Genomic DNA, 115,343 nt, shown 5'->3' on the forward strand with positions numbered 1-115,343 from the left:
TCTCCTACGCGGGCGCCGCCAAGCTCAACTCCTCCTCGGTGAGCGTCTCCCTGAAGGTCACCAAGGCGACCCCTGCCGTCACCGCCACCGCCCCGGCCTCGATCAGCCACACGGCCGCCGCCAAGGTCACGGTGAAGGCCACCGCGACGGGCACCACGCCCGCCGGGACGGTCCGCGTCTACGAGGGCACCCGCATCCTCGCCACCGGCACGCTCAGCGCCGGGAAGGTGACCGTCACCCTGCCGAAGCTGGCCAAGGGCAAGCACACGCTGCACGCCTTCTACGCCGGTTCGACGACGGTGAACTCGAAGAGCGGCCCGAACTTCGTCGTCAAGTCCACCTGATTCCAGCCCCACCCCGTCGGGGGACCGCCGCCACGGTCCCCCGACGCACTCCCCGAACCCCTGAACCGCGAAGGAGGCGGGCCGCCGTGACGGTCGCCGTACAGACCACGCCCGTACCGGCAGCGTCCGCGTCCCGGACACGCGTCGCGAGTGTCACTGTCGTGCGCCACCTCGCCCGGGGCGGCCTGCTCAGCCTCGCCGCCCTGCTGCTCGGCGTCACCGCACAGCTGCTGCTGGTCAGCGGTATCCAGCAACACAGCGCCCAGCAGGCCGCGTTCGACGCCCTGCGCGACCAACTCGCCCAGGGCACCGCCCCGGTGGCGCAGGTCGACCAGGAGGGCAGGCTGCTCGCACCGGGCACACCGGTCGCGCTGATCGACGTACCCGCCCTGCACCTGTCCCAGGTCGTCCTGGAGGGCACCGACTCCGCAGTCCTGACCGACGGCCCCGGTCACCGCCGGGACACCCCGATGCCCGGTCAGGCCGGCACCAGCGTGCTGATGGGCCGAGCCGCTGCCTACGACGGCCCCTTCGGGGGACTGGCCGAGCTCACGGCGGGAGACAGCTTCACCGTCGTCACCGGCCAGGGCAAGGCGAAGTACCAGGTCACCGGCGTACGGCGGGCCGGTGATCCGGCGCCTGCCGCCCTCGCCGCCGGGAAGGGGCGCCTGGTGCTGGTCACCGCGACCGGCCCGCGCTTCATGCCGGACGGTGTCCTGCGCGTCGACGCCGATCTGGTGTCCGCGCCCGCCGAGACCCCGGCGGCCGTCATCCGCTCCGGCACCCTGCCCGAGGCCGAGGAACCCCTCGCCCGGCCCTCGGGGGTGCCCTGGCCGCTGGTGATGTGGCTCCAGGCCCTGCTGCTCGCGGCGGTCGCCGCGGTGTGGACCTGGCACCGGTGGGGCCGGCACCAGACGTGGATCGTCTTCGCCCCGGTCGTCGCCGTCCTGGGTCTCCAGGTCGCCACCCGGGCCACCGAGCTGCTGCCGAACCTGCTGTGAGCCCCGCCGCGACGCCTTCCGCGCCCCGACTTCTCCGACACGAGGTACCCGACGTGACCGACGCCCTGACCGAATCCGTCACCGACTCCGTGACCGACACGATCGTCCTGCCCGCCGTGCCGGCTCCGGCATCGGCCGGTGCGGCCGGCGTGCCCGCGACCCTCGAAGCCCGTGCCGTGGCGGCCTGGTTCGGCAGCCACCAGGTGCTCAGCCGGGTTTCCCTCACGATGCCCGCCGGTCAGGTCACCGCGCTCATCGGGCCCTCCGGCTGCGGCAAGTCGACGTTCCTGCGCACCCTCAACCGGATGCACGAGATGATCCCGTCGGCCGCGCTGGCGGGCGAGGTGCTCCTCGACGGCGAGGACATCTACGACCCGTCCTGGCGGCTGACCGACGCGCGACGCCGGATCGGCATGGTCTTCCAGAAGCCGAACCCGTTCCCTGCCATGTCGATCTACGACAACGTGGTGGCGGGCCTGCGGCTGACCGGAACACGTACCGGCCGCCGTGAGAAGGACGAGATCGTGGAGGAGTCGCTGACCCGGGCGGGCCTCTGGAAGGAGGTGCGTGACCGGCTCCGCCAGCCGGGCGGCGCGCTCTCCGGTGGCCAGCAGCAGCGACTGTGCATCGCCCGCGCGCTGGCCGTTCGCCCCCGGGTCCTCCTCATGGACGAACCCTGCTCGGCCCTCGACCCCACCTCCACCCGCCGCGTCGAGGAGACGATCCACGAACTCGCCGGCCAGGTGACCGTCGTGATCGTCACCCACAACATGCAGCAGGCCGCCCGCGTCTCCCAGCAGTGCGCGTTCTTCCTCGCCGAACAGGGCACGCCCGGCGGCATCGTCGAACACGGCCCCACCGACGACGTGTTCGGCGCCCCGCACGACCAGCGGACCGCGGACTACGTGGCGGGCCGTTTCGGCTGAACCCACAGGCCACGGCAGTTGTCCGGCCCACGAGAAAATTTCCCTGACTCCTTTCAACCTTTCCGCCCCGAGCACGCTCAAGAACAGGTGAGACAGAGACCTGTGAGGCGTGTGAGGGGCGTGATGCGTATCAGGCACGTGTGCCTTTGCGGCATGTGAGCTCAACAGCCATACGCAGGACGGGAAAAGGAAAAGGGAGAGTGGATGTCGGCGACGGTCCGGCAGCGGGACTTCGAGGAGTATGCGCGGGCGGGTCGGCAGCGGCTGTACCGGACGGCGTATCTGCTCTGCGGCGACCGCGAACACGCCCGTGACCTGGTCCAGTCCACGCTGGCCCGGCTCTTCCAGCACTGGCACCGGGCGAGCCGGGCCGAGCACCTCGACGCCTACGCCCGTACCGTGCTGACCCGGCTGTTCCTGCACGAGCGCAGGCGACGGCTGCGCGATCTGCTCGCCCACGCCCGCCCCGACCCGGCGCCCGCCGCGCCCAGACCCGAGCTGCGCGTCACGCTCATGGCCGCGCTCGGTGAACTCCCGCCCCGCGCAAGGGCGATGGTCGTCCTGCGCTACTGGGAGGACCTGAGCGTGTCGGAGGTGGCCGCGCAGCTGCGGTGCAGTGAGTCCACCGTCAAGAGCCAGTGCTCCCGCTCCCTGACCCGGCTGCGCGCGGTGCTCGGCGAAGCCCATGTGTACACCGCCGAGTACTGAACTCCCTTACCCCTGGCCCGAATCCCGCCAGCGCCGATGCGTCAGAGAGGAACATCCGTGCACGACACGCCACCGGGCCGACCGCACCGGCCCGAGCCGGACGCCGGGCCCGACGACGAACTGGTCGGGGAGCTGCGGGAACTGATGGAGAGGGCCGCCGCCGGGCTCGCCCCGCTGCCCGATCTGACGCAGGAGGCGGTACGCCTCGGCAGGCGCCGCCGGGTCCGGGCGCGGGCCGCCGTGGCCGGCGCGGTGACCGGGGTCCTCGCGATCGGGGGTATCGGCTCGGCGCTGCTCAGCGGCGCGCTGACCGTGGGCGGAGGCCTGAGCGATCCCGCGTCCCCGTCCGCCCACCCGGCGGTCGCCCCGCCTGTTGCCCCTTCCGCGACGACGACGCCGCCGACTACGACGTCGCCCGGCCCGGTGTCCGAGCCGACGCCGAATGCCGCCCGCCAGGTGCGGACGGCCAAGGCACTGACCCGAGCGCTGGGCGACCTGATCGGGACCGTCTCCCCGGCCGGCACGGATCTCTTCGCCGGCCGGATCGACGGGCACATCTTCCCGGTGACGTTCCGGGTCAGGCGCGGGGTGGACGCCCTCGTCGACTGCCCGGAACCGCCCAAGGCGGCCATGACCTGCCGTACGGCGTGGCTGCCCGGCCGGATCGAGGGGCGGGTCGTCGTGTCGGGCCCCGACCTGTGGGGCGTCCGGTCCGTCAGCGTCAGCTACCTCTACGCGGACAGCACCGTCGAGCTGACCGTCGGCCCGGACAGCGACGCCAGGGTCTCCCCACCCGTCGGCATCGACCAGCTGGTGGCCGCGGCGAGCACGTCGGCGCTGCTGGCCGAGGCGAAGTACGAGGTGCTGCAGGCGAAGTACGAAGCGGAGGACGCGGCGGGAGACGGGACGGAATCCACGACCGGTCCCTCCCTCGCCCCGCCCTCCACAGCCGAGCCCTCCAGCGCCGAGCCCTCCTCGGCGACCGATTCGAGCAGTACCGGCAGTACGAACGAGACAGGCGGTTCCCCCCGATGAGTGAGCAACGACGTGCAGTGAACGGATCGCGCCGACTGAGCGCGTTACGGCGGCGGCGCAGGCGCCGGACCCGTATCGGTGCGATCGGCGCCACGGTCTGTCTCGCCGCGCTCGGTACGGCGGCGGTGCCGGTGCTCCTGCCCCGGCTGCTGCCGGACACCGCGTCGCAGGCCCGAGCCCCGGAGGCGGTCCTGACACCGGCCGTGCCCACCCCGTCCGTCGGGACGGACGGGACGAGTCCGCCGGCCGACGACTCCACTTCGGCCGGGTCTCCCGAGGCCTTCGAGTCGCCCAAGTCCCCCGACGCCGAGCGCACTTCAGGGTCCGGGAAGGGCTCCTCCGCGCAGCCCACCATCCCCGAGTCCGGCCCCGGCACCTTCAGGACGGCCCCGCTCACCGTCACCGGGCCTACCTCCGGCACCCCTTTCCGCGTCCAGGTCGAGGACGGCGCGGGAGTCGACCCGGCGGACGCCGCCCGCCAGATCGCCGCCGTCCTCGACGACCAGCGGGGCTGGCGACGGTCTGGCGCCCGCTTCCGTCAAGTCACCGGCGCGGAGGCCGAGTTGACATTCCGGGTCGCGACCGCGAACACCACGGACAAGCTGTGCAACGTGCGGCAGGCGGACCACATCGGAGAGGTCAACTGCCGTACGGGCACCGACGTGGTGATCAACCTCAAGCGCTGGCAGCTGGGTTCACCCGAGTTCGACGGACCGCCGGTCGAGTACCGCGCCCTCATCGTCAACCACGAGGTCGGCCACTGGCTGGGCCGCGGGCACGAGACCTGCCCGGGACCGGGACGCCCCGCGCCCGCGATGATGCAGCAGATCGACGGCCTCAAGGGCTGCGTGTCGAACGCCTGGCCGTACGACACGCGGGGCCGCTATCTGAGCGGCCCCGCCGTGCCCTGAGTCGGCGGGGCCGCGTCCGCGCCAGGACCTACGGACGTCTACGTACCTACGGAGATACCTACGTACCCACCGACATACCTACGGGCCTACGGAACCGACCTCCGTCTCGCACCGCAGTCGCCGGTCCGTCCCCAACTCCCGTACCGCGCCCACCAATCGCAGCCGCGCCGTATGCCTTACGTCCGCACTCGACGCCCCCAATCGCAGCTCCAGCACCCCCGGTTCGACGACCCGGTGCCCCGAGCGGTCCGTGAACGCCGACAGATCCGAGTGGAAGCGGAACGTCACCCGGCTCGCCGCTCCCGGCTCCAACTCCAGCCGTTCGTAACCGATCAGGCGGACGTCCGGCCGGGTCACCGTGGCCACCGGGTCGTGCAGATAGAGCTGCACGACCTCCGCCCCGGCCCGCGCACCCGTGTTGCGGACGGTCACGGACACCTCGTACGACCCGTCCGTCCCGATCTCGGCAGGGCCGTCCCCGGCGAAGTCCTCCCAGGCGAACGAGGTGTACGACAGGCCGTGCCCGAACGGGTACAGGGGCGTCGGGTCGAGGCTGCTCACCCCGCCCGCCAGCCCCAGCGGCGGCTGGAGGTACGTCCATGGCTGGCCCCCGCGCTCCCTCGGCACGCTCACCGGCAGCCTGCCCGACGGGGTGACCCGGCCCGACAGCACTCCCGCTACCGCCGGGCCGCCCTCCTCCCCGGGGAAGAACGCCTGGACGGAGGCCGCCAGCCGACCGTGCCAGCGGCCCAGCGCGTAGGGGCGGCCGGTGAGCAGCACGAGCACCACCGGCACCCCCGTCGACACCAGCGCGTCCAGCAACTCGGCCTGAACACCGGGTAGTTGCAGCTCGGCCACATCGCAGCCCTCGCCCGACGTGCCCCTGCCGAACAGGCCCGCCCGGTCGCCCAGTACCGCCACGCACACATCGGCCTCGGCAGTGCGGGCCACCGCCTCCTCGAAGCCCGTGGTGTCCGGGTCCGAGGTGGCGCAGCCCTCCGCGAACGTCACCTTGGCGTCCGGGAGTTCGGCGCGCAGGGACTCCAGGAGCGTGGGGATGTCCACGCCGAGCGGCGTCTCCGGATGGCTCGGCAGGACATGCGACGGGAAGGAGTAGCAGCCCAGCATCGCCAGCGCGTCCGCCGCCCTCGGCCCGACGACCGCGATCCGGGTGTCAGGGGCCAGCGGGAGCAGCCCGTCCGGGTTGTCCAGCAGGACCACCGACTCCTCCGCCAGCCGGCGGGCCAGCGCCCGGTTTCCGGCCGAGTCCAGGTCGATCGGGCCGTCCGGCTCGGGCTGCCAGTCCTCGTCCAGCAGCCCCAGCTCGCACTTCTGCGTCAGCACGCGGCGCGCGGCCCGGTCCACCAGTGACTCCGGTACGTCTCCCGCCCGTACCGCCGCCACCAGCGCGTCGCCGTAACTCCCGATCGACGGCAGCTCGACATCGATGCCGGCCGCCAGGGCCAGATGGGCCGCCTCGGCCGGTGTCCCGGCGACGCGGTGCAGGGTCTCCAGGAAGGCGATGCCGAAGTAGTCCGAGACCACCGTTCCCGTGAACCCCCAGTTGTCGCGCAGGAGTTGGGTCAGGAGATGCGGGTCCGCCGAGGCCGGGACGCCGTCCGTCTCGTTGTAGGCAGCCATCACCGAACGCGCCCCGCCTTCGCGCAGCGCCATCTCGAACGGGGGGAGTGTCACGTCCGCGAACTCCCGTACGCCCGCCCGGACCGGCGCCAGATTCCGGGCGCCGGCCGAGGACGCGTACCCCGCGAAGTGCTTCAGCGTGGCGATGATGCCCGCCGACTCCAGGCCCCGCACATACGCCGACCCGATCGTCCCCACCAGGTAGGGGTCCTCGCCGATCGTCTCCTCCACCCGGCCCCAGCGCGGATCCCGTACGACGTCCATGACCGGGGCGAGGCCCTGGTGCACGCCGACGGAGGCGAGGTCCCGGCCGATCCGGGCCGCCATCTCCTCCACCAGCTCGGGGTGGAAGGTGGCACCCCAGGCCAGCGGGACCGGGTACGCCGTCGCGCGCCAGGCCGTGAAACCGGCCAGGCACTCCTCGTGGGCCAGTGCCGGGATGCCGAAGCGGCCCGCGCCGACGATCCGACGCTGGGCGCGGGCCAGTGCCTGCGCACCCAGCGTCGGGTCCACGGGGGCCGTACCGAAGGGGCGCGTGAGCTGGCCGAGGCCCCGGGTGATCAGCTCGTCCCACTCGTAGTCCGCGGTCAGGTCGTGCTGGTGCGGGGCGACCCCGTGACCGTCTGTCGAGGCGCCCACCCACAGGCCGTACAGCTGGGCGGTCCGCTCCTCCAGGGTCATCCGGGAGAGCAGGTCGTCGATGCGGGCGTCGGCGGACAGGGCGCGGTCACGCCAGGGAGCCGTGGTCATGAAACTCCTGTCAGAGAAGGTGAGTTCACCGGCCGTGGGTTCACTTGCCGCCCACGCCCATCAGGCCGCCGATCAGTGCCCGCCGGGCCACCAGATAGACGGCGAAGATCGGGATGCCGGAAAGGACGACCGACGCGAGCAGGGCGGGGATGTTCACGCCGAACTGGCTCACGAAGTTGAAGAGACCGAGGGTGAGGACCCGGGGTTCGTCGGACTGGGTGAAGATCAGGGGGAAGAGGAAGCCGTTCCAGGCCTGTAGGGCCGCGTAGATGACGACTGTGCTGATGCCGCCCTTGGCCAGCGGGATCGTCAGCTGGAACAGCATGCGCAGGGGAGAGGCGCCGTCGAGGGCCATTGCCTCGTACAGATCCTCCGAGATGTCCCTCAGGGTGCCGGTGAGGACCAGCACCGAGACCGGCATCGCGAAGGCCGCCGTCGGCAGGATCACCGCCAACAGGCTGTCGTACAGGTCGAGTTTGGCGATGAGGAGGTAGAGGGGGACCACTACCGCCTGGGCCGGGATCGCCACCCCGAGCAGGAACAGCCGGAAGGCCGCGCCCGACCAGCGGGTGCGGGTGCGCACGGCCACGTACGCGAGCGGGACACAGAGCACGAGGACGATTCCCACGACAGTGACCGCGACGATCACCGTGTTGCTCAGCAGATGCCAGAAGCCCGAGTTGAGGACGGTGTTGTAGTTGTCGAGGGTCGGATCGGTGGGCGGCTTCAGGGGGTTGCCGGTGAGAGCCTTGTCGGGGCCGGTGAGCGAGGCCGACAGCATGGCGTAGATCGGGACGAGGACGATCACCAGCCAGATGATCGAGCCCAGGCCCGCCAGCGGGTTGGCGTGCCGTGTCCAGTGCCTGCGACGGCGGAGACCCTCCGGCCGGCGTCGTTCCGGGCGTTTGTCGGTCGTCGTGGGACGGGGAAGCGTGTCGTGTGACACTCCGTCACATCCCTTCGCGCGTACTGCGCATGCCGCCGAAGCCGGTGAGCCGGATGAGGATCAGGGACAGACCGGTCGCGGCCAGCACGAGCGCGGACGCGATGGCGCTCGCGTAGCCGAAGTCGTACGTCTTGAAGCCCGCCTCGTACATCAGGTACGGCAGGATCGCCGTGTCCGTGCCCGGGCCGCCCTTCGTCAGGATCAGCACCGTCTCGAAGTACGTCAGCGAACCGACGACGATCAGTACGGTCGACGTGGTGATGGTGTGGCGCAGTTGCGGCAGCGTGATCGAGAAGAACTGGCGGTAGCGGCCCGCGCCGTCGATCGCCGCCGCCTGATAGAGGACCGGGGGGATCTGGCGGGCCCCGCCCTGGTAGATCAGCGTGTGGAACGGGATGAACTGCCAGCCGCCGACGAACACGATCGCGAGGAACGCGCCGCTGGACGAGCCCAGCGTGTCCTTCTGGATGATGCCGAAGTTCGGGTCGAGCAGGGCGTAGAAGAGGACCGAGATGGCGGTCGAGGAGAGCAGGAACGGGACGAAGAAGATCGCCGAGAGGACGGCCCGGTTGCGTTGCCGGCCCGCCGCCCAGACCCCGAGCAGCAGCGCCACGACGGTCTGGAACGCCCAACTCGCCGCGGTGAGAAGGACGGTGAGTGTGAGCGACTGCGTCAGCCGTGGATCGTCCAGCAGTTTCTGCCAGTTGGCGAGACCGACCGGCTTCGGGTCGCCGAGGCCGTCCCACTTGGTGAAGGAGAGATAGAAGGCCAGGGCCATCGGGACGACCGCGAAGAAGGTGAAGAAGAGCACCGCGGGGAGCGCCCAGACGGCACCCGGCCGCCCGGCCCGCACCTTGCCCCGCTGAACCCTCTCGCCCCCGGAGGTGACCGTCGAGCTCACTTCAGCCCCTTGCAGGCCGACACGAACTCGCTGGGCGCCGACTTGCCCGTGAACAGCTTCCCGATCTCCGTGTGCATCTTGGTGCCCAGCTCGTCGCCGAGCGCCTGGTCCCAGGAGAGCGTGAACGCGGGTGCCTGCTGGACCAGGTCGTACTGGAACCTGGCGTACTCGGGGTTGGGCGCCGAGGACAGCAGCGCCGCCGCGTTCGAGGTGGTCGGGACATCGCCGAGGGCGACCAGGTCCTTCGCGTACGCCTCGGACGCGCAGTCCTTGAGGAACGCGATCGCCGCGTCCCTGTTCTGCGTACGGGGGTTGATCGACCAGTAGTTGGTGGGGTTGCCGACGACGTTGCGGACATCGCCGACGCCGTCCTCGATCTTCGGGAAGGCCGCCCAGCCCAGGTTCGACTTGGCGAAGTCGGGGAACTTGCCGAGCTGCGTCGAGTACTCCCACGAGCCCATCAGGTGCATCGCCGCCTTGCCCTTGGCGAACACCGCCGGAGCACCGCCGTTGACGTACGACACCGAGGTGAACTTGGAGCCGAAGGCGCCGTCGTCGACGAGTTCCTTCACCATCTCGGCGGCCTTCAGGACCGCCGGGTCGCCCCAGCCCTCCGCGTCGCCGTCCTGGATGCGCCGGAAGACCTCGGGGCCGCCGATACGGTCCACCAGGTACTCCAGCCACATCAGTTCGGGCCAGAGGTCGGAGCCGCCGAGGGCGAACGGGGTGATGCCCGCCTTCTTCAGCTTGGTGTTGATGTCGAGCAACTGGTCCCAGGTGGTGGGCGGTTGGAGCTTCTGCTCGGCGAAGACGGTCTTGTTGTAGAAGAGGATCACCGGCTGCATACCGCGCATCGGTATGCCGTAGTGACGGCCCTTGAGATCACCGGCGGCGAGTACGGAGGGCAGGAAGCCGTTCTTCAGCACCGGGTCGTTCTCGATGACGTCGGTCAGGTCGACGATCTTGTCGGCCTCCTGGTACGCCTTGATGGAGCCGCCGCCCCAGTTGAAGAAGACGTCCGGGGCACTGGGCGACCCCATCGCCGTACGCAGCTTGGGCAGGTAGTCCGAGCCCGGGATCTTCTCCAGCTTGACCTTGCCCTTGGCCGTCTTGCTGGCGGCCGACCTGTTGAACCGCGTGACCGCCGCGGCCTGCACCTTCACGGCGTCGTCCCCGTACACGAACGCGGTGATCGTGTCCCCGCCACCGCCCGAACCCTCACCCGAGCCGCAGGCGCTGAGGCCGGTGGTGAGCAGGGCGGAGGCGCCGGCACCGAGCACCCAGCGCCTGCTGAACGCCGTACCGGCGGACCCTGTGGACCGCCCTCTGTTCGACTCCATGACTGCACCTCTCGCGAATGTTCTGAACGAAACCTGAACGAGTCTCTGTACGAATCTTTCGGGTGGTACGTCGAATGTTCCGGAAATTTATGGGGGGACAGGGTCTTCGTCAAGAGGTCGCGCAGGGATACGATCGCGGCCATGAGACCCTCGAAACCCGTTGAAACGCAGACGACACCGCAGTCCACCCAGACCGCGACGCTCGCCGAGATCGCCCGCGAGGCAGGTGTCTCCGCTCCGACTGTTTCGAAGGTGCTCAACGGCCGCGCAGATGTCGCCCCCGGAACCCGGACCCGCGTCGAGGACCTGTTGCGGGCGTACGGCTACCGGCGCCGGCGCGCCGAGGCGACCCGCTCCCCGCTGATCGACCTGGTCTTCCACGAGCTGGAGAGCGCGTGGGCGATGGAGGTCATCCGGGGCGTGGAGAACGCGGCGCGGGAGGAGGGGCTGAGCGTCGTCCTCTCGGAGAGCGCGGGCCGCCTCACCCCGGGCCGCACCTGGGCCGACCAGGTCGCCGCCCGCCGCCCGCACGGCGTGATCCTCGTCCTTTCGGGCCTCGACGAGTCACAGCGGGCACTGCTGACGAGCCGCTCCATCCCGTTCGTGGTGATGGACCCGGCGGGTGACCCCGGCGACAACGTGCCCTCGGTCGGCGCCACCAACTGGCAGGGCGGTCTGGCGGCCACCCGCCACCTCGTCGAACTCGGCCACACCCGCATCGCGTCGATCAGCGGCCCCTCCCGGATGATGTGCAGCCGCGCCCGCGTCGACGGCTACCGCGCGGCGCTGGAGACGGCGGGCCTCCCGGTCGACCCCGCCCTGCTCAAGGTGGGCGACTTCCACCACGAGACGGGTTACCGAGCCGGCCTCGAACTCCTGCGCTCCCCGAACCCCCCGACCGCCGTCTTCGCCGGCAACGACCTCCAGGCCCTCGGCCTGTACGAGGCGGCCCGCGAACTCGGCCTGCGCATCCCGGAGGACCTGAGCGTGGTCGGCTTCGACGACCTGCCGATCGCCCGTCTGGTCGGCCCCCCGCTGACGACCGTCCGTCAGCCCTTGATGGAAATGGCGGAAACGGCGGCCAAGCTGGTCCTGAACCTGGGCCGGGAGGACGGCACGTCCGGCGCGACAAGGGTGGAACTGGCAACAAGCCTGGTGGTACGCAACAGCACGGCCGCGCCGCCGGCGGTCTAGAGGGGGCAGGGCAACGTACCCAGGGGCGCGGGGCTGTATCGATTTGCGGCTCCGCCGCGTGGGCGCGAACAACCACGACGCACCCGCAGCCGAACCACCGGCCTGATCGGGGGCGCGGGGAACCGCGCGACAAACCACAACGCGCCCGCAGAGACCCACCGGCCCCTTGGACGCACAACTGTATTGACGAGTGACGCAAGACCCCCCAAACTGCACCGAAGTCAATCGGTTGAACAGCCGAAACTTTCGGAGGCACCTGCAATGAGCCCCTCCAGAACAGCTTTACGTCCACGCCTGCTGGCCCTCCTCACCGGCGCAGCGATCACCACCACGCTGCTCCTCGCCGGGACGGCAACCGCCGCCGACCCCCCGCTGCGCGACCTCGCCACCGCCAAGGGCAAAGTCATGGGCACAGCCGTCACCGGCTCCAAGCTCACGGGAACATACGGCGACCTGGCCGGCGCCCAGTTCAACTCGCTCACCCCCGGCAACGCCATGAAGTGGGAGTCCGTGGAGCCCAGCCGGGGCACCTACAACTGGACCGAGGCCGACCAGATCGTCGCCTTCGCCCAGGCCCACAACCAGCAGGTACGTGGCCACACCCTGGTCTGGCACAGTCAGAACCCGGGCTGGCTGGCCAACGGCACCTGGACGCCGGCCCAGCTCAGCACGATCCTCCAGGACCACATCACCACCGAAGTCACGCGCTACAAGGGCAAGTTGGCCGCCTGGGACGTGGTGAACGAGCCCTTCAACGAGGACGGCACCTACCGCTCGACGCTCTGGTCGAACAACCTCGGCACCGACTACATCGCGCAGTCCCTGACCTGGGCGAGGGCGGCCGACCCGACGGCGAAGCTCTACATCAACGACTACAACGTCGAGGGCGTCAACGCGAAGAGCACGGCTCTCTACAACCTGGTCAAGTCCCTGAAGGAGCGCGGGATCCCGATCGACGGAGTGGGTCTGCAGGCGCACCTGATCCTCGGTCAGTACCCCTCGACCCTCCAGCAGAACATCCAGCGGTTCGCCGATCTGGGCGTCGACGTGGCGATCACGGAGCTGGACATCCGTATGCAACTGCCCGCCACAGATGCCAAGTTGACCCAGCAGGCGGCCGACTACAAGGCCGTCATGAACGCGTGTGTGGCCGTGACCCGGTGCACCGGCGTGACGGTCTGGGGCTTCACGGACTCCGACTCCTGGATCCCGGACGTGTTCGACGGATACGGCGCGGCGACCCCGTACACGGAGAGCTTCACCCCGAAACCGGCGTACTACGCCATCGCCCAGTCGCTCGGCGGCACCCCGTCGACGGAGGGCTGCACGGCGACGTACAGCGTCCCGAACCAGTGGAACTCCGGGTTCACCGGACAGGTGACGATCGCCTGTTCCGCGGGCCGGTCGCTGTCCTCGTGGAAGGTGAGCTGGACGTACGGCGCGGGCCAGCAGGTCGCGCAGGCCTGGAACGCCACCTGCACCCAGTCGGGGGCGGCGGTGACCTGCGTGAACGCCTCGTACAACGGAACGGTGCCCAGTGGCGGCTCGGTGAGCTTCGGGTTCAACGGGACATGGAGCGGGAGCAACCCCGCACCGACGGTCACGCTGGGGTGATTTCCGGCTGATCCTGGCCTGATCCCGGCCTGAGAAGCGTGAGATTTTCCGAAGAATCCCGGGCCGGGGCCCTTGCGCGTAATAATTCGGACGTACGTTCTTCCGTGTGACGGGAGACGAGGGAAAGACGTCCGATGACAACGGGGGCGCGGAGAGACAGGTGGGCCGACGGTCGTCGCGCTGGATGAAGGCCGTCGGTTTCACGCTGGCCGGCACCCTGGTGATCGCAGCCGCGGGTGCGGGCTACGCCTACTGGCATCTGAACCGCAACATCAAGAGCGTCGACATCAACAGCGCGCTCGGCGACAACCGCCCGGCGAAGACGCGGTCGCTGCCCTCGGCAGGCGCGTCCGCCTCGGCGACACCGCTGCCGAGTGAGGCGCTGAACATCCTGGTGCTGGGGTCCGACTCGCGCAGCGGCAAGCGGAACCAGGCACTCGGCGGCGGCAGCAGCGAGGGCGCGAGGTCCGACACGGCGATGGTCGTCCACCTGGACGCGGGCCGCACGAAGGCGACGATCGTGAGCATCCCGCGCGACACGCTGGTCACGCGGCCCTCCTGCCCCCTGGCGGACGGGGGTTCGACGGCGGAGGCGTACGGCGTCATGTTCAACACGGCGTACTCGGTCGGCGGCCCGGTCTGCGCGGTCAAGACGGTGGAGTCGATGACGAACGTCCGCATGGACCACTACCTGGAGGTCGATTTCGCGGGCTTCGCCGACCTGGTGGACGCGCTCGGCGGCGTCACGGTCACCACGGACGAGGACATCGACGACGACGACAGCCACCTCGACCTGAAGGCGGGCGAACACCACCTCGACGGCACCCAGGCCCTCGCCCTCGCCCGCACCCGGCACGGCATCGGCGACGGCAGCGACCTGGGCCGAATAGGCCTCCAGCAGACACTGGTCAAGGCCCTCCTCCAGCAGATCTCCTCGACGAACCTGCTGACCAGCCCGGCCAGGCTGTACAAGGTCGCCGACGTGGCCACGGCCAGCCTGACCACGGACACCGGCCTGAACTCCCTCAGCGAGCTGATGAGCCTGGGCCAGAGCCTGCAGGGCCTGTCGGCGGACGAGCTGAAGACGGTGACGATGCCGGTGGTGCCAGCGGCTTCCGATGCCAACCGGGTGGTGGCCGAGCAGCCGGAGGCGGCGGAGCTGTGGGCGACGCTGCGCTGAGGTGATCCCCTCTGAGCTGCGGAAACGACTCCGGGAAAAAAATCCCGAAGAAATTTCCGCAGCTGTGTCGATCCGGGTCGGCCCTGTTCGACGCACAGGTGAGAGCCCGGAAAGGAACCGGGCCCCGCCCAAGGAGGAACCCCATGCCCCGTTATCTCTCCCTCGTGCAGATCGACGAAGCCACCGCCCCCGCCGAAGGCCCCAGCCCCGAGCTGATGCAGCGCATGGGCGAGCTGATCGAGGAGATCACCAAGGCCGGGGTGATGCTCGACACCGCCGGCCTCACGCCCACCGCGCAGGGCATGCGTGTGCACTGGCAGGACGGCAAGCTCTCGGTCACCGACGGCCCCTTCACCGAGTCCAAGGAGATCGTCGGCGGCTACGCGATCATGCAGTGCAAGGACAAGGCCGAGGCCCTTGAGTGGACCAAGCGGTTCCTGAAGGTCCACGAGGAGCACTGGACGGTCACCTGCGAGGTGCGGGAGATCGCGGAGGGCTGAGCGAACCCTCCCCGGTTGCGCCCTCGGTCGTCCTTGGCCGATCGCCGCAGACGGTGTCTGATGGTGGGCTGTGACCCGACAGCCCACCTCCGACTCCGCGCCCGGACAAGCACTCAGGCAAACCGTCGAGACGGTCTTCCGCCTCGAATCCCCCCGCATCATCGCGGCCGTCACCCGCACCGTCCGGGACATAGGCATCGCCGAGGAGCTGGCCCAGGACGCCCTGGTCGCCGCCCTCGAACAGTGGCCCCGCGACGGCGTCCCCGACAATCCGGGCGCCTGGCTCATGGCCACCGCCAAGCACCGCGCCATCGACCTGATCCGCCGCCGTGAGACATACGCCGGCAAGCTGGCGGAGATCGGCCGGAGCCTGGAGACGACCGCCCCGCCGGTCGAGCCGTCCGCCCCCGACGACATCGACGACGATCTGCTCCGCCTCGTCTTCACGGCCTGCCACCCGGTGCTGTCCGCCGAGGCCCGCATCGCCCTCACCCTCCGCCTCCTCGGCGGCCTCACCACCCCGGAGATCGCCCGCGCCTTCCTGGTCCCGGAGGCCACGGTCGCCCAGCGCATCGTCCGCGCCAAACGAACCCTCGCGACGAAGGACGTCGCCTTCGAGGTCCCGTACGGTCCCGAGCGCGAGGCCCGGCTCGGCTCGGTCCTGGAGGTCATCTACCTGATCTTCAACGAGGGGTACGCCGCCACAGCCGGCGACGACCTGCTGCGCCCCGCCCTCTGCGAGGACGCCCTGCGGCTGGCCCGCGTGCTGTCGGGCCTGATGCCCAAGGAACCCGAAGTGCACGCGCTGACAGCCCTGTTGGAGCTCCAGGCGTCCCGTTCGTCGGCCCGCACGGGCCCGACGGGCGAGCCGGTGCTCCTCAAGGACCAGAACCGCTCCCGCTGGAACCGCATGCTGATCGCCCGCGGCTTCACGGCCCTGGCCCGAGCCGAAGCGGCGGGCGCCACGACAACGACATCGGGCCCGGGCCCGTACGCCCTCCAGGCCGCCATCGCCGCCTGCCACGCCCACGCCCACTCCTACGACGACACGGACTGGCCCCGCATCGCCGCCCTGTACGCGGCCCTCGCGGTCCGATCCCCGTCCCCGGTGGTGGAGTTGAACCGGGCGGTGGCGGTGTCGATGGCGGAGGGACCAGCCCCCGCCCTCCGGATCATCGACACCCTCACCACCGAACCGGCCCTGCGCGACTACCACTTGCTCCCCAGCGTCCGGGCCGACCTCCTCCTGCGCCTGGGCTGCAAGAAGGAGGCAAGAGCGGAATTCCTACGAGCAGCAGAACTGACCCAGAACGAACGAGAACGGGACTTGCTACGAGCCAGAGCGCAGGAGTGCGCCCCATAGGGGCGCGGGGAACTGCGCGACAAGCCCCCACGGACCCGCAGCTAACGAACCGCCGAACCAGCGGAGCTCAACGCACAGGGCGGCCGATCAGCATCACCGGCGCCCCCGCCACCCGAGTCAGGAAAACCGTCGCCGAGTTGGGCCCCCGGGGCTTCACCATCTTCCGGAGTTCCTCGGGCTCGACCGCCGACCCCCGCTTCTTCACGGTCAGCACTCCGACCTCCCGTTCCCGCAGCAGAGCCTTCAACTTCTTCACGCCGAAGGGAAGTCGGTCGGTGATCTCGTAGGCGGAGGCATAGGGCGTAGCCCGCAACCCGTCCGCCGTCACATAGGCGATCGTCTCGTCGATGAGCCCCCCGCCGACCTCCTCGGCCACCTCCGCCACCAGGTGCGCCCGGATCACGGCACCGTCGGGCTCGTACAAGTACCGCCCCACCGCTCGCACTTGCGGGTTCGGCAGCCCTCGGCCGACCAGAACACGCGGCCCCGGCAGCAGAGTTGCCCGCACCAGCCCGGGCTCGGTCCCGAACCAGAGCACCGCTTCCTTCACATCCCCGCCGTCGGAGATCCACTCGGCCCCTGCATCGGCGGGCACCGCCTCGTGCGGCACACCGGGAGCGATCTTCAGCGCGGCCAGCGGGGCCTTCCGTGCGGCCTCCACGGCCCACGACAACGGCGGCGAGTACGCCTCGGGATCGAAGATCCGCCCACGCCCGCCGCGCCGCGCGGGATCGACGAACAAGGCGTCGTACGAGGACGTGTCCACATCGGCGACATCCGCCTCCCGCACCTCCACCAGCTCCCCGATACCCAGCGCCTCGACGTTCGCGCGCGCGACGGCGGCCGTGAGCGGATCCCGGTCCACGGCGAGGACACGGATCCCGGCCCGGGCGAGCGTGAGGGCATCGCCCCCGATGCCGCAGCACAGGTCGGCGACTGAGGTCACGCCCAACTCCCTGAACCGGTCCGCCCGGTACGCGGCCACGCTCGCCCGCGTCGACTGCTCGACCCCGTTCGGCGTGAAGAACATCCGCCCGGCGTCCGCGGCGCCGAACTTCGCCACCGCCCGCTGCCGCAGCCGTTCCTGTCCGAGCGCCGCCGAGACCAGTTCGGCGGGATGCCCGCGGCGCAGCCGGGTGGCGACGGCCAGTTCACGGGCCGGCTCGGTACCGCGCACCTCGTCGAGGAGGGCGCGGCCCTCGGGGGTGAGGAGGGCGGCGAAGGCGGAGAGGGGTGCGGCGAGGTCGTTCACCGGCTCATTGTGGGCCAGCCGGTGGACGGAGTGCTTCCGGCGGCGGTGTCGGCCGAGTTCCCCGGTCCCGCACTGGGAAGATCCGGCACCATGCGATCAGTAGGACAAAAATACAAAAACCGGTCAATTGTCCGTGCCGGGATCGCCGCGCTCGCCGTGGCCACCCTCGCCTCCGCCTGCGCGGAAGGCGCCGTCCCGCCCAGGAGCGCCCGCCCTGCTCCCGGGCAGGAACTGCACCTCGACGCACCCCCGGCGCGTGCCCTCGACGCATACGCCCAGAAACTGCGCCGTTCCTACGCGGCCCGCGCGGCCACGGCCAAGCGCTGGGGCCTGACCGAGCCCCCGCTGACCGCACCCCCGCCCCCCACCCGCAAACCGAGGATCACCACCCGCAAGGGCTTCGAGGTGGACGACCACGAGAAACGCGGCCTGCCGCCCGTCTTCACCACGATCCCGACCCGCCACAAGATCGTCTTCCTCACGATCGACGACGGCGCCGAGAAGGATCCGGCGTTCCTGCGGATGATGAGCGACCTGAAGATCCCGTACACCGCCTTCCTCAGCGACTACCTGGTCAAGGAGGACTACGGCTACTTCAGGAAGATGCGCGACCTGGGTGTCGTACTCAACAACCACACCCTCCACCACCGTTACCTGCCCGCCCTCTCCTACGAACGGCAGCGGACCGAGATCTGCGGCATGCAGGACGTCATCAGGAAGCGGTACGGCACTCGCCCCGCCCTCTTCCGCCCGCCCTACGGCAACTACGACGAGGACAGCCTGCGCGCCGCGAAGTCGTGCGGCGTGAAGCACGTACCCCTCTGGAACGAGGAGGTCTTCGCCGACCACTGGGACTACCGCGAGTGGGACCGGGACATCCACCCGGGCGACATCGTCCTCAGCCACTTCCGCGGCAAGGGCGACGGGAAGGGCACGATGCCCGACATGGTCCGCCGCTTCATGAAGCTCGTCACGGCCAAGGGGTACGCGGTGGCCCGCCTGGAGGACTACCTGTGACCGCGCGCCCACTGGCCGCCGTACTGGCCGCCGCGCTCCTGGCGGCAACCGTCACCGGCTGCGCCCAGTCCGTGGACCCCATCGAACGCCTCGGCAGAAAGGCGGCCCACGCGGCCCGGCAGGCCACCCGTACGCACTTCCCGGCCGACGACCCGCACGCATACCGCCGCTGGGGCCTGCCGGCCCGTGTGCCCCTGGCCCCACCCCCGTCCCCCCGCCCCCGGATCCACGCGGCGGGCCCCGGTCTTCCCCCGGTCGTCGACCGGGTCCCGACCCACGACAGGGTCGTCTTCCTCACCTACGACGACGGCGCCGAACGCGATCCCCGGTTCGTCGACCTGGTCCGCGAACTGCGCCTCCCGGTCAGCATGTTCCTCACGGACAGCGTCGTGGGCCCGGGCTACGCCCACTTCGCCCGCCTGCGCGAGGTCGGCGCGAACGTCCAGAACCACACCCTGGACCACCAGGCCCTGCGAGGCCTGCCGTACGCCGGCCAGCGCGCCGAGATCTGCGGCCAGCAGGACAAACTCCGGGAACGCTTCGGCATCCGCCCCCGGCTCTTCCGCCCGCCCTACGGCACCTACGACACGACCACCCTGAGGGCGGCCGGGGACTGCGGGGTCTCGGCGGTGGTCCTGTGGACGGAGGGGGAGCGGCTCCAGGCGGGCGACATCCTCCTGGTGGGCCCGGACGACGACCTGAACGGACCGCCACTGGTCGAGCGGACGGTGAGGCTGCTCCGGGAGGTGCAGGAGAGGGGGCTGAGCGTGGGCCGCCTGGAGGACTACCTCTGACGCCTGGACCGAGTCGCCCCAGAACCGGCCGGCGGGGCGACGACCACTTCGGTGTCCGGGTCGTGGTCGGTGGCTGGAGGGCCGGCGACGACCATGGTGGCCCGGGCCCACGGCTGTTCCCGCAGCATGAACGGCAGTTCCTCCGGCAGCCGGTTCGCCACGTGCTCCCGCTGCGCGGGGGAGTCCCCGTCGCGGACGGCCGACAGGCGCTCCTGCTCGTCGAGGTCGCCCTGCATCCACACCGAGGCGTCCAGCCACGGGGCCGGCTCTCCGCGGATGACGCCCGTGCCCTCGACCCGGACGAAGTCGGCACCGGCGGGGACGGTGATCGATCCGGGCCTGCCGCGGGTGATCCAGGAGGCGGGGCGGAAGTCCACCGCCGCACGCCGGTGCAGAGAACCGGCGCTCACCCCGCCCCCGACCCGGTTCAGCGCATTCCGCGACCACCGGAAACCCCGCGCAACCGACGACGGGATTGGCACTCCGCTTGACCGAGTGCTAATCGCAGTCATAGTCTCAGGTCTGGCACTCCCCCCTGGAGAGTGCCAACAGCGACGGGCAGGTCCGGCACCCGCGACGACGGATCCACCTGGTCGCCACCTCAGACAGTTAACCCCGTGAGATCTCCGAAGGGGGAGGTCGGATCGTGACGACCACCAGCTCCAAGGTTGCCATCAAGCCGCTCGAGGACCGCATTGTGGTCCAGCCGCTCGAAGCCGAGCAGACCACGGCCTCTGGCCTGGTCATCCCGGACACTGCCAAGGAGAAGCCCCAGGAGGGCGTCGTCCTGGCCGTGGGCCCGGGTCGCTTCGAGAACGGCGAGCGCCTGCCGCTCGACGTGAAGACCGGCGACATCGTGCTGTACAGCAAGTACGGCGGCACCGAGGTGAAGTACAACGGCGAGGAGTACCTCGTCCTCTCGGCTCGCGACGTGCTCGCGATCGTAGAGAAGTAATTCACCCGGTATTACCAGCATTGCAGTGAACTGCGCCCCTGGCCCCCGCGACTCTCAACAAGCCGGGTGCTGGGGGCGCGGTTCGTTCACCCAAGTTTTCCGAGAGGGCTGAACCGCTCCTATGGCGAAGATCCTGAAGTTCGACGAGGACGCCCGTCGCGCCCTTGAGCGCGGCGTCAACAAGCTTGCCGACACTGTCAAGGTGACGATCGGCCCCAAGGGCCGCAACGTCGTCATCGACAAGAAGTTCGGCGCCCCCACCATCACCAACGACGGCGTCACCATCGCCCGCGAGGTCGAGCTCGACGACCCGTACGAGAACCTCGGCGCCCAGCTGGTGAAGGAGGTGGCGACCAAGACCAACGACATCGCGGGTGACGGTACGACCACCGCCACCGTGCTGGCCCAGGCGCTCGTCCGCGAGGGCCTGAAGAACGTCGCCGCCGGCGCCTCCCCGGCCGCCCTGAAGAAGGGCATCGACGCGGCGGTGAAGGCTGTGTCCGAGGAACTCCTCGCGACCGCCCGCCCGATCGAGGAGAAGTCCGACATCGCCGCCGTGGCCGCGCTCTCCGCGCAGGACACGCAGGTCGGCGAGCTCATCGCCGAGGCGATGGACAAGGTCGGCAAGGACGGTGTCATCACCGTCGAGGAGTCCAACACCTTCGGTCTGGAGCTCGACTTCACCGAGGGCATGGCCTTCGACAAGGGCTACCTGTCCCCGTACATGGTGTCCGACCAGGAGCGTATGGAGGCCGTCCTCGACGACCCGTACATCCTGATCCACCAGGGCAAGATCGCCTCCATCCAGGACCTGCTGCCGCTGCTGGAGAAGGTCATCCAGACCAACTCCTCCAAGCCGCTGCTGATCATCGCCGAGGACGTCGAGGGCGAGGCCCTGTCGACCCTGGTCGTGAACAAGATCCGCGGCACCTTCAACGCGGTCGCGGTCAAGGCCCCCGGCTTCGGCGACCGCCGCAAGGCGATGCTCGGCGACATGGCCGCGCTCACCGGCGCCGAGGTCATCGCCGAGGAGGTCGGCCTCAAGCTCGACCAGGTCGGCCTCGACGTGCTGGGCACCGCCCGCCGCGTCACCATCTCGAAGGACGACACGGTCATCGTCGACGGCGGTGGCGACAAGGGCGCGGTGGCCGGCCGTGTCAACCAGATCAAGGCCGAGATCGAGAACACGGACTCCGACTGGGACCGCGAGAAGCTCCAGGAGCGCCTCGCGAAGCTGGCCGGCGGCGTGTGCGTGATCAAGGTCGGCGCCGCCACCGAGGTGGAGCTGAAGGAGAAGAAGCACCGTCTCGAGGACGCCATCTCCGCGACCCGCGCCGCGGTCGAGGAGGGCATCGTCTCCGGTGGTGGCTCCGCGCTCGTCCACGCCGTGAAGGTCCTCGAGGGCAACCTCGGCAAGACCGGCGACGAGGCGACGGGTGTCGCGGTCGTCCGCAAGGCCGCCGTCGAGCCGCTGCGCTGGATCGCCGAGAACGCCGGCCTGGAGGGTTACGTCATCACCTCCAAGGTCGCCGAGCTCGACAAGGGCCAGGGCTTCAACGCCGCGACCGGCGAATACGGCGACCTGGTCAAGCAGGGCGTCATCGACCCGGTCAAGGTCACCCGCTCCGCCCTGGAGAACGCGGCCTCGATCGCCTCCCTCCTCCTCACGACCGAGACCCTGGTCGTCGAGAAGAAGGAAGAGGAAGAGCCGGCCGCAGGTGGCCACGGCCACGGCCACTCCCACTGAGCCAACAGCTCACGCAGCACGAAGAAACCCCCCGTTCCTGGCTGGAACGGGGGGTTTCTCCCTTCGCGGGCGGTCAGTGATCCCCGTACGCACGCACCCCGACTGCTCCACGCCGCGACCGCTGGGCTGCTTCGACGCTCTCTACTGCTCCAGCGAGTCCAGCGCCCCGAGCTGCCCCATCAGCCCCAGCCGGTCGTACTCCCACCAGCCCTCGACGATCTTCCCGTCCGAGTCGAACCGGTGGATGGTCGTGCCGGTCATCGAGGCCTTCCGGCCGCTGCTGGGAATCCCCATGAAGTCTCCCCGCTGAGTCCCGTTCCACGTCCAGCGGGTGCAGACCCGGTCGCCCTGGGCGATCTGCTCGTGCACGGTGAACGCGAAGTCGAAGCCCTCGCGCCACATCTCCATCTCGCGCCGGGCCGCGTCCAGCCCGACGACATCCTGCTCGTTGGACGGATCGTGGTCGTGGTAGCTCTCCACGAACAGGTCGTTGAGCGGGGGCAGTTCACCATGGGTGGCGATCACCTCGAAGAACCGCCGCGAGGAGTCCGCGCACAACTGCTCGTCCCGCACCACGTCCAGATCCGTGAACGTCGGCATCTCGTCGCACAGGGCGACCATCTCCCGGAAGATCCTGTCCGTCTCCGGAAGGTTCGAGTTCCGCATCGCTTCCTCGTACGACGGGAACTCCACGATCTCGACGAAGTGCGACGAGTCCGAGAGGTCCTTGCCGACCATCGTGTGCGTCGCGCTCCGCTTCCCTCTGGTCTGTTCGACCCAGGTGTCCATCAGCCGGTTCATCTCGTCGAACCGACTGGTTTTGCAGTCAATCAGCTGTACGAATGTCATGGCGCCGCCTCCGGCCCCCCTGGGTCCGGTACCTCTCTCCATACTCCCACCGGAGCCGCGGCACCACCTCCTCCACCAAGCCCCGCCAAGACCCGCAGATGTCACTGAGGCCCGTACTTCCGCCCCGTCTTCGACGAGATCCCGCCCAACAGGGCCCTGGGCGTCACCTTCACCACGCCCATCAGCGCCTTGTAACGCGGGTCCGGAATCGACAGCGACTTGCCCCGGGCCAGATCGGCGAGCGCCGCCGCGACCAGTTTGTCCGCGTCCAGCCACATCCAGTTCGGGATGTTGTCCGTCCCCATCCCGGCCCGCTCGTGGAACTCCGTACGCACAAAGCCGGGAGCCAGCGCCATCAGCCGCACCCCGCTCCCCGCCAGGTCCTTCGCCGCGCCCTGCGTGAACTGCACGACCCACGCCTTCGACGCCCCGTAAGTACCCCGCGGCACGAAGGCGGCGACGGACGCCACATTGACGACACCCCCGCGCCCCCGCTCCCGCATGGCCTCGGCCGCCGCACTGGTCAGCCGCAGCACCGCCTCGCAGTGCACCTTGAGCATCCGCAGTTCGTCCGCCATCGTCACGTCGAGATAGCGGCCCTTGTTGCCGAAGCCGGCGTTGTTGACCAGCAGGTCGACGGGGTTCTTGCGGTCGCCGAGGCGATCGGCCACCGCCTCGATGCCGGCGTCCGTCGCGAGGTCGGCGCCGAGCACCTCCGCCTCGATGCCGTGCCGGTCGTGCAGTTCGGTCGCCTGCTCGCCGAGCCGCTTGGCGTCACGCGCCACCAGGACGAGGTTGTGGCCGTCGGCCGCCAGCCGCCGCGCGAACGCGGCGCCGATTCCCGCGGTCGATCCCGTAATCAGAGCCGTTGTCATGGCGCAAGATTAGTGACCCCGACTGTGCTCGTCCGCCCTCCTGCACGCTCCCTCCCGATCGTGAAGTCCCCACGCGGGGCCCTGACGTAATCCCTTGTCAGCGGTCCTGCCGCCCGCGCACGTCAGCCGTACTTCTTCACATACTCGTGAGCCCTCACCGCCGCCACCGAATTCAGCGCCGCACCGGCCGTGAGCAGCCGTGGCAGCAGTGTCCGTTCGGTCGTCAGCGCACGGAAGTACAGGGCGACCGTCACCTCGTGATCAGGCCGGTGCACGATCTCCACCGGATCGCCCGCGCGTATCGCCCCCGGCTCGATCACTCGCAGATAGGCGCCCGGCGCACCCCGCTCCGTGAACCGTTTCACCCACCTTTTCTCACCCATATGGCCCTGGAACGTCGCACAGGGGACACGCCCGCTGGTGACCTCAAGAACCACCTCGGCCCCGACCCGCCAGCGCTCGCCGATCAGCGCGCCCGACACGTCAAGGCCCCGCGTGGTGAGGTTCTCGCCGAACATCCCGTCGCGCAGCGGGCGCCCCAGCTCGCGCTCCCAGTCGTCGAGATCCTCGCGCGCGACCGCGTACACCGCCTGTTCGTCGCCGCCGTGGTGCTCCTTCGAGCAGATGCTGTCCCCGGCCAGACCGCTGCCGGCGAACCCCTTGAGCCCCGGCGCCGACACCCGCACCGGCCCGTCCACCGGCCGCTTGTCGATACCGGTGCCGTCCGGATGGTCCGTGTACGGCACGGACTGCGCACGACCCACGTTCACCGACAACACCTTCATCACGGCACTCGCCCCCGTACTCGTCACAGCATCCATGGCCACACGCTAATTCGGACTTGCCCAAAGCGTCCAGGCGTTATTCGCCCATGCCCCCAAGAATCACTTATGATCGAAAAATGATCGAAGCCCGCCATCTCCGTGTCCTGCGTGCCGTGGCCGCCACCGGCTCCTTCTCGGCGGCGGGCCGCGAACTGGGCTGCACCCAGCCCGCCGTGAGTCAGCAGATGAAAGCGCTGGAAGCCTCGGTCGGCACCCCGCTGCTCATCCGCAGCGGGCGCGAGATGCGCCTGACCCAGGCGGGCGAGGCCCTGGTGCGACACGCGGCGGGCATCCTCTCGGGCCTCACGGCCGCGGAGGAGGAGGTCGCCGCGATCGCCGGCCTGCGGGCGGGCCGGGTCCGGTTGGTCTCCTTCCCCAGTGGCAGTTCCACCCTCGTCCCGACGGCCCTGGCGGCCCTGCGTGCCGCCCACCCCGGCACCCGGGTCTCCCTGGAGGAGGCCGAACCCCCGCAATCCGTCGAACTGTTGCGCGAAGGCGACTGTGACGTGGCCCTCGCCTTCCGGTACGAAGGCGCGGCCGGCGCCGGTGAGTGGGACGACCTGGTGGTCCGCCCCCTTCTCACCGACCGGCTCGTCGGCCTCGTACCCGAAGGACACCGGCTGTCCCGGGCCGAGTCGGTCGCCCTCGGCGAACTCGCCGCCGAGCCGTGGATCGCCGGCTGCCCGCGCTGCCGCGGCCAGCTGGTCGAGGCCTGCGAGAACGCGGGCTTCACCCCCCGTATCGACTTCGCGACCGACGACTACCCGGCGGTGATCGGCCTGGTGGGCGCGGGCCTGGGCGTCGCGGTCCTGCCCCGGCTCGCCATCGAGTCCGTACGGCCACGGGGTGCGCGCACGGTGACGCTCGAACCGGCGGTACGGCGGGAGATCGTCGCGCTGACCCTGCCCGACCTGGCACAGGTGCCGGCGGTGGCGGCGACGCTGGACCAGCTGGCACGGGCGGCGGCCCGAGTCTGAGGCGGGCCCCGGCCCGGGGCCGGGGTGGGCCCCACTCTTCGAAGAAACGTTCCTTCAGTTGTTCGAACCGACGTCTCCGCCACCGGCCGACGCCGACACCAGCCGGTTGCGCGCCCGCCCCATCAGCTCTTCGCGCTCGTCCTCGGTCAACCCGCCCCACACGCCGTAGGGCTCACGCACCGCCAGCGCGTGCGCCGCGCACTGCGCGCGGACCGGGCATCTCATGCAGACCTCCTTGGCCGAGTTCTCGCGAGCGCTCCGTGCCGCACCGCGCTCTCCTTCCGGGTGGAAGAAGAGCGAGCTGTCGACCCCACGGCAGGCCGCGAGGAGCTGCCAGTCCCAGAGGTCCGCGTTCGGACCGGGAAGGCGGGAGAAATCTGCCATTGCGTGTCCCCTTGTTGCCGTTCTGGGCTGAGGTGGTGCCTCTGACCGTACAACTACGATCTAAGGAGATGAAAATATGACTCATTGCGAATCTAGCCTCAGACACCAATAAAAGGGAAGAAAAACGTCTAAATGGGGCATAGGTTGTGTTGAAAGGTTGAGGGTCTGTTGTGCATGTCTGCACCGTGTGCGCACCCTCACGTAGAGTGCCGAAGACGACACACGGCCCCGTAACTCTTTCGAGTGACCGTCGTTGAATGTGCGGAGGCGGTTGGAGGAACAAGCGCTCGGACGGGCGGCAGTACCCACTGCCGGGAAAATCGGTCGAGCGTCAACCGCACAGGTGACGATTAGTACCAGCCTGGAGGCTCAAGGTGACGCGCATCAGCTGCGGAGGGCGGCCATGACATCCGTCCTCGTCTGCGACGACTCCCCGCTTGCCCGAGAGGCGCTCCGCCGCGCGGTCGCGACCGTGCCCGGTGTCGAGCGCGTGACCACGGCGGCCAACGGCGAGGAAGTCCTCCGCCGCTGGGGTGCCGACCGTTCGGACCTGATTCTGATGGACGTACGCATGCCCGGTCTGGGCGGCGTCGAGACGGTCCGGCGGCTGCTGTCCGCCGACCCCGGAGCACGCATCATCATGCTCACCGTCGCCGAGGACCTGGACGGCGTGGCGCTCGCCGTCGCCGCCGGTGCCCGCGGCTATCTGCACAAGGACGCCTCGCGTGCCGAACTGCGGGCCACGGTGACGCAGGCGCTGGCCGACCCGACCTGGCGGCTCGCGCCGCGCCGGCTGCGCTCGGCCGAGATGGGCGCCGCGCCCACGCTCACCGCGCGTGAGATCCAGGTTCTGGAAGGCATGAGCCACGGCCGGTCGAACGCGGAGATCGGACGCGAACTGTTCCTCTCCGAGGACACGGTGAAGACGCACGCCAGGCGCCTGTTCAAGAAGCTCGGCGCCTCGGACCGCGCGCACGCGGTGGCGCTCGGTTTCCGGTGGGGTCTGGTCCGTTAAGTGGACCTCGCCGGGGGTGAAGAAGTCCCCGCCTACCGCAAGGTGGGCGGGGGTCGCAAAACGGCCCGCCGGGTGCCCGCTGCTTGTTTCGCCGCGGATGCCGCATCCTTGAGGTGTGGAGTTCCTCGGGGACAAGTCGGTCGAGCGGAAGGGGAGGGCGCAGGAGATGAGTTCCGGCGCACCTGCTCATAACGCTTCGGTGCACAACAACGGACGCGGTGCCACGGAGGGAGCGACACCAAGGCACCATGGTCCGATGCGTGACGACGAGGCGGCTTATGCCCATGGGGTGATTGGTGGTCTCGTCCACCGCGCCGTCGACGGAGACGAGCAGGCCACGCACGACCTGCTCGCGCATGTCCACCCCCTCGCCCTGCGCTATTGCCGCACCCGGCTGTCCCGACTGCCGGGCGACGCGCGGCACTTCGTGGAGGACCTGGCGCAGGAGGTCTGCGTCGCCGTACTCCTCGCCCTGCCGCGCTACCGCGACACCGGGCGCCCGTTCGAGGCGTTTGTCTTCGCGATCGCCGCGCACAAGGTCGCCGACCTGCAGCGCGCCGCGATGCGCCATCCGGGTTCGACGGCGGTCCCCTCGGACGAGATGCCGGAACGCCCCGACGACTCCCTGGGCCCGGAGGAACGCGCGCTGCTCAGCAGCGACGCCGAATGGGCCAAGAAACTCATGGCCAACCTCCCGGAGAACCAGCGCGAACTGCTCCTGCTGCGTATCGCCGTGGGTCTCACCGCTGAGGAGACGGGCCAGATGTTGGGAATGTCACCCGGCGCGGTGCGCGTGGCCCAGCACCGCGCGCTGAGCCGGCTCCGGGCGCTGGCAGAACAGTAGGGGCCGCAGCGGCGGACCCCGATAAGCCTCGGTTTCCCGGCCCTGTGTGAACGGTCGGAGCGCCGACTCCGTACGAACAGATGACTCCGTACGAACATACGAAGCTCCGGGGCAGCTCGCACCGTGGAATTCGGGACCCGTGCTTCCCGTTAGCATGGACATCCGCACCGATCAAGGCTTTGGGGAAGGTGTCATGACTGCGAACGTCGACGGAGTGCCCGCCAAATTCGCGACACTCGGGCTGACCTACGACGACGTGCTGCTGCTGCCGGGCGCATCGGAAGTGCTGCCCAACGCGGTCGACACCTCGTCCCGCATCTCCCGCAACGTCCGCGTCAACATCCCGCTGCTCTCCGCGGCGATGGACAAGGTCACCGAGTCGCGCATGGCGATCGCCATGGCGCGGCAGGGCGGCGTGGGCGTGCTGCACCGCAACCTCTCCATCGAGGACCAGGTCAACCAGGTCGACCTCGTGAAGCGCTCCGAGTCCGGCATGGTCACCGACCCGATCACCGTGCACCCGGACGCGACGCTGGCAGAGGCCGACGCACTGTGTGCCAAGTTCCGCATCAGCGGCGTCCCCGTGACGGACGGCAACGGCAAGCTGCTCGGCATCGTCACCAACCGCGACATGGCCTTCGAGACCGACCGCTCCCGCCAGGTCCGCGAGGTGATGACGCCGATGCCGCTGGTCACGGGCAAGGTCGGTACCTCCGGCGCCGAGGCCATGGAGCTGCTGCGCCGCCACAAGATCGAGAAGCTTCCCCTGGTCGACGACTCCGGTGTCCTCAAGGGCCTCATCACGGTCAAGGACTTCGTGAAGGCCGAGAAGTACCCGAGTGCCGCCAAGGACGCCGAGGGCCGGCTGCTCGTCGGCGCGGCCGTCGGTGCCAGCCCCGAGGCGCTGGAGCGCGCCCAGGGGCTCGCCGAGGCGGGCGTGGACTTCCTGGTCGTCGACACCTCGCACGGGCACAACAGCAACGCCCTGAGCTGGATGTCGAAGATCAAGTCGAACGTCCACGTCGACGTGATCGGCGGCAACGTGGCCACGCGCGACGGCGCCCAGGCCCTGATCGACGCGGGCGTCGACGGCATCAAGGTGGGCGTCGGCCCCGGCTCCATCTGCACCACCCGCGTGGTCGCCGGCATCGGCGTACCGCAGGTGACGGCCATCTATGAGGCGGCCCTCGCGGCCCGCGTCGCCGGTATCCCGGTGATCGGCGACGGTGGCCTGCAGTACTCCGGCGACATCGGCAAGGCGCTCGCCGCCGGTGCCGACTCCGTGATGCTGGGCAGCCTGCTGGCGGGCTGCGAGGAGTCCCCGGGCGAACTCCAGTTCATCAACGGCAAGCAGTTCAAGTCGTACCGCGGCATGGGCTCACTGGGCGCCATGCAGTCGCGCGGCCAGGCGAAGTCGTACTCCAAGGACCGCTACTTCCAGGCCGACGTCGGTTCCGACGACAAGCTCGTCCCCGAGGGCATCGAGGGCCAGGTGCCCTACCGGGGTCCGCTGGCCAATGTGCTGCACCAGCTCGTCGGCGGTCTGCGCCAGACGATGGGGTATGTCGGGGCGGCCACCGTCGGTGAGATGGAGACCAAGGGCCGCTTCGTCCGCATCACGTCCGCGGGGCTCAAGGAGAGCCACCCGCACGACATCCAGATGACGGTCGAGGCGCCCAACTACAGCCGCAAGTAGGCGCGAGCGGTAGCCGGACGTGCGCTAGGCGGTCCCGGAGGTACTCCGGGACCGCCTTCGTCGTGCCCGTCGGGGATACTGGGAGGCGCAGAACCAAGGATGGAAAGGCCACACACGTGACTGAGATCGAGATCGGGCGCGGCAAGCGCGGCCGTAGGGCGTACGCCTTCGACGACATCGCCGTCGTCCCCAGCCGTCGTACGCGCGACCCGAAGGAGGTCTCGATCGCCTGGCAGATCGACGCCTACCGCTTCGAGCTGCCCTTCCTGGCGGCCCCCATGGACTCGGTCGTCTCCCCGGCCACCGCGATCCGCATCGGCGAGCTGGGCGGCCTCGGCGTCCTGAACCTGGAAGGCCTCTGGACGCGTTACGAGGACCCGCAGCCGCTGCTCGACGAGATCGCCGGGCTGGACGTGGACACCGCGACCCGCCGCCTCCAGGAGATCTACGCGGCTCCCATCAAGGAGGAGCTGATCGGAGCGCGCATCAAGGAGGTGCGCGACTCGGGCGTGGTCACCGCGGCGGCGCTCTCCCCGCAGCGCACGGCCCAGTTCTCCAAGGCCGTCGTCGACGCGGGCGTGGACATCTTCGTCATCCGCGGTACGACGGTCTCCGCGGAGCACGTCTCCAGTGCCGCCGAACCGCTGAACCTCAAGCAGTTCATCTACGAGCTGGACGTCCCGGTGATCGTCGGCGGCTGCGCCACGTACACCGCGGCCCTGCACCTGATGCGTACCGGAGCGGCCGGTGTACTGGTCGGCTTCGGCGGCGGCGCCGCGCACACCACGCGCAACGTGCTCGGCATCCGGGTCCCGATGGCCACCTCGGTCGCCGATGTGGCCGCGGCCCGCCGCGACTACATGGACGAGTCCGGCGGCCGGTACGTGCACGTGATCGCCGACGGCGGCGTCGGCTGGTCCGGCGACCTCCCCAAGGCGATCGCCTGCGGCGCCGACGCCGTGATGATGGGCTCCCCGCTGGCCCGCGCCACGGACGCGCCCGGCAAGGGCCACCACTGGGGCATGGAAGCCGTCAACGAGGAGCTGCCGCGCGGCAAGAAGGTCGACCTCGGCACGGTCGGCACGATCGAGGAGGTCCTCACGGGCCCCTCGCACATCCCCGACGGGTCGATGAACTTCTTCGGCGCCCTGCGCCGCGCCATGGCCACCACCGGCTACAGCGACCTCAAGGAGTTCCAGCGGGTCGAGGTGACGGTGGCGGACTCGACGCACATGCGTTGATGCGAGATGACGCTGCACTTGGTTTGAGCAGAGGGTGGGGCCCGGTTACCCGTGGGGGTGGCCGGGCCCCTTCGTGTGTCCAAGTGGGACTGGTGGGGCGTGTTTTGCGGGAGGGGGGCGCACGGTTGCTTTCGGGGCGAATGCGGGCCGGTCAAGGGTGGTGAGGCCACTAGCGTGTGTGTCCGGCGCCCCAGTTCTCTGGAGCGCCCCCTTCCAGGACATGGTTCCGGACCCCCGCCCGTCGGGGCCCGGCCCGAGTTCCAGCAAACCGCCTACCGGGTCTATGGGCGGCGTCGCGGAAGGGGGCGCCCATGGGTCGCCACCGCAAGCCCACCCGCTGGGACCGGATCCGTCTTCGGGCGGTCAAGTTCCGGAGGAGGTGCGTCTTGTGGATTTACGGACGGTGAGCGGCCGCCCCTATGAAAGCTAGGGGCGGACACCCGTGATCCGTTCAGGAGCCTGCCGCAGTTCCCGCTGCGGTGGGCTCCACCTCATTTGTACGGTACCGGCGCGAAGTGCTGTGTGCCACCAGCTCCAGGGGCTCGGGCCGGTACTGGGCGCCCCCTTCACAACCGATGCGCCGCCCCCGTAGGCGTAGCCCCCCGCGTGTCCAACAACAGCTGCGCCTTCACCGACAGCCCCTGGAGGTCGTACGTGCGGTGCTGCTGGAGGAGGATCGTCAGGTCGGCGTCGGCCGCCGCCTCGTAGAGGGAGTCCGCGCGCGGGACGGGGCGGTCCAGGACGCTCCACGAAGGGACGTGGGGGTCGTGGTAGCTGACGGAGGCGCCCAGCTCCATCAGGCGGATCGCGATCTCCTGGGCGGGAGAGCCCTGTTGGTCGGCGAGGTCCGGCTTGTAGGTGACGCCCAGGAGCAGTACGCGGGCGCCCCGGGCGGATTTGCCGTGCTCGTTGAGGAGCGTGGCCGCGCGCTGGATGACGTACTGGGGCATGTGGTTGTTGACCTGCTGGGCGAGTTCCACCATGCGGAGGGCGTGGCCGGTGTGGCCCCGCAGGTCCTGGGGGGTGGCGTGGCCGCCGACGCCGGGGCCCGGGCGGAAGGCCTGGAAGCCGAACGGCTTGGTCTCGGCGCAGCGGATGACGTCCCACAGGTCGACGCCCAGGTCGTGGCAGAGGACCGCCATCTCGTTGACGAGGGCGATGTTGACGTGCCGGAAGTTGGTCTCCAGGAGCTGCACTGTTTCCGCTTCCCGGGGTCCACGCGCGCGTACCACCTTGTCGGTGAGCCGGCTGTAGAAGGCGGCGGCCGATTCGGTGCAGGCGGGGGTGAGGCCGCCGATGACCTTCGGGGTGTTGGCGGGTGTGAAGTCGCGGTTGCCGGGGTCGACGCGGCTGGGGGAGTAGGCGAGGTGGAAGTCGCGGCCCGCCTGCAGCCCGGAGCCCTCTTCGAGGAGGGGGCGCAGGAACTCCTCCGTTGTGCCCGGCTGTACGGGCGACTCCAGGATCACCGTGGTGTGCGGGCGCAGACGGGCGGCGAGGGTGCGGGCGGCGGCCTCCACCTGGCTGAGGTCGAGCGTGCCGTCGGCGCCGCGCGGGGTGGGGGCGCAGATGACGGCGGTGCGTACACGACCGAGCTCGGCGGGGCCGGCGGCTGTCCGGAACCCCCCGGAGAGCATCCGGCGCAGTTCGGCGGCCGTCAGGGAACCGGCCTCCGGGCCGGTCTTGTACCCGAGCGTGGGGATGCCGGCGGCGACGGCGGCCTGGGCCAGCGGCAGGCCGAGATGTCCGAGTCCGATGACGGCGAGATCTGCGGGCATGCGTGGGCCGTCCTTCCCAGTAGCCGAAGCGGGACAGGTGCGCAAGCCCTGTGGACAGAACGAGCGAGCGCAATGTCAGACTAGGAGTAAATATGACCGATATGCGTGATTGGGTGGGCGAGTTTCCACAGGTGTTTCTGTGTGGGTTGTCCACAGGCTGAGGGCGGGTGGTGGCCGAAGTCGGGCAACCCGGTGAGAATTCGGGCAGGGGATTCGGGCAGGCGTAGCCGTACGGCGGGGGACACAGTCAGCTGGTCGTACGGAAGATGCCGGCGCGACCGACTAGCAGGAGGCAGCGATGAGGACAGCGGCACTGGGACCGGCGCAGCGCGCCGAGTCACTGGCAGCTATGGCCGAGCGTGAGCTGGACGTGCTGGTGGTGGGCGCAGGCGTGGTCGGTGCGGGTACCGCGCTCGACTCCGTGACCCGCGGCCTGTCCACGGGCCTGGTGGAGGCCCGTGACTGGGCGTCGGGCACGTCGAGCAGGTCCAGCAAGCTCATCCACGGTGGTCTGCGCTATCTGGAGATGCTCGACTTCGGCCTCGTACGGGAGGCGTTGAAGGAACGCGGGCTGTTGCTGGAGCGGCTCGCTCCGCACCTGGTGAAGCCGGTGGCGTTTCTGTATCCGCTTCAGCACCAGGGCTGGGAGCGGCTGTACGCGGGGGCGGGCGTCGCGCTCTACGACGCCATGTCGATGGCGCGCGGGCATGGGCGGGGGCTGCCGGGCCACCGCCACCTGAGCCGCCGTCACGCCCTGCGTGTCGCGCCCGCCTTGAAGAAGGACGCGCTGGTCGGAGCGCTGCAGTACTACGACGCGCAGATGGACGACGCCCGCTATGTGGCCACCCTGGTGCGCACGGCGGCGGCGTACGGCGCGAAAGTCGCCAACCGCGCGCGGGTGACCGGCTTCCTGCGTGAGGGGGAGCGGGTCGTCGGCGCCCGGGTGCAGGATGTCGAGGGCGGCGGGGAGTACGAGATCCGCGCCCGGCAGATCGTCAACGCCACCGGAGTGTGGACCGACGACACCCAGGGGATGGTCGGTGAGCGCGGCCAGTTCCACGTCCGGGCGTCCAAGGGCATCCATCTGGTCGTGCCCAAGGACCGGATCCACTCGACGACCGGGCTGATCCTGCGTACCGAGAAGTCCGTGCTGTTCGTGATCCCGTGGGGCCGGCACTGGATCGTCGGGACGACGGACACCGACTGGGACCTCGACAAGGCCCACCCGGCCGCGTCCAGCGCCGACATCGACTATCTGCTGGAGCATGTGAACTCGGTGCTCGCGGTGCCACTGACCAGGGACGACGTCCAGGGTGTGTACGCGGGCCTGCGGCCACTGCTCGCCGGTGAGTCCGACGCGACCAGCAAGCTGTCGCGCGAGCACACCGTGGCGCATCCGGTGCCGGGGCTCGTGGTCGTGGCGGGCGGCAAGTACACGACGTACCGGGTGATGGCGAAGGACGCGGTCGACGCGGCGGTGCACGGGCTCGACCAGCGGGTCGCCGAGTGCGTGACGGAGGACGTGCCGCTGCTGGGCGCCGAGGGCTACCGCGCGCTGTGGAACGCCCGGGCACGGACGGCCGCGCGCACCGGCCTCCATGTGGTGCGCGTGGAGCACCTGCTGAACCGGTACGGCTCACTGGCGCAGGAGGTCCTCGACCTGATCGCCGCAGACCCCTCGCTCGGCGAGCCGCTGCAGGCGGCGGAGGACTATCTGCGGGCGGAGATCGTGTACGCGGCCTCGCACGAGGGGGCGCGGCATCTGGACGACGTGCTGACTCGGCGGACCCGGATCTCGATCGAGACGTTCGACCGGGGCACGCGCAGTTCCCGGGAGGCGGCGGAGTTGATGGCGCCCGTGCTCGGCTGGGACAAGGACCAGATCGAGCGCGAGGTCGAACACTACGACAAGAGGGTGGAGGCGGAACGCGAGTCGCAGCGCCAGCCCGACGACCTGACGGCGGACGCCGCGCGGCTGGGTGCGCCGGACATCGTGCCGCTCTGACGCCTCCGCAACTCCCGGTCGCGCACCGCCGGTTTCGCACCTCCGGCGACTTCCGGCCATATCTCTCGAACTCACTGTCGTCACTCGAACGGGTGTCGTGAGCTGGGATCTTTGCTCGACACCCGTCCGTTCTACGAGGTGCGGGGCCGGAACTGGGCGGCGAGCGAGGCCGGTTCGGGGGCGGGCTCCGCGCTCGCGTCCGTGTTCGTCGGGGAGGGGGGAAAGGCAGTGACAGCAGGTAGGACGGCGGATCGCTTGCTTCACGCGGTCTCCCTTCCCGCAGGCCGCCGTCCGTCCCGAGGGGCACCCGGGGCATCGGCCGGTTGTCGGGTGAGGGACAATGGAGGCTCTGTCAGGGCGGGTTGCATGAGGGGACGCATGTCGGAGGCGGAGCGGGCGGGAGCATCCCGTCAGGACAGGAGTGAGCGTCTCCTCGCCGGGCGGTACCGGCTGGGAGGAGTCCTCGGCCGCGGCGGCATGGGCACCGTCTGGCGTGCGGAGGACGAGACGCTCGGTCGAACAGTCGCCGTCAAGGAGCTGCGGTTCCCGGGGAGCATCGACGAGGACGAGAAGCGGCGCCTGATCACGCGGACGCTGCGCGAGGCCAAGGCGATCGCGCGGATCCGCAACAACAGCGCCGTGACCGTCTTCGACGTGGTCGAGGAGGACGACCGGCCGTGGATCGTGATGGAACTCGTCGAGGGCAAGTCGCTCGCCGAGGTCATCCGTGAGGACGGGCTGCTGGAGCCGCAGCGCGCGGCCGAGGTGGGCCTCGCGATCCTCGACGTGCTTCGGTCCGCGCACCGCGAGGGCATCCTGCACCGCGACGTGAAGCCGTCGAACGTGCTGATGTCCGAGGACGGCCGCGTCGTCCTCACCGACTTCGGTATCGCGCAGGTCGAGGGCGACCCGTCGATCACCTCGACCGGCATGCTCGTCGGCGCTCCCTCCTACATCTCGCCGGAGCGGGCCCGAGGCCACAAGCCCGGCCCGGCTGCCGACCTCTGGTCGCTCGGCGGCCTGCTGTACGCGTCGGTCGAGGGTGTGCCGCCGTACGACAAGGGGTCGGCGATCGCGACGCTGACCGCCGTGATGACGGAGCAGCTGGAGGAGCCGAAGAACGCGGGCCCGCTGCGGGACGTGATCTACGGCCTGCTCACCAAGGATCCCGCCAAGCGGCTCGACGACGCCGGTGCGCGCAAGATGCTCAACGAGGTGATCCACGCGCCCCAGCACCGGCCGGCCGAGCCGGAGCCGGTGGACGCCACGAAGGTCGTGCCGTTGCCGCCCGTCCCCGGCGGGAGCAAGCGGGCGGGCAAGGGCGCGGAGAGCGGGAGTTCGGCTGCAGACTCCGGCCCCGGCAGCAAGCGGGGCGAGGACGCCGGCGAGCGGTTCCGCGGGGCGTTCCGGTCCGTCAAGAAGGCGGCCGTGGCGGCGGGCGCCGGGGCGGGGGCGGCGGTGCGTACGAAGTCCGCCGACTCCGCCGGAACTGCCGGTCCTTCCGAGGGCGGGGGAGCGACCGGGGTCGGAGCGGGTGCGGGGGCTGCGGTCTCCGAGACCGCGGTCTCCGGGAGTGCGGCTGCCGCCGGTTCGGCGGACGAGGCTGCGGAGAGCGGCGGTGCGCGGGAATCCGGGAAACCGGCCGGGCGCGCTGCTCAGGGGGCCGTTGTTCCCGGCGCCCGGGACGGTCAGGCCCGGGACAGCGCGGCGCAGGGCGGCAACGCCGGTACCGGTGGGCGGAGTTCGGGCTGGCCCGTCGTGCCGCCGCCGGATCTGCCGCCCCGGTCCGTGCCCAGGGCGCCGATCACCGACGTGGTGCCGAAGCGCACCCTGGTGATCATCGGAGTGGTCGTCGCGGTCATCGTGCTCGGTGTGGTGCTGGCCCTCGTGCTCGGGGGCGACAAGTCCACCGACAGTTCCGCCGACGGGGCGAAGAGCGGCGGGGACAAGGTGACGTCCACGTCCTCCGCCTCCGCCGAGACCAAGGAGGACAAGGACGAGGGCACCCGTACGGACGGCGGGCAGAGTGCCGACGCCACGAAGAGCGCGGAGGCGGGGACCGGCTCGGGCACGGAAGCGGGCTCGGGCAACTCGCCCAGTGCGTCGGCGAGTGCGTCCGGTGGTTCCGTGGGTGTGTCCACGTACACGAGCGGGCAGGGGTTCTCGATCGGACTGCCCGCCGGGTGGAAGTACGAGTCCACGGGTGCCGCTGGGGCCCGGTTCGCGGGGCCCGACGGGCAGAGGCTGCTCGTCGGATGGACCACCACGCCCAAGAGTGACCCCGTGGCGGACTGGAAGAACCAAGAGCAGTACATGACGCGCTCGCAGTATGTCCGGATCCGAATAGCGAAGGTGGACTACCGAAGCTGGAACACGGCCGACTGGGAGTTCACCTACAGCGAGGGCGGGACGAAGTACCGGTCGGTGGACCGGGGGTTCGTCGTCAACGGCCAACTCGGATACGGGCTCATGTACACCGCGAAAGCGTCGAACTGGGACAGTGGGCTGCGCAAGGAGACATGGCGGACCTTCACGGAGACGTTCGAACCGAAATCGTGATGCCCGCGCTCCCGAGTTGAGGCCGTGAGATCTCGCATCCCCTCTTTGTGAGTTGCCTCCGGCACGTATCGTGAGTGGTTGCGGACCGTACGCATGCAGAACGGGACGTATGGCGAACGGAATTGAGCAGCCGGACGGCCGGGGGAGGCATCGTGGAGGAATATGCGGGGCGGGTGCTCGCCGACCGCTATCGCCTGCCGCTGCCGACGTCCGATGAGTTCGAACAGTCCGAGACCCGGGCCTTCGATACGTACAGCGGGCAGGAAGTTCTGGTCAGGCAGGTGCCGTTGCCCGAAGTCGTCGAGGCCGAGGTGCTGGACGCGGACGGGCTGCCGGACGGTTTCGTGGCGCGGGACGGGCGTCGGGCCCGAAGCGCTGCCACGCGGTCCGCGGCAACCCGTCGGCCCAGCGATCCGACCGTACGGCGGGCCATAGAGGCCGCGCAGGCCGCTGCGTCCATCCCTGATCACCCACGGCTCGACCAGGTCTTCGACGTGTTCGCGCAGGGTGGCTCGTTGTGGATAGTGAGTGAACTGGTCCCGGCCAGGTCACTGGAGTCGCTGCTCGCCGAGAAGCCGCTGACGCCGTACCGCGCGGCCGAGGTCGCCGCCGACGTCCTCATGGCCCTGCGGGTGCTGCACGCCCACGGCTGGGTGCACCGCAACATCACCGAGCGCACGGTGCTCGTCTGCGACGACGGGCGCGTGATGCTCACCGGGCTGGCGGCCGGGGCGGCCGAAGAGGCGCTGTGCGGATACGACCCGGTACCCGGCAGGCATACGCCGGAGGTGGCTGGGGCACCGGAGGACGCGAAGCCCGCAGGGGGCGCGAGCACGGCTGTTGGCGTTCCGGGGGCTGGTGGCCGCAGTGGTGCCGGGCCTTCCGGTGGGGGCGGGGGATACGGGGTCGTCGGGGGTACGTTCGCTGGGAGTTCCGGGGCTGATGCCGAGGCTGCCCGGCGTGCCGCCATCGAGGCACGGACCGGCGCTGGTTCGGCGGGCGGGCGCGGCGGGGGCGGGGGGTACGGGCAGTCACCGGCTTCGTCGGCGGGTGGGCCTGGCGTGGTGAGGCCGCAGGGACTGACCGGCGGTGGGACTGGTGGTCAGGGTCGTCCCGACGGGGGTCACGGCGTCGTCGGGGGCACGTTCGGCGGGAGTTCCGGGGCTGATGCCGAGGCTGCCCGGCGTGCCGCCATCGAGGCGCGGACCGGTGGCGGGGTGCCCGGGGCCGGTGTCGAGGCGAGCAACTCAGGCTCCGCTGGGGGCGAGCGGCGGGCGTTGGAGACCGGGGGGGACATCCGGGCGGCGCGGGCCGGGGCGATCGCCGCGTATCGGGCCGGAGCCCGTGCCGCGGCCCGGGTCCAGGAGGCCGAGCAGAGCGGGCGCACCGCGCTGCCCGGCGCCAGGCCTCCGATCGAGGCGGCCGGTGACACCGGTGGCGGCGCGTACGGCACCGGTGTGGAGCGCGGTCCGGCCACTCCGCCGCCGGGGCAGATCGCCGACCCCTACGGCGTGCGCAACCCGACCGCCTGGACCGGTGGGGCAGCCCCCGCGACCGGGGTTGCTGGGCTCGGGCCACAGGCCGGGCACACCGGACAGGCGCGGACCGCTCTGTCCGCCGGAGGAAGCGGCGCCGCGACGAGCGGGGTCGCCGACAGCATTCCGCAGCAGCAGCAGCAGCCCCGGCCGCCCGGTCACGCACACCCGCACGCTCACCCTCAGGACCAGCCTCTGCCGGAGGACCGCACCCCCGGCCGGCCCCCGGGCCGTTGGGACGGCACGGCCGTCGCCGATGCCCCCAGGCGTGGACCCGCCACCGCGCTGGCCGCAGAGCGGGCGCGGCAGGCGCGGATGTCTGTCGTCGGGGCGGTGACCGAGCGTTGGGCGCCTGAGCAGGCCGGGCCCGTGCACGAGAACTGGCAGCTGGCCGCGCCCATCGGTCCCGCGACCGACCTGTGGGCGCTCGGCGCGCTGCTCTTCAGGGCCGTACAGGGGCATGCGCCCTACCCCGAGGAGTCGACGGCCGAGCTGGTGCAGCTGGTGTGTGCCGAGCCGCCCGCCTTCGCGGAGGAGTGCGGGCCGCTCAGGCCCGTCGTGGAGTCGCTGCTGCGTCAGGACCCCACCGAGCGGCTCGACTTCGAGGAGCTGAACGGCTGGCTGCGCTCCCTCGTCCGCTCGGCGCCGGAGCCGGAGGCAGGTGCGCACGTCGTCGCCGCGCCGCCCACCGATCCGCGTCGGCTGCCGATCGTGCGGCGCCGGGGCGAGCTGGTGCGCAGGCGCCGGGCAGGGCTGCCCGCGACCGGTCCGCACGGCCGGCACAAGCGGGCCAGGCAGGAGCAGCGGGCGCCGCGCAGACTGGGCCGCAACCTGCTCCTTCTGATACTGCTCGTGCTGGTCGCGGCGATCGCGTACGCCATGTACTTCATGCCGAAGGCCGGCAGCGACGGGGAGCGGACGGGTTCCGCCGGGGAGGTCAGTGCCGCGCCGGAGCAGTCGGCCGACACCCCGGACGCGAGCAGCGAACCGCGGCCCGAACAGACCTCGCCCAGTGACGGGAAGGGCAACAGCGCTTCCCCGTCGGCCAATTCGTCTTCGTCTCCGTCCTCGTCCTCGTCCGAGACACCGCCTGACACCGGGCCCGATGCCGCCGCCGGTTTCACCGTGCGCACCGACCCCGCTGGCTTCCGCGTAGCCGTCGCCAATGGCTGGGACCGGGCAGGGAAGAACGGGCGCGGGCAAGTCGTGTACTCGCACGGCTCGTTCCAGCTCATCGTCGTACCGGGCCGGGACACCACCAAGGCGTACGGCGCCGATCCGATGACGTACCAGCGGGAGCGGGAGTACGAGTTGCAGCCGTTCCGCGACTCGACCTGGGCCACGTCCAGCGGGATGCGGACCATCGAGGTGGGCGGACGGACCATGGCCGAGGGGCAGTTCACCTGGCAGAACGGCTCCGGCAGCGAGGTGTTCGTACGCAATCTCGCGATCGTCGTCGACGGGCGGTACCACGTGGTTCAGCTGCGCGGGCCGGAGGCCGAGCGGGACGAGGTGACCCGCCTGTACGAGCAGGCGGCGGCGACCTATCAGCCCACCGGCTGACCATGGGGTCCGGCCCGGCGGGCAGAACCGTCACAGTGCTGTCCCCGTAGGGCCCCCTGCGGTTTCCTCCGGCGAGGGCGCTACTTAGTCTTGCCCCTGTCAACACCATTGCGGGGAAACGTGAATCAGATGCAGAGCCAGCTCCTCGCGGGCCGCTACCGGCTCGTCGACGTCATCGGCAGCGGTGGCATGGGCCGGGTGTGGCGTGCGCACGACGAGCTGCTGCACCGTGCCGTCGCCGTCAAGGAGTTGACGGCCGCACTGTATGTGTCCGACAGCGAGAAGGCCGTTCTGCTCGCCCGTACCCGGGCCGAGGCGCGCGCGGCGGCGCGGATCAACCACTCAGCCGTCGTCACCCTGCACGACGTGCTCGACCATGACGGCCGGCCGTGGATCGTGATGGAGCTCGTCGAGGGCAACTCGCTGGCCGACGAGGTCAAGGACGTCGGCCGCGTCGAGCCGCGTGAGGCTGCCAGGATCGGTCTGTGGGTGCTGCGCGCGCTGACCGCCGCGCACGCAGCCGGCGTACTGCACCGGGACGTCAAGCCCGGCAACGTCCTCCTCTCCCAGGACGGCCGGGTCCTGCTCACCGACTTCGGCATAGCCCAGGTCGAGGGGGACACCACCATCACCCGTACGGGAGAGATCGTCGGGTCGGTCGACTATCTCGCCCCGGAACGGCTGCGCGGCGAGGACCCCGGACCGTCCTCCGACCTGTGGGCGCTCGGCGCCACGCTGTACACGGCCGTCGAGGGCCGGTCCCCGTTCCGCCGCACCTCCCCGCTGACCACCATGCAGGCGGTAGTCGAGGACGAGCCGGCCGAGCCGCGGTACGCCGGTCCGCTCGGGCCCGTCATCACGGCGCTGCTCCTCAAGGATCCCGCCGTACGGCCCGGAGCGGCCGAGGCCGAGCAGATGCTCGCGGAGGCGGCGGAGGGGCGACGGCCCCGCGCGGCCCAGCAGTATGTGCCGACACAGCACGTCGGATCGGTGCGTTCGCCCGCGGAGGGGGAGGTCGGGACCTTCCGGATAGCCGGGGCGGCAGCGGCGGTCGGCTCCGCCACGGCGCAGCAGGGGACGGTCGTCGGCCATCCCGCCCCGGGCCGGCCGCGCCGCCGGGGTCGCGTGATCGCCCTCGTCGCCGCGCTGGTCGTGCTCGTCGTCGGTGGATGCGGAGCGGTCGCGCTGCATCAGTGGAACCAGGGGTCGTGGATGGTCGGTTCCGCCGCCCCGGCCGCTCCGTCCGCCGCTGCCTCCGCTTCAGCCGCGCCTTCCGCCACTGCCGGCGCTCCCTCGGTGCCGAAGGGCTGGGTGCGTGTCGACGATCCGGCCGGTTTCAGCCTCCTGCTGCCCGAGGGGTGGACGCGGAAGGAGGAGAACGGCCAGATCGACTACTCGCCCGACGGCGGCGAGCACTTCCTGCGTATCGCCATCGACGAGTCCCCGGACTTCGACGACCCCTACCAGCACCAACTCGACCTGGAAAAGCAGCTCAAGCGGCTCAGCGAGTACCGAAGGGTGACCCTGGGGGCGAACGTCTACCGCGACCGCAAGGGCGCACTCTGGGACTTCACCTGGACCGCCCTGGCCAAGGACTCGGAGTTCCCGGGGCCGAGGCGGGCGATCGAGCAGGCGTATCTCGGCCGGGACGGAGCCGAGTACGTGATCTACATGTCCGCACCGGCGGCCGACTGGGCGACCGCGAGCGAGCAGTTCACAACGGCGCTGCGAGGATGGCGGCCGAACTCCGGCTGACCGCCCCCTGCCTCGTGCGCCTGGTACGGCGGTTGTCGGTCATCCGCCGCTGACCGTCCCGGAGTCCCGTCGTCCGGTGCGGCATGATGAGGCGCATGGGGACAGAGGGGGAGAGCTTCCGACTGATCGCCGGGCGATACCGCCTGGAGGCGAGGCTCGGCCGGGGCGGTATGGGCGTCGTCTGGCGGGCGACCGACCAACTGCTCGAACGGCGGGTCGCGGTCAAGGAGCTGACGCAGGACACCTCCCTCGCGACGGACGAGGCCCGGCTGCGGCGCGACCGCACCCTGCGCGAGGCGCGTGCGGTCGCCCAGTTGAACCACCCGCACATCATCGTGGTGCACGATGTCGTCGAGGACGACGAACGCCCGTACATCGTCATGGAGTTGATCGACGGAGGGTCGCTCGCCGACCGGATCTCCCGGAGTGGCCCCGTCGACGCCGACGAGGCCGCCCGGATCGGTATCGCCCTGCTCGGCGCGCTGGGCACCGCCCATGCCGCCGGTGTCCTGCACCGGGACGTGAAGCCGGCGAACGTGCTCCTGGAGGACGGCACCGACCGGATCGTCCTCACCGACTTCGGCATCGCCCAGGTCGCGGGCGCGACGACGCTCACCGAGACCGGCTCCTTCGTCGGCTCGCCCGAGTACACCGCGCCCGAGCGGATGGCGGGGGTCAGAACCGGGCCGGAGTCCGACCTGTGGTCGCTCGGCGCGCTGCTCTGCACGGCCCTGAGCGGTGAATCACCCTTCCGGCGGGACTCGTTGGGCGGCATCCTGCACGCCGTCGTGATCGACGAGGTGAGGCCTCCGGCGCAGGCCGCGCCGCTCCTTCCCGTCGTAAGGGGCCTCCTGGAACGCGATCCCGAGCGGCGCCTCGACGCGGCGGAGGCGGAACGGATGCTGCGGGCGTTCCGGGCGACCGGGCGTACGCCGAAACTGTCGGCCGCGTACACGCCGGGCCGGCAGCACCCCCAGCGGCGCGAGGAAACCGGCAGCCGTGAGTCGACGCCGACGGTCTCCCTCCGCAAGGCTTCCTCCCGTACGGCGGAGCCGCCGCCGAGGCCCTCGGGGCGGGCCGTGCTCATCGCGGCGGTGCTGGTCGCGGCGCTGGCCGGGGCGGGGGTGTCAGCGGCGGCGCTGTTGATGAACTCGGGGGACGACGGGGGCGGTAGGCCGAGGAACACGGCGACAGCGACGGCGACGGTGTCGGGGGCGACGGGGGTGTCGCCCAGCAGGACGGGGGTGGCGCCCGGTACGGCCGAGGGGTCCCCCGGCACGTCGACGGTGTCGCCCGGTGCGACGGAGGGATCGCCGGGCACTGCCGGGCCGTCGCCTTCCTCCCCGACCGCTCCCTCCGGCTACCGTCTCGCTCACGACCCGCGTGGTTTCTCGCTCGCCGTTCCGGACGGCTTCACGCGTTCCGAGCAGCAGGAGCGTGTCTTCTATCTGTCGCCGGGGGAGACCTTCCGCCTCGGGATCAAGATTCTCGCCCCCCAACCGGGCGGCCCACTGGCGGTGATGAAGCGGGCGGACGTCAACGGGGCCTCCGCCAACCCCGGTTACCGCGACGGGCGCGTCACGGAGACCGTGCATGCCCAACAGGTCGCCGCACTGTGGGAGTTCACATGGGACGGCTTCAGTGCGGCCGAGGGACCACGGCACACCTATGACCTGTGCTGGGAGGAGGGCGGGCGGATGTACGACGTGTGGGTGTCGGCGCCCGTCGGCAAGGTGCGGGAGGCGAAGGAGTATTTCGATGTCGCCCTGGACACCTTCGTCACGGGCGGCTGACCGGAAAGCGGCGGAAAGCCGCGGGAAAGCGACGAGGCGGCGATTTCAGAGACGGACAGCCGCCCTGACAAGTCCCCTTTTCCCGGTCCTGCCCACCCGCAGGGCGAATCCGCCGCCGGGCCGGGAAACCGCCTTGGCGTACCAGAGCCCGCTCCGGCGCCACCACTTGGCCGCACCCAGCCGCTTCGGTAGCTGCGGCAAAGGCAACACCCTTTCCCCGAGCCGGAGTTCACCGCTCCACACGCCCGGACCCAGTTCGGCGACGGGCACGTGAACGGTGAACTGCTCGCCGTGCGGGGGCCGTACGGCGGTGAAGACCGCCGTGGCACCGGCTTCGTCCTCGTTGCGCAGGTGCACGGTCAGCGCCCCACGCGGGCACGCGCCGAGCGTGCAGCGGCCGGTGATCAGCAGTTCGGTGGGCCGCCCCGCGTGCCAGCGGACGTCCCCGAAGGCGATCCGCTTGAGCACCGGGTGCTTCCGCTCACCGAGGTCGAGCGTGTAGTTGCCGTACGGGACGGTGGTGTAGAGGGTGACGGCCCGCCGGCCGCGAACGGTCTCCGTGATCCGTACGTCGGGACGGCCCGGCAGCCGGTCGGCCCGGCTGCTGCCTATGCGCACCTCGCGCGTGAGCCCCTGGGCGCCGACGGCCAGGGAGATGTCCCACAGGCCGTCGTCGAGGGGCGATCCGTCGGCGACGGAGTCGATGTCGAAGGCGGCCTCGAACCCGGCCCTCTCGTACGAGTACTGCCCCTCGTCCTCCTCGGCGCCGAGGCACGGGGACGCGGTGTGGGTGACGGGCAGCCGGTACTCCGTTCCCGACTCCCGCTCGCGCAGGACGAGTTCGGTGGTGACGTCGTGCGTCTCCACCCGGCGCAGATACGCGTGCCCGGCCAACCGCACCCAGGTGCCCCGCAGTTCGGCTCGCGAGACGTGATGACGTATCTCTGTTTCGTGCTGTCTCAGAGAATTCGTTTCGGGCACGGTCATCGTCACGTTCTCCAAACAGTGCGAAATGTGAAGTGCGAATGCGTGCGCCGTTATCGGTCACGGGTGGCGACTGGCTCGTGAAGATACCGTGACCTGATCGTGTCTTCAAGGTAAGAGGGCCGTGATCATCCTGCTCAACGGGGTGAGCCGGGTCACCCTTGAATCCCGCTTTGTTCCGCCTGTGAGCAGGCTGAATGCGAACTCTGCTAAAACGTCGGCATGGACATGGGTACCGGCGTGGGCAACGAGCTGTTCGGGCGCGCGCACGCCCGGCAGCGCTGGGCGGCGCGCGGTGCGCTCGGAGCCGCCGGGCTGGCGGTGCTGCTGCCGATCGGATACGCGGGCATGGGCAGCCTGCTGCTCGCGGTGGTCGGCGTGGGCGGGGCCGTGCTCACGGCCTCCGGACTGTGGTGGGCGCTCGCCCGCCGCGGCCTCGTGCGGGGCGTGGGGGCGCTGCTCGCCGTCGCCACCCCCATCGCCGTCGTCGCCCTCTTCGCCGCCGCCAACCTGCTGGGGCCGGCCCTCGCCTCCCTCGCCCTCTGGGTCGCCGCCGTCTGGGCCGGAAAGTTCGCGCTGAGCAGCACCAGATCCCATGTCCTGCCGGTCCTCGAGTACGAGTCGCCCGCGCCCCTGCGGCCCTTCCTCCTCATGAACCCGCGCTCCGGCGACGGAAAGGTCGAGCGTTTCAGGCTGCGTGAGAAGGCGGAGCGGCTCGGCGCCCGCGTCCACCTGATCGACCCCGCCAAACCCGAGCCCGAGGATGTCGTCGCCCTGGCCCGGGAGGCGGTCGCGGCGGGTGCGGATCTCCTCGGCGTGGCCGGCGGCGACGGCACCCAGGCCCTCGTCGCGGGCGTCGCCGCCGAACACGGCCTGCCCTTCCTGGTCGTGTCCGCCGGTACGCGCAACCACTTCGCCATGGACCTCGGCCTCGACCGCGACGACCCCGCCGCCTGCCTCGACGCCCTCACGGCCGCGGGCGGGGTGGAGCTGAAGGTGGACCTGGGCTTCCTCGACAGCGGCACCGGCGGCTCGGACGACGGCGGTACGGCGGGCAGCCGCCCCTTCGTCAACAACGCCTCCTTCGGTGCGTACGCGTCGATCGTGCAGAGCCCCGCCTACCGTGGCGACAAGGTCGGCACCACCCTGGGGCTGCTGCCCGAGCTGCTCACCTTCGAGCGCGGCCCGACACTGACCGCCCGGGCGTATCCGTACGGGCGGACGCAGCCGGGGGAGACGGTCATCCACGCGCCGCAGGCAGTCCTGGTCAGCAACAACCGGTACCGCATGGACGACCTCGTCGGCCTCGGCCGCCGCGAACGCCTGGACGCCGGTGTCCTCGGCGTGCTCGGCATCAAGGTCGAGGACGCGGCCCAGGCCGCCGAACTGCTGCTCGGCCGGTACGCCACCGGCATGACCGTCGTCACCGCCCACGAGGTCGTCATCGACGCAGACCTGCCCGAGATCGAGGTCGGCCTCGACGGCGAGGCCCTCGTCCTGCCCACCCCCGTCCGCTGCCGTGTCGAACCGGGCGCCCTGCGCGTCCGTGTCCCCCGGAACCGGCCCGGTGTGCCCGCTCCGACGCCCCCCATGGACTGGCGGCGGCTGCGCAAACTGGCGGCGACGGTCGGACGTACGGCGCTGCCCCGCCGTACGACGGACGCCCTGAACCGGCGTCGACAAGCGTCGGGCCCGCAGGGTAGGGATGGGACATGAGCAACAGCGGGGACGTCGGCGCGCATGAGGACGGGGGGAACCGGAACGGGGGAAGCAGGGGCGGCGAGGGGCGGCTGGTCGGTGGCCGGTACCGGCTGACCGAACGCATCGGCTCCGGCGGCATGGGCACCGTGTGGCGGGCCCGGGACGAACTCGTCGAACGCGAGGTCGCCGTCAAGCAGCCGAGGCTGCCCGGGGACCCGCAGGACGCCGCCCACCAGCGGATCGCCCACCGTCTCCACCGGGAGGTACGGGCCGCCGCGCGCGTCGACCATCCCTCGGCCGTCTCCGTCCACGATGTCGTCGTCGAGGACGGACTCCCCTGGATCGTCATGGAGTTGGTGCGCGGCGAGTCCCTGCACGAGGTGCTCCAGCGCGGCGCCATCGAGCCCGCCGAGTCCGCGCGCATCGGCCTCGCGGTGGTCGGCGCGCTGCGCGCCGCGCACTCCGTCGGGATCGTCCACCGGGACGTGAAACCCGCCAATGTGCTGCTCGGGCAGCACGGCCGGGTCGTCCTCACCGACTTCGGCATCGCGCACATCATGGGCGAGGAATCCCTCACGATGAGCGGGGAGTTCGTCGGCTCCCTGGAGTTCATCGCACCCGAGCGGATGTCCGGCCGGGGCGCCGGACCGCCCTCCGACCTGTGGTCGCTCGGCGTGCTCCTGTACGCGGCCGTCGAGGGCTGGTCCCCCTTCCGCCGTACGACGCTGGAGTCCACGCTCGCCGCGATTCTCGCCGCCGAACCGGTCAAGACCCAACAGGCGGGCCCTCTCGGCCCGTTGCTCGTACGGATGCTGGCGAAGGACCCCGCGGACCGTCCCGACGCCGACGAGGTCACCGCGGCTCTGGAGGCGGTCGCCAAGGGACGGCCGCTGCCGATGCCGTCGGAGCACGGTGAGTTGACGAAGGCTCAGGAACCGTCCGGGGCAAGGGAGTTCGCAGGCGACGCGGGGACGGTACGGCTGAAGGGCGAGGGCGGGACACCCAAGTCCGCGTCCGGCTCGGTTTCCGCCTCCGTTTCCGCCTCGGTTTCCGGGTCCGATACGGCCGTACCCGGCACGTCGGTACCCGGGGCCTCCGTGCCCAAGCCCTCGCCCGAAACCCGCGCCGTCCCGCTGCCCGCCGGCAAGCCGCCGCGTCGCCGCCGTCGGCGCCTGGTCCTCGCGGTCCTGGCCGGTGCCGTCGTGCTCGTGGCCGCGGGCATGCTGTTCGAGGGGTCGCTCGTCGAGACCAGCGGCGAGGACGCGACGGCCGCGGTGGAGGAGCCGCGCGGCACCCCGAGCGCCGCACCCACGGAGGTTGTCCCCACCCTCGACAACTGGCTGGCCCACGACGAGAAGGACCTGAAGGCGGTCCTCGCCCTGCCCCGCCAGTACGTCCGTTTCCACCAGCAGGGCGACGCCGCCGACCAGCCCAGGATGGCGATCTACGACAACGACGAGACCATCCAGGTCCGCCTCACCCTGTGGGACAAGGCACCCCGCTCGCCCCTGGGCCAGGCGAAGGAGGCCGCCGACATCTGGTCGGGATACGGCGAGTCGACCACCAGCTACACCGACACGACCGTCGGCGGCTACGAGGCCGTCCAGGCCGACACCGCGTACGAGACCGAGGGCAGGCTCGTCCGGGTCATGCAGGTGGAGATCCTGACCGACGACGCCAGGCTGTACGAGCTGCGCGTCGACATGCCCAAGGGGACCGCGGACGAGAAGCGGGGGATGGACGTCTTCAAGGGGGCGCGCGACCGGCTCGAAATCGACAGGAACTGACTCCCGGTCGGCTCCCGGCCGAGAAAAAGTGACGCAACCCGCTGTCCGCGGCCGTATCGGGGTGGCCGCGCGATGCACAACGCGCTGATCAGCGGATTCGTTGCCAGTGGTCACTGGCGGCATGCCGCTGAGGGTCGGGACCTTGTGCGTACTCGGTGAATCCGGGTTACCCATGGGTACCCAAAGCCTCCGAGCCGTCATACCCTGCGGCTCATGACGGACTCGCAGGCCCCGGTAAAACCCGGCACCGACGCCCCCACCGGTACGAACCCCCTGGCACCCGCGCCCACAGGCGCCCGCACCGCCGCCGACGTGGTCACCCCCGAGCTGGTCGCCCAGCTCACCAAGGGTGTCGTCGGCTCAGGTCGCACCGCCAACCACACCCCGTTCACCGGCGAGAAGCTGGCCGACCTGCCCGAGTCCACCCCCGAGGACGTGGAGAAGGCGTACGAGCGGGCCCGCGTCGCCCAGGCCGTCTGGGAGCAGACCCCGGTACGGCAGCGCGCGGCCGTGCTGCTCCGCTTCCACGATCTGGTGCTGGCCCGCCAGGCAGAGGTCCTCGATCTCATCCAGCTGGAGACCGGCAAGGCCCGCCTGCACGCCCACGAGGAGGTCCAGGCCGTCGCCGTGGCCGCCCGCCACTACGGCCGCATGGCCCCCAAGTACCTGAAGCCGAAGCGGCACGCGGGCGCGATGCCCACCCTCACCAAGGTCACCGAACTGCGCCACCCGCGCGGGGTGGTCGGCCAGATCGCCCCCTGGAACTACCCGCTGGAGCTGTCGGTCGGCGACGCGATCCCGGCCTTCGTCGCGGGCAACGCCGTCGTGATGAAGCCGGACACGGAGACCTGCCTGACGGCCCTGTGGGCCCGGGACCTGCTCATCGAGGCGGGCCTGCCCGCCGATGTCTTCCAGGTCGTCCTCGGCGAGGGCCCCGTCATCGGCCCCGAGGTCGTCAGGCACGCCGACTACGTCTCCTTCACCGGCTCCACCCGGACCGGCCGTGAGGTCGCGCAGGGCGCCGCCGCGCGTCTGGTCGGGGTGTCGCTCGAACTCGGCGGCAAGAACGCCATGCTGGTCCTGGAGGACGCCGACATCGAGAAGGCGGCGGCGGGCGCGGTCCGGGCCTGCTTCTCCTCCGCCGGCCAACTCTGCATCTCCATCGAGCGGTTGTACGTCCACGAGTCGATCGCGGACGCGTTCGTCGAGCGCTTCGCGGCCCGTACGAAGGCGATGCGGCTCGGCAAGTCCCTGGCGTACGGCGCCGACATGGGCTCGCTGGTCGGCGAACGCCAGCTGGAGACGGTCACGAAGCACGTCGACGAGGCGGTCGCGAAGGGCGCGAAGGTCCTCGCGGGCGGCACGGCCCGCCCGGACATCGGCCCGTACTTCTACGAGCCGACCATCCTCGACGGCGTCGAGACCCCGATGGCCGTCTGCTCGGAGGAGACCTTCGGCCCGGTCGTCGCGATCTACCGCTTCAAGACGGACGACGAGGCGGTGACCCTCGCCAACTCCACGCCGTACGGCCTGAACGCCTCGGTCTGGACGAAGAGCGCCGCCCGTGGCCGCGCCGTCGCGGCCCGCGTGCGCTGCGGCACGGTCAACGTCAACGAGGGCTACGCGGCCGCGTACGGCAGCGTCCAGTCGCCCATGGGCGGCATGAAGGAATCCGGCCTCGGACGCCGCCACGGATCCGAGGGCATCCTCAAGTACACCGAGGCCCAGACGATCGCGCAGCAGCGCCTGCTGCCGCTGGCCCCGGCCCTGGGCATGGACGACGAGAAGTACGCGGAGTTCATGAGCAGGAGCCTCAAGGTGATGAAGGCACTGAGGCTGCGTTAGCACCGCGGCCGCGCCGGACAGGTTCTGTTCTCAACGAGGAGAGCAAGTGTCGTACGACAGCGATCACGACGACGACCACGCCTATGACTACGACGTCATCGTCGTCGGCTCCGGCTTCGGCGGCTCCGTCACCGCCCTGCGGCTGACCGAGAAGGGATACCGGGTCGGCGTACTGGAGGCGGGCCGCCGCTTCACGCGCGACACGCTCCCCAGGAACTCCTGGGACCTCAAGAACTACCTCTGGGCGCCGAGGCTCGGTATGTACGGCATCCAGCGCATCCATCTGCTGGGCAACGTGATGGTGTTGGCGGGCGCGGGTGTCGGCGGCGGTTCGCTGAACTACGCCAACACCCTCTACGTACCGCCGAAGCCGTTCTTCGAGGACCCCCAGTGGCGTGACATCACGGACTGGCAGGAGGAGCTCCGCCCGTACTACGACCAGGCCCGGCGCATGCTCGGCGTACGGCTCAACCCGACGATGACCCCGTCCGACGTCCATCTGAAGGCGGCGGCCGAGCGGATGGGCGTCGGCGACACCTTCCACATGGCGCCGGTCGGCGTGTTCTTCGGCGACGGTGAGGATGCGGAGGGGGCGGTGAAGGCGGCGCCGGGGGAGCAGGCCCCGGACCCCTACTTCGGCGGCGCCGGGCCCGCCCGCAAGGCGTGCACCGAGTGCGGTGAGTGCATGACGGGCTGCCGCCACGGCGCGAAGAACACCCTCAACGAGAACTACCTCTACCTGGCCGAGAAGGCGGGCGCGGTCGTCCACCCCCTGACGACGGTGGTGTCCGTCACGGACGACTCACGCGGCGGCCACGCGGTCGCCACGCTCCCGACGGACGCGAAGAGGAAGGGCGCGGGCCGTACGTACACAGCCCGGCGCGTGGTCCTGGCGGCCGGCACCTACGGCACCCAGACCCTCCTCCACCGGATGAAGGCGGGCGGCCAACTCCCGTACCTCTCGGACCGGTTGGGCGAGCTGACCCGTACCAACTCGGAGGCGCTGGTCGGCGCCCAGACCGACAACCGCCGTTACCGCAGGGCGACCGGCGAGGCGAAGGTCGACTTCACGCGCGGAGTTGCCATCACGTCCTCGATCCATCCGGACGAGAACACCCACATCGAACCCGTCCGCTACGGCAAGGGCTCGAACTCGATGGGCGGCCTGTCGATCCTCCAAGTCCCGTACGCGGAAGGGTCGTCGAGGGCCCTGGGCTGGCTGACGAACGCGGCCCGCCACCCTCTCCTCGTCCTCCGCTCGATCTCCAACCGCCACTGGTCGGAGCGGACCATCATCGGCCTGGTGATGCAGTCCCTGGACAACTCCCTGACCACGTATCTGAAGCCGAAGGGCGCGGGCAAAGGTCTCTTGACGGCCCGTCAGGGCCACGGCTCCCCCAACCCCAAGCAGATCAGGGCGGCGACGGAGAGCGCGTCGGCCATCGCCGCCGAGATCAACGGCTTCGCCGGCAGCAACGTGGGCGAACTGATGGGCATGCCGCTGACCGCCCACTTCCTGGGCGGCTGTCCGATCGGCGACTCGCGGCAGACGGGAGTGATCGACCCGTACCACCGCCTGTACGGCCACCCGGGCATCTCGGTGGTCGACGGCGCCGCGGTCTCCGCGAACCTGGGCGTCAACCCGTCCCTCACGATCACCGCCCAGGCCGAACGCGCGATGTCGTACTGGCCGAACAACGGCGAGGCGGACCCGCGTCCGGCCCAGGGCGCCGCGTACGAGCGTCTGCAGCCGGTCGAGCCGAAGGCGCCGGTGGTCCCGGCGGAGGCGTTCGGCGCGCTGCGACTGCCGTTCCTGGGGATGCCGACGGTAAGGCCCGCGAGCAAAGAGCGCGAGTGAAGGGCGCGAGTGAAGCAAGGGCGTAAAGGGGGGAGCGCAAAGAGGGTGGAACAAAGAGAAGGACCCGCGCCCCCCTCCGAGCGCAGGTCCTTCTCTTGTTCTTGGCGGAGGCTTACGCCTCCGTGCCCGCCTTCCGGCGGCGCATCGCGAACACCGCACCCGCACCGGCGACGACGGCGACACCGCCGACCAGGCCGATCATCGGCAGGGCCGAACTGGAGCCGGTGTTGGCGAGGTTGCCGCTCGGCAGGTCGGAGACGCTGCCCTGGGGCTTGTGGACCGGGTCCTTGGAGCCGCTGTCGCCCGGCGTGGCCGTACCCGGGTCGGGGTTCGAGGAGCCGGCCTTGAGGACCTCGAAGTCGTACTGGGCCCAGCCCTCGGCGATGCAGTCCTGGCCGTCGACGTTGTCGATGTAGGCGCCGGAGCCGAAGGAGTAGGCGTCGCCCGCGGGGGCCTGCTTGTCGATGCTGACGCGCAGGTCGACGGACTTGCTCGCCTCGGCCTTCAGCTTGTCGACGTAGAAGAAGTAGTCGCCGGCCCAGTCGTCGTTGCCGATCCGGTCCCAGTCGCCGGTCTCCGGGTTCTTGAACTCCAGGTCGACGTACGGGCTGAGGAACTTCGCCTCGTCGAACTCGTAGTTCTCGATCTCGGCGTAGAAGGCGACGCCCTCGATGTCGGCCTTCGAGTCGTTGGTGACGATCAGCTTGAAGGCGTGGAACCCGTCGCCCGCGACGATCTTGCCCGGCAGGCCCTTGATGTCGGCCGACACCTTGGCGTCGCTGTAGTCCTCGTCGAGGTCCTCGCAGAACGGGACGTCCGGGTCCGTCGGCGTCTCGCTCGGCTCGGCGGAGACCGAGGGGGAGGCGGAGACCGACGGGGAGGCGGACGTGGAGGGCGAGGCGGAGTCACTCGTGCTCGCGCTCGGCGAGGTGCTGGTCGACGGTGCGTCGGACGGCAGGCCGGTGTCGGAGGGCGTCGCCGACACGGTGTCGCTCGGGGTCTGCGAGGGAGTCCCGGTGACGGCCGTCTCGACCGGGGAGGCCGAGGGTGACTCTTCGGCGAACGCGGCGGGCGCGGACAGCAGAGTCAGCGGGGCTATGACAGCTGTCGCCGCTGCTGCGGCCATGACACGGCGAAGCTTCATGAAGACCTCGAGATCTCGGGACATCCAGGTGCGGGGCACGGGCGTGACCCCTGGTTCTGAACGTGTGACATGCGGCAGCTGTGGATGGTTGCTCTTCACTCACACAAAATTTATGTGTGCTGGGTCACATGTGGTGTGCCCCTCGGGTTTTGGGTGGGGGCTTGTTGTGGATCCGCTTTCGGATCGCCTAGAACTATCCCTCGTGTCTGATAATCAGTCCGGCGGCAAGCCGTCCGAAGAGCCCGAGCCGTCGGTCCCCGACGACATATGGGAGCAGTTCACCCGCGACACCGAGCGGGACATCCGTTCCTCCGCGCCGAAGGAACCGTCCGCGCGGGCGCGCATGGTCACCGAACGGCTGCGCCGGCAGGAGGCTCGCGGCGAACAGCCCGCGGGCTGGCGCACCGGCCCTGCGTGGCAGGAGATGGACGGCCGGGCGGCCAGGCGACGACGCCGGTGGGCGCTGATCGGCGTACCACTGGCGATCGCTGTGGCCGTGGTGGCCATGAAACCGTCTTTGCTCCCAGGCGACCCCTTCGGCTCCGCCGGGTCGGGCGGAACCTCCGATGCCTCGCCGCTGCCCCAGGAGACGGTCGCGCCGTCCGCGCCGCCGTCGGCGGTGGACCCGGATGTACCGACCCTCGCCAGGCCGTTCGCGGGATCACCCGCCGAGCGGTACTCGGACGGCGCGGCCGGGATCGTCCTGCCACCGGCCAAGGCCGTGGGCTCCTTCTCGAAGGCCCAGGTGGAACGGGTGCTGCGGCAGAGCAAGCAGTTCCTGGTCGATGCGAACCTCGACCGTGCCACCCTGCGCGGCCAACGCCCCGAAGCCGCGCTCAAGGCCCTCGACCCCACCCAGAAGGATCTGCTCGGCGAGCTGAACACCTCTCTGCGCAAACCGGACGAGAAGCATGATCCGCTGTGGATGTTCAGCCGGTTCGACCCCGCCGAGGTACGCCTGACGGGCAACGTGATCAAGACCCGCGGACGAATGACGTTCGAGGCGGGCAAGAAGGACACCGTCGTCGTGCACGCCGACTACACCTTCGTCTACCCGCTGGTGCACGCGGACGCGGGCGCGACCGAGGTGGCCCGCACCATCGTGCGCCGGGTTCTCGACATCGAGCTCTACGACCCGGCCAAGTACCAGGTCACTCCGGGGAAGCTCAGCGTCGCGCGCTACGACAGCACGTTCGGCAACTCGGACTGCGACGTGTTCGACGGCTATTTCCACCCGCACTTCGACTCGGACACGGCCACGACGGGTGCCAACCCCACCGGTCCCACCATCGACCCCTACGACCGCAGCGGTGAAGGGGCCGACGACGTGGGCGACGGGAAGTGCGGGACCGCCACGCGTTCATGAGTCCCGTGCACCGGGCGGCATGGCAAAGGGCCCCGCGGGGCGGAGCCGCGGGGCCCTTCTCCGTCAGCACCGGCGTCAGGGCAGCGCCGGTGCCTGGGGGAAGCGGCGCCGGGGGGTTGCGCCGCGTTGTTGGTCTGTACCCACGGTCGGCGCCCCGGCGTACGGGGGGCGCACGCCTGGTCTGGACCAATGGCGGTCAGGGGTCGCGGGGTGATCCGCTTGCCTGACAAGGGACTTGGGGTGGTCCTTGCATCGTGCTGGAAGGTCGTCGTGTACGCAACCTTTTGACCCGGGCTTGTACTTTTTGGCCCTTGTGCTTTGCCGGTCGACCCCGGGCGTCCCCGGAGCCGACCGTTCTCGGGGGTGACCGGGCTGCTGTCCCCTGCCGTCCGGTCACAACCCTGGAGCCACGCGTGGTTCGTGCGGGCCCGCCCCTGGCTGGCACGGACACCGGTACCAACGAAGAGTGCGTACGGCGGTCACGCGCCGGACGGGTGAGACGGCGCCCGAACTCAGATACGACCCCGGAGCACGTCTCAGATCCGGCCCCGGCACAGCTCCAGCAACGTCATCGCGAGGGAGGTGCCCGGCCTGCCCAGCGCGTCCCGGTAGTGGCTGAGAACCCCAGCTCACGGGACAGGTTCACACGCCGCCCGCCGGAGGTGATCCGGGTCTCCTGGATCACGGCGGACACGGCCATGCGTTCCTGGACGAGACCGATGATCCGGTCGTCGAGGGCGTCGATGCGATCACGTGCGCCGGCGATCACTTCGGCGGCGTCGGCGGCGGTGTGGGTGGCGTCGGTGGTGGTCATGCGGGGCTCCTTGTCGGACGGGGCGGTGTGCCCCGGATCGGCAAGACCCGGAAACGGCAGGCGCCCCGGGCCTTGTCGGCCCGGGGCGCCTGGGAAGTCGCTTGTCAGTTGCTCAAGCAGCACGACCATGGCAGCCGGTGGGCCGGTTGCCATAGGTAAAGAGGAAGGTCGGGTGCGTGAGCATGGGGCAAGTATGCACGGGGGCGGGAGCCTTTCCAAGACGCGGTCTTCCGGGGTGCCGGCTTCTGCGGGGTGGTGGCTCTGCCCGGGTGGCGGCCTTTCGCCGACAGAGGCCGTTCAGTGCCGGTCCAGGCAACTCCGGCCCGTCCGCCGCTTGAGGACGAGGCCGTTCCGGCCGAAGCGGGGGTCTGGGGGGCGGCAGCCCCCAGTGGACGGCGCGGTGTCCAACGACCACCCCGGTAGAATCGCCCGCACAGACCCCCGCCCAACCGCCGGAAGGCCCCCGTGTCAGCAGCGACCCCCGCCCCCGACACCGTCCTGGTCGTCGACTTCGGTGCGCAGTACGCCCAGCTCATCGCCCGCCGAGTCCGCGAGGCCCGGGTCTACAGCGAGATCGTGCCGAGCACCATGCCGGTCGAGGAGATGCTCGCCAAGAACCCGGCGGCGATCATCCTCTCCGGCGGCCCCTCCTCCGTGTACGCGGAGGGTGCCCCCACCGTCGACCGCGCCCTCTTCGAGGCCGGCGTCCCCGTCTTCGGCATGTGCTACGGCTTCCAGCTGATGGCGACCACCCTCGGCGGCACGGTCGACAACACCGGAGCCCGCGAGTACGGCCGTACGCAACTCGCCGTCACCAAGCCGTCCTCCACCCTCTTCGAGGGCACCCCGGCGGACCAGTCGGTGTGGATGTCCCACGGCGACGCCTGCTCCGCAGCCCCCGAGGGCTTCTCGGTCACGGCGTCCACGGACGTCGTCCCGGTCGCCGCCTTCGAGGACGACGAGAAGAAGCTGTACGGGGTCCAGTACCACCCCGAGGTCATGCACTCCACGCACGGCCAGCAGGTTCTCGAACACTTCCTCTACCGGGGCGCGGGCCTGACCCCCTCCTGGACCACCGGCAACGTCATCGACGAGCAGGTGGCGCTGATCCGCGAGCAGGTCGGCGACAAGCGCGCCGTCTGCGGCCTCTCCGGCGGCGTGGACTCGGCGGTCGCCGCAGCCCTCGTACAGAAGGCCATCGGCTCCCAGCTGACCTGCGTCTACGTCGACCACGGCCTGATGCGCAAGGGTGAGACCGAACAGGTCGAGAAGGACTTCGTCGCCTCGACCGGCGTCACGCTGAAGGTCGTCGACGCCGAGGAACGCTTCCTGACCGCGCTCGCCGGGGTCTCCGACCCCGAGGAGAAGCGGAAGATCATCGGGCGCGAGTTCATCCGCGTCTTCGAACAGGCACAGGCCGAGATCATCGCGGACGAGGGTCCCGAGGTCGCCTTCCTGGTGCAGGGCACCCTCTACCCCGATGTGGTCGAGTCCGGTGGCGGCACCGGCACCGCCAACATCAAGTCCCACCACAACGTGGGCGGGCTGCCCGAGGACCTCGAGTTCGAGCTGGTCGAGCCGCTGCGCAAGCTCTTCAAGGACGAGGTCCGGATGGTCGGCCAGGAACTGGGCCTGCCGGAGGAGATCGTCCAGCGCCAGCCGTTCCCCGGACCCGGCCTCGGCATCCGGATCGTCGGCGAGGTCACCAAGGACCGCCTCGACCTGCTCCGCGAGGCCGACGCCATCGCCCGCGAGGAACTGACCGCCGCCGGCCTCGACCGCGACATCTGGCAGTGCCCGGTGGTCCTCCTCGCGGACGTGCGCAGCGTCGGCGTCCAGGGCGACGGCCGGACGTACGGCCACCCGATCGTCCTGCGCCCGGTCTCCTCCGAGGACGCGATGACCGCCGACTGGTCCCGCCTCCCGTACGAGGTCCTGGCGAAGATCTCCACGCGCATCACCAACGAGGTCGCGGACGTCAACCGCGTCGTCCTGGACGTGACGAGCAAGCCGCCGGGCACCATCGAGTGGGAGTAGTCCCGTCGGCCGTGCGGGTCACGTCCGCCTGAGAGTCCGCACCGGCTCTCCTGGCTGCCAGACCTGCGCGACCAGGTACTTCTCGTCCTCGACGTACGTCCGCACGACCTCCGTCAGCTCGGTACGGAAGAGGTGGAACGGCTCCGGCGGTTCCACCTCCTCCGCGTACGCGGCCTTGGCGGCCGGGTCCTCGACCTCGTACGCCCGGCCGCCGATCCGCACATCGCCGCCGCCCATGTCCGTCCCCGGGCCCGGGTTCGCCTGGAGGGCGAAGCGGGGGTCGCGGCGCAGGTCCAGTGCCTTCAGCGAGTCCGGCATCATGGCGAGCCACAACTCGCCGTGCAGGAAACGGACTTCGAGGCCGGAGGTGCGCGGGGAGCCGTCCTTGCGGAGGGTGGCGAGGGTGTGGTGCGTGAAGGCGCGGAAGCGCTCTTCGACGGTTGTGGCCAGGTCGGGTTCCGTGGTGGTGAATACTGCCCAGTTCATGGAACCGAGTCTGACGCGGATACCCGACATCCTCTGACGTGTATTCGCCGCCTTCTTGCTCCCTCTCGTCGGCATCCTGTCGGTGTCTCGGGTCCCTGGCCCAGGTATCTGTTTCATCTCTTCGCAAACATCCCTGTTCTCCTGCGCGGACCGACGGTAACTTCCGCTCCGTAAAGGAACCCAGTGCTGGAGGACCTATGCACGGGCCCACTCCGCCCCTGCCCTTGCCCACCGACCAGCTGCAGTTCGCGATGCCCCCGATGTACGAGTCGCTCGACGACGAGCGCAGGCACCGCAAGGAACGGCTGGCCGGAGCGATCAGGCTGTTCGGACGGTTCGGCTTCGAGGACGGTGTCTCGGGGCACATCACGGCGCGCGACCCCGAGTACAGCAACTGCTTCTGGGTGAACCCGTTCGGGATTCCCTTCAAGCAGGTCACCGTGAGCGACCTCGTCATGGCCAACCAGGACGGCCAGGTCATCGAGGGCCGCTATCACATCAACCAGGCGGCCTTCACCGTGCACGCCCAGGTGCACGCCGCCCGCCCGGACGTCGTCGCCGTGGCCCACTGCCACTCGGTGCACGGCCGCGCCCTCTCCGCCCTCGGCGACCTCCTCGACCCGATCACCCAGGAGAGCTGCGCCTTCTACGAGGACCACGCGCTGTACGACGCCTACACGGGCGTCGCCGTGGACGCCGACGAGGGCCGGCGGATCGCGTCCGCGCTGGGCTCCCGCAAGGCCCTCGTGCTGCGCAACCACGGACTGCTCACAGTGGGGGACTCGGTCGATGCGGCCGCCTGGTGGTTCATGTCGATGGAGCGGTCGAGCCAGGTCCAGCTGACGGCGCGCGCGGCGGGCCGACCCATCCTGATCGACCACAAGCTGGCGGTCTCGACGCGGGAACAACTCGGCGGCGACCTGGTCGCGTGGATCAACTACCAGCCCCTGTGGCGGGACATCAGCATGAGCGAGCCGGATCTGCTGAACTAGCGGTTCTGGGGGGAGAGAAAGAACTGGCACCCCGGGCGGGCCGGAAAGCTCAGGTAGGCCGGAGACCCGAGCGGGCCGGAAACCCGAGTGGGTCAGAGACACCGGCCGGGTCAGAAACCCCGTAGGACGGCGGCCTTGGTGGTCGCGAACTCCTCGTCCGTGAGCACGCCCTCGCGGTGCAGCTCGCCCAACTCCCGGAGCCTGCGCAGGAGTACGTCGTGATGGTCGGACCGGGGCGGGATCGCGGAGGCGAGCCGGGGCCGCTCCACATGGTCGACCGCTCGGGTGGAGGGGTGCGGCAGACGGGCGGTGACCGCGGTCGCCACGAGTGCCGTGAGCAGATCGCGGCGGATGCTGCCCCACAGGTCGAGTGCGAAGGGGTCCTTCTCGGGCGGCAGCTTGGAGAACACCGTCTCGCGGGTCACGAAGCGCATGAAGCCGTCCTGGTAGCCGGAGTTGGGCAGCCAGTCGACCTGGACGAGATCGTGGACGGAGATGATGCGGGGGCCGGTGGCCCGCTTGACCCGGTCGGAGGTGTCGGCCCAGTCGATACGGACCTGCGTACCGTCGAACGACACCAGGCCGTCGCTCGACCGCACCGACACCGGCACGGGCGGGCCCGGGAGCAGATACGCCTTTGCCGGTTCCTCGGCGACCTGGTCGAGGAGCAGGGCGTGCCGGATCTCCTCGGCGACGTACTCGGCGACTCCGGACCGGTCGATGTCCACGACCAGCCGGTACGGGTCGGCGGCGTCCGGCAGCCGTCCGCCGGTCGCCTGGAGCAGCGGGTCGGCGCCCTCGCGGAGCCGGAGTCGCAGCCGCCCGCGCTTGCGTTCGGGCTCGTAGACGACGCCCGAGACGGCCTCCAGGGGTACGGCGACCTCGCCGTACGTCTGCCGGAACAGCGGCACGGAACGGTGGAGCCCCGGCGTGATCCTGACCGTGCTGCCGTCGAAGACCCAGGTCCCGTCGCGCTGGATGATCTCGGCCATACGCGAATTCTCGCAGCCGGGTCAACACGGGGGTCGTGGTTTCACTCGCCTTTTCCGCTGCCGGGCCGACCTGCCGTAACACGACGGGTGTTAGGTAGGGCACAATTCGCTCTCGTCGTGGGGGAGTTGCGCGAGCCAGGTTTCGGGCTCCCGAAGTCCTGGTGTGCCCCGGTTTGTTCCGGTGGGTTTCCCGGTGTGTTGATGTCCTGGTTCGTGATGTGTCGTGTCGGGTGTGGGGAAGGCGGGCGTCGGGCGTGGCGGTGCAGGAGGCGAGACAAGGTGTGCTGCCCGGGGAACACGGGGGCGGCTGCACCTGCGGGGACTGCCCGCACGGAGCACGCGCCGGACATCGGCGTGCGGTCGCCGAGTTCCTGCTCATGCGGGACGGCTTCGCGGCCGGGCAGGGACTGCCGGCCGCTGTGGCCCATTCGGCCTCGGCCTCCCGCCAGTGGGTCTCGGACGAGCTGACCCAGTCCGCGGCGGTCGTCGCCGAGCGCGGCCGGGCCGAGGGCGAGGTGTGGCTCGCCCGGCTGTGGCGCCGTACCGCGTTCACCGTGTGGGCGCTGATCGGCGTACTGCTGCTCGTGCAGGCGCTCACCGCGATCGGGGCGGGCTGGACCGCCGCCCGGACGGCCGGACTGCTGGCCGCCGTGCTCGTCGGCGGTGCGCTGACCGCCGCGTCCTGGTTCCACCGGGCGCGGGGCGGGGCGCTCGCCCCCCTGATCGGCGAGGACAACCGCCTGTCGACCTCCCGCGTGGTGGCGGCGAGCTGGGTGCTGTTCCTGGCGTACGCCGTACTCGTGCTGGTGGGCCGGCTGGCGGCGGCCTCCGGCCACGAGGAGCGCGACGCGCTGATCGCCGGCCTCGACCTCGCCCGGGGCGCGGGCGTCGTGACCGTCCTCGCGGTGGTGTGCGCCATCGCGGTGCTCGTACGCAGGGTGGTCGGCCTGCGCGTCCTCGGCCAACGCCTGCAGAAGGTACGCGCGGACCGCCCTCGCGCGGCCGACCTCCTGACGGACGACGCGGGCCGCGGCACCTTCGCGGACATCCAGTACGTGATGATCGGCACGGTCGCTCTCCTCTTCGCGGTCGTACGGCTGGCCCGGCGTCCGGATCAACTGCCGGATCTGCCCTGGGGTCTGGCGGTGGTGGTGCTGGTGTCCGCGGCGACCTATGTGGCCGGCAAGTACTCGGAGGGCGGCCGGCCGGTGATCCTGTCCGTCGTCCGGTCCCGGGAGGCGGGCGACCTGGACGGCCCGATCCGCACCGGCGACGACATCGAGATCCGCGGTGCCGGCTTCGTGCCCCCGGGCGCGGGCACCGCCGACCGGCTGTCCCGCATGGTCGTCCGCATCGGCCCGGTCCATGTCCACGTCCCCCTGGTCCCGGTACCCGGCGGCTTCAGCAACCCCCGCGACGAGGTACTGACGGTGCCCGTCCCGGCGGATGTGGAGCCCGGTCGGGTGGAGGTGCAGGTGGTGACCGCGGCGGGCGTGGAGACGAACCGGTGTGTGATCGATGTGACGGACTGAGTGGCGGTTCGGGGTCCTGCGTCGGTCTCCGGCGGTGGGGTGTGCGTCGCACGCCGCGCCGCCGTGTGAGGTCGGTGCCGCGCCGGGGGTATCGGTCCCCTGGGCTGGCGTGAACCGTCGGTCACCAGCACGCGGGTGTCGACTGCCGACCACTGCGGGCGGACACCTCCCGACACGTCCCCTGCCGTGGTACGACGACTGCGGCAGTACGGGGCTCGGACCTCCAGGCTTGCTCGGCCACCGCTGGTTCCCAGATGCAAGCGGGAAAAATGCCGTGCTGGAGGTGAGCGAGGTCACGTTGTCGTGCGTATCGTCTGTTGAGGGGTCAACGTTGGCAGGCGAGAGGCGGCTAAGGCCGATGGCTCACAGCACTCGAACGGACACGCACTCTCCTTATCTGGACGGCGACCGGGACTGGCGGGACACCGCCACTCGTTACGCCCTGCTGCCCCTGCGCGTCTTCCTCGGCGTCACCTTCATCTACGCCGGCCTGGACAAACTCACCGACAGCTCCTTCTTCGCCGGCTCCGGATCAGGCTCCGTCGGTGATCTGATGCGCACGGTCCGTGACTCCTCCGCGATCCCGGCCCTGGTGGACCTCGCCCTCAAGAACCCTTCGGGCTTCGGCTACGCCATCGCCTTCGGTGAGCTGGCCGTCGGTATCGGCACACTGCTGGGGCTGCTGGCCCGGCTGGCGGCGGTCGGCGGCGCGCTGATCTCGCTCAGCCTCTGGCTGACCGTGAGCTGGGCATCTGATCCGTACTACTACGGCAACGATCTCCCCTACCTGATGGCCTGGCTCCCCCTGGTCCTCGCAGGCGCGTCCGTTTTCTCAGTGGACGCCGCCCTGCGGGCGCGGCGGCGGCAGCGGTCCGGGGGGTATCGGTAGCAGGTGGTCGGGAATCGGTACGCGTGAGCGTGCCGATGACGGGCGCGGCAGCAGACGGTGGGCCGGTCAGTTCGGTATCTCCGGTGGCCTTGACGGGTCTGCCGTCTCCTTGCTCTCCCTCCTCGGTCTTCCGTCCGGTGGGTTGCCGACGGGTGCTGCCGCGCGGCGAGCCCTTGTGCGGCGGCGTACCGCCCCTGTCAGAAGGGCCACCGCGCCCGCCAGGGTCAGGCCGAGCACCAGCAGCGGGATCACGGCGAACCACGGCGTCTCCCAGGCGTCACCCGCGTCGCCCACGTAGGTGACGCCGGCGATGGTGACGAAGAGGCCGGCGATCAGCTTTCCGGGTTGGAACTCATGACGTAGCACGGGTCACCTCCGCCTGTCCCAGGCCGACTCCGAGGTCGAGGTCGACCGTGCCGGCGCCGGCGCCGCCGCTTGTCGGCGACAGGGTGACCTGCTTGTGCTTTCCCGGTGCCACGTCCACGTCCTGTTTGTCGTCGCCGGGCAACTGGATGTCACCTATGCCCACCTCGATGTCCGCCTTCACCGTCACACCCTTCGGCACGATCACCTCGATCCGGCCCACACCCACCTCGACCGCCGTCGTCACCGTCTGCCCCTTGGCGAGGCGCAGCCCGGTCAGGTCCAGCGTGGCGACGCCCGTACCGACGTCGTACCTCGGTAGTACGTCTGCCACCGCCGTCGGCGTCCATTGCGTGCGCGCCCAGTGGGTGCTGACGTCCTTGGGCAGTGCGGCCGAGCCTGCCAGCAGCCCCGCCGTGATGATCGCCAGGAAGATCGATCCCGCTCCGGTACGGCCGAGGAACGCGCTGACCGCGATGCCGAGGCCGAACACGATGAGGGCGCAGGCCAGGCCGGTCTGCAAGCTGGTGGCGAGTGCCTCCTCGTCCCATTTCGCGGCGGTGCCGAGGAAACCGGCGAGGAGGGCGAGCAGGAGGATCCAGCCGCCGATCCAGCGTGGGCCGCGTGGTTTCGGTTGGCGGGGCCAGGCTGCCCGTATGTCCGGACCTCGGCCGCCGTAGTTGCCGTGGGTGATGTTGACGGCCGCCGAGATGTCCCGGTCGCGTGTGTCGTGGGGGCCCCACAGATAGCCCGTACCGCCGACGTGGGTACCGTCCTTGACGATGGGGTCGCGCCACCAGGAGGGGTAGGCAGACGGGACCGGGGGCGCCTGGGCCTCCGGTGGGGCGTCGGCGACGGCTTGGGCGGCCAGTGGGTCGGGGTCGGGGGCGCCGCGGTTGCGCGACCAGTAGCCGGCGCCCGCGAGGAGGATGGACAGTATGACGGCGAAGGAGAGAACCCCGCCGTTCTTCAGCATGGTCAGGAACACACCGCAGCCGACGAGAGCGAAGAGCACGGCCGCCAGCGCCTGGCCGTCCACACGGCCGGTGAGCAGTTTGCGGACCTCGTTCTCCTCGTCGTCGTCGTACGGCACGAACAGCCAGGCGAAGCCGTAGAAGATGAGGCCGATGCCGCCGGTGGCGGAAAGCACCGCGAGGGTGATCCGGAAGATCACCGGGTCCATGTCGCACGTGCGCCCGAGCCCCGCGCACACCCCGCCCAGCATCTTCTGCCGACGGTCGCGTCGGAACCTGGCCGGCAACTGCTCGTCGGCCGTGGCAGCCGCGGCGGCTGCCACGGACGGGTGGGAACTCGTGTGCGCTCCCGCTCCCGCGCCCCCGCCCGAATCCGTATCCCTATCCGCTCGTGTGCCCGTGCTCGGGTGCTCGGGCGCGCGCGGTTCCCCTTTCTCCGTGGGCTGGGCTGCCGCGGCGGGTGCGGCATCCTGCGGCCCGGCGCCCGGCGGGGGGTGCGGGCCGGAGCCGGGTCCCGGACCCGTCGCGGCGTGTGCGTGATCTGTCATGCGTCCATGGTGGCGCTTGGGACGGCCCGGCGGCAGTCGGAATGACCCTGGGCGAACCCTGATATCGGCCCTGAGAGGGGGCGGGGGAAGCGTTCGACGGCAGACGGGCTCGAAGATCAGGGGTGTCTCGGGGGCGGACCCTGATGCCCGGGCCCGCCCGGCGTGTGAACATCGATGGCATGCCGGAAGCCGCAGCGTTGCCACTCGTCGAACCGCGGCCCCCGCGCAAGCTCTACCGCAGCAGCGACGGACGCTGGCTCGGAGGCGTGGCGCGAGGGCTCGCTGGGCATCTCGGGCTGCCTGTGATCTGGCTGCGCCTCATGTTCGTCGGCCTGTTCATGGCGGACGGTCTCGGTGCGCTGCTGTACGCGGCCTTCTGGTTCTTCGTCCCGCTCGGTGTCGGGGGCGTCGAGGCCCAGCGGCCGCCGTCCCTCGTCGGCACCGAGACCTCGCCCGACGGCCGCCGCAGACTCGTCGCCCGCAAGCCGGACAAGGGGCAGATCGTCGCCCTGCTCCTCATGGTCGTCGTGGCCATGGTCTTCGTCGGCAATGTGAATCTCGGCGGAGGCGCCAAGGCCTATCTCTTCCCGACCGTGCTCGTCGCCGCCGGCGTCGCCCTGGTCTGGCGCCAGGCGGACAACGCGCGTCGGGCCCGCTGGATGGAGGTCGGCCGCCGTCGGCGCACGCTCACCCTCGTCCGAGCCGCAGCCGGCGTCATGCTGGTCACGGCGGGCGTGTCCGGCGTCTTCGTCCTGCAGGGCTCCGCCGCCCACCTCGGCTCGGTCCTCCAGGCAGCGCTCGCGGTGCTGGTCGGGACAGCGCTGCTGGCCGGTCCGTATCTCGTCCGTATGACGCAGGACCTCTCCGAGGAGCGCCTGATGCGCATTCGCGCCCAGGAGCGCGCGGAGGTCGCCGCTCATGTGCACGACTCGGTGCTGCACACCCTGACCCTGATCCAGCGCAACGCGGAGAGCGCCAACGAGGTGCGCCGCCTCGCCCGCGCCCAGGAGCGTGAACTGCGCAACTGGCTATACAAACCGGAGGGAACCGGCAAGGAGGAGGACGACGAACCCGGCACCCTCGCCGAGGCGGTTCGGCGCAGCGCGGCCGAGGTCGAGGACAAACACGGCGTCCCGATAGAGGTGGTGGTCGTCGGCGACTGCCCACTCGACGACAGAACCGGCGCACAGATGCAGGCCGCGAGGGAAGCGATGGTGAACGCCGCCAAGTACGGTGGCGAGGGCGGCGCGGTACAGGTCTACGCCGAGGTCGAGGGCAGGACGGTCTTCGTGTCCGTCCGGGACCGTGGACCAGGCTTCGACCTCGACTCCATACCCGCCGACCGCATGGGCGTCAGAGAATCGATCATCGGCCGCATGGAGCGCCACGGCGGTACGGCGCGACTGCGCGCGGTACCGAGCGGCGGCACGGAGGTCGAGCTGGAGATGGAGAGGGCGGAGAGCACGTCATGAGCGAGGCGCACGGGGAGAACAGGGAGACCGGGCCGGCCGGTTCGGCGGAGTCGGGCGGACCGACAGCACCTGCCGAAGCGGCAGCGTCTGCCGAGGCGGGACAGGCCGGTGAGCCGGCCGCCGACGGCAGCGGCAGTGGTGACGCGGGTGGGCGCCGGGTGCGCGTGGTGCTCGTCGACGACCACCGTATGTTCCGTACGGGTGTTCAGGCCGAGATCGGGCAGACCGAGCGGACCGGCGTCGAGGTGATCGGTGAGGCCGCCGACGTCGACCAGGCGGTCACCGTCATCACCGCCACCCGGCCCGAGGTGGTCCTCCTGGACGTCCATCTGCCGGGCGGTGGCGGAGTCGAAGTCCTGCGCCGCTGCGCCCCGTTGATGGCCGACGCGACGCAGCCGGTGCGCTTCCTGGCGCTGTCCGTCTCGGATGCCGCGGAGGACGTCATCGGCGTGATCCGGGGCGGCGCGCGCGGATACGTGACGAAGACGATCACCGGCAAGGACCTCGTCGACTCCGTCTTCCGTGTCCAGGACGGCGACGCGGTGTTCTCGCCGCGTCTCGCCGGGTTCGTCCTGGACGCGTTCGCATCCACGGACGCCCCGCCGGTGGACGAGGACCTCGACCGCCTCACCCAGCGCGAGCGAGAGGTACTGCGGCTGATCGCCAGGGGTTATGCGTACAAGGAGATCGCCAAGCAGCTCTTCATCTCCGTGAAGACGGTGGAGTCGCATGTGTCGGCTGTACTGAGGAAGCTCCAGCTGTCGAACCGGCACGAGCTGACGCGGTGGGCCACGGCACGGCGCCTCGTCTAGCCGGGCCCCGCCTCACACCACCCGCGTGGCCCCCGCGAACGGCATCTCGTCCAGAGGTGCCACCCGTACCGGCGCCGAGGGGTTCGGGGCGTGGATCATCTGGCCGCGGCCCACGTAGATGCCCACATGGCTGATGCCCGAGTAGAAGAACACCAGGTCGCCGGGGAGGAGTTCGGACTGTGAGACACGCTGGCCGGCGTTGATCTGGGCGTAGGTGGTGCGGGGCAGGGAGATGCCCGCGGAGCGGTACGCGGCCTGGATGAGCCCTGAGCAGTCGAAGGCGTCCGGACCGGTGGCGCCCCACACGTAAGGGCTGCCCAGCTTCTGGTAGGCGTAGGAAACAGCCGCCGCCGCACGCGAGGTGGGGGCCTCGGCCGCTCCGGAAGCGCTGGACGCGCCGGTGGCTCCGGATGCTCCCAGCGCCCCCAGGCCGTCCCGTGCACTCCCCGACGACCGTGAGGCATGCCCACCGCCCCAGCCTCCGCCGCCGCTGCCGCCCTCCGTCGCGAGCCGGGCGCGTTCCTCGGTGTTGAGGCGGGACAGCAGCTGGCGGGCTTCGTCCAGCTTGCCCGTCACGGTCTTCTTGTGGCGGTTCAGCTCGGCCTGGCGAGCCTTGAGGGAGGCCAGTTCGACGTGGGCGGCCCCCCGCAGCTGCTCGATCTCCCGCAGCTGCTCGCGTACACGGGCCACGTCCGACGCCTGTCTGCTGCCGGCCCGTTCGGCGAACGCGGCGCCGTCCAGATAGCCGTCGGGGTCCTCGGAGAGGGCGAGTTGCAGCGCGGGGTCGAGCCCGCCGGAGCGGTACTGAGCCGCGGCCATCGAACCCAGCGACTCCCGCGCAGAGTTGAGCCGTTCCTCCTTGCGCGCAGCCTCGTCCCGCAGGGTGCCCAGCCGCTGCTCCGCCCGGTCGGCCTTCTCCTTCGAGCCGTTGTACTTCTCGGTGGCGACCTCCGCCTCCTCGTACAGCTTGTGCACCTTGGCCTCTACCTGCGCGGGAGTCAGCTGTGGCTCGGCGTACCCGATGCCGTCGAAGCCGGTCGCCGTCGCCGCGCCCGCGAGGGCGATCGTCGCGGCGGTGCGGGCCGTAGTGCCGTTGAGCGAGCGCTGTCGGGGCTTGCGGTGCGCTGCCACCGGGGCGTCACGTCCTTTCGTACGACCGCCGCTACGACTACCGCCGGACGGCTGCCTGGGAAGCGGACCCAGGAGGGCGGTTGCGCGTCCGGCGACGGCTCGCACAGGGGGAGCGGTCCGCCGCCGGACTTTCTCGGCGGTGGTGTCCGACTGCCGCCCCTGGCCCGGGCGGCGGTGGGGAGCCGGGCACCTGGTGGAGGACGCTAAACCTGAGTGGGGCGTGGGGGTAACGCCATGTACGGAACTGGCGTGAGCCGACCGCCGGGTGACCGCATGCGACCGTGATCCGGTTCCGGCGCCGCCGACTTCACGCAGACGGCTGATCAATGAGGGGGTTCACGGGGCACGTGGGGGTGACACGGTGCTATGGGGTGCATATATGCGAGGTCTCGCGCTGCCACGCACATGCCTTGCGGACGCCGTACGCCCGGCCCGGTGTCGTACGGCGCGGGCGCCGCTGACTAGGCTCCGGGCTCATGGGCGTACTCATCCATCTCTTCGTCGGACTGCACATCATCGGCATCGCCTCGCTCCTGGGCGGGTTTCTCACCCAGCTGAAGGCCATGGGGCAGGGCACGGCCCGCTTCGTGCCCGCGATGCTGCACGGCGCGTTCACCATGCTGGTCACCGGTGTCGCCCTGGTGGGCCTCAACCAGGCCGACGACCAGCCGGTCGACAACATCAAGATCGGCGTGAAGCTGGCCCTGCTGATCGTGATCCTCGGTCTCGTCTATGTGAAGCGGGACGACGAGACCGTGGACAAGCGGCTGTTCGGCCTGGTGGGTCTGTTCACCACGGCGAACATCTTCATCGCCGTGCTCTGGACCTGACCTCCGGCCCGCAGTGCGTCAGGCCGGGCGCACCACACTGTGGATCGTCGACTCGCCGTCGTAGAAGATCGATTCCTCACGGACGTACGCACCCGGCTTGGGGGCGTGGATCATCATGCCGTTGCCGATGTACAGGCCGACGTGGCTGATGTCGTCGTAGAAGAAGACCAGGTCACCGGGTTGGATGTCGGAGAGGGAGACCGTCGTGCCGGCGTTCACCTGGTCGTAGGTGGTGCGCGGGAGGGTGACTCCGGCGGCCCGCCACGCGGCCTGGGTGAGGCTTGAGCAGTCGTACGAGTCCGGGCCGGTCGCGCCCCAGACGTAGGGCTTGCCGACCTGTGCACGTGCGAAGGCGAGGGTCTTCTCGGCCTTGGTGGCGTACGAGGAGTCGGGGGCCGTTGCCGTCGACGTGTCCGGGGTGGTGCCGCCCGTCGACTGCTGCGCCGCCGCCGCTTCCTGCCGGCGCTGCTGCTCCGCCGCCTGTTGCTGCTGGGCGAGTTCCTGCGCCTGGCGGCGGGCCTGCGCCTGCTTCGCCCGTTCGATCGCCGCGAGTCGTAGCTTCTCCTCGGCGGTGAGGCGGGAGAGCAGCCGGCGGGCCTGCGCGAGCTTCGTCTGGACGGCGGTCTTGGTCGTCTGCAGCTCGTCCTGGGACTCCGTGAGCGATTCGAGGCTCGCGGTGGCCTCCTGGCGCTTCTGCGTGGCCTCGGCCTGCTGCGTGATGTAGTCGTCGACAGCGTCCTTCTGGCGGGCGGTCAGGCGTTCCATCAGCTGGTTCTGGTCGAAGTAGTCCTGCGGGTCGTCCGCGAGCAGGAACGTCGCCGTCGTGTCGGGCGCGGCGGATCCGGTGCGGTACTGGGCCGCGGCGAAGGAACCCAGCTCCGCGCGCGCGTCGTTGAGCTTCTGGGTGCGCTGGGCCACGTCGTCCATCAGGGCGTCGGCGCGGGCCTGCTGCTTGGCGGCCTTCTCCTTGGCGGCGTTGTACACGTCGGCGGCCGACTCGGCCTTGTGGTAGAGGTCGTCGACCTCCGCCTCGACCTCCTCCATGCTCGGCCGGTCGTCGGCCGAGGGCGTGGTGGGCTCCGCGGGCGCGGCGTCGGCGGTCTGGGTCAGCAGGGCTACGGAAGCGGTCAGGGCCGCCGTGGCGAAGGCGGGGGTCCGTATGCCTGCTACGCGCGTTCCCGTAGGACGCGACTTGCGGTGCGACGACGCCAAGGGAGGCGACTCCTTCCACGTTCCGCCTACCGGGTTAGCTGTCGGGTTCGGGCGGGTGGTTCGGAAGGGTTGCCCTACGGTCCTTGCCCTGGACGGCAGTCGGACCGATTCACCCCAGGATTTCGGTGGGTCCCCGGCTCCTGCCGCGCAAGGGCGGCACGATCGGACTCGGCGGAGGCCGTGCGGCCCGGCGATGTTCGCCGGTGAGGGTCGAGCGGCCTTACGGCACGCTAACCAACAGGTGTGGCTCCTGTGAAGGTTGATGACCGCTATGCCCGATACGTATTTGTGACCTCAGTCCTAAACATGGCTCTGTGCAGTTAATCGGGAATGCTCTGTGGTGCTTGTTGGTGAATTGCTGATTGCATCCCGTTTTGGCTCCGCCGACCGTGAGATCTGGTCGTCCGGTTCGGAAAGCAGGGGGATGTTTTCGGGGTGGCGGCGGGTTGTCAGTGGGGGCGCCTAGACTCGGAGAGCGATGAGCAGCCTCTTTGACGACAGCTTCCTGGCGGACCTCCAGGGCCCTCGGGCCCGCGAGGAGGAACCCCCGCCGCCGCCCGAGGACGAGCATGTGCCGGAGTCCGTTCCGGACGACCTGTTCGGCGGGAATTTCGACGCGCCGCCGGACCGGGACGCGTACTACCGCGACGGCGCCCCACGCCCGGTGGTGGACCCGGCCGCGCTCCTGGAAGGGCTGAACGAGAACCAGCGCGCGGCCGTCGTGCACGCCGACACCCCTCTGCTCATCGTGGCGGGCGCCGGCTCCGGCAAGACACGTGTGCTCACGCACCGCATCGCGTACCTGCTCGGCGAGCGGGGCGTCCACCCCGGCCAGATCCTCGCGATCACCTTCACCAACAAGGCCGCCGGGGAGATGAAGGAGCGCGTGGAGCACCTCGTCGGTCCGCGCGCGAACGCGATGTGGGTGATGACGTTCCACAGCGCGTGCGTGCGGATCCTGCGGCGGGAGAGCAAGAGACTCGGCTTCACCTCCTCCTTCTCCATCTACGACGCGGCCGACAGCAAGCGGCTGATGGCGCTCGTCTGCCGTGATCTGGACGTGGACCCCAAGCGCTTCCCGCCCAAGTCCTTCAGCGCGAAGATCTCCAACCTGAAGAACGAGCTGATCGACGAGGAGGACTTCGCCGCCCAGGCGAGCGACGGTTTCGAGAAGACCCTCGCCCAGGCGTACGCGATGTACCAGTCGCGGCTGCGTGAGGCCAACGCGCTCGACTTCGACGACCTGATCATGACGACGGTCAACCTGCTGCGCGCCTTCCCGGATGTCGCCGAGCACTACCGCCGCCGCTTCCGGCACGTCCTCGTCGACGAGTACCAGGACACCAACCACGCCCAGTACGCGCTCGTACGGGAGCTCGTCGGCACCACCGAACACACGGGCGACGACGCTGACGTACCGCCCAGCGAGTACGACCTGCCTCCCGCCGAGCTGTGCGTGGTGGGTGACGCCGACCAGTCGATCTACGCCTTCCGGGGCGCGACGATCCGCAACATCCTCCAGTTCGAGGAGGACTACGCGGACGCGACGACGATCCTGCTCGAACAGAACTACCGCTCCACGCAGACGATCCTGAGCGCCGCCAACGCGGTCATCGAGCGCAACGAGTCCCGTCGTCCCAAGAACCTGTGGACCAACGCGGGCGCGGGTGCGCAGATCACCGGCTACGTCGCCGACACGGAGCACGACGAGGCACAGTTCGTCGCCGAGGAGATAGACCGGCTGACGGACGCGGGCGACGCGAAGGCGGGCGACGTCGCCGTCTTCTACCGGACGAACGCCCAGTCCCGTGTCTTCGAGGAGATCTTCATCCGCGTCGGCCTGCCCTACAAGGTCGTCGGCGGCGTCCGATTCTACGAGCGCAAGGAGGTCCGGGACGTCCTGGCCTATCTGCGCGTACTCGCCAACCCGGAGGACTCGGTGCCGCTGCGCCGCATCCTCAACGTCCCCAAGCGCGGCATCGGCGACCGCGCGGAGGCGATGATCGACGCGCTGTCCCAGCGCGAGAAGATCAGCTTCCCGCAGGCGCTGAAGCGCGTGGACGAGGCGTACGGAATGGCCTCGCGGTCGACCAACGCCGTCAAGCGGTTCAACACGCTGATGGAGGACCTGAGGACGATCGTGGATTCGGGCGCGAGCCCGGCGACGGTCCTGGAAGCGGTCCTCGAACGCACGGGCTACCTGGCCGAGTTGCAGGCCTCGACCGACCCGCAGGACGAGACCCGGATCGAGAACCTCCAGGAACTCGCCGCGGTCGCCCTGGAGTTCGAGCAGGAATCCGCAGCGGCCGGAGCAGCGGACAAGGCCGATCAGCCCGCGGACGGCGAGCCGCCGGCCCCGGCCGGGCTCGCCGCGTTCCTGGAGCGGGTCGCCCTGGTCGCCGACTCCGACCAGATCCCCGACGAGGACGACGACGGCTCCGGCGTCATCACCCTGATGACCCTGCACACCGCCAAGGGCCTTGAGTTTCCCGTGGTGTTCCTGACCGGCATGGAGGACGGCGTCTTCCCGCACATGCGTGCCCTCGGTCAGGCCAAGGAACTGGAGGAGGAGCGGCGGCTGGCCTACGTCGGCATCACGCGCGCGCGTGAACGGCTGTACCTGACACGGTCGTCGCTGCGCAGTGCGTGGGGGCAGCCGTCGTACAACCCGCCCTCGCGTTTCCTGGAGGAGATCCCGGCGGCCCATCTGGAGTGGAAGCGCACGGGCGCGATGGCTCCTGCGACGTCCTCGGGCCCGGCCTCCGGGGTGGCGTCGTCGTTCTCGTCGTTGGCGTCCTCGCGCTCGCGCTCCGCGGCCTCGGGTGCGTCCGGTTTCGCCACACGCCGGGGCGGTGCCGAGAAGCCGGTCGTCGCGCTGGCGGTGGGGGACAGGGTCACGCACGACCAGTTCGGCCTGGGGACAGTGGTGGGCGTGAAGGGCACGGGCTCGAACGCCGAGGCGACGGTCGACTTCGGCGAGGACAAGCCCAAGCGACTGCTGCTGCGGTACGCGCCGGTGGAAAAGCTTTAGCGCCCCGCTCGGGCGCGGGCTATTCGCCTGCGGGCCGGGGTAGGGGGCTTGTTCGCGCAGTTCCCCGCGCCCCAGAGTGCCCCTATCGGGGCATCAGGGGCGCGGCTGCCGGTTACGTCGGGTCGAGGCCGTGGCTGCGCAGCCACGGGAGCGGGTCGATCGCCGAGCCGCCTGCGGGCCGTACCTCGAAGTGCAGGTGCGGGCCGGTCGAGTTGCCGGAGTTCCCGGAGTACGCGATGGGCTCGCCGGCCTTGACCGTCGTGCCGGACGCGACCTGGTAGCTGGAGAGGTGGCAGTACCACGTCTCCGTACCGTCCTTGTCGGTCACGATCATCATGTTGCCGTAGGCGCTGTTCCACTGCGTCCGGACGGTGCCGTCGGTCGCGGCCATCACCGTCGTGCCGTACGAGACGGGGAAGTCGATCCCGGTGTGCACGGACATCCAGTTGATGCCGGCCTGGCCGAAGTAGGCGCTGAGGCCGCGCTGTTCGACCGGGAGCGCGTACTTCGGGCGCAGTCGCTCCTTGCGGGCGGCTTCCGCCGCCGCTGCCTTCTTCTGGGCGAGCTGCTGGGCCTTGAGGTCGATACGTTCCTGCGTCCGGCTGGCCCGGTCGGCGAAGTCGTCGGCGCCCGCGGAGAGGCTCTCCAGCTGGGTGTCCAGCTTGTTGTTCGCGGTGGACGGCTTCACCGCGACACCGTCCGACGCGGATGCCGTGGTGTTCTGCTCGCTGTCACCGCTCATCCCGCTCACGGAAGCGGCGGCGATACCCGCGACCCCCATCACGCAGGCGGACGGAACGGCGATGGTCAGCAGGGCGGAACGTTTGGCCGGGGGGCGACGCCGGGACCGGCCCGCGTTGCGCGCCGCGGTACGGGACGCCGCGCGCCCGGCTCCGGGAAGCGCGCCCGGAGCGACGTCCTCCTGGCCGTCGAGCAGCGGGGCCTCGGCGGGCAGCTCGTCGGCGGTGTAGAAGTCCGGCTCGTCGTGGGGGAGGGCGTGTTGGTCGTACTCCGGTACGTCCGCCGCGTCCGTGATCTGCTCGAAAATCGCGGTGGCCTGCTGGTCGTACTCGTGCTCCTGCGCGTGGTCGTACTCGGCGGAGTGGGCGGGCGTGCCGCCCGGGCCGCTGTCCGAGTTCCACTGCGTGGCGTCGTACACACCGGTGTCGGAGGCCTGCGTGGCCCATTCCCACTGCTGGGTCTGGTCGGCCGGACCTGCCTGCTCGGGCTGGAGCCAGGCGGAGGCGTCCCACTGACCGCTGGGGTCACTGCCGGGAGGCGGCGACTGCGTGGGGATCTCGGCGAGCTGCTGGTAGCCGGGCGCCCAGGTGGAGGTGTCGTACGCCCCGGTGTCGTAGGCGGCGTGGTGCTGGGCCGCGTACGGGTCGTAGTTCAGGGTCTGGTGACTGCCCGTGGACCACTGGGAGTTGTCGTACGAACCGGTGGTGTCCTCGCCCGGCATGTTGCCGAAGAGCGGGTCGGTTGCGAAATTACCGCCGGTACCCGTGCCCATGCCCGTGTCGAAACCGTTGGCGAAGGTGGGGTCGTGCGTGGTGAAGTCACCGAAAGGGACTTCCTGCGTGCCGTACGACGCGTAATGGGCCGTCGCGGCATCGGAAGCCGGAGCCGGGGTGGTCATGGTCCCCGACGGGTGACGTTCGTTCACCAACTTCTCTTTCGCCTCGACAACAGGGGCTGGCAGAGCAGTGCGGCGACTGTACCCGGCGGTACGCGGGCGCGACAATCTTCCGCAGGTTTCGTGCCTTGGGGAAACGGGCATTCGGCCGTGTTTCGGGGGACTGCGGGCACGGGTTTGGCCTGGCGTTCGAAGATTGTTCGAATCTCGGGTGCTGTTCGGCGGTCCTGAACCGCCTGTGTGCGGCGTTCGGGCCGGGGTTCACGCCACGGTCAGTCCGCCGGTTCGGGCCCGGTCGGTCCGCGCATCGGCGGCCAGGGAGTGGTCGCTCTCGTCCAGGGCCTGCCGTATCCCGGTCGCGACGGCCGGGTGCACCGGCAGGGCGAGGTGGCCGACGCCGGTGACCTGCACGTTCTCTGCCAGTAGGTCCGGGTGGTCGATGCGGGCCGTCTCCGGCGGGTCCATCACATGGTCCAGATCGCTCCAGAAGCTGACGAAGCGCGTACGGCAGTCCGATGCGGGCAGGCGCAGCTCCTCGATGACCTCCGAGCCGGGGCGCATCTGGCGGACGATCGGGTGCGCGTCGGCCAGCGGGACGGCCCGGGTTCCGGAGTGCGGGGTGCCGAGGGAGACGAGCGTACGGACGCGGAGGTCACCGCCGAGGCGCTGCACGTAGTAGCGCGCGATCAGGCCGCCCAGGCTGTGCCCGACGATGTCCACCTGTGGCTGGCCCGTGCGCCTGCATATCTCCTCTATGTGCCGGCCGAGCAGCTCGGCCGCGGTGCGGATGTCGCAGGTCAGCGGGGAGTAGTTGAGCGACTCGATCTGTCGGCGGCCGTGTTGGGCGAGGGACCGGCGCAGCAGGACGAAGACGGAGCGGTTGTCGATGAAGCCGTGGAGGAGGACGACCGGGGGTTTCGGCTCCGCGGGCAGGCGGGTGGGGGAGCCGGCGGCAGCGGAGGCCCCGGGGAGCGCGGCGGGGTCGGGGGTCGTGGCCCGGCGTTCCTGGACGATGCCCGACGGATAGAGGAGCAGATGCCCGGCCAGGATCGCGATCTCCAGGGCGGTCGCCTTGAGCAGCGCGACGGAGATTCCCGTCAGCCTGCTCGGCAGGACGCGCTGACAGAGCGGAAGCAGGGGCAGTGCTGCCCGGATGACCTTCATGGCCGACCTCCTGTCGGCACGCGGGAGGACTTCTCTGTCCCCCGTGTGCCCTCGTGGGGGGTCGCGACGAGGGCGGCCGGTGGTGTCGGTGGTGGTGCACGAGTGAGGCATGCGGCGTGTGTGACGCCAGGGGGGTGGCGAACTCCTTGCCTGATGGCGACGAAGCTCCCCGCTGTCGTGCCCCCACTGCCCTTCGTGCCATCTCCGACGCACCGCACCCCCACGGCGCGCGGCTCGCGACGCGGTGGTGCGACGACCTCGATGCGGCTCCCCTTGCGCCGGTCCCACCGGTGCGCGGCGAACGTGTCCCACCGTGTGATTTCCCCCTCGGCATCCGTCGCGAAACTGCCGGTTGCGGGATGCTTGACATAACGTTCGTTCACTTCATGGAGGCAGCGATGGGTGTGGCAGCCGGTCCGATCCGCGTGGTGGTGGCGAAGCCGGGGCTCGACGGCCACGACCGCGGAGCAAAGGTGATCGCGCGGGCGCTGCGTGACGCCGGTATGGAGGTCATCTACACCGGCCTCCACCAGACCCCCGAGCAGATCGTCGACACCGCGATCCAGGAGGACGCCGACGCGATCGGGCTCTCCGTGCTCTCCGGCGCCCACAACACGCTCTTCGCTGCCGTGATCGATCTCCTGCGGGAGCATGACGCGGCGGACATCAAGGTGTTCGGCGGCGGGATCATCCCCGAGGCGGACATCGCAGCGTTGAAGGAGAAGGGGGTTGCGGAGATCTTCACTCCTGGGGCGACCATGGATTCCGTTGTGGAGTGGGTGCGGGGGGCGGTACGGGGGTGAGGGGGGTGCTGTTCAGACCCCTTGGTGCCTTCGTTCTTGAAGCTCCTCAGCTCCTCAGCTCCTCAGCTCTTCCGCCATCGCCGCGCGCAGGCGCAACGTGCCCACGAGGCGTTGGAACGCCTCTGCCCAGTAGGTTCCCGCGCCCGGTGACGCGTTCTCCCCTTCGTCGGGTATCGCCAGCAGGCCGTCGAGGCGACCGGCCTCGGAGGGATCCAGGCAGCGTTCCGCGAGCCCCATCACTCCGCTGAAGCTCCATGGGTAACTCCCCGCGTCCCGAGCGATATTGAGCGCGTCGACCACTGCCCGACCGAGCGGCGGAGCCCACGGCACCGCGCACACCCCGAGCAACTGGAATGCCTCGGACAGCCCGTGCGTCGCGATGAACCCCGCCACCCAGTCGGCACGTTCGGCGGAGTCCAGCGTGGCGAGCAGCTTCGCCCGCTCCGCCAGGGACACCGCCCCTGGCCCGCCGGCCTCGGGTGTCGAGGGAGCGCCGAGGAGCGCCCGGGACCAGTCCGCGTTCCGCTGCCGTACCGCCGCCCGGCACCACGCGGCGTGCAGCTCGCCCTGCCAGTCGTCTGCCACCGGCAGCGCCACGATCTCCTCCGGCGTACGTCCGCCGAGCCGTCCCGGCCACGATCCGAGCGGGGCCGCCTCCACCAACTGGCCCAGCCACCAGGACCGTTCACCGCGCCCCGCCGGGGCCTTGGCCACGACGCCGTCGCGCTCCATGCCGGCGTCGCACTCGTGCGGCGCCTCGACGACGAGCGCGGGCCCGCCCCCTGTACCGCTCCTGGCCTCGGTGCTGTTCGTGTGGTCGAGCGCCACGCATGCCCCCGCGCGGACCGCCATCCGTGCGGCAAGTGCCGAATCCGGCAGCGCGGACAGCAACTCCGCTGCCGTCGCCCGGACGTTGCGGCTGCGGTCGGCCAACGCCCGCTCCAGGAACGGCTCGTCCTCGGCGCGCAGTCCCGCGCGGAGCGAGTCGAGAAACATCAGCCGGTCCTCGGCACGCTCCGTCTGCCAGGTCGTCTCCAGCAACTCCCGGGCGGCGGCCGGCTCCCGCGCGCGTATCGCCGCGAGGAGGGAGACGCGTTCGGCGAACAGGCCTTCCTGCCACAGCCGCTGGATCCGTTCCGTCTCCTCGGCCCCGGGCAGGGCCGCGCCGCCGCCCGGGGTCGAGCGCAGGGCGAACCGCCAGTCCGGGTTCAGCCGGGCGAGCCACAGCGCGCGCGGGCCCGCGAACGCCAGCGCCGCCGGACGCAGATCCGTACGCCCCCTGGCCGCGTCGAGCAGTGCCGGCAGCGACTCTGGAGGGGCCGCGAAACCGTGCGTGTTCGCCGCCGTGAGCCACTGGGGCAGCAGCTCCATCAGATCCGGCGCCGTGCCCCGGCGACCGCTGCCGCCGGGGATGCCGGGCCGGTCGGCCAGCAGTAGCGCCAGCCTGCGGGCCGCCGCGCGGGGCAGTGGCGGGCGCGGGTCCGCCACAGCGGGCTCCGGCCGCGCCGCCGCCCGGGCCGGCCGCAGCCCTGCCCGGCGCCGTACGGTCTCCACGGCCGCCGCGTCGAGCAGCGCGACCGGCGCCTGCCTGCCCGGCGGGAAGCCCGGAGGCGTACGCCGCTCGGTGCCGAGCAGTGCCGCGGTGACCAGCTCCTCCCAGGCGTCCGCCGCGGGCGATCCCACGGGGGCGGAGGCCCTGCTGCCGTTCATGAGATTCCCTTTCGTGGGGAGCCGTCGTGTCGTGGAGCCGTGAGTCGTCGGTGTGGCGAGCCGCTTCAGCACAGCGGGACCGCCTGTCCCGCCGCTCCCTCCGGCCAGGCCGTCAGAGGGGTGAAACCCCGGTGACCGCACTCGCCGAAGACCGTGACGGGGGCGCCGCCCGACAGGGCGACGAGGCGCCAAAGGCCCGGGTGAGCCACGGCGGAGGGGGACATGGGCAACGCCAGGTCGGTGTCGGCGTCCGCCAGTTGCCAGGAGCCGCCGTCCGGGACGGGTATGACCCGGTCCAGCGTCACCGGGCAGGAGTCCAGCCAGGGGTCGTCCCGAAGTGCCTCCCCGTAGCGCTCTGCCGCGTGCGCGGTCGTCGTCCCGGGCGGCCGCACCTCCGTCGGCGCGGGCGGAGTGAACCGCTCCCCCAGGGCCGCCCGAAGCTGCCCGGCGCCGGGATACGCGGACACCTCGGCCTCGAACGCCAGACCGACAGGCAGTGCCAGTTCGGGGGCGCGGCCGGCCGCGCCGTAGGAGAGGAGCAGGGCGGTGCGGCCCGACTCCGCGCCGTGCAGCCAGATCCGGCGGGTCGTCAGGCGGGCGTCCGCCGTCTCGTACTGGGCGAGGACCAGCCAGAGGTCGCGCACCGGCGGGCCGTCCGCCGAACCGGGCAGGCCGACCCTCGACCGCACCGTCGCCGCCAGACCGTCCGGCAGCTCGTCCCGGCGCAGCCAGCCCCGGTCGAGGAGATGGAGCAGCGCGCACTCCTCCAGCAGCCGCACCGGCCAGCCCGGGCCGGACGCCGGAATTGCCCCCAACTCCCTTACCCGCGCTGCCAGTCCGGGGGCCTGGGCATCGACCATGCGGGCCGCCGTCTCCTCCCACAGTCCGTAACCCGCCTGCTCTGCCGTGGCCAGGCCGCCGCGCAGGAGGTCGGTGAGGCGCTGCTCCAACTCCGTCGCCCCCGCAGTGATCCGCTCGGCCCGGCGCTCCGCCCTGCGCCGCGCCGCCTCCGGATCACCGGACCCGGACGGGGAACCCTCCTCGCCCGCCGTCCGTTTCCCCTCCGCTCGCTTCCGCCGCCCCGCCAGCCACTCCTCCGCCCAGCCCGGCGCATCCCCTCGCGGCACCGCGCCGTCCTCGGCCGCCCAGAGCAGCAGCAGCCCGAGAGCGTGCTTGCAGGGGAACTTGCGGCTCGGGCAACTGCACTTGTACGCGGGCCCGGAGGCGTCCGCGATGTCGACGACCGTCTGATACGGCTTGCTGCCACTGCCCTTGCACAGTCCCCACACCGTCCCCTCGTCAGAGCTGCCGGCCTCCGACCACGGCCCGGCCGCGCCGAGTTTGCTTCCCGCTTTGCGTGACGAGACGTCAGGCGCCAGTGCCAGCACCTGATCCGCCGTCCAGCGCACCCCCTGCTGAGTCATGACATCGAAGGTAGGTCCCGGCACTGACAATCGGCCCTCGCAGCGATCTCCACTCAGCTCTCGGAACAGCATTTCCGCAGGTCAGAGTGCATTGTCAGTGGCGTGGTGCAGTGTGGTCACCAGATCCGAACGGGCCAAGACCGGCCGAGCTGGAGGGGGACCGAGCCATGTCTGTTTCCGCTGAACCGACATCCGTCGACTCACGTGACGAGCAGTCCGCGCACGCGAACGGCACGGAGGAACTGCGCCCGCACGCCGAGGACGCCTTCGCCGCCGAACTCGCGGCGCTGGCCGCGCAGGACGACCGCCCGCGCCCGGCCCGCTGGAAACTGTCGCCGTGGGCCGTCGCGACCTACCTGCAGGGCGGCACCCTGCCCGACGGCACGGTGATCACACCGAAGTACGTGGGCCCGCGCCGCATCGTCGAGGTTGCCGTCACGACCCTCGCGACCGACCGTGCCCTGCTGCTGCTCGGTGTGCCAGGTACGGCGAAGACCTGGGTGTCCGAGCACCTGGCGGCGGCGGTCAGCGGCAACTCGACGCTGCTGGTCCAGGGCACGGCCGGCACGCCGGAGGAGGCGATCCGGTACGGCTGGAACTACGCGCGGCTGCTCGCGCACGGCCCGAGCCGCGAGGCCCTCGTACCCAGCCCCGTCATGCGGGCGATGGCGGAGGGGATGACGGCCCGCGTCGAGGAGCTGACCCGTATCCCTGCCGACGTACAGGACACGCTGATCACGATCCTGTCGGAAAAGAACCTGCCGATACCGGAGTTGGGGCAGGAGGTGCAGGCGGTACGAGGGTTCAACCTGATCGCGACGGCCAACGACCGCGACCGTGGCGTCAACGAGTTGTCCAGCGCTCTGCGCCGCCGCTTCAACACGGTGGTGCTGCCGCTGCCGGAGAGTGCCGATGCCGAGGTCGACATCGTTTCGCGCCGGGTCGACCAGATCGGCCGCTCGCTCGACCTGCCAGCCGTGCCGGACGGTGTCGACGAGATCCGTCGCGTCGTGACCGTCTTCCGTGAACTGCGCGACGGGGTCACGTCGGACGGCCGGACGAAGCTGAAGTCGCCCAGCGGCACGCTGTCCACCGCCGAGGCGATCTCGGTCGTCACCAGCGGTCTGGCCCTGGCGGCCCACTTCGGCGACGGCGTCCTGCGGGCCTCCGACGTCGCCGCGGGCATCCTCGGCGCCGTCGTCCGCGATCCGGCGGCCGACCGGGTCGTCTGGCAGGAGTACCTGGAGGCGGTGGTCCGCGAACGCGACGGCTGGAAGGACTTCTACCGGGCGTGCCGGGAGGTGAGCGCGTGAGCCGGCGCAGGGGCAGGGGTGCGGGTGTGGATGTGCGGGGGCGTGTGTACGGGTTGTCGATGGGAGGCGGTTCGGTGTCCATGCGGGTGGGTGGCGTGAGTACGGCGGTCGACGACGGTGACTCGACCTGGCGTGGGAGGCGAGTGGCGTGACCGACGTCGAGGGGGGCGCCGGGCCGTTGCTGCTCGGCGTACGTCATCACGGGCCCGGGTCGGCGCGGGCGGTACGGGCCGCGCTGGCGGCGGCGCGGCCGGCGGTCGTACTGATCGAGGGGCCGCCCGAGGCCGACGCCCTGGTCCCGCTGGCCGCCGACGAGGACATGCGACCGCCGGTCGCCCTGCTGGCCCACGCCGTGGACGAACCCGGCCGCTCGGCGTTCTGGCCGCTGGCCGAGTTCTCCCCGGAGTGGGTGGCGATCCGCTGGGCCCTCGAACACGGGGTCCCCGCCCGCTTCATCGACCTCCCCGCCACGCACACGCTGGCGTGGGGGAGCGAGGGCGAGGAGCAGCGGGAGGAGGGGGAGCGCAAGGACGGAGGTGAGGGGGACGGGACCGACGGTCCGGTGTCCGACCCCGCCCCGGACGCCGATGTGCGGGTCGATCCGCTCGCCGTGCTCGCGCGGACCGGCGGTTACGACGATCCGGAGCGCTGGTGGGAGGACGTCGTCGAGCACCGGGGTGCGGGGCAGGGGGACGTGTTCGCCCCCTTCGAAGTGCTCGAAGAGGCCATGGGCGCGCTGCGCGAGGTGTACGGCACCGGGGGGCACGACCGGGACCCCGTGCGGGAGGCGTACATGCGGCTCCAAGTGCGAGCGGCACAGCGGGAGTTCGGGGACGCTTCGGTGGCCGTGGTGTGCGGTGCCTGGCATGTGCCCGCGCTGCGGCGGAAGACCGCCGTCGCCGCCGACCGGGCGTTGCTGAAAGGACTGCCCAAGGTCAAGGTGGATGTGACCTGGGTGCCGTGGACGCATCGCCGGCTCGCGCGGGCCAGCGGTTACGGGGCGGGCATCGACTCACCCGGCTGGTACGGGCATCTGTTCGGAGTGCCGGACCGGCCGGTCGAGCGGTGGATGACCAAGGTGGCGGGGCTGCTGCGCGACGAGGACAGGATGGTCTCCTCGGCGCATGTCATCGAGGCGGTGCGGCTGGCGGAGACGCTCGCCGCGATGCGGGGCCGCCCGCTGCCGGGACTGACCGAGACGACCGACGCCGTGCGGGCGGTGATGTGCGAGGGCTCGGACGTCCCGCTGGCCCTGGTGCAGGACCGGCTCGTCGTCGGAGACGTGCTCGGGGAAGTACCGGAGGCGGCGCCCGCTGTGCCGTTGCAGCGCGACCTGACGCGGCTCCAGCGCCGGTTGCGGCTCAAACCGGAATCGCTGGAACGGGAGTTGGAGCTCGACCTGCGCAAGGAGACCGACGCCGGGCGCAGTCGGCTGCTGCACCGCCTGCGGCTGCTCGGGATCGGCTGGGGCGAACCCGCGGCGTCGCGCGGCAGCACCGGCACCTTCCGGGAGACATGGCGGCTGCGATGGGAGCCGGAGCTGGCGGTACGGGTCGCCGAGGCCGGTGTGTGGGGGACGACCGTGCTCTCGGCGGCGACCGCCAGGGCGGAGGCCGACGCAGTCGGCGCGGGCTCGCTGGCGGACGTGACCGCACTCGCCGAGCGCTGTCTGCTCGCCGAACTGGCCGACGCGCTCCCCGTGGTGATGCGTGTTCTCGCCGACCGCGCGGCCCTGGACGCCGACGTGGGCCACCTCGCCCAGGCCCTGCCGGCACTGGTCCGGTCTCTGCGCTACGGCGACGTACGCGGCACGGACACCCGGGTGCTGGCCGAGGTCGCGGCGGGCCTCGCCGAGCGCGTCTTCGTCGGGCTGCCCCCGGCCTGTGCCGCGCTCGACACGGAGGCCGCCGAGGAAATGCGGCGCCATGTGGACGCGGTGCACGGGGCGGTGGGGCTGCTCGGGGAGGCCGTGGGCCCGGATCCGGCGGAACCTCCGGCGGGTACCGCTGCTGAGGAGGCGCCGCCGGGCATCGTCCGCGCGGGCACCGATGTGGAGAGCCCCACGAGAGCCGCTGATCCCGAGGACCCTCCCGCAGGCGGCACCGAGGCCACGTCTGCCTCCTCGTCCTCGGATGCTCTCGCGTACACCGCTGCGGATGCCCCAGAACCGGGACGCCACATCGAGCTGCGGCGCCGTTGGCACGCCGTGCTCCGGGTGCTGTCCGCGCGGGACAGCGTGGCCGGAGTCGTGCGCGGGCGGGCCGTGCGGCTGCTGCTGGACGACGGGGAGCTGGCGCACGACGAGGCGGCGCTGCTCATGGGGCTCGTGCTGTCGCCCGGGACGGCACCGGGGGACGCGGCAGCGTGGATCGAGGGGTTCGTCGGAGGCGGCTCCGGGGGCGGAATGCTGCTGGTGCACGACGAACGGCTGCTCGGGCTGGTCGACGCCTGGCTGACCGGGGTGCCGACGGAGGCGTTCACCGATGTGCTGCCGCTGCTGAGGCGCACCTTCTCGGCGTACGAGCCCGGGGTGCGTAGAACGCTGGGGGAACTGGTCCGGCGCGGTCCCGGGAAGCGGGGGAGCGCGGTGGCAGGCGCCGTCGGTCTGCCGGGCTTCGCACTCGGCCTCGACGCCCGGCGGGCGGATGCCGTGCTGCCGGTGCTGCGGCTGCTGCTGGGGCTGTCGGCCGCGGGTGACGGAGGCGTCGACAACAACCTTGTGGGGGTGGGGACATGACGACGGCGACCGAGTCGGCGGATCCGGCACAGGAGCGGTTGCGGCGATGGCGCCTCGTGCTCGGGGGCGACGCGGCGGACGGTACCGGGTGCGCGCTCTCCGGGCAGGACGCCGCGATGGACGGGGCGCTCACCGCGCTCTACGGGCGAGGGGACGGGGGCAAGGGCCGGGCGGGGCGGGAACGTTCGGCGGGGCTCGGGGCGTCCGCGCCGTCGGTCGCGCGGTGGCTCGGTGACATCCGGACGTACTTTCCGTCGTCCGTCGTCCAGGTGATGCAGCGCGACGCCATCGACCGGCTCGGTCTCTCCGCCCTTCTGCTGGAGCCCGAGATGCTGGAGGCGGTCGAGGCGGACGTCCACCTCGTCGGCACGCTGCTCTCCCTCAACAAGGCGATGCCGGAGACGACGAAGGAGACGGCGAGAGCGGTCGTACGCAAGGTCGTCGAGGACCTGGAGAAGAGGCTCGCCTCGCGGACCCGGGCCACGCTCACCGGCGCGCTGGACCGCAGTGCCCGTATCAGCAGGCCGCGCCATCACGACATCGACTGGAACCGCACGATCGCGGCCAACCTCAAGCACTACCTGCCCGAGTACCGCACGATCGTGCCGGAGCGGCTCGTCGGCTACGGGCGCGCCTCCCAGTCGGTGAAGAAGGAGGTCGTCCTCTGCATCGACCAGTCCGGTTCGATGGCGGCGTCGGTGGTGTACGCGTCGGTGTTCGGGGCGGTGCTGGCGTCCATGCGGTCGATCGACACCCGGCTCGTCGTCTTCGACACTGCTGTCGTCGACCTCACCGATCAGCTCGACGATCCGGTGGACGTGCTGTTCGGTACGCAGCTCGGCGGCGGTACGGACATCAACAGGGCGCTCGCGTACTGCCAGTCGCAGATCACCCGGCCCGCCGAGACCGTCGTCGTGCTGATCAGCGACCTCTACGAGGGCGGCATACGTGACGAGATGCTGAAGCGGGTCGCCGCGATGAAGGCGTCCGGGGTGCAGTTCGTGACGCTGCTCGCGCTGTCGGACGAGGGGGCGCCGGCGTACGACAGGGAGCATGCGGCGGCACTCGCGGCGCTGGGCGCACCGGCGTTCGCCTGCACGCCCGACCTGTTCCCGGACATCATGGCCGCGGCGATCGAGAAGCGCCCGCTGCCGATCCCCGACACCCAGTGAGCTCATTGAGCCCGTTGAGCCGAGGGAACCGAGTGAGCAAAGGATCATGAGGGCGGGCGCTTCGGTCGGCAAAAAGGACATGAGTGCGCATCGGTAACGGGGGACTTGCGCGACCTTGGGAGGGCCGTGCGAGGATCGGCGCCGCCTCGTCCTGCTCCTCGCTGTTCCTTGACGCTCGTGGTTCCTTGACGCCTGCCGTCGTATCGCCGCCCGGAAGAGTCCGTCCTCTTGAACTGGCCAGCCGCCCTGCCCGTTGCCGTACTGCGTGTGACGCGTACGGCGGCGGGGCGGCGCGCGTTGCGGGTGGCGGTGCTGGTCGGCGGGCTGTTCGCGTTCGGGTTCCTCTGCGGGGAGCGGGCGCACGCGGCGGAGGGCGCGCCGCCGGTGCGCGTCGATGTGGTTCGGCCGGTGGTCGAGAAGGTCGGTCCACCGGCCGGCGGTCTGGTGACGGCCGTTGCCAAGAGGCCGGCGGAGGTTCCGTCGTCGGAGCCGACGTCGCCCGTCTTGCCGACGCTTCCTGAAGTCTCTGCGTTACCCGTGCTTCCGGAACTTTCCGTGCTTCCGGAACTTCCCGAGTTGCCGGCGCTTCCGGAAATTCCTGAGCCGCCCGTGCTTCCGGGACTGCCCGCGTCGCCTACCGTCCCCTCTTCTCCTCCCTCTCCTGGCTCTCCTCCCTCTCCTGTCTCTTCGGCCCCTCCGGCCTCTGCCGTCCCGAACCCTCCCTCTTCCGCCACCGGCACCTCGTCCCCGGTACCCCCCTCGCCGCTGAAGACCCCGCCGACGCACGCTGCCGGTGCGGATCAGGGCGGAGTGCCGTACGGCCCTCGGTTCCCCGTTCGGGTCGGCGGTGCTGTGGACGTCGGTGGCGTGGTGGTGGCGGATGGCAGGGGTGGCGTGGATGTCTCGCGGGCGTCTGTGCGTCGGGCGCCCGGGGACATGCCGAACGGGGTGCCCCACGGGGCGCTCGGTGACCGGGCGGTCGTCGACAGTGGTGGTCCCCGGCACGGTGGCCAAGGAGACGGGCATGCCGTCGCGCTGGACCAGCGGACGCCGGTGTGCCTCGCACTGGTGCTCGCCCCGGTCGCCGCCGGTGCCGAGGCCAGGAACAGGTATCGGGACATTCCGGTGAGCCCCGCCTAGGCAGGGCTTCCCCTCCGTTCCGGCGCCGTGCGCGAAACCCGTCCCACCTGGGCCGAAAGAGTGCGCGACAACTGCACGGAGTGCCAGCCGGGTGCCCGACCGTCGCGGCCGCTCCGCGCAGCGGCACTTCACGCACCCGACCTCCGCACGCCCGACGTGCGGATCTTCCGGACTCCGCCAGGACAGCCCCCGTACGGCCGAATGCCATCGGTCGGGTCAGGGCGTGCCCGGCGGACGGCGGTGAGCGGTCCTCCAGGGGTGGGGACCGCTTGCCGGAGGACCGTCAAAGCCGTTGGCGGGCCTTCCCGAGGCCTCACCGGGCCCACCCCAGCCCGGTGAGGCCTCACCTTTGCACCCCTATGCATGCGTAACGCGTCTTTACGCCCCTCGCGCGGGCCGATCAAGGGCCGTCAGTGGCACTCTGTGACAGGTATCACCGCTCAGGTGTGATTCCTGATTTAGGGACCTGCGGGGTGCGGCGATAACCTGCGAGACGGACATGCCGCGCGCTCGGACATCGTGTGCGCCACCCTTGTGACACAGCGGACGTCACGTTGCCCATCGCGGCACGCCCACGCAGACAACGAACCGCGAGATCACTGATAGGGACGGACGCGCGTGGACCTGTTCGAGTACCAGGCGAGGGACCTCTTCGCCAAGCACGGTGTACCGGTGCTGGCCGGTGAAGTCATCGACACGCCTGAGGCGGCACGCGCGGCGACCGAGCGTCTGGGCGGCAAGTCCGTCGTCAAGGCGCAGGTGAAGGTCGGTGGGCGTGGAAAGGCCGGCGGCGTGAAGCTCGCCGCCACCCCGGACGAGGCCGTCGCCCGCGCGACGGACATCCTCGGCATGGACATCAAGGGCCACACGGTCCACAAGGTGATGATCGCCGAGACCGCGCCCGAGATCGTCGAGGAGTACTACGTCTCGTACCTCCTCGACCGCACCAACCGCACCTTCCTCGCCATGGCGTCCGTACAGGGCGGCGTGGAGATCGAGGTCGTCGCGGAGGAGAACCCCGAGGCCCTCGCGAAGGTCCCGGTCGACGCCAACGAGGGCGTGAGCATCGAGAAGGCCCGTGAGATCGTCGCGCAGGCGAAGTTCCCGGCCGAGGTCGCCGAGCAGGTCGCCGAGATCCTCGTGACCCTGTGGGACACCTTCATCAAGGAGGACGCCCTCCTCGTCGAGGTCAACCCCCTCGCGAAGGTCGCCTCCGGCAAGGTCATCGCCCTCGACGGCAAGGTCTCCCTGGACGAGAACGCGGAGTTCCGCCAGCCGGACCACGCCGCGCTCGAGGACAAGGACGCGGCCAACCCGCTGGAGGCCGCGGCCAAGGCCAAGAACCTCAACTACGTCAAGCTCGACGGTGAGGTCGGCATCATCGGCAACGGCGCGGGTCTCGTCATGAGCACCCTCGACGTCGTCGCCTACGCCGGTGAGAACCACGGTGGGGTCAAGCCCGCCAACTTCCTCGACATCGGCGGTGGCGCCTCCGCCGCCGTCATGGCGAACGGCCTGGAGATCATCCTCGGCGACCCGGACGTCAAGTCCGTGTTCGTCAACGTCTTCGGCGGCATCACCGCGTGCGACGAGGTCGCCAACGGCATCGTGCAGGCGCTGCAGCTGCTCGCGGACAAGGGCGAGGAAGTCTCCAAGCCCCTCGTCGTCCGCCTCGACGGCAACAACGCCGAGCTGGGTCGCAAGATCCTCTCCGACGCCAACCACCCGCTGGTCCAGCGTGTGGACACCATGGACGGCGCGGCCGACAAGGCCGCCGAGCTCGCGGCTGCGAAGTAAGGGAAGAGGGACAGAACAGCCATGGCTATCTTCCTGAACAAGGACAGCAAGATCATCGTCCAGGGCATGACCGGTGCCACGGGCATGAAGCACACCAAGCTCATGCTGGCGGACGGCTCCAACATCGTCGGCGGCGTGAACCCGCGCAAGGCGGGCACCTCCGTCGACATCGACGGCACCGAGATCCCGGTCTTCGGCACGGTCGCCGAGGCGATCGAGAAGACGGGCGCCAACGTATCGGTCCTCTTCGTACCGCCGGCCTTCGCCAAGGCCGCCGTGGTCGAGGCGATCGACGCGGAGATCCCCCTCGCGGTCGTCATCACCGAGGGCATCGCGGTCCACGACTCGGCCGCCTTCTGGGCGTACGCGCAGTCGAAGGGCAACAAGACCCGCATCATCGGCCCGAACTGCCCCGGTCTCATCACCCCGGGTCAGTCGAACGCCGGCATCATCCCGGGCGACATCACGAAGCCGGGCCGTATCGGCCTGGTCTCGAAGTCCGGCACGCTGACCTACCAGATGATGTACGAGCTGCGTGACATCGGCTTCTCGTCGGCCGTCGGCATCGGTGGCGACCCGGTCATCGGTACGACGCACATCGACGCGCTGGCCGCGTTCGAGGCGGACCCCGACACCGACCTGATCGTGATGATCGGTGAGATCGGTGGTGACGCGGAGGAGCGTGCCGCCGACTTCATCGCGAAGAACGTGACGAAGCCGGTCGTCGGTTACGTCGCCGGGTTCACCGCGCCCGAGGGCAAGACCATGGGCCACGCCGGTGCCATCGTCTCCGGCTCCTCCGGCACGGCTGCCGCGAAGAAGGAGGCCCTTGAGGCCGCCGGCGTCAAGGTCGGCAAGACGCCGACCGAGACGGCGAAGCTGGCGCGTGAGCTGCTCGCCGGCTGACGTTTCCCGGCTCTGCTGAGTTGAGTGTGAGTGGGCCCGTTCCCTTTGTCCGGGGCGGGCCCACTGGCGTTGGTGCCTGTGACCGCTCGAAGACCGCCCGAAGACTGCCTGAAGTCGGGCGGGCGGGGGTTCACCTCGGTTCCGGGTGCACCCTCCGCGGGCCGCTCGACGTCGTGTTCTCGAGTTTCTTGCGGAGGTCGCGTTCCGTCCGGGACAACGGTCCCGGTGCCGCCTGCGGTGGCACCCCCTCCACCGTCGTCCCCGGGGCCACCGGTGGCTCGTAGCGTGTCGGGGCCGTGTGGAGGGTGAACGTGGTGGCGCCGATCAGGGCGACGGTGAAGGCGATCGCCGCCCGGGTCCAGCTCCGGGCCCGGCGTTCGCTGCCCGCGCGGACGGACGAGGGGCGGGCGGCGCGCAGCCGGGCGTGGGTGGCCAGGCCCGCCAGGCCGGACGAGAGGCGGTCCGGGTCCGCGAGCTCCGGCAGACGGGTCGTCACCGCCGTACGGGCGTGGAGGAGGCGACCCACCGCCGCCCGGGTGCTCGCCTCCGTCTCCGCCGCGGTCTCGGGCAGGCCGAGACCCACACCGTCGTGGAGGACCAGGGTGCGGCGGTACGGCGGGGGGAGTTCCAGGAGGACGGACAGCAGTGTGCGGTCGGCCGGGTCGGCGGGTGGGGCCTCCGGGTGGCGGTGGCGGGGGCGGAAGCGGTGCCAGGGGGAGAGGGCGCACTCGTACGCCGTGGCCCGTACCCACCCTGCCGGGTCCGGGTCCACGGCCACCTCGGGCCAGCGGTGCCAGGCCAGCTGGAACGCCCGTTCGACCGACTCGCGCGCCAACTCGCGCCGCCCGGTGAGGAGATAGGTCTGGCGTACCAGGGTGGGGGCGCAGAACGCGTAGAGCGCGTCGAAGGCCTGAGCGGGAGTCAGGGGAGCGGCGGGTGGCAACTCTTCGCCGACCGCTGCTTCGGTGACCGCGACGGCGACCGTGGCGGTGGGGATGGGGGTGGGGGTGGCGGGAGCCGGTGTCGATGCCAGCAGGCTCGCGTACCTCTGTGCCTTGCGTCCGCGCGGTGTCGTACGGCCGGTCTCCCACGCGCGTACCGTCTCGCGGCTGACGCCCACCCGTTCGGCGACCTGAGCCTGTGTCAGCGACTGGGACTCGCGCAGGCGCCGGCGTTCGGTGGGCGGGGGCAGCGGGATCGTGGGGCTTTGCGTCACCAGGGGCCCCTTCGCGCGTAAAAGTACATAAAACGTATATTGAGTGACACGTCGTAAGTTCGCCTGTTACGCCGGGAAAGCGCGTGTCGTTGGGAGCATGGCGCTCGTGACCCAGACGACCGACCGACGGCTTCCCTTCCCGCCCCTGCGTACCCGGGTCCGCTCCCGGGGCCGTTCCCGGTTGCGCGATCGGCTCCGCGACCGTCTGCGCGACCGTTCCCCCGGACTGGGCGCCGGCCTGCTCGGCGGCGCGCTCGCGGCCGGTCTCGGGCTCGGTTCGTTCGCCGTGCTCGTGATGGTGCTGTGGATCAGCTCGCCGTATCCGGACAGCGGACCCGACGGCGCACTGCACATCGCCGCCGCGCTCTGGGTGCTCGCCCACGGCGCCGAACTCGTCCGCGTGGACGGCCTGTCCGGCGCTCCCGCCCCCGTCGGCGTCACCCCTCTCCTGCTGCTCGCGCTCCCGGTCTGGCTGCTGCACCGGGCCGCCCGCGACGCGACCGCGGGCCCGGACGACGAGGGGGCGACGGAGGATGCGCCCCCTCTGCCCGCCCGTACCGTCTGGCTCGGCGTCGTCGCCGGGTATCTGGCCGTCGGAGGGGGCGTCGCGCTGTACGCGGCCGGCGGCGGGCTGCGTCCCGACTGGGCGTGGACGGCCGTATGCGTGCCGTTGCTCGCCATGACGGCGGCGGGTGCCGGGGTGTGGACGGCGTACGGCCGACCGTGCGGGCCGCTGTCGCCCCGGGTGCTGTATCTGCTGCCCAGGTCGGTCCGGCGGCGGGCGCTCGACCCGGATGCCCGTGGCCGGGGCCTCGCCGCTGTGCGGGCCGCCGGAGCCGGAACCGCCGTGTTCGTCGGGGGCGGGGCGCTGCTCGTCGCGGTGTCGTTGGTGGGGCACGGCGGGGTCGCCCGGGCCTCCTTCCTCCAGCTGACGGAGGCGTGGTCGGGCCGGATCGCCGTACTGCTGCTCTGTCTGGCCCTGATCCCCAATGCGGCGCTGTGGGGTGCGGCCTACGCGCTCGGCCCGGGTTTCGCCCTCGGCGCGGGCCACGTCATCGGCCCGCCGGCCTCCGACCCGGCGCCGCTGCTGCCGCCGTTCCCGCTGCTGTCGGCGGTACCGGACGCAGGGCCGGGCACCCCGCTGACCTGGGCGGTCACCGCGGTTCCGGTGGCGGCCGGGCTGACGGTGGCCTGGTTCACGGCGCGGGCGGCAGGACCCGGAGAGGGGAGGACGCCCTGGTCGGGCGGGCGTACCGCCGCGAACGCGGGTCTTGCCGCCGCCCTGTGCGCGGGCGCGCTCGCCGTGCTGGCCGCGCTGGCGGGCGGCCCGCTCGGGAGGGACGCCCTCGCCCATGTCGGGCCGGTGTGGTGGCAGACGGGCGCGGCGACGCTGGCGTGGACGGCCTCCGTCGCCGTACCGACAGCCCTGGGGCTGCGCGCCTGGCGGCTGCGGAAGCGGCCGAAGGGCACCGGCACGGACATCGGCACGGACACCGGCACACTGAAGTTGACGCCCTCGGCGGCGACCGCCGGGGCGAAGCAGCGGCACGCGACCGCCGACGATGCCTACGCGGCGAGCGACCCCTACGAGGCGGAGGCCGCCTACGACTTCCTCCCCGCCGACCTGCCGTCAGTGTCACCGTCACTGTCGCCCTGGTACGACGACACCGCCTCCCGCGAGGCCCGCTGGGCGGCGCTCAGGGAGGCGTCGTCGACGACGCCTCCGGAGCCGGAGGAAGCGCGGCCGCAGCCGGAGGGGACGCAGCCCTAGCCGTGGCCGACTGCTAGCCGTTCGTGCCGAACACGTTCCTGAGTTGCTTCGGGAGCAGGTCGTTGCAGGCCTTCTCGGCGGTGGACGTGAGGGCGTCGTTCGTGCACGTGTAGTAGTCGCGGTACACGAACTGGAGGCTGAACGTCAGGGCGACCATGGCGAGCGCCAGGGAGGCCGTGACCAGGCCGCTGATCGCGGCCGTCCGCTGCTGTCGGCCCCCGCCGCCCGCGCCCTGCGGGGGTGCCGGGGTGTCGGGGTTCGGGGTGCGGGGCTTGGCGCGGAGGGCGCTGATGCCCCAGTGCAGGGCGAGCGCGCTGAGCAGCAGTGCCACGTACGGCCAGCTGAAGAGGGCGAAGAAGAAGGCCCACATACCGCACAGCAGTGCGTACCGCGCCTGGCGCTGGGCCGGGTCCGTCGGGTCCCAGCGCGGGTTGGTGCCCTGTCCGTCGCCCTGGCCGTCGGAGCCGCCCTGGCCACCCTGTCCGCCGGACCGGCCGGAGCGGTCGCCGAAGACGCCCGGGGAACGGCCGGGCTGCCGGTCGCTCCACTGACTGCCCCACGGGGAGCGCCCGCCGTCGCCGGAGGCGTCGTCGTCCGCCGGACGCCGGGGCTGCCAGGGCTTGTCCGGGGTGCCCTCCGGCGGCGGGGCGAACGGGTTGTCGTCCTGGGCCGTGCTCCCCTGACCGTCGCCGTTCGCGCCGGTGTCGCCGTTGTTCTTGCCCGAGGGTGCGTCGGGCGGCGACGTGGGGCGCTCCCGCAGCAGCACAGACTGCGGGGTGAGCGTGAGGAGTCGCAGGCTGCGGTCCGACATCAAGTGAGCGTCTTCCCCTTGTTGATCACGGCCGTTGGTTCACGGCTGTCGATTACGGCTGTTCGGTATGAGCCGTCACTCCGTGAACGCACCGCATGACGACCGCGTTCCCGGACCGGCTCCTCCCAGACGCTACCTTCCGGCCACGCCCCCGTCCCGTGGGGGCTGTCCGGAGTGCCGGTATCGTTGCTGGCGGTCGGCCGCTTCGTAGACTTCCCCGTATCCCGGGGCGCGAAGCATTCGTACGACCGTACAAACGCTCCCCCGAGAAAGGGCCCCGTCGTGGCCGAGTCCCAGGCCGCCAAGCGTCTTGTCGTGCTGGTCTCCGGATCCGGTACGAATCTGCAGGCGCTCCTCGACACCGTCGCGGCCACCGGCACCGAGGCCTACGGGGCCGAGATCGTCGCCGTCGGGGCCGACCGCGACGGCATCGAGGGGCTCGCGCGCGCGGAGCGGGCCGGGCTGCCGACCTTCGTGTGCCGGGTGAAGGACCACGGCAGCCGGGCGGAGTGGGACGCGGCGCTCGCCGGTGCGGTGGCCGCGTACGAACCCGATCTGGTCGTCTCCGCCGGGTTCATGAAGATCGTGGGCAAGGAGTTCCTGGCCCTGTTCGGCGGGCGGTTCGTCAACACGCATCCGGCCCTGCTGCCCAGTTTCCCGGGGGCCCACGGCGTTCGCGACGCGCTCGCGTACGGCGCGAGGGTCACCGGCTGCACCGTCCACTTCGTCGACGACGGCGTCGACACCGGACCGATCATCGCTCAGGGCGTGGTGGAGATCCGGGACGAGGACGACGAGAGCGCTCTGCACGAGCGCATCAAGGAAGTCGAGCGAAGGCTGCTCGTCGATGTCGTGGGGCGGCTCGCCCGCAACGGCTATCGCATTGAGGGACGAAAGGTAGTTATCCAGTGACCGCCGACATCACTGTCACGGCCGAGAGCAACAAGCGGGCCCTTCGCCGGGCGCTCGTCAGCGTCTACGACAAGACCGGTCTGGAAGAGCTGGCCCGTGGCCTGCACGAGGCCGGCGTGGAACTCGTCTCCACGGGATCGACGGCGGGCCGGATCGCCGCCGCCGGCGTCCCCGTCACCAAGGTCGAGGAGCTCACCGGCTTCCCCGAGTGCCTGGACGGCCGGGTCAAGACCCTGCACCCCAAGGTGCACGCGGGCATCCTCGCCGACCTGCGCCTGGAGGACCACCGCAACCAGCTCGCCGAGCTGGGCGTCGAGCCCTTCGACCTGGTCGTCGTCAACCTCTACCCGTTCCGCGAGACGGTCGCCTCCGGCGCCTCGCCCGACGAGTGCGTCGAGCAGATCGACATCGGCGGCCCGTCGATGGTCCGCGCCGCCGCCAAGAACCACCCGTCGGTGGCCGTGGTCACCAGCCCGGCGCGGTACGCCGACGTGCTGAGCGCCGTACAGACCGGCGGCTTCGACCTCACCACCCGCAAGCGGCTGGCCGCCGAGGCCTTCCGGCACACCGCCGAGTACGACATCGCGGTGGCGAGCTGGTTCGCGAGCGCCTACGCACCCGCGGACGACTCTCAGTTCCCCGAGTTCATCGCGGCCGCACTGGAGCGCAAGAGCACCCTCCGCTACGGCGAGAACCCGCACCAGCCCGCCGCGCTCTACGTCGACGGCACGGGGACCGGTCTCGCCGAGGCCGAGCAGCTGCACGGCAAGGAGATGTCGTACAACAACTACACGGACACGGACGCCGCCCGCCGTGCCGCGTACGACCACGCCGAGCCCTGCGTCGCGATCATCAAGCACGCCAACCCCTGTGGCATCGCGGTCGGTTCGGACGTCGCCGAGGCGCACCGCAAGGCGCACGCGTGCGACCCCCTGTCGGCCTTCGGCGGGGTCATCGCCGTCAACCGGCCGGTCAGCAAGGAGATGGCGGAGCAGGTCGCCGAGATCTTCACCGAGGTCATCGTCGCGCCCGACTACGAGGACGGCGCCCTCGAAGCCCTCGCCAAGAAGAAGAACATCCGCGTCCTGAAGGCCCCGGCCGCGCCCTCCCACCCCGCCGAGGTCAAGCCCATCGACGGCGGCGCGCTCCTCCAGGTGACGGACCGGCTCCAGGCCGACGGCGACGACCCGGCCAACTGGACCCTGGCGACGGGCGAGGCGCTGTCCGCGTCCGAGCTCGCGGAACTCTCCTTCGCCTGGAAGGCGTGCCGGGCCGTCAAGTCCAACGCCATCCTGCTGGCCAAGGACGGCGCCTCCGTCGGCGTCGGCATGGGCCAGGTCAACCGCGTCGACTCGGCGAAGCTGGCGGTCGAGCGGGCGGGCGAGGAGCGGGCGCGCGGTGCGTACGCGGCCTCGGACGCGTTCTTCCCGTTCCCCGACGGGCTGGAGATCCTGACGGCCGCCGGTGTCAAAGCCGTGGTACAGCCCGGCGGTTCGATGCGGGACGAACTGGTCGTGGAGGCCGCGAAGAAGGCGGGCGTCACGATGTACTTCACGGGGACCCGGCACTTCTTCCACTGAGGCTGAGTCATGAGTACGGCTGTGGCCCGCCGGAACCTCGGGTTCCGGCGGGCCACAGCCGTGAGCCGGCGACGGCGAACGCATGAATGCCCCCGTTGGACAAGCGGTGCTCAGGGGTGCCCCGTGGGCGACGCCGCGTCGTCGGCCGCCCGCTCGCAGTGCGGCCAGTCGTGGAAGTCGTGGTTCTGGCTCCACAGGCGTTTGGCCGCCCCGATATTCCACGCCGGGTCCAGCGCCTGCCGCGGTGTGCCGCCCAGTTCGCGCAGCCGGGCGTCGGAGATCTGGAACACACCCCAGTTACGGGTGCCGTTGGTGTTGGGCAGGATGTGCAGCGGGTCAAGGAAGGACTGGCAGTCCGCGATGGCGACGGCCTTGTCGGGCGCCTCCTTGAACTCCGCGCGGATGCGCTGCCGCACCTTCTCCGGCGACCACACGTTCATGCGCACCTTCGACGACGAGTACAGCGCCTCCTTCGTCGCGTCGTCCACGACACCGTTCGGCGGGAGACCGGCGAACACCTGGAACGCGGTGACCCGGCGCAGGGTCTGCGGCCCGAAGTCCGAGTCGACGCCGATGTCCGCGCCCTTGTCGCTCAGCAGCTGTTGCACCTCGTGGACGCAGGTGTCGTGCTGGCCCATCGCCACCACGGAACGGCAGGCGGCCGAGAACAGCACGCGGTCGTCATGGCTGGCGGACGACGCCTCGTTCGTCGACAGGACCCAGGCCGAGACGCCGAGCGTCAGGACCGCCGCCCCTGCGGCGACGGCCACGGAGTAGCGGGAGCGGCGGGCGGGGGCGGGGTCGCGCGTCGCGGGTGCCTCGACAGCGGTGTCCGCCACCGCGGTATCCACCGCCCCGCTGTCCTCCCCGTCGGCCTTCCCGCTGTCCTTTCCGCTGTCCTCCGCGTTCTCCTTGAGCCGGGCCGTGTCCGCGAGCGCCCACAGCCGGTGCAGCGACCGGAGTTCGTCGGGGGACGCGCCGCAGACCGTGCCGATGCGGTGGACGCTTCCGTAGTCCTGCGGCACCGAGGTGCCCTTGCAGTAGCGGTGCAGGGTGGAACCGGCGATGTCGGTCCTCTTCGCGAGTGCTTCGTAGCTCAGTCCTGATCTGTTCTTCAACGCACGCAATATCGCGGCGAGTTGTTCGGATTCCGGGTGTGCGGGCATGGTTTCCCCCCATGGCACGTTGGTCAGACGCTCCAGTAGCCGGGCCACTGTGCCATGCACGCCGTCCCATGGCCGATCCAACGATCTCGGAACGTGGCACGTGAACGGCGTCCCGCCGTCCCGGCATCCCATTGGGCCCGATCTCCTTGCCCGGTGGGTGCGTGCCTTGTCGGCGTCGGGCCGTCCGAGCAACGGTCGGCGCATCGGTCGACGAACTCAAGGAGATCAGGACCATGAACCTTTCCGTACTCAGGCCGCGCCGCATCAAGCCGCTCTTCGCCGTCCTCGCCGTCAGCGCGGCGGCGGCCACCGCTCTCGCCGTGCCCACGTCCGCTTCGGCCGCACAGGCGGCTCCCGTCGCCGTCGACTGCGCGAGCGGCGACATCTGTTTCTGGACGGGCGCCAACTTCACCGGCCAGAAGTGCTCGTGGGACGTCGCCGACCCCGACTGACAGAGCGGCTCGGTCCGTTGCTCATGGGCCGCCACGACGAACGTGAAGTCGGTGTGGAACGCCGGCACCGGCTCGTCCACCGGGGTCTCCTACTACCTGGGTGCCGACTACTCCGACCGGATCGGTTGCACCCGGCAGCAGCACGGCGGCAACCTCGCCGGCACCTACAAGGTCCGCTCCCACAAGTGGATCTCCGGCAGCTGCGGCTGAGCCCGCCTCGCCCGGCGCCCCAGGACCCGCTCCGGGCCGGGCGACGCACCAGGGCCGTGTCTCCCCCTTGTACGGGGTGGGACACGGCCCTTGACGGTGGACGGGGTGAACCTGCCGACGACTGCCTGTTACTGGTGAGCCGGGTACTTCGACCGGTTGAACCAGGCCGCGCCCTCGGACTTGCCGACGAACACCGCGACGAGGATCGCGAGCACGGTGTGCACCAGGCCGACGACGATGAACGGATACACGCCGAGGACCGCGGTGATGATCGCGAACACCAGGGTGGCGATCCGGACGCCGCTGCCGCCGCTGCCGAACTTCGCACCCAGGACGATCGCGAAGACACCCCAGGCGAGAACGACCGCGGTGATGGCCCACAGGGCGCCGGACGAGTAGTCGGCGAGCTGCTGGAAGTCGACGTCGTCCTTGAGCTGCTGGTCGTTCTTCGCGGCGTTGATCGCGACCGCGGACAGCGCGATGAGAATGGCGCCGATCACCTGGAAGCCCGCGATGACGAAGAGCATCACGCGGGCGGCCTTCACATTGCCCGGCATCGTGAGCGGGCCGCCCGGGTAGCCGCCGTAGCCCGGCTGCCCGTATCCCTGTCCGTAGCCCTGCTGGCCGAGCGGCGGGGCCGTCGGGTAGCCGTAGCCGGGCTGCTGGGGCGGGGTCTGCTGGGGGTAGCCGTAACCGGGCGCCGGCTGCTGGGGCTGCTGCTGGGGCGGGCCGTACGGGTTGTTCGGGTCGCCGAAACTCATGGCGGGGCTTCCTCCGTCTGCGTCAAGTGCGGGGACGACGCGAGGCACCGAACGGAGGAAGGTGATGTACAGATGCGGTCCGCCCCCCGGCCCTGCCCGCGGCACTGTGCTGCTTGTCGTTTTATCGTTCTTTAGTTCGCTTGTGCTTGTCCAGCCGCATAGTGCATGTGTTGTGCAAGTGCAACATCCGCGATCACGTGCGACCGGCGTGTGCACACGTCGGTGGGGACCCGGATCGGAACCTGGATCGGCACCCGGATTGGAACCCGGAGGCGGTCATCCGCGAGGATGGGGGCATGACCGCCCAGATTCTCGATGGCAAGGCCACCGCAGCCGCGATCAAGTCCGATCTGACCGCCCGCGTGGCGGCGCTGAAGGAGAAGGGCGTCACGCCCGGCCTCGGCACGATCCTCGTCGGGGAAGACCCCGGCAGCCAGAAGTACGTCGCCGGCAAACACCGCGACTGCGCGCAGGTGGGCATCGCCTCCATCCAGCGCGAACTGCCCGCCACGGCCACCCAGGAGGAGATCGAGGCGGCGGTCCGCGAGCTGAACGAGGACCCCGCCTGCACCGGTTACATCGTCCAGCTGCCCCTCCCCAAGGGCATCGACGAGAACCGCATCCTCGAACTGATGAACCCGGACAAGGACGCGGACGGCCTCCACCCGATGAACCTCGGCCGCCTCGTCCTGAACGAGCCGGCCCCGCTGCCCTGCACCCCCAACGGCATCCTCACCCTCCTCCGCAGCCACGGCGTCGAGATCAAGGGCGCGGAGGTCGTGGTTGTCGGCCGCGGTGTCACCATCGGCCGCCCGATGCCGCTGCTGCTCACCCGGCGCAGCGAGAACGCGACGGTGACGCAGTGCCACACGGGTACGCGTGACCTGGCCGCCCACCTCCGGCGCGCCGACATCATCGTCGCCGCCGCGGGCTCGGCCCACCTGGTCCGCCCCGAGGACGTGAAGCCGGGCGCCGCCGTCCTCGACGTCGGTGTCTCGCGCTCCGCCGAGGGCAAGATCGTGGGCGACGTCCATCCGGGCGTCGCCGAGGTCGCCGGCTGGATCTCCCCGAACCCCGGCGGAGTCGGCCCGATGACCCGTGCCCAGCTGCTCGTCAACGTGGTCGAGGCGGCGGAGCGCAGTGTCGGCTGAGGCGGAGGACAGGCGGGCGGTGGACGGCGGGCGCGGTACGCCCGGCGGTGGTCCGTCCGGCACCAGGATGTCCGGCACCAGGACGTCCGACATCGGAAGGACGTCCGAGCCGGGCCGGGTGCGTGAGGCCGGCCGGGTGTCCGAGACCGGTGGGTCACCCGAGGCCGGAGGGGCGTCCGGGCCGGGCGGTCGGGCCGGCGCCGCTCCGGCGTCCGGTGAGCCGCCCGAGCCCACTGTCGTCGACCCCGTCAGCGCGCCGGACGCCGAGGGGCGGCCCCGGCGTACGACGCGTCGCTTCCCCCTCTTCACGCGGGACACCGCGCGACCCGAGGGAGGCGGCCGGGCGGCTCCGGGGGACGCGCCGGCGCCTGCTCGGCAGTGGCCGATCCTTGCCGTGCTGAGCATGGTCGGGCTCGGACTGCTGCTGACCGCGCTCGACGTGTTCCGGTACGGGCTGCTGCTGATCGGGGCCGCGCTGCTGGCCGGTGCGGTGCTGCGCTGGGTGGTGCCGGACGTCGGGATGCTCGCCGTCCGCTCCCGGTTCACGGACATGGTCACGTACACGCTGCTGGGCACGGCCATCGTGCTGCTGTCGATGATGGCGCAGCCGAACCCGTGGCTGACGATCCCGTTCCTGGACGACACCCTGCACTACACGATCCGCAGCCAGGGCGGATAGGGCCGTACTTCACCCCGGCGGGAACCGAGCCACCGTCTGACATCGTCAAATGCCTCGGACCGGCAGTCGCGGATCGGCAGCCTCGGACCGGTCGACGAACGTCGAGGAGGACGCGCGATGAGCGCCTGGCAGCCGTTGCCGGACGATCTGCCGCCGGAGGTGCGGCACTTCGTCGAGCAGGTGCGGCTCCTCAAGGACCGCACCGGGCTCAGCCTGGCCGCGCTGGGCGCGCGCACCGCGTACAGCAAGTCCTCCTGGCAGCGGTACCTCAACGCGACCCAGCCGCCGCCCCGGCAGGCGATAGCCGCCCTGTGCCGGGTCGCGGGCCTCACCCCCGCCGACGCCGAGCGCTTCGGCGTCCGCTGGGAACTGGCGGTGCAGGCCTGGCCCCGGCCGCCGGCCCCGGATCCGGCGAAGCCGGAGCAGCAGGACGGGGTGTACGAGGAGGAGGTGCCCACGCTTCCGTGGTGGGTGGAGTCCGGGTCCGCCGGGAGTTCCGAGGCTTCGGTGGATCCGTCCCGGCGGGTGCTGCTCGTCGCCGTGCTCCTCGTACTGGTGCTCGGGCTTGTCGCGGTGGTCGGCGCTGTCGCTTTTGGTTGATGGTGCTGAGGGAATGTGACATCCCCGCGTCCGATGTGACCTTTCTCGTGCATTCTGTGTGGCGATATGTCGATAAGTTCGAGGAATCGCAACCGGGCCGCAACGCGGCAGGGTTAATCTGGGCAATCGGGACGGTCCGGGGCGTCCCGTGCGCCATCCAGGAGGTTCGGCCGACCGGGAGGGCTGTCGGTGGAACACTGGACCGTGGGCCGGGGGCGTGCAACGGTGCACCTCCAGGCCCGACAATGCTCCCGTGCGCCCCCACCCCGGGAACCGAGATCCTGACTGGGCGCATCCGTGTGGGTAGCCAAGACAGTCAAGAAAAGGATTCGGCCAAAGGGATCCACGGCACCACGCACGGGAGAACAGCCAGCACGACCGGGGGGAATGAGGGGGGAAGCAATGCCTCGTTGGAGGGCCTTGCCGGATGAACTGGATCCGCAGGTCAGGGAGTTCGCGAGCCAGCTGCGCAGGCTCGTGGACCGCAGTGGCCTGAACATCGCGGCGGTGGCCGACCGCACGGGCTACAGCAAGACGTCCTGGGAGCGTTATCTCAACGGCCGGCTGCTCGCGCCCAAGGGCGCGATCGTCGCCCTGGCCGAGGTCACGGGGACCAATCCGGTGCACCTGACCACGATGTGGGAGCTGGCCGAGCGTGCCTGGAGCCGCTCGGAGATGCGCCACGACATGACCATGGAGGCGATCCGGATCTCCCAGGCGCGCGCCGCGCTGGGAGAGTTCGGGGCACCCGCCGCCGAGTCGAAGAACGGAAGCGGCAAGAACGGGCGGGCCGCCCGGAGCGCGACGGTGACTCCGGGAATCGCCGGCCCCGCCGGTGTCTCACCGACCGTGCCGCCGCAGCCGACGGCCACGGAGACCCGGGACTCGGCGAGCGACGTACGGGCCGGCGCTGCGCGGGGCGGTGCGTCCGGCGGCTCGGTGAGTTCCGCGAGTTCGGCGAGTTCCGTCTCGGCCGAGAACAACTCGTGGGGCATGGCCGGGTACCAGGGACCTGCGGCGAGAGGCGGCGCCGGGGGGCGCCCGGCCTCGCCGACGGGAACGTCCGGACCTTCCGGGGTGCAGGGGGCGCCCTGGACTCCCGGTACGCCCCTGGCGGTGCCCGGCGGTCCGCCGCAGGACGCCCGGCCGGGCGGCAAAGGCGGATCCGGCGGTTCACGGCGCAAGCGGCGGCTCACGATGTTCCTCGCGGGCGTCGTGGGAGCGGCCGTGGTGGTAGCGGCGGCCCTGATCCTCACCGACCGGGGCGACGACACACCGGAGGCCAAGCCGAGCCCGTCGCCGACCACCTCGGCCGGCACGAATCCCGACCTGCCGGTCGGGGTGAAGTGCAGCGGCGCCGAGTGCACCGGCCAGGACCCGGAGAACATGGGCTGCGGCGGCGAGTTGGCGCAGACAGCCAACAGCGTCACCGTCGGCACCACGCTCGTCGAGGTCCGCTACAGCAAGACCTGCCAGGCGGCCTGGGCGCGCATCACCCAGGCGGCCCCGGGCGACCAGGTCGACGTCACCGCCTCCGGCGCGGCGAAGCAGACCGGCGCGGTCGACACGGACACCGACGCGTACACGCCGATGGTGTCCGTGAAGGACGCGGGCGACGCGACGGCGTGCGTCACGCTCAAGGCGACCGGGCAGAAGGGCTGCACGCAGTAGGACGGAAGGGCTGCACGCAGTAGGACGGACGGGCACGCTCCCCTCGTACGCAACCGCGGAACCGCGAAACGGCCGTACGAGGGGAATGCCCGGCCCGGTTCGGGGAAGCGAGGAAGTACCCCCACGGGAGTCCGGCACTGTCGGTCCCCGGGCGACGGTCGCTCGTCACTTCTCTCCCGGACGGGCGACCGTCGCTTTCCGTGTCACGGTGAACGTGGCACTGTGAACGCGGCGCTGTGGGGTGGGCCACACGGGACCGGGACGTACGGGATCCCGGATGCGCGATAGCCTGACGGCGGATCTCTCTTGACGCCAAGAGATCGATCATCCGAACCGGGGCAGCGACGCCCCACCGCCAGCTGTCATACGGAGAACGCCATGACCCGCACTCCCGTGAACGTCACCGTCACCGGCGCGGCCGGCCAGATCGGTTACGCCCTGCTCTTCCGCATCGCCTCCGGCCAGCTGCTCGGCGCGGACGTGCCGGTCAGGCTCCGCCTCCTGGAGATCACCCCGGCGCTCAAGGCCGCCGAGGGCACCGCCATGGAACTGGACGACTGCGCCTTCCCGCTGCTCCAGGGCATCGACATCACGGACGACCCGAACGTGGCCTTCGCCGGCGCGAACGTGGGCCTGCTCGTCGGCGCCCGCCCCCGCACCAAGGGCATGGAGCGCGGTGACCTCCTGGAGGCCAACGGCGGCATCTTCAAGCCCCAGGGCAAGGCCATCAACGACAACGCCGCGGACGACATCAAGGTCCTCGTCGTCGGCAACCCGGCCAACACCAACGCGCTGATCGCCCAGGCCGCCGCGCCGGACGTACCGGCCGAGCGCTTCACCGCGATGACGCGCCTGGACCACAACCGCGCGCTCACGCAGCTCGCGAAGAAGACCGGCTCGACGGTCGCCGACATCAAGCGCCTGACGATCTGGGGCAACCACTCCGCCACCCAGTACCCCGACATCTTCCACGCCACGATCGCCGGCAAGAACGCCGCCGAGGTCGTCAGCGACGAGAAGTGGCTCGCCGAGGACTTCATCCCGACCGTCGCCAAGCGCGGCGCCGCGATCATCGAGGCCCGTGGCGCGTCCTCGGCCGCCTCCGCGGCCAACGCCGCCATCGACCACATTCACACCTGGGTCAACGGCACGGCCGACGGCGACTGGGCCTCCATGGGCATCCCGTCCGACGGCTCCTACGGCGTCCCGGAGGGCCTCATCTCCTCCTTCCCGGTCACCACGAAGGACGGCGTGTACGAGATCGTCCAGGGCCTGGACATCAACGAGTTCTCCCGCGCCCGCATCGACGCCTCGGTGCAGGAGCTCGCGGAGGAGCGCGACGCGGTCCGCGCCCTCGGCCTCATCTGAGCCCCAACCGCTCTTCCCTCGGGCCCCGTTCAGGCTTCGGCCGGACGGGGCCCGGGTGCGTCCGGCGCCGCCCCGCCGTCCGCTTGCCGCACCGCCGTCCGCTCGCCGCCGCCTTCTCCGTGCGCACCGCCCGTGGGCCGTGACAATCCTCTGTCCCCCGGCCCCTCCGCCCCTCTATGCTGATGGGCTGTCAACTGGCCCTCTGGCAAGGGTCGTTACACGCATCGGGGGAGTCGCGTGAGTACTGCACACGTGCCGCAGCAGCCGCAGTCGACACCAGACACACCGCCCGCACCGCCCGTACCGGCGCCCACGCCACCGCACGCCAGTGAGGCCACCCGGCTGCTGTGCGCGGGCACCTACCTGGACTCCGCATACCGCGACCGGGTCATCGAGGAACTCCATCTCAACGAACAGCGGATCGTGGCGCCCTCACTCGGCTTCGACGCGGCCCGCGTCCTCGCGCACGCCCTGCGGGCCAGACACCGGGAACTGCTGTGGGCCGGGGCGATCCTGGGCCTGTGGGTGATCGGCTCGGCGCTGACCCGCGGTTGGCTGGCCCTCTTCATGCTCCCCGTTCTGGCTCTCGCGGTCGCGTCCTGGATCCGGGGCCGCGCCGAGTACCCGCCCCTGTACCGGCGGGTGCCCGCCTTTCTGCTCCGCTGGTGGGGCCGGGTCCTGTTCGCGGTGCTGCTGGTCGTCACGGTGGTCGTCGCGTTCAACGGCCTGGACGACGGCTCGTCGAGCGGCTCGTACGGCACCGGGTCCTCCGAGCTGACCGGTGCGACCGACGTACTGGTGCCGTACGGGGACGGCGCTGACGTCGCGATCGAGCGCTGGCAGGCCTGGGTCACGTTCGCGATGTTCGCCCTGATCGCGCTGTGCGTGGCCGCGCAGCGCGGCCAGTTCGCCCGGGCGCTGGCCGCGGAACTGTCCCCGCAGCGCTTCCCGGACGCCGCCTCCGATCCGGCCGAGCAGGCCGAGGGGCCGCGGTTCCAGCGGCTCAAGGACCGTATCCGGCTCGAACAGCACGCGCCGTTGATCATGTACAACGAGGCGCGGCCCTTCCTGGGGGCGGGCGAGGCCTACCAGACCTGGGTCCTCGCGGTGGAGCTGCGGCCCGACGAGATGAAGAAGCAGCAGCCGCTGGGCAACCGCGTCGTACTGGAGAAGATCCGGCCGCTGATCGAACAGCTGCGGCTGCCCGCCGAGTACGCCGGTCAGTTCGGGCGCGACCGGCTGCGCCGGCTGGAGATCGACGAGTGCGTGTTCCTGCCCGCCGAGGGGATCCTGCGGCGCGAGGAGGCGCCGTACCATCCGCAGGCCTTCGAGGAGCACCGGGCCCGCGCTGTCGAGGAGGGCGCCGAGAAGAGACGGCACTTCCTGCGCATCCGCGTCGGCGGCTGGGAGGAGGAGCTGGTCGTCACGGTCTTCGTACGCATCCACACCCAGGGCCGCATGCTCACCCTGGAGGTCGCCCCGCACGTGCTGACGCCGGTGCGCGAGGACTTCAAGAACGCCGACCGTGTCGCCCACCGCTTCCGCAACAACCACGGCATCGGCAAGGCGGCCTGGGCCGTCGCCCAGGTTCCCGGCTCCGTGGCCCGCTCACTGATCACCCTGGGCAGGGGTCTGTTGTACGTCTGGCGGATGCTGACGGGCGGGTACGCCGGCGCGCTGCCCGACGGGCCCGCCCTGTCCGTGCGGGAGTTGGGCTCCGTACCCACCGGGTCCCACTTCCAGGAGATGGACGTCCTGCGCTACCTGAAGAACGTGCAGGACCGGGTGGCGAACGGGGTTCGGGTCGCGCTGGCCGAATCCGGTTACCAGACCGGTGAGTTCATGCAGAAGATCACCACCATCAACAACAACGGCGACGTGACGAACATCGCCCGCGTCGACAACAGCACCTTCGCCGTCGGCAGTCACGCCACCGCCTCCTCCACGACCGGCGGCGCCGCGCCGCAGACGGGATCCGGTACCTGATGACCACCGACGAACCGAACGTCAGTATCGGCGATGTCTCGCACAGCACCTTCGCCATCGGCAGCCACGCGCGTGCCGTCGCCAACCACGGCACGGCTCCGCAGCGCGACGAGGCCACCGAGGAACTGCTGAAGGCGGTACGCGAGTTGCGCGCCGACCTGACCCGGGTGCGGGCCGGCGAGGAGACGGACGCACTGCGCACGGCCCTGGAGGAGACGGAGGAGGAGATCACCCGCACCGGCCGGGCGGCTCCTTCGCGCCGGGAACGACTGAGGGAGCTGCTCACCGACTCCCAGGCACTGCTGAACGTGCTCGCCTCGGCGGGAGCCGTGGCGGCCCTCCTGGGGCTGTGAGGGGATCGCGATGAGCGGGGGACCACGATGAGACGGGGACCGCGATGAGCGGCGGATCGCGGTACTGGGACGAGGAGACACAGCGCTGGGAGGACGCCGGGAGCCCCAGCGCCGCTCCGGCCACTCCGCCGCCACCGGCCAGGCCGCACTTCCCGCCCGCCGGGTGGCCGGGGTCGACGGGCACGGGCACGTCGGCACCCGGGACGCCGGCCACCGATCCGGCTGATCCGGCCGGTGCGGAGGCGCTGCCACTCGTGTCGGGGCCGCCCGAGGCACCTGCGGTGCACCCGCCCGCCGGGTGGCCGGGAACGGCCGGGACGGGCACGTCGGGCACGTCGGGCGCCGGTCCGGCCGGTGGGGGTGAGTGGCCGCCCGTGGCCGAGGCGCCCACGGTGTCCGCGCCCGCCGGATGGCCGGGCGCCGCAGGGCAGGGCGGGTGGCCGCTGCCGGGAGCCGAAGGGGCCACGACGGACGATGCCGGTCGCCCCTTCGCCGAGTGGCCGAACGCGTCCTGGCCGCCCGCCGGTCCGCCTGTCACGCCTGCCGCCACCGGGGGGACGAGACGGCGGCTCGTGTGGTCCGTGCTGATCGGGGCCGTCGGCGCCGCTGTCGCCGTGGCTCTGGTGCTGACCTTCGTGGTCGACGGGAACGACGGCAAGGACGGCGACCGGGCGGCCGTGCCCGGCAGGTCCACGACACCCGCGACGTCGGAGCCGCCGGAGGTGACGTCGGCGTCGACGGAGGCGAGCGAGTCACCCACCGAGAACACGGCCACGCCCTCCGCGCAGGTCTCCGTACCACCCCCCGGCTACGAGCTGCGGCAGGACGCCGAGGGCTTCCGGATCGCGGTCCCCGAGGGGTGGACGCGCGCCACGGTGGACTCCTTGTACGGCATGAGCGTGGTCAACTACCGCAGTTCGGACCGCACTCACCGGATCCAGGTGTACCAGGTGGCGGAGCCGTCCCCGAAGGCCTCGTTCGAGCTGTTCCTGTCGGAACAGACCGTGAAGCCGGTCGGCTTCACGGAGATCGGCCTGGATCACCTCGACGACGGCACGTTCACGGGATCCCGGCTGGAGTATCTGGCCGACTCGATACGGGGTGAGCCCGACCCCGGCACCTGGCACGTCTACGACGAGCGTTTCGTGGCCTCGGACAGCAAGATCTACGCGATCGCCGCGTACGGCCCGGACTCGGACGGCCGCGACGACGAACTGGAGCTTCTCACCACGGCGTTGGACTGGTTCTGCCCACCCCTCGGCGTCTGTGAGGCGGCGGCACAGGACTGACGGGCTGTGGAATCCACAGGATTCCACACCTCAGAACCCCTGAATTCGGTGAAATCGGGTGTCCGACAGGGCCGTTGTGTGCACGCTCGGTGCATGAGCGACTACAGGGACGATGTTCCGGCGTATCTGACGATCCGGGTCACCGCCCAGGAGGGCCCGATCGCGGCCTTCGCGGAGCAGGAGGCGGGGGAGGCCGCGCGGCGGTATCCCGACCTGATGGGGGTGGGAATCCCGGAGTTCTTCCACGCCAGGGAGTGCGAGACGGGCGGCTGGGAGCTCTACGGCTACGGCAGCGACACCCCGCAGGGCTCCCGGGACTCGCTCGGCTCGGTGTTCCGGCTGCGCGCAGCCGAGGCCGAGGAGGCCGGGGACGAGGCCGCCCGGCGCAAGTGGATGGCGGCGGCCGTACGCATGGACCGGGAGGTCGTGAACGACGTACGGGTGCGCGGCGAGCGCTTCCGGATCGTGCGCGCCTCCCGCTTCGTCCGGATGGGGCCGAACGGGCCCGAGCCGCCCCGCCCCTCCGACCCCGACCCGGCGGAGGTCGGCGAGGCGTACCGGGTGGGACCGCGCACCAAGGGCTTCGTGGTCGACCCCGTCACCGGCACCGGGCTGTCCGACGGCATCCTCAAACTGGACCTCATCCAGTTCGTCGGCATCGCGCCCGGCGCACCGCAGGCGGTCCGGGACGAGGCACGACGGGCACTCCACACGCACCCGGGCGGGGTTCTCCTGCCCGCCGTCTACATGATCTCCGAGCGGGTGGACGGGAGTTGGCGGGCGCACAACCCCGGCTCCGCCGACTCCACACCCCAGGGCGCGCGGGACTCCCTCGCCTACTGGCTGCGCGTGATGGCCCCCTTCACCCTGCGGCTGAGCGAGGAGAAGACCGCCGAGTACGCCCTGATCGCCGACCGTATCGACGAGAAGCGCTCCAACGTCGCGACCGTCGACGGCATCCGCTACCGCGTCACCCGGGTCGAACGCCTCATCAGGGTCGGCCCCGACGGCCCCGAGGGCCCACGCCCCTCCGACTTCGACCCGGAACCGCCCGTCGATGTGCAGACACGCCGGCTCAAGGAACAGGGCCTGTGGCGGGAGGAGGACGACGAGCCGGTCCAACTCAGTGAGCGCAGCCTGGAGTTGAAGCGTCGATGGGATGCGGAGGAGGAGCGTCGGCGGGCGGTGCGCGAGAGCAGGAAGAAGGCGAAACAAGGGGACGGCGGCGGGGTGAGCGAGTAGGGAGTTCTGGCTACTGCGGGTACAGGCGCGCCAGCAAGAGGGCCGGTGGTCCGAGTTCGTCCGTCGTGGACTCGCCGGCCTGCTCCGCGACCGCGCGCCAGTGGGCGGCTTCGGTGCTGTCGCCGCGGTCCTCGTACAACTGGGCCACCCTGCGGGCCGCATAGCCGTCGCCGCCCCGCGCGGCGTGTTCCCACAGCTTTTCGGCCGACAGGGTCTCGCCGCGCCCCGCGAGCAGTGAACCCAGCGAGCACGTCGCCGCCACGCTGCCCTGCCGGGCCGCGGCGAGCAGTAACCGCTCGGCCTCTTCGTGATTGCCGTCGCGGAGCAGTCGTTGCCCCACCGAGGCCTGGGCCCGGAACTCCCCGGCCTCGGCCGCCCGGACCAGCCAGACGTCGGCCATGGCCTGCTCGCCACGCTGCTCATGAAGGATCGCCATGTTGTACACCGCGGCGGTGAGGCCACGCTGGGCAGCGAGCCGCCAGAGCGGTTCGGCATACGCGAGGTTCCCCGACCGCTGGTAGAACAGCCCCAGGTTGAAGGCGGCTTCGGCGTCCCCCTCCATCGCCGCCTGACGGAAGAGCGACTCGGCGAGGTCCGCATCGCCCGCCTGCAACCGGGCGAGGAGTGCCTCCTCCGTCAACTCGCCCTGTTCCCAGCCCTGTTCCTCCTCCCGCTCCGCTTCTCCGGCCCTGAGCTCGCCGCGTACGACGTCGAGGTGGCGGGCGGCCTCCTCGTCGCCGTCGCCCGCTGCCAGAGCCAGCCACCTCTCGGCCTCGGCCAGGTCGCCGCGATGGTAGGAGCGGACCCCCACACCCAGCGCACCCTCCCGCTCTCCCTGTTCGGCCGCCCTGCGCCACCACTTCTCGGCCTCGGCCATGTCGTCGCGCCGCTCCGCCTCGGCTGCGAGGTTGGTCGACGCCTTGCCCGCACCCGCTTCGGACGCCCGGCGCCACAGCTCGCGGGCGGCCTCGGCATCCCCACTCTCCATCCGGAGGTTGCCGATGTCGGTCATCGCCTTCGGATGCCCGAGGCTTGCCGCCAACTCCAGCTGCCGCAGGCCCTCTTGCGCATCGCGGCGCGCAAGCGCCTCCTGGCAGGCGCGGTACGCCTTCTCGGCGCGGCGGGATCTGAACACGCGCCCATCCTGCTGGGCCACCGGACCTGAACACCAGAGCGCCTCCCGGCGAGAGCGCGACGGTCCTAGCCGCCGGGCAAGGGTCGATCAATTCCGGTGCCAGGTAAGAGAGTTCAGCCGCGCTTCACTCCGGCGGCGTGCGAGGCCCAGCCGCGCCGTACGGCAGGACCCGGCGGGTGTGGGGGAGTGGGAGCCCGCGCGCCGCGCGGTTTAGGCGGGTGCGACACGGAAACACAAGGTGGCATGGCGGAACAACCGCTCCGCCATGCCGACGGGGGTGGATATGGGGGTGGAGGAGGACGGTACGGTGCCTGGGACACATGAGATGGTTCTGACCGGGACGGTCGAGTCCGGAGCTGAGGAGTGGAGCTGCCTCAGTTGCGAACGGCGCATGCTGTTGCGCTGGCCGCCTCGCTACGAAAAACTCGTCCTCGAACTGGGCGACGAGAACGCCACTCACGTCGGTGGCAAGGGCGGAGTCCGGTTGGGCACCGTCGATGTGGAGCCGGCGGCTCGGCCGGTGGCCGAGCACGACATACGGTGGCTCCAGGACAACGGCATCGACTGGAACAACGACGCTTCGGCGTGAACTGCCCTGTCGGTTGGGGCAGTTCCTCCAGCTGCTCCAGCTGCTCCAGTTCCGCCAGTTGTGTCGGTTCGGTCAGTTCGCCGGTATCTCCAGCGTCAGGAACTCGGCCGTCGCGGCCAGGCCTTCCGGGTGCACTGCCCCCGGTTCGCGCAGGCTGACGGCCGCTTCCAGACGGTAGGTGCCGACGGGCAGCCCCCGGCCCTCCAGCCGGATGGTGGGCGCGCTCACCGGGACCAGCCCGTCCGCCGACGCGACCGTGTAGCGGGTCTTCGCTCCCAACTGCCGTGCCACCACGATGGCGTGGTAGGCGAGACGCTCGGCCCGCAGATCCGCCGCGGTGAGGTCGAGGGTGATCGTCATGTCGAACCCGGCGTCGGCGTGGAGACGTTGCCGGTCCGGCAGATCCAGAGTGAGCCCGGGCGCGATGTCGGTCCGGCGCACGGCGGTTCCGCCCGGCTGCGGCACTCCGGCCGACTCCGGAACCTCGTCCGCCGCTTCGGGCTCGACCGACTGGACGGGGAGTTCCGGCGCGGGCTCGTCCCGTACCCGAGGCTCCTGTTCCGGCGGTGTCGTGACACCGATACGGCTCTCGACGAAGTCCAGCAGGGCCTCGCGGTCCCATGCCGCCCAGCGCTCCCGCTCCGTGCTCTGCACATGCTGCACCGTCGTGCTGCGGATCGAGCCGCTCTCGTCCAGCAGCACGCGGACGAGGAAGCTCTCGTAGGGCCGGCTGTCGGTCGGCTGCTCGGTGCCCGCCGCCCCCTCCTGCGTGTCGGCCATCTCCCGTGCGCGGGCGCACCAGTGCTCCACCTTGGTCCGCGACAGGCTGATGTCCGACAGCAGCTTGATGATCTCGTCGACGGGACGTTCGGCGAGATCCGCGAAGGTCAGCACTCCCGAGGCGGCGAGCCGGGACGCGATCTTGGGGCCTATGCCCTCGATCCGCGTCAGGTCGTGTGCACGGGGAGTGCCGACCTCCCCGCCCTTGATGTCGTTACGGCGCTCCACGGTCGCTGCTCCTTCGTCGCCTGTGTCCGCGGGTCGTTGCGTTGCCGGACGGCTGGTCCTCCTGTGTCGCAGTCGCGGAGGACCAGCCGGGTCCAGGCGTGTTACGGCGCTATCTCGATGGCCCGTCCTTCGACGAAGGCGTTCAGCGGGTACGGGGTCTGGGGCGCCCCGCTGCCGGGGCAGCGCACCTTGAACGTGACCACTGCCGCGAGCCGGTAGACGCCCGGCGTGAGTGTGTTGCCCGGAACGGTGAGGGCGGTCGTCGCCCCCGCGGGCGTGGTGGCGTTGTACGTGGACTGGCCGGCGACGGTGTTCCTCGTGAAGGAGCCGAGTGTGACCTCGGGACCCTGGCCGATGCTCTCGGCGAAGTACTTGACCTCGAAGGCCAGCGCGCACAGGACCGCCTTGGCGGCCGCGGCGAGCACCTCGAACTCGATCGCCACCTGGAACGGATCGCCCTTCCTGATGATCAGGTTGGAGGGAATCCCGTTCGGGTCGAGTACCTGCAGACGCTCGACGACCCGGAGGTCCGTGCTCGGTTCGGTTGGCATGGTGCGGCGCCCCTTTCGTTCGGCGGTGTCTGCCCAACGGCCTACCGTCGCTCGCTTAATCACTGTTCCCGCCCGCGCTTAGGCACGTCCCGTTCCGCATTTAAGCCGGGGTCAAATGCTGTCATGCCGGGCGATACGGTCACGCAGATCGACCGTGGCCGGGCCGGGCCGGACCTCCAGCTCCTCCTGGAGCAACTGGGCGCAGGCGCGGTACTGCAGGAGCGCCAGGTGCGGCTGGCCCTGGCGGCAGTAGCAGCGCATCAGACGGCGGTGGGCGTCCTCGCGGCACGGGTCGAGTTCGATGACGCGTCGGCACAGCGCCGCGCAGGGCGCGTACCGGCCGAAGGCGAAGAAGAGGCCGCCGAGCCGGTCGAGTACGTCGAGATGGGCGAGCCGCAGCCGTTCGCGGTCGAGCACCGGCCAGTCCTCGTACGGGTCGTCGGCGAGGAGATCACCCCGGTACAGGCCCGCCGCGCACTCGTACTCGGACATCGCGCCGCCGAGCCGGCCGGCCGCCTCCAGCTTTCGGCCCCGTTCCGCCCGTCGCTCGAACTCCTCGACGTCCAGCCACAGCCGGACGTCGTCGGCGAGCCGGTAGGCGCCGTCGGCGTACACGATCACCTGGTCGGCGGTGACCGTGCGCAGGGTGCGGCGCAGTCCGTGGATCGCGACGTTCAGGCTGTTGCGGGCGGCCACCGGGGGTGAGCCCGGCCAGAAGAGCTCCATCAGGGCCTCACGGCGTGGCCAGGGATCGCGATGTGTGAGCAGATAGGCGAAGAGCGAACGGGCGCGACTGCTGGTGAACTTGTCCGCCGGGGTGTCCTCGAAGGTGACGACCTGGGTGCCGAGCAGATGCACGGCGAGCAGACGGGACGGCGCGTCCGGTGTCCCCGGCGCGGGCGCCGCGTCCGGGGCATCGGCCCGGGCCGATGCCCGCGCCGCCGGTTCCCGGGGGCCGCCCTTGAACGTGCGCCACAGCTCCGCCCACAGCCGGTCGCCCCGGGCTGTCGGTGCCGTCACGCCGAGCAGTTTCAACGGGACCGGTGTGCGCGACCAGCCGCACCTGCCCATGACCTGGCCGAGCCGGTCCGCGGACGGGTTCGCGCTCCGCGTGATCTGGTCGAGGACGCCGTGCTCCGTGTCCTCCAGCATGGTCAGGGACTCGCGGTGCAGGGCCTGTTCGTGGCGCAGCCCCTGTATCTGCCGGGCCAGGTGGCGGGCCGTGAGCGCGGGTTCACCGGCCGGGGCGGCGGCGATCCCGGCGAAGTGCGCGAGCGCGCCCTCCGTGTCGTCGGCGAGGAGCGCCAGTCGGCCCTGCTGCCAGCCGGCCCAACTCCGATGCGCGGTAAGGCCGTCGGTGTCGGCGAGGGCGTACGCCGCGTGGGCCCGGTCGGTGGCCGTCGGCAGATCTCCGGCGCCGGCCGCCACGACGCTCGCGGCCAGCAGGCTTCGGCAGGCACCGTCGGAGTCGGCGCTGTCGCCGAACCGGGAGGCCGCGAGGTCGAACCAGTGCCGGGCCCGAGCTGCGGACCCGCAGGCGGCGGCCATCTCGGCCCGGATGTAGAGGAGTTGGGGGTGCGCATCGATCACCCCGGCGGGCAGCCGCGCGATCCAGCCGTCGAGCAGCTCCCACTGGCCGTCGTCCATCAGGCCGTCGGAGCGTTCCGTGATCAGCCGGGCCGCGGACTCCCCGTCGCCTAGGTCGAGATACAGGCGCACGGCGTGTTCCACCGCGTCCAGCGCCACCAACTGCTCGGCCGCACAGTGCAGTTCCTCGCGTCGAGGAGAGCCGCACCGGTCGAGTGCGGCACGCAGCGGAGTACGCCACACCGTGCGCACCCGCGTCCAGCCGTCCTCCAGCCCCTGCAGCCAGGGCCCGGAGGGCAGCAGACCGCTCCCCATCAGCGTCGGATGGGCGTACTCCAGCCGTACCGCCCGGCCCAGGGCGCGCTGCCCGGCCCCGTCGGCGCTGTGGAGGAGTGTCCCGGCCAGCCGGGTGAGCAGGTCGTCCACATCGGTGGCGCCGTCGAGGGCGCGCTCCACCTCCCGGGCACCGGACAGGACCAGCGTGGTGCGTACCGCGTCGACCACCGCGGCCCGGCCGCCGCACAGGCCGCGCAGCCGTCGTCGCAGCCGCCTGGCCACCGGGGCGCCGCCGTCCAGCAACTGTTCCAGTGCGCCCGGCGGAACCCTCAACTCGCGCCCGAAACAGCGGACCTCACCATCGCTGAGCAACCGCGGAGGCACCTGTCGATGGCCCACGAGGACGCACGGGACGTCCGCCGCGACGAGGGCCGGCAGCAGATGGGCGATGACCAGGGACAGGGTCCGCGACGGGGCCGACGCGTGATGCACGTTCTCCAGCACCAGCGCTCCCCGGCCCCGCAGCAGGGGGACGAGATCGGACGCGAGCCGCTCGAACAGCGGAGGCCAGCCGGAGACGGGACCCGGCCGGGCCCGCAGCAGCTCCCGGGTGGCACGGCAGGCGCCCTGCCGCTGACGGCACGCGGCGGCCGACAGTGAGATCAGGAAGGTCGCCGGGTCGCCGTCCTCGACATCGAGCCGCAGCCACAGCGGATGCCGGCCCGCACCGGTCAGCGCGGTGGCCAGTCCCTCCCCGAGGACGTAGCCCGGTGGCGCGTGCAGGACGGTGAGCCCGCCCCGCGCCGCCTCCGTGAACGTCGGTGGCACCGAGATCTCCTCGGCGCATGGTGCGAGAGCCTTCGCGATGAGCGGCATCGATCCCCCCGATGCGGGACGTCCCCACCGCTCCGACGAAGGCCTCGTGGCAACGGTGCGGTGAGACGACTGTCCGGCGTCGCGACTCTAGCAGCGCACCGTGCATACGACAGATAATTCCCTCGATTTTGCTGTCCGGTTGGCGATCCTGAGGCTCTTCGCAGCAGTTACAGTATTCCCATGACCACCACTGAACCCATATCCCGCGTAGCCCTCAAGAAAATCACCCCCGAGGTCTCCGCCTCGATGGGCGCCCTGCATGGCGCCGCCGTTTCCGCAGCGCAGGAAGCCAAGGTCGAACCCGAACTCCTGGAACTGATCCGGATTCGCGCCTCCCAGCTCAACGGCTGCGCGTTCTGCCTCGACATGCACACCAAGGACGCTCGCGCGCAGGGTGAGACCGAGCAGCGGATCTACGCCCTGAACGCCTGGCGGGAGACCCCCTTCTTCACCGAACGGGAGCGCGCCGCACTGGCGTTGACCGAGGCCGTGACCCTGGTGCACGACGGGCACGTCCCCGACGACGTCTACGCCGAGGCCGCCGCCGTCTTCGACGAGACACAGGTCGCCGCGCTGATCTGGGCGGCCACCGTCATCAACGCGTACAACCGGATCGCCATCGCGACACGGATGGTTCCCGGGGGTTATCAGCCGGTTCAGAAGAGCAGCTGAATTCAGACAGAAAAAGGTGGGAGAAGGCATGGAAATGCGGGGAAGGGCGAATGAGAAATCGCTCTTCCCCGCCTCTCTTCTTCTATTACTGCAGTGGTTCCGTGAGGCCCTCCAGCCATTGCCGCCATTCGGCGGCCCGTACTGCCCGACCCGCCCGCATGGACGGCTGCTTTCCGCCCGTCCATTCCGTCACCGGGCGGATTCCGTGCAGCGCGTTCACGAGCCACACCTCGCGGCCGTCCAGGTCGGCGAGGGTGCGTTCGCGGTGGGCGACGCGGATGCCGGTGCGCTGGGCGCGCTCCTGGATGAGGGCGACGGTGACTCCGGCCAGCACGGGGAGCTGTGGCGAGGGCAGGCACAGGGTGTCGTCCTCCCACCACAGGACGCTGGAGTGGATGCCCTCCAGGACCACGCCCGAGGGGGCGATCAGTACCGCCTCGTCCGCGCCCTCGGCGACCGCCCGTTGCCGGAGCCGGGCCAGGATGTCCAGGTCGGGGCCCTTGCGGCGCGGGACGGTACGCGGGTCGGACTGGCCCGTCGCCCAGACCCGCACGCCGGTGCCGAGCGGTGGTGCGTGACGCAGGAGAAGCCTCAACTCCCTTGATTCCGCGCCCAGTTCGACCCGGGGGAACCACTCTCCGGTGCGCGGCAGTGCGGTGGTCATGTCCCGCCAGAAGTCCACCAGTTGGCGCAGTGAGGGGCCGCCGGAGTCGCCGCAGGCCCGCAGGAAACGCTCCCGGTGCCGGCCGAGTCCGCGTACCCGGCCGTCGCGCAGCAGCCAGGAGTCGGCGACCGCCAGTCGCTCACCGACCGTCGGCACATAGCCCTGTGCGTCCGGTGCGGTCAGTCCCCGGCGCGGCGACCACGCCAACAGCCCTTCCGTGACCGCTGGTTGTGTTGCTGTTCGCGTCATCAAGTGTGCTCTTTCTTGAAACTCGGTCAGTACTTGCGGCCCGCCACCGCCGGCGCCCCGTTCCGGGGCCCGTACGGTGCGTGCTCCAGCCACGATCCGCACCACGG

At 70.9% G+C, this 115,343-nt stretch carries 94 protein-coding genes, 1 pseudogene and 1 riboswitch (2 of these 96 running past the window's edge); of the genes and pseudogenes, 61 read left to right on the top strand and 34 right to left on the bottom strand.

The window, feature by feature from the left end; genetic code table 11:
- From OHN74_RS26860 to OHN74_RS26885, 6 genes are all read left to right on the top strand, one after another.
- A protein-coding gene (locus OHN74_RS26860) for an Ig-like domain repeat protein (RefSeq protein ID WP_327697151.1) crosses the window boundary here: on the top strand, positions 1 to 344 show its final stretch. Its footprint begins 1,639 nt before the window's first position; the window shows 344 of its 1,983 coding nt (coding positions 1,640-1,983); its start codon lies beyond the left edge, outside the window; the stop codon is at positions 342 to 344.
- 86 nt (positions 345 to 430) lie between these two features.
- Positions 431 to 1,345, top strand: a complete 915-nt coding sequence (locus OHN74_RS26865; RefSeq protein WP_327697152.1) for a sortase — start codon at positions 431 to 433, stop codon at positions 1,343 to 1,345.
- Between the two features lie 149 nt (positions 1,346 to 1,494).
- Positions 1,495 to 2,271: a phosphate ABC transporter ATP-binding protein PstB gene (gene pstB / locus OHN74_RS26870; protein WP_443060575.1), complete on the top strand. Its 777-nt coding sequence runs from the start codon at positions 1,495 to 1,497 to the stop codon at positions 2,269 to 2,271.
- A gap of 204 nt (positions 2,272 to 2,475) precedes the next feature.
- Complete coding sequence (locus OHN74_RS26875; protein ID WP_327697153.1) at positions 2,476 to 2,979, top strand: SigE family RNA polymerase sigma factor; 504 nt, start codon at positions 2,476 to 2,478, stop codon at positions 2,977 to 2,979.
- 57 nt (positions 2,980 to 3,036) lie between these two features.
- Positions 3,037 to 4,014 carry a hypothetical protein gene (locus OHN74_RS26880; RefSeq protein ID WP_327697154.1) on the top strand — a complete coding sequence of 326 codons (978 nt, stop codon included), beginning with the start codon at positions 3,037 to 3,039 and terminating at the stop codon, positions 4,012 to 4,014.
- Positions 4,011 to 4,925 (top strand): DUF3152 domain-containing protein, encoded by a 915-nt coding sequence (locus OHN74_RS26885; protein ID WP_327697155.1) that lies wholly within the window; start codon positions 4,011 to 4,013, stop codon positions 4,923 to 4,925. Before OHN74_RS26880 ends, OHN74_RS26885 begins: the two co-directional genes overlap by 4 nt.
- A 78-nt stretch (positions 4,926 to 5,003) precedes the next feature.
- Here OHN74_RS26885 and OHN74_RS26890 read toward each other — a convergent pair whose 3' ends face one another.
- From OHN74_RS26890 to OHN74_RS26905, 4 genes are read right to left on the bottom strand one after another with little or no spacing between them, the layout of a single operon-like run.
- Positions 5,004 to 7,316, bottom strand: coding sequence for a glycoside hydrolase family 3 N-terminal domain-containing protein (locus OHN74_RS26890; protein ID WP_327697156.1), 2,313 nt, complete (start codon positions 7,314 to 7,316; stop codon positions 5,004 to 5,006).
- A gap of 40 nt (positions 7,317 to 7,356) precedes the next feature.
- Positions 7,357 to 8,262 (bottom strand): carbohydrate ABC transporter permease, encoded by a 906-nt coding sequence (locus OHN74_RS26895; RefSeq protein WP_327697157.1) that lies wholly within the window; start codon positions 8,260 to 8,262, stop codon positions 7,357 to 7,359.
- Positions 8,263 to 8,266: 4 nt separating this feature from the next.
- Positions 8,267 to 9,163: a carbohydrate ABC transporter permease gene (locus OHN74_RS26900; RefSeq protein WP_327697158.1), complete on the bottom strand. Its 897-nt coding sequence runs from the start codon at positions 9,161 to 9,163 to the stop codon at positions 8,267 to 8,269.
- Positions 9,160 to 10,503, bottom strand: coding sequence for an ABC transporter substrate-binding protein (locus tag OHN74_RS26905; protein ID WP_327697159.1), 1,344 nt, complete (start codon positions 10,501 to 10,503; stop codon positions 9,160 to 9,162). The genes OHN74_RS26900 and OHN74_RS26905 overlap by 4 nt, the downstream gene beginning before the upstream one ends.
- Positions 10,504 to 10,644: 141 nt before the next feature.
- Between OHN74_RS26905 and OHN74_RS26910 the strand changes: the two genes are divergently transcribed.
- From OHN74_RS26910 to OHN74_RS26930, 5 genes are all read left to right on the top strand, one after another.
- Positions 10,645 to 11,697 carry a LacI family DNA-binding transcriptional regulator gene (locus OHN74_RS26910; RefSeq protein WP_327697160.1) on the top strand — a complete coding sequence of 351 codons (1,053 nt, stop codon included), beginning with the start codon at positions 10,645 to 10,647 and terminating at the stop codon, positions 11,695 to 11,697.
- Between the two features lie 261 nt (positions 11,698 to 11,958).
- Positions 11,959 to 13,311, top strand: coding sequence for an endo-1,4-beta-xylanase (locus tag OHN74_RS26915; RefSeq protein ID WP_327697161.1), 1,353 nt, complete (start codon positions 11,959 to 11,961; stop codon positions 13,309 to 13,311).
- A gap of 106 nt (positions 13,312 to 13,417) precedes the next feature.
- On the top strand, positions 13,418 to 14,491 hold the full coding sequence (locus OHN74_RS26920) for an LCP family protein (RefSeq protein WP_443060453.1): 1,074 nt from the start codon (positions 13,418 to 13,420) through the stop codon (positions 14,489 to 14,491).
- A gap of 143 nt (positions 14,492 to 14,634) precedes the next feature.
- Positions 14,635 to 14,991 (top strand): YciI family protein, encoded by a 357-nt coding sequence (locus OHN74_RS26925; RefSeq protein ID WP_327697162.1) that lies wholly within the window; start codon positions 14,635 to 14,637, stop codon positions 14,989 to 14,991.
- A gap of 70 nt (positions 14,992 to 15,061) precedes the next feature.
- Entirely contained in the window at positions 15,062 to 16,354 is a 1,293-nt protein-coding gene (locus tag OHN74_RS26930; RefSeq protein WP_327697163.1) for an RNA polymerase sigma factor, read from the top strand.
- Positions 16,355 to 16,421: 67 nt separating this feature from the next.
- Here the strand turns inward: OHN74_RS26930 and OHN74_RS26935 are convergent, their stop codons facing one another.
- A complete protein-coding gene (locus OHN74_RS26935; RefSeq protein WP_327697164.1) occupies positions 16,422 to 17,606 on the bottom strand; it encodes a THUMP-like domain-containing protein in 1,185 nt (394 codons plus the stop codon).
- Positions 17,607 to 17,696: 90 nt separating this feature from the next.
- Here OHN74_RS26935 and OHN74_RS26940 point away from each other — a divergent pair, with 90 nt between their 5' ends.
- Both OHN74_RS26940 and OHN74_RS26945 read left to right on the top strand, forming a co-directional pair.
- Positions 17,697 to 18,623, top strand: a complete 927-nt coding sequence (locus OHN74_RS26940) for a polysaccharide deacetylase family protein (protein WP_327697165.1) — start codon at positions 17,697 to 17,699, stop codon at positions 18,621 to 18,623.
- Positions 18,620 to 19,417 (top strand): polysaccharide deacetylase family protein, encoded by a 798-nt coding sequence (locus tag OHN74_RS26945; protein ID WP_327697166.1) that lies wholly within the window; start codon positions 18,620 to 18,622, stop codon positions 19,415 to 19,417. Before OHN74_RS26940 ends, OHN74_RS26945 begins: the two co-directional genes overlap by 4 nt.
- Here OHN74_RS26945 and OHN74_RS26950 read toward each other — a convergent pair.
- A complete protein-coding gene (locus tag OHN74_RS26950) occupies positions 19,408 to 19,827 on the bottom strand; it encodes a hypothetical protein (protein WP_327697167.1) in 420 nt (139 codons plus the stop codon). The genes OHN74_RS26945 and OHN74_RS26950 overlap by 10 nt on opposite strands.
- A 236-nt stretch (positions 19,828 to 20,063) precedes the next feature.
- On the opposite strand from OHN74_RS26950, the gene groES reads away from it, so the two are divergent.
- A complete protein-coding gene (gene groES / locus OHN74_RS26955; RefSeq protein WP_006377800.1) occupies positions 20,064 to 20,372 on the top strand; it encodes a co-chaperone GroES in 309 nt (102 codons plus the stop codon).
- A gap of 121 nt (positions 20,373 to 20,493) precedes the next feature.
- Positions 20,494 to 22,119 (top strand): chaperonin GroEL, encoded by a 1,626-nt coding sequence (gene groL / locus OHN74_RS26960; RefSeq protein ID WP_189148288.1) that lies wholly within the window; start codon positions 20,494 to 20,496, stop codon positions 22,117 to 22,119.
- A 141-nt stretch (positions 22,120 to 22,260) separates the two neighbouring features.
- Here the strand turns inward: groL and OHN74_RS26965 are convergent, their stop codons facing one another.
- The 3 genes from OHN74_RS26965 to OHN74_RS26975 all read right to left on the bottom strand — a co-directional run bounded on the left by OHN74_RS26965 (position 22,261) and on the right by OHN74_RS26975 (position 24,628).
- Positions 22,261 to 22,968, bottom strand: a complete 708-nt coding sequence (locus OHN74_RS26965; protein WP_327697168.1) for an ester cyclase — start codon at positions 22,966 to 22,968, stop codon at positions 22,261 to 22,263.
- Positions 22,969 to 23,069: 101 nt separating this feature from the next.
- Positions 23,070 to 23,843: an SDR family NAD(P)-dependent oxidoreductase gene (locus OHN74_RS26970; protein WP_327697169.1), complete on the bottom strand. Its 774-nt coding sequence runs from the start codon at positions 23,841 to 23,843 to the stop codon at positions 23,070 to 23,072.
- Positions 23,844 to 23,965: 122 nt separating this feature from the next.
- On the bottom strand, positions 23,966 to 24,628 hold the full coding sequence (locus tag OHN74_RS26975; RefSeq protein ID WP_327700292.1) for an MOSC domain-containing protein: 663 nt from the start codon (positions 24,626 to 24,628) through the stop codon (positions 23,966 to 23,968).
- Positions 24,629 to 24,744: 116 nt separating this feature from the next.
- Here OHN74_RS26975 and OHN74_RS26980 point away from each other — a divergent pair, with 116 nt between their 5' ends.
- On the top strand, positions 24,745 to 25,644 hold the full coding sequence (locus OHN74_RS26980; RefSeq protein WP_327697170.1) for a LysR family transcriptional regulator: 900 nt from the start codon (positions 24,745 to 24,747) through the stop codon (positions 25,642 to 25,644).
- A 54-nt stretch (positions 25,645 to 25,698) separates the two neighbouring features.
- Here the strand turns inward: OHN74_RS26980 and OHN74_RS26985 are convergent, their stop codons facing one another.
- Positions 25,699 to 26,028 carry a WhiB family transcriptional regulator gene (locus OHN74_RS26985; RefSeq protein WP_327697171.1) on the bottom strand — a complete coding sequence of 110 codons (330 nt, stop codon included), beginning with the start codon at positions 26,026 to 26,028 and terminating at the stop codon, positions 25,699 to 25,701.
- Between the two features lie 403 nt (positions 26,029 to 26,431).
- Between OHN74_RS26985 and OHN74_RS26990 the strand changes: the two genes are divergently transcribed.
- The 4 genes from OHN74_RS26990 to OHN74_RS27005 all read left to right on the top strand — a co-directional run bounded on the left by OHN74_RS26990 (position 26,432) and on the right by OHN74_RS27005 (position 30,824).
- Positions 26,432 to 27,043, top strand: a complete 612-nt coding sequence (locus tag OHN74_RS26990) for a response regulator transcription factor (protein WP_003948568.1) — start codon at positions 26,432 to 26,434, stop codon at positions 27,041 to 27,043.
- A 256-nt stretch (positions 27,044 to 27,299) separates the two neighbouring features.
- Positions 27,300 to 27,887: a sigma-70 family RNA polymerase sigma factor gene (locus tag OHN74_RS26995; RefSeq protein WP_105972817.1), complete on the top strand. Its 588-nt coding sequence runs from the start codon at positions 27,300 to 27,302 to the stop codon at positions 27,885 to 27,887.
- A 193-nt stretch (positions 27,888 to 28,080) separates the two neighbouring features.
- The gene (guaB, locus tag OHN74_RS27000) at positions 28,081 to 29,583 is read left to right on the top strand and encodes an IMP dehydrogenase (RefSeq protein WP_327697172.1); all 1,503 of its coding nucleotides are present in this window, start codon (positions 28,081 to 28,083) and stop codon (positions 29,581 to 29,583) included.
- A gap of 116 nt (positions 29,584 to 29,699) precedes the next feature.
- Positions 29,700 to 30,824: a GuaB3 family IMP dehydrogenase-related protein gene (locus OHN74_RS27005; protein WP_327697173.1), complete on the top strand. Its 1,125-nt coding sequence runs from the start codon at positions 29,700 to 29,702 to the stop codon at positions 30,822 to 30,824.
- A 566-nt stretch (positions 30,825 to 31,390) separates the two neighbouring features.
- On the opposite strand, the gene OHN74_RS27010 is transcribed toward OHN74_RS27005, so the two are convergent.
- The gene (locus OHN74_RS27010) at positions 31,391 to 32,599 is read right to left on the bottom strand and encodes a nucleotide sugar dehydrogenase (protein WP_327697174.1); all 1,209 of its coding nucleotides are present in this window, start codon (positions 32,597 to 32,599) and stop codon (positions 31,391 to 31,393) included.
- A gap of 298 nt (positions 32,600 to 32,897) precedes the next feature.
- Here OHN74_RS27010 and OHN74_RS27015 point away from each other — a divergent pair, with 298 nt between their 5' ends.
- The 5 genes from OHN74_RS27015 to OHN74_RS27035 all read left to right on the top strand — a co-directional run bounded on the left by OHN74_RS27015 (position 32,898) and on the right by OHN74_RS27035 (position 43,809).
- Positions 32,898 to 34,604, top strand: coding sequence for a glycerol-3-phosphate dehydrogenase/oxidase (locus OHN74_RS27015; RefSeq protein ID WP_327697175.1), 1,707 nt, complete (start codon positions 32,898 to 32,900; stop codon positions 34,602 to 34,604).
- Between the two features lie 378 nt (positions 34,605 to 34,982).
- A complete protein-coding gene (locus OHN74_RS27020) occupies positions 34,983 to 37,163 on the top strand; it encodes a serine/threonine-protein kinase (protein ID WP_327700293.1) in 2,181 nt (726 codons plus the stop codon).
- Between the two features lie 152 nt (positions 37,164 to 37,315).
- The gene (locus OHN74_RS27025; protein WP_327697176.1) at positions 37,316 to 40,261 is read left to right on the top strand and encodes a protein kinase domain-containing protein; all 2,946 of its coding nucleotides are present in this window, start codon (positions 37,316 to 37,318) and stop codon (positions 40,259 to 40,261) included.
- 129 nt (positions 40,262 to 40,390) lie between these two features.
- Entirely contained in the window at positions 40,391 to 42,016 is a 1,626-nt protein-coding gene (locus OHN74_RS27030) for a serine/threonine-protein kinase (RefSeq protein WP_327697177.1), read from the top strand.
- Positions 42,017 to 42,111: 95 nt separating this feature from the next.
- Positions 42,112 to 43,809: a serine/threonine-protein kinase gene (locus OHN74_RS27035; protein ID WP_327697178.1), complete on the top strand. Its 1,698-nt coding sequence runs from the start codon at positions 42,112 to 42,114 to the stop codon at positions 43,807 to 43,809.
- A gap of 45 nt (positions 43,810 to 43,854) precedes the next feature.
- On the opposite strand, the gene OHN74_RS27040 is transcribed toward OHN74_RS27035, so the two are convergent.
- Positions 43,855 to 44,796 carry a hypothetical protein gene (locus tag OHN74_RS27040; protein ID WP_327697179.1) on the bottom strand — a complete coding sequence of 314 codons (942 nt, stop codon included), beginning with the start codon at positions 44,794 to 44,796 and terminating at the stop codon, positions 43,855 to 43,857.
- A 219-nt stretch (positions 44,797 to 45,015) separates the two neighbouring features.
- On the opposite strand from OHN74_RS27040, the gene OHN74_RS27045 reads away from it, so the two are divergent.
- The 4 genes from OHN74_RS27045 (at position 45,016) to OHN74_RS27060 (ending at position 51,984) form a co-directional block, all read left to right on the top strand.
- Entirely contained in the window at positions 45,016 to 46,509 is a 1,494-nt protein-coding gene (locus OHN74_RS27045) for a diacylglycerol/lipid kinase family protein (protein ID WP_443060454.1), read from the top strand.
- On the top strand, positions 46,506 to 48,281 hold the full coding sequence (locus OHN74_RS27050) for a serine/threonine-protein kinase (protein ID WP_327697180.1): 1,776 nt from the start codon (positions 46,506 to 46,508) through the stop codon (positions 48,279 to 48,281). The genes OHN74_RS27045 and OHN74_RS27050 overlap by 4 nt, the downstream gene beginning before the upstream one ends.
- A gap of 213 nt (positions 48,282 to 48,494) precedes the next feature.
- A complete protein-coding gene (locus tag OHN74_RS27055; protein ID WP_327697181.1) occupies positions 48,495 to 50,126 on the top strand; it encodes a succinic semialdehyde dehydrogenase in 1,632 nt (543 codons plus the stop codon).
- Between the two features lie 46 nt (positions 50,127 to 50,172).
- Entirely contained in the window at positions 50,173 to 51,984 is a 1,812-nt protein-coding gene (locus tag OHN74_RS27060; RefSeq protein WP_327697182.1) for a GMC family oxidoreductase, read from the top strand.
- Between the two features lie 112 nt (positions 51,985 to 52,096).
- On the opposite strand, the gene OHN74_RS27065 is transcribed toward OHN74_RS27060, so the two are convergent.
- Complete coding sequence (locus OHN74_RS27065) at positions 52,097 to 53,110, bottom strand: LAETG motif-containing sortase-dependent surface protein (RefSeq protein WP_327697183.1); 1,014 nt, start codon at positions 53,108 to 53,110, stop codon at positions 52,097 to 52,099.
- 220 nt (positions 53,111 to 53,330) lie between these two features.
- On the opposite strand from OHN74_RS27065, the gene OHN74_RS27070 reads away from it, so the two are divergent.
- Positions 53,331 to 54,494: a hypothetical protein gene (locus OHN74_RS27070; protein WP_443060455.1), complete on the top strand. Its 1,164-nt coding sequence runs from the start codon at positions 53,331 to 53,333 to the stop codon at positions 54,492 to 54,494.
- A 536-nt stretch (positions 54,495 to 55,030) separates the two neighbouring features.
- Here OHN74_RS27070 and OHN74_RS27075 read toward each other — a convergent pair.
- A pseudogene (locus OHN74_RS27075) lies at positions 55,031 to 55,308 on the bottom strand (chorismate mutase).
- 465 nt (positions 55,309 to 55,773) lie between these two features.
- Here OHN74_RS27075 and guaA point away from each other — a divergent pair.
- Entirely contained in the window at positions 55,774 to 57,345 is a 1,572-nt protein-coding gene (gene guaA, locus OHN74_RS27080; protein WP_327697185.1) for a glutamine-hydrolyzing GMP synthase, read from the top strand.
- An 18-nt stretch (positions 57,346 to 57,363) separates the two neighbouring features.
- On the opposite strand, the gene OHN74_RS27085 is transcribed toward guaA, so the two are convergent.
- On the bottom strand, positions 57,364 to 57,831 hold the full coding sequence (locus OHN74_RS27085) for a pyridoxamine 5'-phosphate oxidase family protein (protein ID WP_327697186.1): 468 nt from the start codon (positions 57,829 to 57,831) through the stop codon (positions 57,364 to 57,366).
- A 197-nt stretch (positions 57,832 to 58,028) separates the two neighbouring features.
- On the opposite strand from OHN74_RS27085, the gene OHN74_RS27090 reads away from it, so the two are divergent.
- Positions 58,029 to 58,823 (top strand): class II aldolase/adducin family protein, encoded by a 795-nt coding sequence (locus OHN74_RS27090; RefSeq protein WP_327697187.1) that lies wholly within the window; start codon positions 58,029 to 58,031, stop codon positions 58,821 to 58,823.
- 110 nt (positions 58,824 to 58,933) lie between these two features.
- On the opposite strand, the gene OHN74_RS27095 is transcribed toward OHN74_RS27090, so the two are convergent.
- Positions 58,934 to 59,815: a DUF4429 domain-containing protein gene (locus OHN74_RS27095; protein ID WP_327697188.1), complete on the bottom strand. Its 882-nt coding sequence runs from the start codon at positions 59,813 to 59,815 to the stop codon at positions 58,934 to 58,936.
- A 254-nt stretch (positions 59,816 to 60,069) separates the two neighbouring features.
- Here OHN74_RS27095 and OHN74_RS27100 point away from each other — a divergent pair, with 254 nt between their 5' ends.
- Together OHN74_RS27100 and OHN74_RS27105 are read left to right on the top strand one after the other, a co-directional pair.
- A complete protein-coding gene (locus OHN74_RS27100; protein ID WP_327697189.1) occupies positions 60,070 to 61,347 on the top strand; it encodes a hypothetical protein in 1,278 nt (425 codons plus the stop codon).
- Positions 61,348 to 61,705: 358 nt separating this feature from the next.
- Positions 61,706 to 62,236, top strand: a complete 531-nt coding sequence (locus tag OHN74_RS27105; RefSeq protein WP_327697190.1) for a DoxX family membrane protein — start codon at positions 61,706 to 61,708, stop codon at positions 62,234 to 62,236.
- Between the two features lie 66 nt (positions 62,237 to 62,302).
- Here OHN74_RS27105 and OHN74_RS27110 read toward each other — a convergent pair whose 3' ends face one another.
- Entirely contained in the window at positions 62,303 to 62,602 is a 300-nt protein-coding gene (locus tag OHN74_RS27110; protein WP_327697191.1) for a hypothetical protein, read from the bottom strand.
- Entirely contained in the window at positions 62,589 to 64,121 is a 1,533-nt protein-coding gene (locus tag OHN74_RS27115) for a PspC domain-containing protein (protein WP_327697192.1), read from the bottom strand. The genes OHN74_RS27110 and OHN74_RS27115 overlap by 14 nt, the downstream gene beginning before the upstream one ends.
- Before the next feature lie 179 nt (positions 64,122 to 64,300).
- Between OHN74_RS27115 and OHN74_RS27120 the strand changes: the two genes are divergently transcribed.
- On the top strand, positions 64,301 to 65,593 hold the full coding sequence (locus OHN74_RS27120) for an ATP-binding protein (RefSeq protein WP_327697193.1): 1,293 nt from the start codon (positions 64,301 to 64,303) through the stop codon (positions 65,591 to 65,593).
- On the top strand, positions 65,590 to 66,405 hold the full coding sequence (locus OHN74_RS27125; RefSeq protein ID WP_327697194.1) for a response regulator transcription factor: 816 nt from the start codon (positions 65,590 to 65,592) through the stop codon (positions 66,403 to 66,405). The genes OHN74_RS27120 and OHN74_RS27125 overlap by 4 nt, the downstream gene beginning before the upstream one ends.
- 12 nt (positions 66,406 to 66,417) lie before the next feature.
- Here OHN74_RS27125 and OHN74_RS27130 read toward each other — a convergent pair whose 3' ends face one another.
- Positions 66,418 to 67,536, bottom strand: a complete 1,119-nt coding sequence (locus OHN74_RS27130) for a C40 family peptidase (protein WP_327697195.1) — start codon at positions 67,534 to 67,536, stop codon at positions 66,418 to 66,420.
- Positions 67,537 to 68,012: 476 nt separating this feature from the next.
- On the opposite strand from OHN74_RS27130, the gene OHN74_RS27135 reads away from it, so the two are divergent.
- On the top strand, positions 68,013 to 68,366 hold the full coding sequence (locus OHN74_RS27135) for a hypothetical protein (RefSeq protein ID WP_327697196.1): 354 nt from the start codon (positions 68,013 to 68,015) through the stop codon (positions 68,364 to 68,366).
- An 18-nt stretch (positions 68,367 to 68,384) separates the two neighbouring features.
- On the opposite strand, the gene OHN74_RS27140 is transcribed toward OHN74_RS27135, so the two are convergent.
- The gene (locus OHN74_RS27140; RefSeq protein ID WP_327697197.1) at positions 68,385 to 69,578 is read right to left on the bottom strand and encodes a C40 family peptidase; all 1,194 of its coding nucleotides are present in this window, start codon (positions 69,576 to 69,578) and stop codon (positions 68,385 to 68,387) included.
- A gap of 8 nt (positions 69,579 to 69,586) precedes the next feature.
- Positions 69,587 to 69,762: riboswitch (cyclic di-AMP (ydaO/yuaA leader) on the bottom strand.
- A 294-nt stretch (positions 69,763 to 70,056) separates the two neighbouring features.
- On the opposite strand from OHN74_RS27140, the gene pcrA reads away from it, so the two are divergent.
- Entirely contained in the window at positions 70,057 to 72,609 is a 2,553-nt protein-coding gene (gene pcrA / locus OHN74_RS27145) for a DNA helicase PcrA (RefSeq protein WP_327697198.1), read from the top strand.
- 112 nt (positions 72,610 to 72,721) lie between these two features.
- On the opposite strand, the gene OHN74_RS27150 is transcribed toward pcrA, so the two are convergent.
- Together OHN74_RS27150 and OHN74_RS27155 are read right to left on the bottom strand one after the other, a co-directional pair.
- A complete protein-coding gene (locus OHN74_RS27150) occupies positions 72,722 to 74,275 on the bottom strand; it encodes a M23 family metallopeptidase (RefSeq protein ID WP_327697199.1) in 1,554 nt (517 codons plus the stop codon).
- 231 nt (positions 74,276 to 74,506) lie between these two features.
- Positions 74,507 to 75,409: an esterase/lipase family protein gene (locus OHN74_RS27155; RefSeq protein ID WP_327697200.1), complete on the bottom strand. Its 903-nt coding sequence runs from the start codon at positions 75,407 to 75,409 to the stop codon at positions 74,507 to 74,509.
- A gap of 398 nt (positions 75,410 to 75,807) precedes the next feature.
- On the opposite strand from OHN74_RS27155, the gene OHN74_RS27160 reads away from it, so the two are divergent.
- A complete protein-coding gene (locus OHN74_RS27160) occupies positions 75,808 to 76,212 on the top strand; it encodes a cobalamin B12-binding domain-containing protein (RefSeq protein ID WP_327697201.1) in 405 nt (134 codons plus the stop codon).
- 54 nt (positions 76,213 to 76,266) lie between these two features.
- Here the strand turns inward: OHN74_RS27160 and OHN74_RS27165 are convergent, their stop codons facing one another.
- The gene (locus tag OHN74_RS27165) at positions 76,267 to 77,922 is read right to left on the bottom strand and encodes a DUF5691 domain-containing protein (protein WP_327697202.1); all 1,656 of its coding nucleotides are present in this window, start codon (positions 77,920 to 77,922) and stop codon (positions 76,267 to 76,269) included.
- 65 nt (positions 77,923 to 77,987) lie between these two features.
- Positions 77,988 to 79,346, bottom strand: coding sequence for an SWIM zinc finger family protein (locus OHN74_RS27170; protein WP_327697203.1), 1,359 nt, complete (start codon positions 79,344 to 79,346; stop codon positions 77,988 to 77,990).
- A gap of 167 nt (positions 79,347 to 79,513) precedes the next feature.
- Here OHN74_RS27170 and OHN74_RS27175 point away from each other — a divergent pair, with 167 nt between their 5' ends.
- The 6 genes from OHN74_RS27175 (at position 79,514) to sucD (ending at position 88,411) form a co-directional block, all read left to right on the top strand.
- A complete protein-coding gene (locus tag OHN74_RS27175; protein WP_327697204.1) occupies positions 79,514 to 80,659 on the top strand; it encodes an ATP-binding protein in 1,146 nt (381 codons plus the stop codon).
- Positions 80,660 to 80,807: 148 nt separating this feature from the next.
- Positions 80,808 to 83,396: a DUF5682 family protein gene (locus OHN74_RS27180; protein WP_327697205.1), complete on the top strand. Its 2,589-nt coding sequence runs from the start codon at positions 80,808 to 80,810 to the stop codon at positions 83,394 to 83,396.
- Positions 83,393 to 84,568, top strand: coding sequence for a VWA domain-containing protein (locus tag OHN74_RS27185; protein WP_327697206.1), 1,176 nt, complete (start codon positions 83,393 to 83,395; stop codon positions 84,566 to 84,568). Before OHN74_RS27180 ends, OHN74_RS27185 begins: the two co-directional genes overlap by 4 nt.
- Positions 84,569 to 85,504: 936 nt before the next feature.
- Positions 85,505 to 85,708 carry a hypothetical protein gene (locus tag OHN74_RS27190; protein WP_327697207.1) on the top strand — a complete coding sequence of 68 codons (204 nt, stop codon included), beginning with the start codon at positions 85,505 to 85,507 and terminating at the stop codon, positions 85,706 to 85,708.
- A 618-nt stretch (positions 85,709 to 86,326) separates the two neighbouring features.
- Positions 86,327 to 87,505 (top strand): ADP-forming succinate--CoA ligase subunit beta, encoded by a 1,179-nt coding sequence (gene sucC, locus OHN74_RS27195; protein WP_327697208.1) that lies wholly within the window; start codon positions 86,327 to 86,329, stop codon positions 87,503 to 87,505.
- A 21-nt stretch (positions 87,506 to 87,526) separates the two neighbouring features.
- Entirely contained in the window at positions 87,527 to 88,411 is an 885-nt protein-coding gene (sucD, locus tag OHN74_RS27200) for a succinate--CoA ligase subunit alpha (protein ID WP_327697209.1), read from the top strand.
- A gap of 130 nt (positions 88,412 to 88,541) precedes the next feature.
- Here sucD and OHN74_RS27205 read toward each other — a convergent pair whose 3' ends face one another.
- A complete protein-coding gene (locus OHN74_RS27205; RefSeq protein ID WP_327697210.1) occupies positions 88,542 to 89,627 on the bottom strand; it encodes a helix-turn-helix domain-containing protein in 1,086 nt (361 codons plus the stop codon).
- Between the two features lie 97 nt (positions 89,628 to 89,724).
- On the opposite strand from OHN74_RS27205, the gene OHN74_RS27210 reads away from it, so the two are divergent.
- Positions 89,725 to 91,398 carry a cell division protein PerM gene (locus OHN74_RS27210; RefSeq protein WP_327697211.1) on the top strand — a complete coding sequence of 558 codons (1,674 nt, stop codon included), beginning with the start codon at positions 89,725 to 89,727 and terminating at the stop codon, positions 91,396 to 91,398.
- 13 nt (positions 91,399 to 91,411) lie between these two features.
- Here OHN74_RS27210 and OHN74_RS27215 read toward each other — a convergent pair whose 3' ends face one another.
- Positions 91,412 to 92,209 (bottom strand): hypothetical protein, encoded by a 798-nt coding sequence (locus OHN74_RS27215; protein ID WP_327697212.1) that lies wholly within the window; start codon positions 92,207 to 92,209, stop codon positions 91,412 to 91,414.
- Between the two features lie 282 nt (positions 92,210 to 92,491).
- On the opposite strand from OHN74_RS27215, the gene purN reads away from it, so the two are divergent.
- Complete coding sequence (gene purN, locus OHN74_RS27220; RefSeq protein WP_327697213.1) at positions 92,492 to 93,121, top strand: phosphoribosylglycinamide formyltransferase; 630 nt, start codon at positions 92,492 to 92,494, stop codon at positions 93,119 to 93,121.
- An 8-nt stretch (positions 93,122 to 93,129) separates the two neighbouring features.
- On the top strand, positions 93,130 to 94,701 hold the full coding sequence (purH, locus tag OHN74_RS27225; protein ID WP_443060576.1) for a bifunctional phosphoribosylaminoimidazolecarboxamide formyltransferase/IMP cyclohydrolase: 1,572 nt from the start codon (positions 93,130 to 93,132) through the stop codon (positions 94,699 to 94,701).
- 110 nt (positions 94,702 to 94,811) lie between these two features.
- On the opposite strand, the gene OHN74_RS27230 is transcribed toward purH, so the two are convergent.
- On the bottom strand, positions 94,812 to 95,867 hold the full coding sequence (locus OHN74_RS27230; protein WP_327697215.1) for a helix-turn-helix domain-containing protein: 1,056 nt from the start codon (positions 95,865 to 95,867) through the stop codon (positions 94,812 to 94,814).
- A 233-nt stretch (positions 95,868 to 96,100) separates the two neighbouring features.
- On the opposite strand from OHN74_RS27230, the gene OHN74_RS27235 reads away from it, so the two are divergent.
- Both OHN74_RS27235 and OHN74_RS27240 read left to right on the top strand, forming a co-directional pair.
- A complete protein-coding gene (locus tag OHN74_RS27235; protein ID WP_327697216.1) occupies positions 96,101 to 96,319 on the top strand; it encodes a peptidase inhibitor family I36 protein in 219 nt (72 codons plus the stop codon).
- 51 nt (positions 96,320 to 96,370) lie between these two features.
- Positions 96,371 to 96,529 carry a hypothetical protein gene (locus OHN74_RS27240; RefSeq protein WP_327697217.1) on the top strand — a complete coding sequence of 53 codons (159 nt, stop codon included), beginning with the start codon at positions 96,371 to 96,373 and terminating at the stop codon, positions 96,527 to 96,529.
- A 128-nt stretch (positions 96,530 to 96,657) separates the two neighbouring features.
- Here OHN74_RS27240 and OHN74_RS27245 read toward each other — a convergent pair whose 3' ends face one another.
- Positions 96,658 to 97,290: a hypothetical protein gene (locus tag OHN74_RS27245; RefSeq protein ID WP_327697218.1), complete on the bottom strand. Its 633-nt coding sequence runs from the start codon at positions 97,288 to 97,290 to the stop codon at positions 96,658 to 96,660.
- A 296-nt stretch (positions 97,291 to 97,586) separates the two neighbouring features.
- On the opposite strand from OHN74_RS27245, the gene OHN74_RS27250 reads away from it, so the two are divergent.
- The 9 genes from OHN74_RS27250 (at position 97,587) to OHN74_RS27290 (ending at position 107,629) form a co-directional block, all read left to right on the top strand.
- Positions 97,587 to 98,441, top strand: coding sequence for a bifunctional methylenetetrahydrofolate dehydrogenase/methenyltetrahydrofolate cyclohydrolase (locus OHN74_RS27250; protein WP_327697219.1), 855 nt, complete (start codon positions 97,587 to 97,589; stop codon positions 98,439 to 98,441).
- A gap of 67 nt (positions 98,442 to 98,508) precedes the next feature.
- Entirely contained in the window at positions 98,509 to 99,120 is a 612-nt protein-coding gene (locus OHN74_RS27255; protein WP_443060577.1) for a DUF3017 domain-containing protein, read from the top strand.
- Positions 99,121 to 99,237: 117 nt separating this feature from the next.
- Entirely contained in the window at positions 99,238 to 99,720 is a 483-nt protein-coding gene (locus OHN74_RS27260; protein ID WP_327697221.1) for a helix-turn-helix domain-containing protein, read from the top strand.
- A gap of 402 nt (positions 99,721 to 100,122) precedes the next feature.
- Positions 100,123 to 101,391: an XRE family transcriptional regulator gene (locus OHN74_RS27265; RefSeq protein WP_327697222.1), complete on the top strand. Its 1,269-nt coding sequence runs from the start codon at positions 100,123 to 100,125 to the stop codon at positions 101,389 to 101,391.
- 378 nt (positions 101,392 to 101,769) lie between these two features.
- The gene (locus OHN74_RS27270) at positions 101,770 to 102,759 is read left to right on the top strand and encodes a malate dehydrogenase (RefSeq protein ID WP_327697223.1); all 990 of its coding nucleotides are present in this window, start codon (positions 101,770 to 101,772) and stop codon (positions 102,757 to 102,759) included.
- Between the two features lie 237 nt (positions 102,760 to 102,996).
- A complete protein-coding gene (locus tag OHN74_RS27275; RefSeq protein WP_327697224.1) occupies positions 102,997 to 104,745 on the top strand; it encodes a hypothetical protein in 1,749 nt (582 codons plus the stop codon).
- Complete coding sequence (locus OHN74_RS27280; protein WP_327697225.1) at positions 104,745 to 105,098, top strand: hypothetical protein; 354 nt, start codon at positions 104,745 to 104,747, stop codon at positions 105,096 to 105,098. Before OHN74_RS27275 ends, OHN74_RS27280 begins: the two co-directional genes overlap by 1 nt.
- A 44-nt stretch (positions 105,099 to 105,142) precedes the next feature.
- Positions 105,143 to 106,387 carry a hypothetical protein gene (locus tag OHN74_RS27285; RefSeq protein ID WP_327697226.1) on the top strand — a complete coding sequence of 415 codons (1,245 nt, stop codon included), beginning with the start codon at positions 105,143 to 105,145 and terminating at the stop codon, positions 106,385 to 106,387.
- A gap of 93 nt (positions 106,388 to 106,480) precedes the next feature.
- A complete protein-coding gene (locus OHN74_RS27290; protein WP_327697227.1) occupies positions 106,481 to 107,629 on the top strand; it encodes a DUF5954 family protein in 1,149 nt (382 codons plus the stop codon).
- Between the two features lie 10 nt (positions 107,630 to 107,639).
- Here OHN74_RS27290 and OHN74_RS27295 read toward each other — a convergent pair whose 3' ends face one another.
- On the bottom strand, positions 107,640 to 108,764 hold the full coding sequence (locus tag OHN74_RS27295; RefSeq protein ID WP_327697228.1) for a hypothetical protein: 1,125 nt from the start codon (positions 108,762 to 108,764) through the stop codon (positions 107,640 to 107,642).
- A gap of 307 nt (positions 108,765 to 109,071) precedes the next feature.
- Between OHN74_RS27295 and OHN74_RS27300 the strand changes: the two genes are divergently transcribed.
- Positions 109,072 to 109,353 carry a hypothetical protein gene (locus OHN74_RS27300; RefSeq protein WP_327697229.1) on the top strand — a complete coding sequence of 94 codons (282 nt, stop codon included), beginning with the start codon at positions 109,072 to 109,074 and terminating at the stop codon, positions 109,351 to 109,353.
- A 72-nt stretch (positions 109,354 to 109,425) separates the two neighbouring features.
- Here the strand turns inward: OHN74_RS27300 and OHN74_RS27305 are convergent, their stop codons facing one another.
- The 3 genes from OHN74_RS27305 to OHN74_RS27315 all read right to left on the bottom strand — a co-directional run bounded on the left by OHN74_RS27305 (position 109,426) and on the right by OHN74_RS27315 (position 113,651).
- Positions 109,426 to 110,361, bottom strand: a complete 936-nt coding sequence (locus tag OHN74_RS27305) for a helix-hairpin-helix domain-containing protein (RefSeq protein ID WP_327697230.1) — start codon at positions 110,359 to 110,361, stop codon at positions 109,426 to 109,428.
- A gap of 101 nt (positions 110,362 to 110,462) precedes the next feature.
- Positions 110,463 to 110,912, bottom strand: coding sequence for a hypothetical protein (locus OHN74_RS27310; RefSeq protein WP_327697231.1), 450 nt, complete (start codon positions 110,910 to 110,912; stop codon positions 110,463 to 110,465).
- 111 nt (positions 110,913 to 111,023) lie between these two features.
- Positions 111,024 to 113,651, bottom strand: coding sequence for a BTAD domain-containing putative transcriptional regulator (locus tag OHN74_RS27315; protein ID WP_327697232.1), 2,628 nt, complete (start codon positions 113,649 to 113,651; stop codon positions 111,024 to 111,026).
- Positions 113,652 to 113,831: 180 nt separating this feature from the next.
- On the opposite strand from OHN74_RS27315, the gene OHN74_RS27320 reads away from it, so the two are divergent.
- A complete protein-coding gene (locus OHN74_RS27320; RefSeq protein ID WP_327697233.1) occupies positions 113,832 to 114,323 on the top strand; it encodes a carboxymuconolactone decarboxylase family protein in 492 nt (163 codons plus the stop codon).
- An 85-nt stretch (positions 114,324 to 114,408) separates the two neighbouring features.
- Here OHN74_RS27320 and OHN74_RS27325 read toward each other — a convergent pair whose 3' ends face one another.
- Both OHN74_RS27325 and OHN74_RS27330 read right to left on the bottom strand, forming a co-directional pair.
- A complete protein-coding gene (locus OHN74_RS27325) occupies positions 114,409 to 115,236 on the bottom strand; it encodes an aminotransferase class IV (protein ID WP_327697234.1) in 828 nt (275 codons plus the stop codon).
- A gap of 26 nt (positions 115,237 to 115,262) precedes the next feature.
- Positions 115,263 to 115,343 carry the end of an FAD-dependent monooxygenase gene (locus OHN74_RS27330; protein WP_327697235.1) on the bottom strand. The gene runs 1,182 nt beyond the window's last position, so 81 of the gene's 1,263 nt are visible here — the last part of the coding sequence; its start codon lies off the right edge, out of view; the stop codon is at positions 115,263 to 115,265.

Origin of the sequence: Streptomyces sp. NBC_00459, assembly GCF_036013955.1 — a bacterium.
Lineage (GTDB): Bacteria > Actinomycetota > Actinomycetes > Streptomycetales > Streptomycetaceae > Streptomyces.

Coding starts and splice junctions, on each gene's coding strand:
- OHN74_RS26875 (WP_327697153.1), top strand. CDS start 2,476: ATGTCGGCGACGGTCCGGCAGCGGGACTTCGAGGAGTATGCGCGGGCG.
- OHN74_RS26885 (WP_327697155.1), top strand. CDS start 4,011: ATGAGTGAGCAACGACGTGCAGTGAACGGATCGCGCCGACTGAGCGCG.
- OHN74_RS26890 (WP_327697156.1), bottom strand. CDS start 7,316: ATGACCACGGCTCCCTGGCGTGACCGCGCCCTGTCCGCCGACGCCCGC.
- OHN74_RS26905 (WP_327697159.1), bottom strand. CDS start 10,503: ATGGAGTCGAACAGAGGGCGGTCCACAGGGTCCGCCGGTACGGCGTTC.
- OHN74_RS26910 (WP_327697160.1), top strand. CDS start 10,645: ATGAGACCCTCGAAACCCGTTGAAACGCAGACGACACCGCAGTCCACC.
- OHN74_RS26915 (WP_327697161.1), top strand. CDS start 11,959: ATGAGCCCCTCCAGAACAGCTTTACGTCCACGCCTGCTGGCCCTCCTC.
- OHN74_RS26925 (WP_327697162.1), top strand. CDS start 14,635: ATGCCCCGTTATCTCTCCCTCGTGCAGATCGACGAAGCCACCGCCCCC.
- OHN74_RS26940 (WP_327697165.1), top strand. CDS start 17,697: ATGCGATCAGTAGGACAAAAATACAAAAACCGGTCAATTGTCCGTGCC.
- groL (WP_189148288.1), top strand. CDS start 20,494: ATGGCGAAGATCCTGAAGTTCGACGAGGACGCCCGTCGCGCCCTTGAG.
- OHN74_RS26965 (WP_327697168.1), bottom strand. CDS start 22,968: ATGACATTCGTACAGCTGATTGACTGCAAAACCAGTCGGTTCGACGAG.
- OHN74_RS26970 (WP_327697169.1), bottom strand. CDS start 23,843: ATGACAACGGCTCTGATTACGGGATCGACCGCGGGAATCGGCGCCGCG.
- OHN74_RS26975 (WP_327700292.1), bottom strand. CDS start 24,628: ATGAAGGTGTTGTCGGTGAACGTGGGTCGTGCGCAGTCCGTGCCGTAC.
- OHN74_RS26980 (WP_327697170.1), top strand. CDS start 24,745: ATGATCGAAGCCCGCCATCTCCGTGTCCTGCGTGCCGTGGCCGCCACC.
- OHN74_RS26985 (WP_327697171.1), bottom strand. CDS start 26,028: ATGGCAGATTTCTCCCGCCTTCCCGGTCCGAACGCGGACCTCTGGGAC.
- OHN74_RS26990 (WP_003948568.1), top strand. CDS start 26,432: ATGACATCCGTCCTCGTCTGCGACGACTCCCCGCTTGCCCGAGAGGCG.
- OHN74_RS26995 (WP_105972817.1), top strand. CDS start 27,300: ATGCGTGACGACGAGGCGGCTTATGCCCATGGGGTGATTGGTGGTCTC.
- guaB (WP_327697172.1), top strand. CDS start 28,081: ATGACTGCGAACGTCGACGGAGTGCCCGCCAAATTCGCGACACTCGGG.
- OHN74_RS27010 (WP_327697174.1), bottom strand. CDS start 32,599: ATGCCCGCAGATCTCGCCGTCATCGGACTCGGACATCTCGGCCTGCCG.
- OHN74_RS27015 (WP_327697175.1), top strand. CDS start 32,898: ATGAGGACAGCGGCACTGGGACCGGCGCAGCGCGCCGAGTCACTGGCA.
- OHN74_RS27020 (WP_327700293.1), top strand. CDS start 34,983: ATGTCGGAGGCGGAGCGGGCGGGAGCATCCCGTCAGGACAGGAGTGAG.
- OHN74_RS27030 (WP_327697177.1), top strand. CDS start 40,391: ATGCAGAGCCAGCTCCTCGCGGGCCGCTACCGGCTCGTCGACGTCATC.
- OHN74_RS27035 (WP_327697178.1), top strand. CDS start 42,112: ATGGGGACAGAGGGGGAGAGCTTCCGACTGATCGCCGGGCGATACCGC.
- OHN74_RS27040 (WP_327697179.1), bottom strand. CDS start 44,796: ATGACCGTGCCCGAAACGAATTCTCTGAGACAGCACGAAACAGAGATA.
- OHN74_RS27045 (WP_443060454.1), top strand. CDS start 45,016: ATGGACATGGGTACCGGCGTGGGCAACGAGCTGTTCGGGCGCGCGCAC.
- OHN74_RS27050 (WP_327697180.1), top strand. CDS start 46,506: ATGAGCAACAGCGGGGACGTCGGCGCGCATGAGGACGGGGGGAACCGG.
- OHN74_RS27055 (WP_327697181.1), top strand. CDS start 48,495: ATGACGGACTCGCAGGCCCCGGTAAAACCCGGCACCGACGCCCCCACC.
- OHN74_RS27065 (WP_327697183.1), bottom strand. CDS start 53,110: ATGGCCGCAGCAGCGGCGACAGCTGTCATAGCCCCGCTGACTCTGCTG.
- OHN74_RS27085 (WP_327697186.1), bottom strand. CDS start 57,831: ATGAACTGGGCAGTATTCACCACCACGGAACCCGACCTGGCCACAACC.
- OHN74_RS27090 (WP_327697187.1), top strand. CDS start 58,029: ATGCACGGGCCCACTCCGCCCCTGCCCTTGCCCACCGACCAGCTGCAG.
- OHN74_RS27095 (WP_327697188.1), bottom strand. CDS start 59,815: ATGGCCGAGATCATCCAGCGCGACGGGACCTGGGTCTTCGACGGCAGC.
- OHN74_RS27105 (WP_327697190.1), top strand. CDS start 61,706: ATGGCTCACAGCACTCGAACGGACACGCACTCTCCTTATCTGGACGGC.
- OHN74_RS27115 (WP_327697192.1), bottom strand. CDS start 64,121: ATGACAGATCACGCACACGCCGCGACGGGTCCGGGACCCGGCTCCGGC.
- OHN74_RS27120 (WP_327697193.1), top strand. CDS start 64,301: ATGCCGGAAGCCGCAGCGTTGCCACTCGTCGAACCGCGGCCCCCGCGC.
- OHN74_RS27125 (WP_327697194.1), top strand. CDS start 65,590: ATGAGCGAGGCGCACGGGGAGAACAGGGAGACCGGGCCGGCCGGTTCG.
- OHN74_RS27135 (WP_327697196.1), top strand. CDS start 68,013: ATGGGCGTACTCATCCATCTCTTCGTCGGACTGCACATCATCGGCATC.
- pcrA (WP_327697198.1), top strand. CDS start 70,057: ATGAGCAGCCTCTTTGACGACAGCTTCCTGGCGGACCTCCAGGGCCCT.
- OHN74_RS27155 (WP_327697200.1), bottom strand. CDS start 75,409: ATGAAGGTCATCCGGGCAGCACTGCCCCTGCTTCCGCTCTGTCAGCGC.
- OHN74_RS27160 (WP_327697201.1), top strand. CDS start 75,808: ATGGGTGTGGCAGCCGGTCCGATCCGCGTGGTGGTGGCGAAGCCGGGG.
- OHN74_RS27165 (WP_327697202.1), bottom strand. CDS start 77,922: ATGAACGGCAGCAGGGCCTCCGCCCCCGTGGGATCGCCCGCGGCGGAC.
- OHN74_RS27170 (WP_327697203.1), bottom strand. CDS start 79,346: ATGACTCAGCAGGGGGTGCGCTGGACGGCGGATCAGGTGCTGGCACTG.
- OHN74_RS27175 (WP_327697204.1), top strand. CDS start 79,514: ATGTCTGTTTCCGCTGAACCGACATCCGTCGACTCACGTGACGAGCAG.
- OHN74_RS27185 (WP_327697206.1), top strand. CDS start 83,393: ATGACGACGGCGACCGAGTCGGCGGATCCGGCACAGGAGCGGTTGCGG.
- OHN74_RS27190 (WP_327697207.1), top strand. CDS start 85,505: ATGCCGAACGGGGTGCCCCACGGGGCGCTCGGTGACCGGGCGGTCGTC.
- sucD (WP_327697209.1), top strand. CDS start 87,527: ATGGCTATCTTCCTGAACAAGGACAGCAAGATCATCGTCCAGGGCATG.
- OHN74_RS27210 (WP_327697211.1), top strand. CDS start 89,725: ATGGCGCTCGTGACCCAGACGACCGACCGACGGCTTCCCTTCCCGCCC.
- OHN74_RS27215 (WP_327697212.1), bottom strand. CDS start 92,209: ATGTCGGACCGCAGCCTGCGACTCCTCACGCTCACCCCGCAGTCTGTG.
- OHN74_RS27230 (WP_327697215.1), bottom strand. CDS start 95,867: ATGCCCGCACACCCGGAATCCGAACAACTCGCCGCGATATTGCGTGCG.
- OHN74_RS27235 (WP_327697216.1), top strand. CDS start 96,101: ATGAACCTTTCCGTACTCAGGCCGCGCCGCATCAAGCCGCTCTTCGCC.
- OHN74_RS27245 (WP_327697218.1), bottom strand. CDS start 97,290: ATGAGTTTCGGCGACCCGAACAACCCGTACGGCCCGCCCCAGCAGCAG.
- OHN74_RS27250 (WP_327697219.1), top strand. CDS start 97,587: ATGACCGCCCAGATTCTCGATGGCAAGGCCACCGCAGCCGCGATCAAG.
- OHN74_RS27255 (WP_443060577.1), top strand. CDS start 98,509: ATGTCCGGCACCAGGACGTCCGACATCGGAAGGACGTCCGAGCCGGGC.
- OHN74_RS27260 (WP_327697221.1), top strand. CDS start 99,238: ATGAGCGCCTGGCAGCCGTTGCCGGACGATCTGCCGCCGGAGGTGCGG.
- OHN74_RS27265 (WP_327697222.1), top strand. CDS start 100,123: ATGCCTCGTTGGAGGGCCTTGCCGGATGAACTGGATCCGCAGGTCAGG.
- OHN74_RS27270 (WP_327697223.1), top strand. CDS start 101,770: ATGACCCGCACTCCCGTGAACGTCACCGTCACCGGCGCGGCCGGCCAG.
- OHN74_RS27280 (WP_327697225.1), top strand. CDS start 104,745: ATGACCACCGACGAACCGAACGTCAGTATCGGCGATGTCTCGCACAGC.
- OHN74_RS27285 (WP_327697226.1), top strand. CDS start 105,143: ATGAGCGGCGGATCGCGGTACTGGGACGAGGAGACACAGCGCTGGGAG.
- OHN74_RS27290 (WP_327697227.1), top strand. CDS start 106,481: ATGAGCGACTACAGGGACGATGTTCCGGCGTATCTGACGATCCGGGTC.
- OHN74_RS27310 (WP_327697231.1), bottom strand. CDS start 110,912: ATGCCAACCGAACCGAGCACGGACCTCCGGGTCGTCGAGCGTCTGCAG.
- OHN74_RS27315 (WP_327697232.1), bottom strand. CDS start 113,651: ATGCCGCTCATCGCGAAGGCTCTCGCACCATGCGCCGAGGAGATCTCG.
- OHN74_RS27320 (WP_327697233.1), top strand. CDS start 113,832: ATGACCACCACTGAACCCATATCCCGCGTAGCCCTCAAGAAAATCACC.
- OHN74_RS27325 (WP_327697234.1), bottom strand. CDS start 115,236: ATGACGCGAACAGCAACACAACCAGCGGTCACGGAAGGGCTGTTGGCG.